General features: G+C 72.1%; 95 protein-coding genes, 2 tRNA genes, 1 pseudogene and 1 riboswitch (1 of these 99 running past the window's edge). Of the genes and pseudogenes, 51 read left to right on the top strand and 47 right to left on the bottom strand.

The genetic code is table 11. The features are described from left to right. A protein-coding gene (locus TR49_RS22960; RefSeq protein WP_042384488.1) for a VOC family protein crosses the window boundary here: on the top strand, positions 1–351 show its end. Its footprint begins 372 nt before the window's first position; only the last 351 of its 723 coding nucleotides appear in the window; its start codon lies beyond the left edge, outside the window; it ends in the stop codon at positions 349–351. Between the two features lie 251 nt (positions 352–602). Here the strand turns inward: TR49_RS22960 and lon are convergent, their stop codons facing one another. Next, the gene (gene lon, locus TR49_RS22955; protein WP_042384485.1) at positions 603–3,050 is read right to left on the bottom strand and encodes an endopeptidase La; all 2,448 of its coding nucleotides are present in this window, start codon (positions 3,048–3,050) and stop codon (positions 603–605) included. A gap of 89 nt (positions 3,051–3,139) precedes the next feature. Then, on the bottom strand, positions 3,140–3,874 hold the full coding sequence (locus TR49_RS22950; RefSeq protein ID WP_052434549.1) for a DUF1028 domain-containing protein: 735 nt from the start codon (positions 3,872–3,874) through the stop codon (positions 3,140–3,142). Between the two features lie 82 nt (positions 3,875–3,956). Between TR49_RS22950 and TR49_RS22945 the strand changes: the two genes are divergently transcribed. The 9 genes from TR49_RS22945 (at position 3,957) to TR49_RS22905 (ending at position 14,144) form a co-directional block, all read left to right on the top strand. Beyond that, on the top strand, positions 3,957–4,667 hold the full coding sequence (locus TR49_RS22945) for a spermidine synthase family protein (protein WP_152627410.1): 711 nt from the start codon (positions 3,957–3,959) through the stop codon (positions 4,665–4,667). A 218-nt stretch (positions 4,668–4,885) separates the two neighbouring features. Further along, positions 4,886–5,614 (top strand): response regulator transcription factor, encoded by a 729-nt coding sequence (locus TR49_RS22940; RefSeq protein WP_042365212.1) that lies wholly within the window; start codon positions 4,886–4,888, stop codon positions 5,612–5,614. Then, positions 5,611–6,765 (top strand): HAMP domain-containing sensor histidine kinase, encoded by a 1,155-nt coding sequence (locus TR49_RS22935; protein WP_439654122.1) that lies wholly within the window; start codon positions 5,611–5,613, stop codon positions 6,763–6,765. The genes TR49_RS22940 and TR49_RS22935 overlap by 4 nt, the downstream gene beginning before the upstream one ends. Positions 6,766–6,988: 223 nt before the next feature. Further along, positions 6,989–10,828, top strand: a complete 3,840-nt coding sequence (locus TR49_RS22930; protein WP_042384482.1) for a multifunctional oxoglutarate decarboxylase/oxoglutarate dehydrogenase thiamine pyrophosphate-binding subunit/dihydrolipoyllysine-residue succinyltransferase subunit — start codon at positions 6,989–6,991, stop codon at positions 10,826–10,828. Between the two features lie 161 nt (positions 10,829–10,989). Further along, positions 10,990–11,238 carry a hypothetical protein gene (locus TR49_RS22925; RefSeq protein WP_042384480.1) on the top strand — a complete coding sequence of 83 codons (249 nt, stop codon included), beginning with the start codon at positions 10,990–10,992 and terminating at the stop codon, positions 11,236–11,238. Continuing rightward, the gene (locus TR49_RS22920) at positions 11,216–11,806 is read left to right on the top strand and encodes a hypothetical protein (protein ID WP_152627409.1); all 591 of its coding nucleotides are present in this window, start codon (positions 11,216–11,218) and stop codon (positions 11,804–11,806) included. The genes TR49_RS22925 and TR49_RS22920 overlap by 23 nt, the downstream gene beginning before the upstream one ends. Positions 11,807–11,909: 103 nt before the next feature. Continuing rightward, on the top strand, positions 11,910–12,092 hold the full coding sequence (locus TR49_RS22915; RefSeq protein ID WP_042384475.1) for a DUF6104 family protein: 183 nt from the start codon (positions 11,910–11,912) through the stop codon (positions 12,090–12,092). A gap of 121 nt (positions 12,093–12,213) precedes the next feature. Further along, on the top strand, positions 12,214–13,143 hold the full coding sequence (locus tag TR49_RS22910; protein ID WP_042384472.1) for a DUF4097 family beta strand repeat-containing protein: 930 nt from the start codon (positions 12,214–12,216) through the stop codon (positions 13,141–13,143). Further along, entirely contained in the window at positions 13,140–14,144 is a 1,005-nt protein-coding gene (locus tag TR49_RS22905; RefSeq protein ID WP_042384470.1) for a PadR family transcriptional regulator, read from the top strand. Before TR49_RS22910 ends, TR49_RS22905 begins: the two co-directional genes overlap by 4 nt. 130 nt (positions 14,145–14,274) lie before the next feature. Here TR49_RS22905 and TR49_RS22900 read toward each other — a convergent pair whose 3' ends face one another. After that, complete coding sequence (locus TR49_RS22900; RefSeq protein ID WP_042384467.1) at positions 14,275–15,237, bottom strand: zinc-binding dehydrogenase; 963 nt, start codon at positions 15,235–15,237, stop codon at positions 14,275–14,277. 99 nt (positions 15,238–15,336) lie between these two features. Then, the gene (locus TR49_RS22895; RefSeq protein ID WP_042384464.1) at positions 15,337–16,530 is read right to left on the bottom strand and encodes an NAD(P)-dependent malic enzyme; all 1,194 of its coding nucleotides are present in this window, start codon (positions 16,528–16,530) and stop codon (positions 15,337–15,339) included. Between the two features lie 497 nt (positions 16,531–17,027). Between TR49_RS22895 and TR49_RS22890 the strand changes: the two genes are divergently transcribed. Then, positions 17,028–17,597 (top strand): CGNR zinc finger domain-containing protein, encoded by a 570-nt coding sequence (locus TR49_RS22890; RefSeq protein WP_042384461.1) that lies wholly within the window; start codon positions 17,028–17,030, stop codon positions 17,595–17,597. A 144-nt stretch (positions 17,598–17,741) separates the two neighbouring features. Here the strand turns inward: TR49_RS22890 and sodX are convergent, their stop codons facing one another. Next, positions 17,742–18,089 carry a nickel-type superoxide dismutase maturation protease gene (sodX, locus tag TR49_RS22885; RefSeq protein WP_084725281.1) on the bottom strand — a complete coding sequence of 116 codons (348 nt, stop codon included), beginning with the start codon at positions 18,087–18,089 and terminating at the stop codon, positions 17,742–17,744. 290 nt (positions 18,090–18,379) lie between these two features. Between sodX and sodN the strand changes: the two genes are divergently transcribed. Both sodN and TR49_RS22875 read left to right on the top strand, forming a co-directional pair. After that, entirely contained in the window at positions 18,380–18,775 is a 396-nt protein-coding gene (sodN, locus tag TR49_RS22880; RefSeq protein ID WP_042365147.1) for a superoxide dismutase, Ni, read from the top strand. A gap of 338 nt (positions 18,776–19,113) precedes the next feature. Further along, positions 19,114–19,668, top strand: coding sequence for a maltokinase N-terminal cap-like domain-containing protein (locus tag TR49_RS22875; RefSeq protein WP_042384458.1), 555 nt, complete (start codon positions 19,114–19,116; stop codon positions 19,666–19,668). A gap of 113 nt (positions 19,669–19,781) precedes the next feature. On the opposite strand, the pseudogene TR49_RS44745 reads toward TR49_RS22875, so the two are convergent. The 3 genes and pseudogenes from TR49_RS44745 to TR49_RS22855 form a co-directional block, all read right to left on the bottom strand. Continuing rightward, positions 19,782–20,536 (bottom strand): annotated as a pseudogene (locus TR49_RS44745) (Ig domain-containing protein); the annotation flags it as partial. Positions 20,537–22,092: 1,556 nt separating this feature from the next. Continuing rightward, complete coding sequence (locus TR49_RS22860) at positions 22,093–23,325, bottom strand: FAD-dependent monooxygenase (protein ID WP_052434547.1); 1,233 nt, start codon at positions 23,323–23,325, stop codon at positions 22,093–22,095. Between the two features lie 288 nt (positions 23,326–23,613). Beyond that, positions 23,614–25,221: a Na+/H+ antiporter gene (locus TR49_RS22855; RefSeq protein ID WP_042384456.1), complete on the bottom strand. Its 1,608-nt coding sequence runs from the start codon at positions 25,219–25,221 to the stop codon at positions 23,614–23,616. A gap of 50 nt (positions 25,222–25,271) precedes the next feature. Here TR49_RS22855 and TR49_RS22850 point away from each other — a divergent pair, with 50 nt between their 5' ends. The 4 genes from TR49_RS22850 (at position 25,272) to TR49_RS22835 (ending at position 27,815) form a co-directional block, all read left to right on the top strand. Next, on the top strand, positions 25,272–25,541 hold the full coding sequence (locus tag TR49_RS22850; protein WP_042384455.1) for a UBP-type zinc finger domain-containing protein: 270 nt from the start codon (positions 25,272–25,274) through the stop codon (positions 25,539–25,541). Positions 25,542–25,607: 66 nt separating this feature from the next. Beyond that, entirely contained in the window at positions 25,608–26,078 is a 471-nt protein-coding gene (locus TR49_RS22845) for a GNAT family N-acetyltransferase (RefSeq protein WP_042384452.1), read from the top strand. Between the two features lie 191 nt (positions 26,079–26,269). After that, on the top strand, positions 26,270–26,683 hold the full coding sequence (locus TR49_RS22840) for an ATP-binding protein (protein ID WP_042384563.1): 414 nt from the start codon (positions 26,270–26,272) through the stop codon (positions 26,681–26,683). 262 nt (positions 26,684–26,945) lie between these two features. Continuing rightward, complete coding sequence (locus TR49_RS22835) at positions 26,946–27,815, top strand: RNA polymerase sigma factor SigF (RefSeq protein WP_042384561.1); 870 nt, start codon at positions 26,946–26,948, stop codon at positions 27,813–27,815. Positions 27,816–27,827: 12 nt separating this feature from the next. Here TR49_RS22835 and TR49_RS22830 read toward each other — a convergent pair whose 3' ends face one another. Further along, positions 27,828–28,253 carry a hypothetical protein gene (locus tag TR49_RS22830; RefSeq protein ID WP_042384450.1) on the bottom strand — a complete coding sequence of 142 codons (426 nt, stop codon included), beginning with the start codon at positions 28,251–28,253 and terminating at the stop codon, positions 27,828–27,830. 112 nt (positions 28,254–28,365) lie between these two features. Between TR49_RS22830 and TR49_RS22825 the strand changes: the two genes are divergently transcribed. Both TR49_RS22825 and TR49_RS22820 read left to right on the top strand, forming a co-directional pair. Continuing rightward, positions 28,366–29,322 carry a diacylglycerol/lipid kinase family protein gene (locus tag TR49_RS22825; RefSeq protein WP_042384447.1) on the top strand — a complete coding sequence of 319 codons (957 nt, stop codon included), beginning with the start codon at positions 28,366–28,368 and terminating at the stop codon, positions 29,320–29,322. A 334-nt stretch (positions 29,323–29,656) separates the two neighbouring features. Beyond that, positions 29,657–29,908 carry a WhiB family transcriptional regulator gene (locus tag TR49_RS22820; protein WP_030257455.1) on the top strand — a complete coding sequence of 84 codons (252 nt, stop codon included), beginning with the start codon at positions 29,657–29,659 and terminating at the stop codon, positions 29,906–29,908. A gap of 365 nt (positions 29,909–30,273) precedes the next feature. On the opposite strand, the gene TR49_RS22815 is transcribed toward TR49_RS22820, so the two are convergent. The 3 genes from TR49_RS22815 to TR49_RS22805 form a co-directional block, all read right to left on the bottom strand. Further along, entirely contained in the window at positions 30,274–34,236 is a 3,963-nt protein-coding gene (locus tag TR49_RS22815) for a Pls/PosA family non-ribosomal peptide synthetase (RefSeq protein WP_236653496.1), read from the bottom strand. A 144-nt stretch (positions 34,237–34,380) separates the two neighbouring features. Then, positions 34,381–35,841: a sensor histidine kinase gene (locus TR49_RS22810; RefSeq protein ID WP_042384445.1), complete on the bottom strand. Its 1,461-nt coding sequence runs from the start codon at positions 35,839–35,841 to the stop codon at positions 34,381–34,383. A gap of 340 nt (positions 35,842–36,181) precedes the next feature. Next, the gene (locus TR49_RS22805; RefSeq protein WP_042384443.1) at positions 36,182–37,471 is read right to left on the bottom strand and encodes an extracellular solute-binding protein; all 1,290 of its coding nucleotides are present in this window, start codon (positions 37,469–37,471) and stop codon (positions 36,182–36,184) included. Positions 37,472–37,903: 432 nt separating this feature from the next. On the opposite strand from TR49_RS22805, the gene TR49_RS22800 reads away from it, so the two are divergent. The 8 genes from TR49_RS22800 to TR49_RS22765 all read left to right on the top strand — a co-directional run bounded on the left by TR49_RS22800 (position 37,904) and on the right by TR49_RS22765 (position 46,827). Then, complete coding sequence (locus TR49_RS22800) at positions 37,904–39,229, top strand: extracellular solute-binding protein (RefSeq protein ID WP_042384440.1); 1,326 nt, start codon at positions 37,904–37,906, stop codon at positions 39,227–39,229. Between the two features lie 101 nt (positions 39,230–39,330). Next, a complete protein-coding gene (locus TR49_RS22795) occupies positions 39,331–40,311 on the top strand; it encodes a carbohydrate ABC transporter permease (RefSeq protein WP_052434554.1) in 981 nt (326 codons plus the stop codon). Further along, positions 40,311–41,216 carry a carbohydrate ABC transporter permease gene (locus TR49_RS22790; protein WP_084725267.1) on the top strand — a complete coding sequence of 302 codons (906 nt, stop codon included), beginning with the start codon at positions 40,311–40,313 and terminating at the stop codon, positions 41,214–41,216. Before TR49_RS22795 ends, TR49_RS22790 begins: the two co-directional genes overlap by 1 nt. A 118-nt stretch (positions 41,217–41,334) precedes the next feature. Further along, positions 41,335–42,912: a glycoside hydrolase family 3 protein gene (locus tag TR49_RS22785; RefSeq protein WP_042384438.1), complete on the top strand. Its 1,578-nt coding sequence runs from the start codon at positions 41,335–41,337 to the stop codon at positions 42,910–42,912. Between the two features lie 141 nt (positions 42,913–43,053). Next, a complete protein-coding gene (locus TR49_RS22780) occupies positions 43,054–43,824 on the top strand; it encodes a GntR family transcriptional regulator (protein WP_042384436.1) in 771 nt (256 codons plus the stop codon). Positions 43,825–44,032: 208 nt separating this feature from the next. Beyond that, on the top strand, positions 44,033–44,305 hold the full coding sequence (locus TR49_RS22775) for a DUF3311 domain-containing protein (protein ID WP_042384433.1): 273 nt from the start codon (positions 44,033–44,035) through the stop codon (positions 44,303–44,305). Continuing rightward, positions 44,302–45,951, top strand: coding sequence for a monocarboxylate uptake permease MctP (gene mctP / locus TR49_RS22770; RefSeq protein ID WP_084725265.1), 1,650 nt, complete (start codon positions 44,302–44,304; stop codon positions 45,949–45,951). The genes TR49_RS22775 and mctP overlap by 4 nt, the downstream gene beginning before the upstream one ends. Before the next feature lie 93 nt (positions 45,952–46,044). After that, positions 46,045–46,827 (top strand): histidine phosphatase family protein, encoded by a 783-nt coding sequence (locus TR49_RS22765; RefSeq protein WP_052434546.1) that lies wholly within the window; start codon positions 46,045–46,047, stop codon positions 46,825–46,827. Between the two features lie 31 nt (positions 46,828–46,858). On the opposite strand, the gene TR49_RS22760 is transcribed toward TR49_RS22765, so the two are convergent. Then, the gene (locus tag TR49_RS22760; RefSeq protein ID WP_152627408.1) at positions 46,859–47,326 is read right to left on the bottom strand and encodes a hypothetical protein; all 468 of its coding nucleotides are present in this window, start codon (positions 47,324–47,326) and stop codon (positions 46,859–46,861) included. A gap of 324 nt (positions 47,327–47,650) precedes the next feature. On the opposite strand from TR49_RS22760, the gene TR49_RS22755 reads away from it, so the two are divergent. From TR49_RS22755 to TR49_RS22745, 3 genes are all read left to right on the top strand, one after another. Then, positions 47,651–48,166, top strand: coding sequence for a GNAT family N-acetyltransferase (locus TR49_RS22755; protein ID WP_042384429.1), 516 nt, complete (start codon positions 47,651–47,653; stop codon positions 48,164–48,166). 86 nt (positions 48,167–48,252) lie between these two features. Further along, positions 48,253–48,399, top strand: a riboswitch (cobalamin riboswitch). A 144-nt stretch (positions 48,400–48,543) separates the two neighbouring features. Beyond that, positions 48,544–50,910, top strand: a complete 2,367-nt coding sequence (locus TR49_RS22750; RefSeq protein WP_084725263.1) for a ribonucleoside-diphosphate reductase subunit alpha — start codon at positions 48,544–48,546, stop codon at positions 50,908–50,910. Next, the gene (locus TR49_RS22745) at positions 50,910–51,935 is read left to right on the top strand and encodes a ribonucleotide-diphosphate reductase subunit beta (protein WP_042384427.1); all 1,026 of its coding nucleotides are present in this window, start codon (positions 50,910–50,912) and stop codon (positions 51,933–51,935) included. The genes TR49_RS22750 and TR49_RS22745 overlap by 1 nt, the downstream gene beginning before the upstream one ends. 81 nt (positions 51,936–52,016) lie before the next feature. On the opposite strand, the gene def is transcribed toward TR49_RS22745, so the two are convergent. The 8 genes from def to TR49_RS22705 all read right to left on the bottom strand — a co-directional run bounded on the left by def (position 52,017) and on the right by TR49_RS22705 (position 60,885). After that, complete coding sequence (gene def, locus TR49_RS22740; RefSeq protein WP_042384424.1) at positions 52,017–52,616, bottom strand: peptide deformylase; 600 nt, start codon at positions 52,614–52,616, stop codon at positions 52,017–52,019. Between the two features lie 51 nt (positions 52,617–52,667). Then, complete coding sequence (locus TR49_RS22735) at positions 52,668–53,630, bottom strand: tetratricopeptide repeat protein (RefSeq protein WP_042384546.1); 963 nt, start codon at positions 53,628–53,630, stop codon at positions 52,668–52,670. Positions 53,631–53,779: 149 nt separating this feature from the next. Further along, positions 53,780–55,051: an HD-GYP domain-containing protein gene (locus TR49_RS22730; protein ID WP_236653495.1), complete on the bottom strand. Its 1,272-nt coding sequence runs from the start codon at positions 55,049–55,051 to the stop codon at positions 53,780–53,782. Positions 55,052–55,449: 398 nt separating this feature from the next. After that, positions 55,450–56,766 (bottom strand): HD-GYP domain-containing protein, encoded by a 1,317-nt coding sequence (locus tag TR49_RS22725; RefSeq protein WP_063770152.1) that lies wholly within the window; start codon positions 56,764–56,766, stop codon positions 55,450–55,452. Positions 56,767–57,116: 350 nt separating this feature from the next. Then, the gene (gene rsrA, locus TR49_RS22720) at positions 57,117–57,428 is read right to left on the bottom strand and encodes a mycothiol system anti-sigma-R factor (protein WP_042384421.1); all 312 of its coding nucleotides are present in this window, start codon (positions 57,426–57,428) and stop codon (positions 57,117–57,119) included. Continuing rightward, a complete protein-coding gene (locus TR49_RS22715) occupies positions 57,425–58,090 on the bottom strand; it encodes a sigma-70 family RNA polymerase sigma factor (RefSeq protein WP_042384418.1) in 666 nt (221 codons plus the stop codon). Before TR49_RS22715 ends, rsrA begins: the two co-directional genes overlap by 4 nt. Positions 58,091–58,304: 214 nt before the next feature. Beyond that, a complete protein-coding gene (locus tag TR49_RS22710) occupies positions 58,305–59,069 on the bottom strand; it encodes an SOS response-associated peptidase (RefSeq protein ID WP_042384415.1) in 765 nt (254 codons plus the stop codon). A 154-nt stretch (positions 59,070–59,223) separates the two neighbouring features. Beyond that, the gene (locus TR49_RS22705; protein WP_042384414.1) at positions 59,224–60,885 is read right to left on the bottom strand and encodes an FAD-binding oxidoreductase; all 1,662 of its coding nucleotides are present in this window, start codon (positions 60,883–60,885) and stop codon (positions 59,224–59,226) included. Between the two features lie 224 nt (positions 60,886–61,109). Here TR49_RS22705 and TR49_RS22700 point away from each other — a divergent pair, with 224 nt between their 5' ends. From TR49_RS22700 to TR49_RS22670, 7 genes are all read left to right on the top strand, one after another. Then, on the top strand, positions 61,110–61,820 hold the full coding sequence (locus TR49_RS22700) for a M50 family metallopeptidase (RefSeq protein ID WP_042384411.1): 711 nt from the start codon (positions 61,110–61,112) through the stop codon (positions 61,818–61,820). Positions 61,821–61,962: 142 nt separating this feature from the next. Then, positions 61,963–63,318, top strand: a complete 1,356-nt coding sequence (gene aroA / locus TR49_RS22695; protein WP_042384409.1) for a 3-phosphoshikimate 1-carboxyvinyltransferase — start codon at positions 61,963–61,965, stop codon at positions 63,316–63,318. Between the two features lie 10 nt (positions 63,319–63,328). Next, positions 63,329–64,360, top strand: a complete 1,032-nt coding sequence (gene rsgA, locus TR49_RS22690; protein ID WP_042384407.1) for a ribosome small subunit-dependent GTPase A — start codon at positions 63,329–63,331, stop codon at positions 64,358–64,360. A gap of 176 nt (positions 64,361–64,536) precedes the next feature. Next, positions 64,537–64,860, top strand: coding sequence for a DMT family transporter (locus TR49_RS22685; RefSeq protein ID WP_042384406.1), 324 nt, complete (start codon positions 64,537–64,539; stop codon positions 64,858–64,860). Between the two features lie 170 nt (positions 64,861–65,030). Further along, positions 65,031–65,825 carry a histidinol-phosphatase gene (gene hisN, locus TR49_RS22680; RefSeq protein WP_042384403.1) on the top strand — a complete coding sequence of 265 codons (795 nt, stop codon included), beginning with the start codon at positions 65,031–65,033 and terminating at the stop codon, positions 65,823–65,825. A 201-nt stretch (positions 65,826–66,026) separates the two neighbouring features. Continuing rightward, positions 66,027–66,698, top strand: a complete 672-nt coding sequence (locus TR49_RS22675; RefSeq protein WP_042384400.1) for a DedA family protein — start codon at positions 66,027–66,029, stop codon at positions 66,696–66,698. 67 nt (positions 66,699–66,765) lie between these two features. Next, entirely contained in the window at positions 66,766–67,182 is a 417-nt protein-coding gene (locus TR49_RS22670) for a Fur family transcriptional regulator (RefSeq protein WP_042384398.1), read from the top strand. A gap of 268 nt (positions 67,183–67,450) precedes the next feature. On the opposite strand, the gene TR49_RS22665 is transcribed toward TR49_RS22670, so the two are convergent. From TR49_RS22665 to TR49_RS22650, 4 genes are all read right to left on the bottom strand, one after another. Next, entirely contained in the window at positions 67,451–69,253 is a 1,803-nt protein-coding gene (locus TR49_RS22665) for a tetratricopeptide repeat protein (protein WP_084725257.1), read from the bottom strand. 614 nt (positions 69,254–69,867) lie between these two features. Continuing rightward, positions 69,868–69,941 (bottom strand) — tRNA-Met (locus tag TR49_RS22660). A 166-nt stretch (positions 69,942–70,107) separates the two neighbouring features. Next, positions 70,108–70,181 (bottom strand) — tRNA-Met (locus tag TR49_RS22655). Between the two features lie 40 nt (positions 70,182–70,221). Continuing rightward, positions 70,222–71,085: a UPF0182 family protein gene (locus TR49_RS22650; protein ID WP_152627406.1), complete on the bottom strand. Its 864-nt coding sequence runs from the start codon at positions 71,083–71,085 to the stop codon at positions 70,222–70,224. A gap of 125 nt (positions 71,086–71,210) precedes the next feature. Between TR49_RS22650 and TR49_RS22645 the strand changes: the two genes are divergently transcribed. Continuing rightward, the gene (locus tag TR49_RS22645) at positions 71,211–71,750 is read left to right on the top strand and encodes a PPA1309 family protein (protein ID WP_042384388.1); all 540 of its coding nucleotides are present in this window, start codon (positions 71,211–71,213) and stop codon (positions 71,748–71,750) included. A 213-nt stretch (positions 71,751–71,963) separates the two neighbouring features. Here TR49_RS22645 and TR49_RS22640 read toward each other — a convergent pair whose 3' ends face one another. The 4 genes from TR49_RS22640 to TR49_RS22625 form a co-directional block, all read right to left on the bottom strand. After that, the gene (locus TR49_RS22640; protein WP_042384387.1) at positions 71,964–73,055 is read right to left on the bottom strand and encodes a YlbL family protein; all 1,092 of its coding nucleotides are present in this window, start codon (positions 73,053–73,055) and stop codon (positions 71,964–71,966) included. Positions 73,056–73,097: 42 nt separating this feature from the next. Then, entirely contained in the window at positions 73,098–73,283 is a 186-nt protein-coding gene (locus TR49_RS22635; RefSeq protein WP_042365106.1) for a hypothetical protein, read from the bottom strand. A gap of 150 nt (positions 73,284–73,433) precedes the next feature. Next, entirely contained in the window at positions 73,434–73,877 is a 444-nt protein-coding gene (locus TR49_RS22630; protein WP_236653494.1) for a molybdenum cofactor biosynthesis protein MoaE, read from the bottom strand. Positions 73,878–74,010: 133 nt separating this feature from the next. Beyond that, on the bottom strand, positions 74,011–75,090 hold the full coding sequence (locus tag TR49_RS22625) for an NAD-dependent epimerase/dehydratase family protein (protein WP_042384384.1): 1,080 nt from the start codon (positions 75,088–75,090) through the stop codon (positions 74,011–74,013). Between the two features lie 212 nt (positions 75,091–75,302). Here TR49_RS22625 and TR49_RS22620 point away from each other — a divergent pair, with 212 nt between their 5' ends. Beyond that, complete coding sequence (locus TR49_RS22620) at positions 75,303–77,003, top strand: zinc-dependent metalloprotease (RefSeq protein ID WP_084725253.1); 1,701 nt, start codon at positions 75,303–75,305, stop codon at positions 77,001–77,003. Beyond that, a complete protein-coding gene (locus tag TR49_RS22615) occupies positions 77,000–77,584 on the top strand; it encodes an NUDIX hydrolase (RefSeq protein ID WP_236653493.1) in 585 nt (194 codons plus the stop codon). The genes TR49_RS22620 and TR49_RS22615 overlap by 4 nt, the downstream gene beginning before the upstream one ends. Before the next feature lie 175 nt (positions 77,585–77,759). Here TR49_RS22615 and TR49_RS22610 read toward each other — a convergent pair whose 3' ends face one another. Further along, on the bottom strand, positions 77,760–78,347 hold the full coding sequence (locus TR49_RS22610; RefSeq protein ID WP_042384381.1) for a M48 metallopeptidase family protein: 588 nt from the start codon (positions 78,345–78,347) through the stop codon (positions 77,760–77,762). A 249-nt stretch (positions 78,348–78,596) separates the two neighbouring features. Here TR49_RS22610 and TR49_RS22605 point away from each other — a divergent pair, with 249 nt between their 5' ends. Both TR49_RS22605 and TR49_RS22600 read left to right on the top strand, forming a co-directional pair. Continuing rightward, a complete protein-coding gene (locus TR49_RS22605; RefSeq protein WP_042384380.1) occupies positions 78,597–79,643 on the top strand; it encodes a ThiF family adenylyltransferase in 1,047 nt (348 codons plus the stop codon). An 88-nt stretch (positions 79,644–79,731) separates the two neighbouring features. Continuing rightward, entirely contained in the window at positions 79,732–81,075 is a 1,344-nt protein-coding gene (locus TR49_RS22600; protein WP_042384379.1) for an ABC1 kinase family protein, read from the top strand. 150 nt (positions 81,076–81,225) lie between these two features. On the opposite strand, the gene TR49_RS22595 is transcribed toward TR49_RS22600, so the two are convergent. The 4 genes from TR49_RS22595 to TR49_RS22580 form a co-directional block, all read right to left on the bottom strand. Then, on the bottom strand, positions 81,226–81,453 hold the full coding sequence (locus tag TR49_RS22595; RefSeq protein WP_042384529.1) for a putative WhiB-interacting protein: 228 nt from the start codon (positions 81,451–81,453) through the stop codon (positions 81,226–81,228). Between the two features lie 89 nt (positions 81,454–81,542). Further along, complete coding sequence (locus TR49_RS22590; RefSeq protein WP_042384377.1) at positions 81,543–81,893, bottom strand: WhiB family transcriptional regulator; 351 nt, start codon at positions 81,891–81,893, stop codon at positions 81,543–81,545. Positions 81,894–82,027: 134 nt separating this feature from the next. Next, the gene (locus tag TR49_RS22585; protein WP_042384375.1) at positions 82,028–82,423 is read right to left on the bottom strand and encodes a hypothetical protein; all 396 of its coding nucleotides are present in this window, start codon (positions 82,421–82,423) and stop codon (positions 82,028–82,030) included. A gap of 205 nt (positions 82,424–82,628) precedes the next feature. Continuing rightward, positions 82,629–84,890: an ATP-dependent DNA helicase UvrD2 gene (locus TR49_RS22580; protein WP_236653497.1), complete on the bottom strand. Its 2,262-nt coding sequence runs from the start codon at positions 84,888–84,890 to the stop codon at positions 82,629–82,631. Between the two features lie 259 nt (positions 84,891–85,149). On the opposite strand from TR49_RS22580, the gene TR49_RS22575 reads away from it, so the two are divergent. Next, complete coding sequence (locus TR49_RS22575) at positions 85,150–85,401, top strand: mycoredoxin (RefSeq protein ID WP_042365098.1); 252 nt, start codon at positions 85,150–85,152, stop codon at positions 85,399–85,401. 52 nt (positions 85,402–85,453) lie between these two features. Here TR49_RS22575 and TR49_RS41670 read toward each other — a convergent pair whose 3' ends face one another. After that, complete coding sequence (locus tag TR49_RS41670; RefSeq protein WP_152627405.1) at positions 85,454–86,275, bottom strand: GntR family transcriptional regulator; 822 nt, start codon at positions 86,273–86,275, stop codon at positions 85,454–85,456. Between the two features lie 127 nt (positions 86,276–86,402). Here TR49_RS41670 and TR49_RS22565 point away from each other — a divergent pair, with 127 nt between their 5' ends. Beyond that, the gene (locus TR49_RS22565; protein WP_052434544.1) at positions 86,403–86,906 is read left to right on the top strand and encodes an ATP-binding protein; all 504 of its coding nucleotides are present in this window, start codon (positions 86,403–86,405) and stop codon (positions 86,904–86,906) included. A gap of 137 nt (positions 86,907–87,043) precedes the next feature. Here the strand turns inward: TR49_RS22565 and nudC are convergent, their stop codons facing one another. Next, on the bottom strand, positions 87,044–87,988 hold the full coding sequence (gene nudC / locus TR49_RS22560) for an NAD(+) diphosphatase (protein WP_042384369.1): 945 nt from the start codon (positions 87,986–87,988) through the stop codon (positions 87,044–87,046). A gap of 17 nt (positions 87,989–88,005) precedes the next feature. Beyond that, positions 88,006–89,463 (bottom strand): dipeptidase, encoded by a 1,458-nt coding sequence (locus TR49_RS22555; protein WP_042384367.1) that lies wholly within the window; start codon positions 89,461–89,463, stop codon positions 88,006–88,008. Between the two features lie 207 nt (positions 89,464–89,670). Here TR49_RS22555 and TR49_RS22550 point away from each other — a divergent pair, with 207 nt between their 5' ends. Beyond that, positions 89,671–90,618: an endonuclease/exonuclease/phosphatase family protein gene (locus TR49_RS22550; protein ID WP_152627404.1), complete on the top strand. Its 948-nt coding sequence runs from the start codon at positions 89,671–89,673 to the stop codon at positions 90,616–90,618. A 221-nt stretch (positions 90,619–90,839) separates the two neighbouring features. On the opposite strand, the gene TR49_RS22545 is transcribed toward TR49_RS22550, so the two are convergent. The 4 genes from TR49_RS22545 to TR49_RS22530 form a co-directional block, all read right to left on the bottom strand. Further along, positions 90,840–92,006 (bottom strand): PP2C family protein-serine/threonine phosphatase, encoded by a 1,167-nt coding sequence (locus tag TR49_RS22545; protein WP_052434543.1) that lies wholly within the window; start codon positions 92,004–92,006, stop codon positions 90,840–90,842. A 258-nt stretch (positions 92,007–92,264) separates the two neighbouring features. Continuing rightward, the gene (locus TR49_RS45045) at positions 92,265–95,666 is read right to left on the bottom strand and encodes an ATP-dependent helicase (protein ID WP_042384364.1); all 3,402 of its coding nucleotides are present in this window, start codon (positions 95,664–95,666) and stop codon (positions 92,265–92,267) included. Positions 95,667–95,724: 58 nt separating this feature from the next. Beyond that, positions 95,725–99,279, bottom strand: a complete 3,555-nt coding sequence (locus tag TR49_RS22535; protein ID WP_042384363.1) for an ATP-dependent helicase — start codon at positions 99,277–99,279, stop codon at positions 95,725–95,727. A 175-nt stretch (positions 99,280–99,454) separates the two neighbouring features. Beyond that, positions 99,455–99,793 (bottom strand): MGMT family protein, encoded by a 339-nt coding sequence (locus TR49_RS22530; protein ID WP_439654121.1) that lies wholly within the window; start codon positions 99,791–99,793, stop codon positions 99,455–99,457. A 291-nt stretch (positions 99,794–100,084) separates the two neighbouring features. Here TR49_RS22530 and TR49_RS22525 point away from each other — a divergent pair, with 291 nt between their 5' ends. Continuing rightward, entirely contained in the window at positions 100,085–102,937 is a 2,853-nt protein-coding gene (locus TR49_RS22525; RefSeq protein WP_042384359.1) for a lysylphosphatidylglycerol synthase transmembrane domain-containing protein, read from the top strand. Between the two features lie 104 nt (positions 102,938–103,041). Here TR49_RS22525 and moeZ read toward each other — a convergent pair whose 3' ends face one another. From moeZ to TR49_RS22500, 5 genes are all read right to left on the bottom strand, one after another. Next, positions 103,042–104,220, bottom strand: coding sequence for an adenylyltransferase/sulfurtransferase MoeZ (gene moeZ / locus TR49_RS22520; protein ID WP_042384356.1), 1,179 nt, complete (start codon positions 104,218–104,220; stop codon positions 103,042–103,044). Between the two features lie 155 nt (positions 104,221–104,375). Beyond that, positions 104,376–105,287 (bottom strand): NAD-dependent epimerase/dehydratase family protein, encoded by a 912-nt coding sequence (locus tag TR49_RS22515; protein ID WP_042384354.1) that lies wholly within the window; start codon positions 105,285–105,287, stop codon positions 104,376–104,378. 391 nt (positions 105,288–105,678) lie between these two features. Next, positions 105,679–106,650 (bottom strand): hypothetical protein, encoded by a 972-nt coding sequence (locus tag TR49_RS22510; protein ID WP_152627403.1) that lies wholly within the window; start codon positions 106,648–106,650, stop codon positions 105,679–105,681. Positions 106,651–106,823: 173 nt separating this feature from the next. Further along, positions 106,824–108,290 carry a glycosyltransferase gene (locus TR49_RS22505; protein WP_042384351.1) on the bottom strand — a complete coding sequence of 489 codons (1,467 nt, stop codon included), beginning with the start codon at positions 108,288–108,290 and terminating at the stop codon, positions 106,824–106,826. Positions 108,291–108,683: 393 nt separating this feature from the next. Next, on the bottom strand, positions 108,684–109,619 hold the full coding sequence (locus tag TR49_RS22500; protein ID WP_042384349.1) for an alpha/beta fold hydrolase: 936 nt from the start codon (positions 109,617–109,619) through the stop codon (positions 108,684–108,686). Positions 109,620–109,736: 117 nt separating this feature from the next. Here TR49_RS22500 and TR49_RS22495 point away from each other — a divergent pair, with 117 nt between their 5' ends. From TR49_RS22495 to TR49_RS22480, 4 genes are all read left to right on the top strand, one after another. Beyond that, the gene (locus tag TR49_RS22495) at positions 109,737–109,937 is read left to right on the top strand and encodes a hypothetical protein (protein ID WP_042384347.1); all 201 of its coding nucleotides are present in this window, start codon (positions 109,737–109,739) and stop codon (positions 109,935–109,937) included. A 146-nt stretch (positions 109,938–110,083) separates the two neighbouring features. Then, positions 110,084–110,725 carry a TetR/AcrR family transcriptional regulator gene (locus tag TR49_RS22490; RefSeq protein ID WP_042384338.1) on the top strand — a complete coding sequence of 214 codons (642 nt, stop codon included), beginning with the start codon at positions 110,084–110,086 and terminating at the stop codon, positions 110,723–110,725. Between the two features lie 126 nt (positions 110,726–110,851). Next, positions 110,852–111,076, top strand: a complete 225-nt coding sequence (locus TR49_RS22485; RefSeq protein ID WP_042365086.1) for a DUF3107 domain-containing protein — start codon at positions 110,852–110,854, stop codon at positions 111,074–111,076. A 181-nt stretch (positions 111,077–111,257) separates the two neighbouring features. Beyond that, the gene (locus TR49_RS22480; RefSeq protein ID WP_052434541.1) at positions 111,258–111,530 is read left to right on the top strand and encodes a hypothetical protein; all 273 of its coding nucleotides are present in this window, start codon (positions 111,258–111,260) and stop codon (positions 111,528–111,530) included. A 576-nt stretch (positions 111,531–112,106) separates the two neighbouring features. Here TR49_RS22480 and TR49_RS22475 read toward each other — a convergent pair. After that, positions 112,107–112,871 (bottom strand): ferritin-like fold-containing protein, encoded by a 765-nt coding sequence (locus tag TR49_RS22475; protein ID WP_042384336.1) that lies wholly within the window; start codon positions 112,869–112,871, stop codon positions 112,107–112,109. Between the two features lie 562 nt (positions 112,872–113,433). On the opposite strand from TR49_RS22475, the gene TR49_RS22470 reads away from it, so the two are divergent. Further along, positions 113,434–115,343: DEAD/DEAH box helicase (locus TR49_RS22470; RefSeq protein ID WP_042384334.1), on the top strand; the 1,910-nt coding region annotated here is incomplete at its 3' end.

The following is a 115,343-nucleotide window of genomic DNA, read 5'->3' as shown; positions in this document are numbered from 1 at the left end:
CGGCTGGACCAGATCGCGATCGACATCCCGGCCGAGGCCTACGAGGCGGAGATCGAGTTCTGGACCGAGCTCACCGGCTGGACGGTGGACCGGGGCTCCCGCCCCGAGTTCCGGGTCGTTCAGTCCCCGGCGGACCTGCCGTTCCGGCTCCTCCTGCACCGCCTCGACGAACCCCGCCCGACCAGCGCGCACCTCGACTTCGCCTGCACGGACCGAAGCGCCACGCGGGAGGAGCACGAGCAGCTGGGGGCGACGCTCGTCGCCGAACACGGCCACTGGACCGTCATGCGCGACCCGGCGGGCGGCACCTACTGCCTCACGGCCCGCAACCCGGCGACGGGCCGCCTCTAGCCCACGGGTCAGTTGCAGCACGCCAGGGGCGCGGGGAACCGCGCGAGAAACCGGCGACAGGCGGATGGCCCTGTTCGTTGAGGACCATCCGCTCGCCGGTGGCTTGTCGCGCAGTGCCCCGCGCCCTGGGTCGTGCAACGTCGGGCGGGAGCGAAACCGAGACCGGTCGCGCCCCCGCGGCGGAGCCGCGAATCGAGCACAGCCCCACGCCCCTGGGACGGTGCGACGTCAGGCGGGAGCCGACGTGCGGCTTACGCCGCCAGGCTCTCCTGAAGCGCCGCGGCCGGCTCCAGGGCCAGGTCGAGGACCTGGCGGACGTCGGCGACCGCGTGGACGGTGAGGCGCTCCAGGACCTCCGCCGGGACGTCGTCGAGGTCCGCCTCGTTGCGGGAGGGGATCAGGACGGTGGTGATCCCGGCCCGGTCGGCCGCGAGCAGCTTCTGCTTCACGCCGCCGATCGGCAGGACCCGGCCGGTCAGGGACACCTCGCCGGTCATCGCGACCTCCGGTCGCACCTTCCGGCCGGACAGCAGCGAGGCCAGCGCCGTCGTCATCGTGACGCCCGCGCTCGGGCCGTCCTTGGGGACCGCGCCCGCGGGAACGTGGATGTGGACGCCGCGCTCGCGCAGCGAGGTGACCGGCAGCTCCAGCTCCGCTCCGTGCGACCGCAGGAACGACAGCGCGATCTGCGCGGACTCCTTCATCACGTCGCCCAGCTGACCCGTCAGCGTCAGCCCGCTGCCGCCCGTCTCCGGATCGGCGAGCGAGGCCTCGACGAACAGGACGTCGCCGCCCGCGCCCGTCACGGCCAGGCCGGTCGCGACGCCGGGGACGGCGGTACGCCGCTCCTCGGGCTCCTGGGCGTGCTCCGGGGTGAACCGGGGGCGGCCGATCAGGCCGCGCAGGTCCGCCTCGCTGACGGTGCGGGGCAGCTCCGCGCCCGCCTCGCCGAGCTCGTTCTGCGCCGCGACCTTCCGCAGGATGCGCGAGACCGCGCGCTCCAGGGTGCGGACGCCCGCCTCGCGGGTGTACTCGGCGGCGAGCTTGCGCAGCGCGTCCTCCTCGACGACGACCTCGTCGGCGCCCAGGCCCGCCCGCTCCAGCTGGCGCGGGAGCAGGTGGTCGCGGGCGATGACGACCTTCTCGTCCTCGGTGTAGCCGTCCAGGCGCACCAGCTCCATCCGGTCGAGCAGCGGCTCGGGGATGGCCTCCAGCACGTTCGCGGTGGCGAGGAAGACCACGTCGGAGAGGTCGAGCTCGACCTCCAGGTAGTGGTCGCGGAAGGTGTGGTTCTGCGCCGGGTCCAGGACCTCCAGCAGGGCGGCCGCCGGGTCGCCGCGGTAGTCCGAGCCGACCTTGTCGATCTCGTCCAGCAGCACGACCGGGTTCATCGAGCCGGCCTCCTTGATGGCCCGCACGATGCGGCCGGGCAGCGCGCCGACGTAGGTGCGGCGGTGGCCGCGGATCTCGGCCTCGTCGCGGACGCCGCCGAGGGCGACGCGGACGAACTCGCGGCCCATGGCGCGGGCGACGGACTCGCCCAGCGAGGTCTTGCCCACGCCGGGCGGACCGACCAGCGCCAGCACCGCGCCGCCGCGACGGCCGCCGACGAGACCCAGCCCACGGTCGGACCGGCGCTTGCGCACGGCCAGGTACTCGACGATGCGCTCCTTCACGTCGTCCAGGCCGAAGTGGTCGGCGTCCAGGACCGCACGGGCGCCGGCGATGTCGTAGGCGTCCTCGGTGCGGTTGTTCCAGGGGAGCTCCAGGACGGTGTCGAGCCAGGTGCGGATCCAGCTGCCCTCGGGGGACGCGTCGCTGGAACGCTCCAGCTTCTCCACCTCCTTGAGCGCGGCCTCCTTGACCTTCTCGGGCAGGTCGGCGGCCTCGACGCGGGCGCGGTAGTCCTCCTCCTCGGAGTCGGGCTCGCCGTTGAGGTCGGCCAGCTCCTTCTTCACCGCCTCCAGCTGGCGCTGGAGCAGGAACTCCTTCTGCTGCTTCTCCATGCCCTCCTGGACGTCCTTGCGGATGGTCTCCTGGACCTCCGCCTCGGCCAGGTGGTCCTTGAGCAGCTGCAGCGCGAGCTTGAGCCGGGCCACCGGGTCGAGCTCCTCCAGGACCCGGACCTTCTCGGCCGCGGTCACGAAGGGCGCGTAGCCGATGTTGTCCGCGAGCTCGGAGACGCCGTCGATCTGGGTGAAGCGGTCGACGACCTGCCAGGCGCCGCGCTTCTGCAGCCACGCCGTGGTCAGCGCCTTGTACTCGGTGACGATCTCGGCGATCGCGCCGGGCAGGGGCGAGGGGACGGCGGTCTCCTCGGCCGGCTCCGCCTCCACCCACAGTGCCGCGCCCGGGCCGGTCGTCCCGGCCCCGATGCGGACGCGGCGCACGCCGCGGACGAGCGCGGCGGGATCACCGTCGGCGAGACGGCCCACCTGCTCGACCGTCGCCACGGTGCCGATCGCGCCGTACTCGCCGTCGACGCGCGGGACGAGCAGCACGCGCGCCTTGCGCGCGTTCGCCACCGTCCTGATGCCGGGGGCGTGCGCCCCGGTCTCCCGAACCGCCGCCTGCGCGGCCTCCACAGCGGCACGGACGTCCTGGTCGGAAAGGTCCAGAGGGACGACCATGCCGGGGAGAACCGCGTCGTCGTCGAGCGGCAGCACCGGCAGGGTGAGCGTTCCAGAGGTCGAAGCCATGATTTCTCCCCGGTCATGCAAGTTGAGTTACACGGACTAAAGGTTCATGACCCCGATAATGTTCCCCGCTCACTGTTCGCTGTGAGCGATCAGTCCTCGACGCCGAGGATCCGGGGCGCCCAGGCGGCGATGAGCCCGTCGCCCGGGGCGAGCTCCTGCGCCCGGCGCAGCAGCGGCACGGCCTCGCCCGCATCGCCCTTCCGCCAGCAGCCGTAGGCCTCGCGGAACAGCCGGTGCGCGCGGTCCACGGTCAGCAGCCGGCCGAGCTCGGCCACCGGCGCCTCCGCATCGTCCACGCGCAGGTCGACCGGCTCGTCGCCGCCGACGACGAACAGCGCCGCCGACTGGCGTCCGCGCCGGTCCCCGCCTGCCGCCTCGCCTGCCGCCAGCGCCGCGAGCAGGCGTTCCGCCAGCGGCTCCGCGGGGTTCACCGTCCACCCCGCCCACAGCGCGTCGACCACGCCGTCCGCCAGGGTGTTGCCCTGGACCGAGACGTGTTCGCCGAGGCGGTGACCGGCTTCGCCGTCGCAGCCCGGCCCCGTCCACGCGGCGACGCGGCCGCTCGCGTCGACCACGGCGAGCTGCCGGTCGTCCGCGTCCGGCAGGGCGGCCACCGCCGCCACCGCCTCCTTCGGGGCCGCGCCCCGCGCCAGCAGGTCGAGCACCGCTTCCCGGTGCCACAGTGGTGAGGAGGCCTGGCCGACCGCGACGCCGACGCCCCGCCTGGCCGTGGCGACCCGCGCGCCCACGGCCAGGACGCAGCTCGCCACCGCGACCCCGGTCCATCCGCTCACCGGGTCATGTGCGATCACGGAGAAGGTCATGCGCGGCAGCCTGCTCCCCCACGCCGGACCGGGCCATCGATTTCCTGCGGCGCCTTCCTCCGGCTCGGGCACGATGGTGCCCATGTCCACCCCTCACGCCGACACGCCGCCCGTCCAGCACTCCGACACGCCCGAACTGCTCGACCGTCGCGAAGGTCCGTTCGGCGAGGTCGCCCTGCGCCGTCGCGGCGCGCACTTCGAGATCATCGCCAACGGGACGTTCCTGATGGACACCTCCGACGGGCGTTCCGAGCGACTGCTGGTCAGCGCCGCCCTGGACGCCCTCGACGGCGCACGCGGAGCGCACCTGCTGATCGGCGGGCTCGGTGTCGGCTTCTCGCTCGCGGAGGCCGCGCAGGACCGGCGGCCCGGACGGATCACCGTCGTCGAGCGGGAACGGGCGATCATCGACTGGCACACCCGCGACGAGGCCCCGCTCGCCGCGTTCGCGGGCACCGGCCACGCCGATCCGCGGACCGAGATCGTGCACGCGGACCTGCTGGAACACCTGCGAACCACCGGGGACCGCTACGACGCGCTCTGCCTCGACATCGACAACGGGCCGGACTGGACCGTCACCGATTCGAACGACTCGCTCTACTCAGGCGCGGGCCTGGACCTGCTGACGCGGACCCTCGCCGACGGCGGGGTGCTCGCAGTGTGGAGCGCGGCACATTCCCCCGCTTTCGAAGCCCGACTCCGCGCCCGATTCGCCCGAATTGAGGTGATAGAGGTACCGGTACATGTGGAACGAGGGGTTCCCGATGTCGTGTACCTGTCCTCGCGCGGCTAGGTTACTCACGGTATGGTCCTGCCCGTGCCACCCCCCGAAGGGTCGGTTTATCCGACGTCGGCCCACCACAGCGGCCGCCCTGTCCCTACGCTGCCGAACGGCGGCAAAGTAGCGGACTGAAAGGGAAGGGGCGGGGGCACCGTACGAACCGTACGACCCGGAAGGCCTGAACAAGCTCGGGCCGGAGAACGCGAGGCCCTGGGGGCGGTGGCGTGACCGTGACGGATGTACAGCAGCAGACAAACAATGGCCTGGGAAACCAGCGCAGAGTCCTGGTTGTGGAGGACGAGCCGACGATCGCCGAGTCGATCGCGGCGCGTCTCGGCGCCGAGGGCTTCCGCGTGGCGGTCTCGCACGACGGCCCGACGGCGGTGGACTGCTTCCAGACCTGGCAGCCCGACCTGGTCGTGCTCGACGTGATGCTGCCCGGCTTCGACGGGCTGGAGGTCTGTCGCCGCATCCAGGCGCAGCGCCCGGTGCCCGTGCTGATGCTCACCGCGCGTGACGACGAGACCGACATGCTGGTCGGACTCGGCGTCGGCGCGGACGACTACATGACCAAGCCCTTCTCCATGCGCGAGCTCGCGGCCCGGGTCAACGTGCTGCTGCGCCGCGTCGAGCGCGCGCAGCTCGCGGCCCGGGCGCCCGCCGGCGGCACGCTGCGTCTCGGTGAGCTGGAGATCGACCACGTGCAGCGCCGCGTCCGGGTCTCCGGCGACGACGTGCACCTGACCCCGACCGAGTTCGACCTGCTGGTCTGCCTGGCGCAGCAGCCGCGCGCGGTGCTCACCCGCGAGCAGCTGCTGGCCGAGGTGTGGGACTGGACCGACGCGTCCGGCACCCGCACCGTCGACAGCCACGTCAAGGCGCTGCGCCGGAAGATCGGCGCCGCCTGGATCCGCACCGTGCACGGCGTCGGCTACGCCCTGGAGGCCCCGACACCGTGAGCCGCCGCACCCCCGCCCGACAGGGCCGCACGATCGCGCCACCGCCCATCGAGGTGACCCGCGCCGAGCGGTTCTGGGCGGGGCTGCGTCCGCTCGACCCGCTGCGCTCGGTCAAGGCCAAGCTCAACGTGGTGGTGCTGATCTCGGTCTGCATCTCCACGCTGATGGTGGTGCTGGCGCTGAACTCGTCCACCCAGATCCGGGTGGTCATGGTCTTCTCCGTGATCGCCTCGCTGCTGGTCACGCAGTTCCTCGCGCACAGCATGACCTCGGGTCTGCGGGAGATGACGGCGGCCGCGCGGGCCATGGCGGCCGGGGACTACACCCGGCGCGTGCACACCCGCTCGCTCGACGAGGTCGGCGAGCTCGCCCACGCCTTCAACACCATGGCCGACGACCTCGACGCCGCCGACCGGCAGCGCCGCGAGCTGATCGCCAACGTCTCGCACGAACTGCGCACCCCCATAGCCGCGCTCCGCGCGGTGCTGGAGAACGTGGTCGACGGGGTGGTGACCCCCGAGCCGGCCACCATGGCCGCCGCGCTCGAGCAGACCGAGCGGCTCGGCCGGCTCGTCGCCCACCTGCTGGACCTGTCCAAGCTGGCCGACGGCGCGGACTCGCTGGAGCTGCGCGCCTTCGACGTCGAGCCGTTCCTGGCCGCGGTGCTGCGCGGCCTGACCGTGGACGGCTCCGTGTCCGGCGGCGCGAGCAAACGCCGCACGGACGTCTCGCTACGCCTCGACGTCGCCCCCGGACTCACCGGCACCGCCGACCCGGAGCGGCTGCACCAGGTCGTCGCCAACCTCGTCGACAACGCCTGCCGCCACAGCCCACAGGACGGCACGGTCACCGTGCGCGCCCGCCCGGCCCAGGGCGGCGGCCTCCAGGTGGACGTGGCCGACGAGGGGCCCGGCATCTCCCCGGAGGACCGCGCGCGGGTCTTCGAGCGCTTCGGCCGCGGCAGCAGCGCCACCGCACAGGGCCCCGGCTCCGACGGCGGCACGGGGCTGGGTCTCGCCATCGCACGCTGGGCGGTCGAGCTGCACGAGGGGACGATCGCCGTCGCCGACTCACCGCTCGGCTGTCTGATCCGCGTCGAACTCCCGGGACCGCGCCGCCCTGCGGCGATCGTTTCGCACGGCCACCCCTGAACCGGAAGAATGGCCGGAAAGGACGGCGGGGGCCGAACGAACAACCCTTCGTTCTCCCCCATCACGCCCGAGTTCTAACCTCGGTTTCCGGCCATTGTTTGCGGCCGGACTGTGATCTGGGCGACCCTTGGTCTGCGGGACCTGCGCGGACGTGCGGCGGAGGCGTAGCCTTACTACCCGCTGTCCACCATCCACACGGAAGCGGAAGAGGGCGGTTGCCGCCGTGTCTCCACAGTCCCCAAACACGAACAGCTCACCTGCCACTACGGCCGAGGTCGGCCCGGGAGCCGCGTTCGGCCCCAACGAGTGGCTCGTGGACGAGATCTACCAGCAGTACCTCCAGGACCCGAACTCGGTCGACCGGGCCTGGTGGGATTTCTTCGCCGACTACAAGCACACCCAGACCGCACCGACGGCGCAGCCCGCTCAGGCGACCCAGAGCCCGGGTGCTCCCGCCGTCGCCGTGACCGCGGCGCCCAAGACGCCCGTGGCCCCGGCAGCGGCAGCGGTCCCCGCGCCGGCCGCCGCACCCGCGGCCGCCCCGGCGGCCAAGGCTCCGGCCGCCGCTCCGGCCCCCGCCGCTCCGCTGACTCCCAAGCCCGCAGCGCCCACGCAGACCCCGCGTGCCGCTGCTCCGGCCCAACCTGCCGACACCGTTAAGGACAGCACCACTGTGACCGCCCCCGCCGAGGCCCCGTCAGGACCCGAGCTCGTCGCGTTGAAGGGCCCGAGCGCCCGGATCGTGGCGAACATGGACGCCTCGCTCTCGATGCCCACCGCGACCAGCGTCCGCGCCGTCCCCGCGAAGCTGCTGATCGACAACCGCATCGTCATCAACAACCACCTGAAGCGCGCCCGCGGTGGCAAGGTCTCCTTCACGCACCTCATCGGCTACGCCATGGTCCAGGCGATCAAGTCGATGCCGGCGATGAACCACGGCTTCCAGGAGAAGGACGGCAAGCCCTTCCTGGTCAAGCCCGAGCACATCAACCTCGGCCTGGCGATCGACCTGACCAAGCCGAACGGCGACCGCCAGCTGGTCGTCGCGGCCATCAAGAAGGCCGAGACCCTCGACTTCTTCGGCTTCTGGCAGGCCTACGAGGACATCGTCCGCCGCGCCCGGCAGAACAAGCTCACGGTCGACGACTTCACCGGCGTCACCTGCTCGCTGACCAACCCCGGCGGCATCGGCACCGTCCACTCCGTCCCGCGCCTGATGCCCGGACAGGGCACCATCCTCGGCGTCGGTTCGATGGAGTACCCGGCCGAGTTCCAGGGCTCCGCCGAGGAGACCCTGGCCGCCATGGGCGTCTCCAAGGTGATGACGCTGACCTCGACGTACGACCACCGGGTCATCCAGGGCGCCCAGTCGGGCGAGTTCCTGCGCACGATCCACCAGCTGCTGCTGGGCAAGGGCGAGTTCTACGACAAGATCTTCGAGTCGCTGCGCATCCCCTACGAGCCGGTGCGCTGGGCCACGGACGTCGCCCGTACCCACGACAACGAGGTCAACAAGACCGCCCGCGTGATGGAGCTGATCCACTCCTTCCGCGTGCGCGGTCACCTGATGGCCGACACCGACCCGCTGGAGTACAAGCAGCGCAAGCACCCGGACCTCGACGTCCAGGCGCACGACCTGACGCTGTGGGACCTCGAGCGCGAGTTCGCGGTGGGCGGCTTCGCCGGCCACACCATGATGAAGCTGCGCGACATCCTCGGCGTGCTGCGCGACTCGTACTGCCGCACCGTCGGCATCGAGTACATGCACATCCAGGACCCGAAGCAGCGCCGGTGGATCCAGGCCCGCGTCGAGCGCGGCACCGACCGTCCGGAGCGCGAGGAGCAGCTGCGCATCCTGCGCCGCCTGAACGCCGCCGAGGCGTTCGAGACCTTCCTGCAGACCAAGTACGTCGGCCAGAAGCGCTTCTCGCTGGAGGGCGGCGAGTCCGTCATCCCGCTGCTGGACGCCGTCCTCGACTCGGCCGCCAAGGCGCACCTCGAAGAGGCCGTCATCGGCATGGCCCACCGCGGCCGCCTGAACGTGCTGGCCAACATCGTCGGCAAGTCCTACGCGCAGATCTTCCGCGAGTTCGAGGGCAACCTCGACCCGAAGTCGATGCACGGCTCCGGCGACGTGAAGTACCACCTCGGCTCCGAGGGCACCTTCACCGGCCTGGACGGCGAGACCCTCAAGGTCTCCCTCGCGGCCAACCCCTCCCACCTGGAGGCGGTCGACCCGATCGTCGAGGGCATCGCCCGCGCCAAGCAGGACATCCTCGACAAGGCCGGCGACTCGTTCGACGTGCTGCCGCTGCAGATCCACGGCGACGCGGCCTTCGCCGGCCAGGGCGTCGTCGCGGAGACGCTGAACATGTCGCAGCTGCGCGGCTACCGCACCGGCGGCACCGTGCACGTCGTCATCAACAACCAGGTCGGCTTCACCGCCGCGCCGACGGCGTCGCGGTCCAGCACGTACTGCACCGACGTGGCCCGCATGGTCGAGGCGCCGATCTTCCACGTGAACGGCGACGACCCGGAGGCCGTGGTCCGCGTCGCGCGGCTCGCCTTCGAGTTCCGCCAGGCGTTCCACAAGGACGTCGTGATCGACCTCATCTGCTACCGCCGCCGCGGTCACAACGAGGCCGACAACCCGTCGTTCACCCAGCCGCTGATGTACGAGCTGATCGACAAGAAGCGCTCGGTGCGCAAGCTCTACACCGAGGGCCTGATCGGTCGCGGCGACATCACCCTGGAAGAGGCCGAGCAGGCGCTCAAGGACTACCAGGACCAGCTGGAGAAGGTCTTCACCGAGGTCCGCGCGGCGGCGACGGTGCCCAGCCCGGCCGTCTCCGAGCGGCCCCAGGCCACCTTCCCGGTCGCGGTGCAGACGGGCATCTCCCAGGAGATGGTCAAGCGCATCGCCGAGTCCCAGGTCGCCCTGCCGGACTGGCTGACCGTGCACCCGCGCCTGCTGCCGCAGCTGCAGCGCCGCGCCACCATGGTCGAGGACGGCACCATCGACTGGGCCATGGGCGAGACCCTCGCCATCGGCTCGCTGCTGATGGAGGGCCACCCGGTGCGCCTGGCCGGCCAGGACAGCCGCCGCGGCACCTTCGGTCAGCGCCACGCGGTGCTGGTCGACAACAAGACCGCCGAGGACTACACCCCGCTGCTGTACCTGACGGAGGACCAGGCCCGCTACACCGTCTACGACTCGCTGCTGTCCGAGTACGCGGCGATGGGCTTCGAGTACGGCTACTCGCTGGCCCGTCCGGACGCGCTGGTGATGTGGGAGGCCCAGTTCGGCGACTTCGTCAACGGCGCCTCCACCGTCGTGGACGAGTTCATCTCCTCCTCGGAGACCAAGTGGGGCCAGACGTCCGGCGTCACCCTGCTGCTCCCGCACGGCTACGAGGGCCAGGGCCCGGACCACTCGTCCGCCCGCCCGGAGCGCTTCCTGCAGCTGTGCGCGGACAACAACATGACGGTCGCCATGCCGACGCTGCCGTCGAACTACTTCCACCTGCTGCGCTGGCAGACGCACAACCCGCACCACAAGCCGCTCATCGTCTTCACCCCGAAGTCGATGCTGCGTCTGAAGGCGGCGGCGTCCAAGACCGAGGAGTTCCTGTCCGGCGGCTTCCGCCCGGTCATCGGCGACACCACGGTCGACCCGGCCAACGTCCGCAAGGTCGTCATCACGGCGGGCAAGTTCTACTACGACCTGGAGGCGGCCCGCACCGAGCGCGGCATCACCGACACGGCGATCGTCCGCGTCGAGCGCCTCTACCCGCTCCCGGTCGCGGAGCTCCAGGAGGAGCTGAAGCGCTACGGCACCAACGTCCAGTACGTCTGGGCGCAGGAGGAGCCGTCCAACCAGGGCGCCTGGCCGTTCATCGCGCTCAACCTGGTCGACCACCTCGACGTCGTCGTCGGCCCCTCCGCCGACCGCGGCCGTCTGCGTCGCGTCGCCCGCCCGGCCTCCTCGGCCCCGGCGGTCGGCTCGGCCAAGCGCCACGCGGCGGAGCAGGCCGCGCTGGTCGACGAGGTGTTCTCGCTCTGACGTAGCCCGCTGAGGCCTGGCATCCGGCCCCGGTCACCCCTCGGGTGGCCGGGGCCCTTGCGTTCCCGGGGCCGCGTGGGGCGGCTCTTACCTTCCGGCTCATACGCCGTGGATAGCATCGATCGTGCGAGGAGCTGAACACGGCAGGGAGTGACGCGCGCATGACCACGAGCGGGTCGACGGCCCATCAGATGGCTTATGCTCCGGACTTTCTCATGGACACGCCCGTCGTGGATGTGGCGGCCGCGCTCGTGGGCGCCGGCTTCGAGGCCAAGCTGGACCATGACGAGGGTTGGTCCTGGACGCACGCCGCACTGGCCCACGGTAGCTGGGATGTCGTCAAGGGAACGGGCAAAAGCATCGCCGATGACGCGAAGGGACTCTGGCATGGCGTCACCAGCCTCTTCTGACCACGCGGGCCGCACCGGCACCGCGGGCCTGGCGGGCCTGCCCGCCCCGGAGCCGAAGCGGGTGCAGTACCTCGGCACGACCTGGGTTGAGCGGGGCCCCGCCTACTGGACCCGGCGGGTGCTGCTCTTCGTGGGGCGCTGCTTCATCGTGCTGCTGCTGGCCGTGTTCGCGGGATCCGCCTTCTACGCGGTGGCCGCCTCGCACCTGTCCTCCGGCGCCCGCACGGCGACCTTCGCCGGCATGGGCGCGCTGGCAGTGGTGGGTTTCGGCTTCGGCGTCCGCGAGGCGCTGGCCCTGAACCGCAGCACGCTGACCCGGGAGGAGCTGCGCGCCCAGCGGGCGGCCGTGATCAGCCGCCGACCCTGGCTGTTCCGGCTGCTCAGGCTGCGGATCATCCTCCTCCTGCTGCTGCTTCCGGTGACCGGCCCGGTGGCGTTCGGCTTCGTGCTGTCCTGGCTCCCCGGGGTGTCCCTCGGACGCGACCTCCCGGAGGAGCGCCCGGCCCGGGCCGCGCTGACAGAGGCGCAGGAGCGCTACGAGGCCCTCGCCCGCAGGGCCCGGGGCTGAGCGACGGCAGGGCTGTCCAACAGGAGACCCATCAGTCCGGGACCGGCCTGGGCGCCGTCTGACGTACGCTTCGGCCAGTATCCGTTTTCGCAGGAGAGACCACGTGTACTTCACCGACCGAGGCATCGAGGAACTGCAGAGCCGCCGTGGCGAGGAGGAGGTCAGCTTCGACTGGCTGGCCGACCGGCTGCAGGAGTTCGTCGACATCAACCCCGAGTTCGAGGTGCCGGTCGAGCGCCTGGCCACCTGGCTGGCCCGGCTCGACGACGAGGACGACGACGAGTAGGGACGAGTAAGGGTCTACCCGGACGCGACCCTGAGTTTCGCGATATAGCTTGACTCTCCACCGGCGCGATATATCGTGAATAACGACAGGCATCCATCAGTCGTTCCACGGGGAGTCAGGCATGTCCGAGAAGTGGACCGTCAGCACGCCGCAGAAGATCACCTTCGGCGAGCCGGTGCGACGGGTCAAGGTGCGCACACTCGCCGGCGCGGTCAACGTCGTGGCCGGCGAGGCGCCGGCCCGGCTGGAGGTCTCGGAGATCGACGGCGCTCCGCTCGAGGTCACGGTGGACGACGGGGAGTTGTTGATCACGTACGAGGATCTCCAGTGGAAGGACTTCCAGTGGAAGTCCCTCACCCGCTTGATCGAGGGCTGGCGCCAGAAGCGCCGGGCCGTGGTCTCCCTCGTCGTCCCCGCGGGCGTCGACGTCGAGGTCGGCTCGGCCTCGTCCGACACAGTCGTGTCCGGCATCGCCGGCCGGGTCCACGCCAACACCGCCAGCGGTGGCGTCACGCTGGTCCGGGTGAGCGGTCCGGTCGACGCGAACACGGTTTCCGGCACGGTCGAGGCCCACGGGACCTCCGGAGGGCTTAAGATCAACACTGTCTCCGGCGCGCTCACCGTCTTCGCCGGAACCAGCGGCGCGCTGAAGGCCAACAGCGTCAGCGGCGCGATGACGGTCGACCTCGACCGTCCGGCGGCCGCCGACGTGGAGCTCACCAATGTCTCCGGCGAGGTGGCCGTCCGCATCCCCGCCCCCGCAGACACGCAGGTCCGGGCCGACACCACCAGCGGCTCCGTCTCCTCCTCCTTCGACCAGCTCCAGGTCAGCAGCAACTGGGGGGCCAAGCGCATCACCGGCACCCTGGGCTCGGGCACCAGCCGCCTGAAGATCACCACGGTCTCCGGTTCCGTCGCGGTGCTGCGCCGCCCTGACGACGAGGACGGCCCGCAGGACGCGACGCCCACCGACGGCACGCCCACGGACGCCACGCCCTCCGACTCCGCCCCGCTTGCGATCGACCACCAGAAGGGGGCTGACGAGGCATGAGCCGCCCCGTGTTCGCCCATGGGCGCCTGCGCCTGTACCTGCTCAAGCTCCTGGACGAGGCGCCGCGCCACGGCTACGAGGTGATACGGCTACTGGAGGAGCGCTTCCACGGGCTCTACGCCCCCTCCGCCGGGACGGTCTACCCGCGCCTGGCCAAGCTGGAGCAGGAGGGCCTGGTCGAGCACTCGATGGAGGGCGGCCGCAAGGTCTACCGGATCACCGCGGCCGGCCACGCCGAGTTGGAGGCCCGTGCGGTCGAACTCGCCGAGCTGGAGGCCGAGATCCACGACTCCGTCTCCCAACTCGCCGACCAGATCCGCGAGGACGTCCGCGACTCCGCGCAGGATCTGCGCGAGGAGATGCGCCGCGCCGCCCGGGAGTCGCGCCGTCAGACCCGCTTCGGCGAGGACAACTGGCGCACCGACCGCGAGGCCTGGCAGCGTGCCAAGGAGGAGTGGCGCGAGGCCAAGGAGCAGGCCACGGAGCAGACGCGCGAGGCCAAGGAGCAGGCCCGCTCCGCGAAGGAGGAGGCCCGACAGGCCAAGGAGCAGGCCCGCGCGGTGCGCGAGCAGGCCCGGCGCGAGGCCCAGCGGATCGGCGAACAGATCAAGGCGCACGTCCGCACCGGCGACTGGCCCTCGGGCCTGTCCGAGGGGCTCTCCGAGCTCACCAAGACCCTCAGCGGCCTTGCGGATCCGTCCCGTTGGACACCGCCGGCGGGTGCGCCGACCGACGCGCCGCCACCGACCACACCGGGCAACGGCGCCCCGCAGGACGCCACACCCCACGACACAACGCCCCACGACACCACGCCGCAGGACCTCCCGCCGTGGACGCGGGTCGACGCCCAGGGCGAGCCGCTGCGCGAGCTCTCCGGCCTGCTGGACCGCTTCCGCGACGAGGTCCGCGACGCCGCCCGCGACACGGGCGTAACCCCGGAATCCCTCCAGCACGCCCGCACGGTCCTGGCCGACGCGGCAGCGCGTCTCCGCAGGCGGTAGTCGCACTCCCCGGGGGCGCGGGAAACTGCGGGACACGCCGCCCTGCGTGGCGAACTCGCTGAGCGAGCAGGGCCATCAGCACACGGGTGGTTGCTCGCGCGGTTCCCCGCGCCCCTCAGGGATGTGCGGTCTACGGCTTCAGCACGATCTTGCCGAAGACGTCGCCCTTCTCGATGCGGGCGAAGCCCTCGCGGGCCTCGGCCAGCGGGAGGACGGAGTCGATGACCGGGCGGACGCCCGTCGTCTGGCAGAAGGACAGGAGCTGTGCCAGCTCCTCCTTCGTGCCCATGGTCGAGCCGACGACCTTCAGCTCCAGGAAGAAGATCCGCGTCAGCTCCGCCGCGGGCGGGTTGGGGCCGCTCGTCGCGCCGGAGATGACCAGCGTGCCGCCCGGGCGCAGCGACTTGATGGAGTGGGACCAGGTGGCCGCGCCCACGGTCTCCATCACGGCGTCCACGCGCTCCGGCAGCCGCGCGCCGCTGGGGAACCAGGCGTCCGCCCCCGTTTCCACGGCGCGGGCGCCCTTGGCCTCGTCGCGGCTGGTGGCCCAGACCCGCAGCCCGGCCGCCTTGCCGAGAACGATCAGCGCGGTGGCGACGCCGCCGCCCGCGCCCTGCACCAGGACGGTGTCACCGGGCTTCACGCCCGCGTTGGTGAAGAGCATCCGGTACGCCGTCAGCCACGCCGTCGGCAGGCACGCGGCCTCCTCGAAGGAGAGCCCGGCCGGCTTGGGCAGCAGGTTCCAGGTCGGCACGGCGACCTTCTCGGCGAAGCTGCCCTGGTAGTGCTCGGTCAGGATCGAGCGGGGCTCCTTGGGGCCGACTCCGTGACCGGTCTGGCCGATGACGGAGTGCAGGACGACCTCGTTGCCGTCCTCGTCGAAGCCCGCGGCGTCGCACCCGAGGATCATCGGCAGCTTCTCTGCCGGCAGGCCGACGCCGCGCAGCGACCACAGGTCGTGGTGGTTGAGCGAGGCGGCCTTGACGGTGACGACACTCCACCCAGGCCGGGCCTCCGGCTCGGGGCGCTCCCCGAGCTCCAGGCCGCTGAGCGGGTCGTCCGGGGCGATACGTGCGGCATAGGCGGCGAACATGCCTCGACCCTAGAACCGCGCTCGCCCGCCACGGAACCGCGCCACAGTGTGATCTATGGCTCCGCGACGGGCGAGTGAGTGAACCTGTAGAAGGAGCGGTCAGATCCGGGCGACGCCCTCGGCGCGGGCGGCCTCGGCGACGGCCTTGGTGACGGCCGGGGCGACGCGCTCGTCGAAGGGGCTCGGGATGACCTTGGCGGCGGAGAGCTCCTCACCGACCAGGCCGGCCAGTGCGTCGGCCGCGGCGATCTTCATGCCCTCGGTGATGCGGGACGCCCGCACCTGGAGCGCGCCGGCGAAGATGCCCGGGAACGCCAGCACGTTGTTGATCTGGTTCGGGTAGTCCGAGCGACCGGTGGCAACCACCGCGGCGTACTTGTGCGCCACGTCCGGGTGAACCTCGGGGTTCGGGTTGGCCATGGCGAAGACGAAGCAGTCCTTCGCCATCTTCGCGACGGCCTCCTCCGGCACGGTGCCGCCGGAGACGCCGATGAAGACGTCCGCGCCCTCGAGCACGTCCGCGAGCGAGCCGGTCAGACCGCCGCGGTTGGTGAGCTCGGCGATCTCGCGCTTGACGTCGGTCAGGTCGGTGCGGCCGACGTGCACGACGCCCTGGCGGTCGCAGAGGGCGACGTCGCCGATGCCGGCCCCGACGAGGATCTTGGCGATGGCGATGCCTGCCGCGCCGGCGCCGGAGATGACAGCGCGGAGGTCGGCCAGGGTGCGACCGGTCAGCTTGGCGGCGTTGCGCAGCGCGGCCAGGGTGACCACGGCGGTGCCGTGCTGGTCGTCGTGGAAAATCGGGATGTCCAGCGCCTCCTGCAGGCGGCGCTCGATCTCGAAGCAGCGCGGGGCGGAGATGTCCTCCAGGTTCACCCCGCCGAAGGACGGAGCGAGGCGGACGACCGTCTCGATGATCTCGTCCACGTCCTTGGTGTCCAGCGCGATCGGCACCGCGTCGACGCCGCCGAACTGCTTGAACAGGATCGCCTTGCCCTCCATGACGGGCAGGGACGCCTCCGGACCGATGTCCCCGAGGCCCAGCACCGCGGTGCCGTCGGTCACGACGGCGACCACCTTGGACTTCCAGGTGTAGTCGTTGACCAGCTCCGGCTGCTCGGCGATGGCCGTGCAGACACGGGCCACGCCGGGGGTGTAGGCGAGAGAAAGGTCGTCCGCGTCACGGACCGGGACCGTCGCACGAATCTCCATCTTGCCGCCGCGGTGCAGGGCGAAGGCGGGGTCGAGCGGCTCCTGGTCGATGGAGCGGGGGCTGATGATCTCGGCTGCCACGAGGACCTCTTCGTCGTCGTTCTTTGAGGGTTTGGGTGAGCTGGTTCTGCGTCCGGTTCCGTGCCGGTCACGACACTAGTCCGGGCCGAGCCGCCGCTGCTTCGTCTTTTTGTCCCGGTGGGAGGGGCTTTCTCCTCCGTTGTGTCGTGAGATCCGCCCGCACAGACCGGATCACGTCCACATGCAACGGTGCAGAACAGCACTCGAGAGCGAACGGCGAGCGGCCGGAGTGCGAATGGTGCATGCCGATCCGGAGCGCTGTCCTGGCTTCCGGTCGCACACACGTCCGGATCGGTCCCGAACCGGTGGGCCTGCTCGACTGACGGGGGTCACCCGTGTGCCGATTTTGGCACACCTCGTGCCGTGGTGGGCAGCGGAGCCCGTTCCGGCTTTCGGTCGGGTACATCACACACACCCTGGAAGCGTAATACCCTGGTGCTAGCAAGGCTCATTACCCGGTTCTCCTCCCCGTCCCTCTTGGCCCTAGGACGACGACCATGGAACTCACCACCTACGCGGACTTCGCCGTCCGGCTGGTCAACACCGAGGAGCCGGAACGCGGAAAGGACGTCCTCACCAACGTCGAGGAGGTCCGCCGCATCTTCAGCCCCGGCGGCCGGGGCGTGAAGCTGGCGGAGGAGGCGGACGTCAGCCGTCTGCGCGCGGTGCGCGCCCGTCTGCGCAGCGTCTTCGAGTCCGCGGCGGAGGGCGAGCAGGAGCACGCCGTCGGCCTCCTGAACGGCCTCCTGATCGAGTTCCCGGTCAGCCCGATCATCTCCGGCCACGACCTGCTGGACGAGACCGGTGCGCCGCTGTGGCACATGCATCTGGCGGAGAACGCCCCCACCGCCACCGCGCTGTACGCCGCGCTGGCCAGCATGGGCCTGGCCATGCACCTCACCGCGCACGGCGTGGACCGCCTCGGCATCTGCCAGGCGGCGCCCTGCCGCAACGCGTACCTCGACACCTCCACCAACCGCAGCCGCCGCTACTGCAGCGACCGCTGCGCCACCCGCGCCAACGTCGCCGCCTACCGCGCCCGCAAGCGCGAGGCCGCATCGGCGTAGCCGACGAGGGGCGCGGGGGCTGCGCGACAAGCCACTCACCACTCAGGTGGCGCGCCGAACGCGCGGGGCCATCCGCACGCCGGTGGTTGCCCGCGCAGTTCGCCGCGCCCCTGGCAGAGTGCCACCACCTGCGGGAGCGGAAGCTCACGCCCGGCGGAAGTCGCCGAGCCTGCGGGCCATGCCGTAAGGCATCACGCGGAGGGCGCCGTGGCACCACGGGGGCGGGGCGAGCCACGCCGGCTTCGGGGTGTAGCGGAGCAGGACGCGGCCGAGGATGAGGTCGTCGGGCACCGGCCCGTAGTCGCGGCTGTCGCTCTCGACCCCGCTGTTGTCCGAGAGGAGCCACCAGCCCGCGGCGCGGCGTTCGACCGCGCGTTTGACCACGAGAAGGTCCTGGCGCAGAGGGTGCTGGGCCACCACGACGGAGCCCGCGCGCACGCGCGCGCCGTAGTGGCAGAGCAGCCGGTCCCCGTGCGACAGGGTGGGCGCCATCGACGGCCCGTCGACCAGCAGAACTCCGAACCTCCCGGTCACCGGCCCCCCCTCGGGGGGCTCCTGCAACTGCGCCCGCGCGTCGCGGTCACCCATCCGCTCGGCCATCCCCTTCAACCTCGCCCCTGCTCGCGGCTCCGTCCGCTTCCATCTTCGCAAGCGCACTGGGCAAGTCCATCATCGTTGACGGGACTGCTACGACCTTTGTCCTAAGCCCTCGGGGTGGACGCGAAGCGACGCGCTTTCGGCGGTAACCTCCTCCTGGGAAGACGATCACAGGAAGGACTCCCATGTTCTCTCGGCTCTTTGCTCCGCGGGTTACCGTCCACGCTCACTGCGACCTGCCCTGCGGCGTCTACGACCCGGCCCAGGCCCGTATCGAGGCTGAGTCCGTCAAGGCCGTCCAGGAGAAGTACCAGGCCAACGAGGACCCGCACTTCCGCGCTCGCGCCACCGTCATCAAGGAGGAGCGCGCGGAGATGGCCAAGCACCACGTCTCCGTCCTCTGGAGCGACTACTTCAAGGCGCCCCACTTCGAGAAGTACCCGCAGCTGCACCAGCTGGTGAACGACACCCTGAAGGCGCTGTCCGCCGCCAAGGCGTCCACCGACCCGGCGACCGGCCAGAAGGCGCTCGACCTGATCGCCGAGATCGACAAGATCTTCTGGGAGACCAAGAAGGCCTGACCTTCCGGTCTCGAACCCAGGTCTGCGCGAGGGCGGTCCTCGCGCAGCCCAGGGGCAGTCAGCGCAGGGGCTCAGCCGTTCTCCGGCTGGGCCCTTTCCGCGTCCCGACGACCGTGCGCTGTGGTCAGGTTCATGCCGGGCATGCTGGTTGGCGTCGACGGCCTGGCGTAGGGTCTTGATGAGGCGTCGACACGGAGCTGCGGCCCTCGAACGTCGCAACCAAGGGCTCGGCCGCGCAGTCGGTCGGGCCCTTCCCCGTCATCACGTGGCAGTCATCCTGTCGTCGCCCAGCCGCCACCCTGTCCTCGCCCCGTCTTCGAACACCGAGGAGCACACGTATGGCCATGATCCACCACACCACGATGACCCCGACCAAGCTGGAGCTGCTCGCGCAGTGGCTGCCCCGGCAGCCCTGGTACCAGGGCGACGGCACGACCGACCTGCGCAGGGCCGGCGGATTCCGGCTCGACGACCCCGAGGGTGAGGTCGGGATCGAGTTCATGGTGGTGACCGACGGTCCGACCGCCTACCACGTGCCGATGACCTACCGCGGCGCGCCGCTGGCGGGCGCGGAGCACGCGCTGATCGGCACCTCCGAGCACGGCGTGCTCGGCACCCGCTGGCTCTACGACGGTGTCCACGACCCGGTGCTGCAGGCCCAGTTGGCCGCGCTGCTGCGCGGCCTGGCCGAGCCGCAGATGCAGGGTGTGAGCGACACCGCGGATCCGAACGTGGCGAGCGAGCTGGCCGACGAGGCGCAGCAGGAGCCCACGGTCGCGATCGTGCGGGTCCCGAAGGCGGGCGCGGCCCCGGCGGACGCCCTCGGGTCCGTGACCGCCGACTGGACGCTCGCCGACGGCACCGCCGTCCGCGGCGTGCTGGTGCGGGCCTGAGAGAGCGTCCCGGAGAAGGCCCGGGAAACGCAGCGAGCGGAGGCCGCCCCCAGGCGGTCTCCGCTCGCGCGTTGGAACCGTACAACCGTTACAGCAGTGGCGACTCAGTCAGCTCAGGAGGCGTTCAGCGCGGTGTCGTCGAGGACGAAGCTGGTCTGGGCGCTGGAGTCCTCGCTGCCGGTGAACTTCAGGGTGACGGTCTGTCCGGCGTAGCTGGACAGGTCGAAGGAGTGCTGGGTGTAGCCCGAGGCGGCGTTCAGGTTGGAGTAGGTCGCCAGGGTGCTCAGCACGGTGCCGGGGCTGTTCAGGACCTGGACCTTGAGGGTGTCGTAGGCCGTGGTCTTGGTGGTCTCGGCGGTGTCGACGTGCAGGTAGAACGAGAAGTTCGCGCTGCAGCCGGCCGGGACGGCAACCGACTGGGCGACCGTGTCGGTGTGGGTGGAGCCGTAGCCGTCCATCCAGGCGTCCCAGCTGCCGGAGTGGGCGGGCTCGGAGCTGGAGTTGCTGACGACGCCGGAGGTGGTGTCCACGGCGAGGCGGTGCCGGTCTCGAAGCCGGGGTTGCCCAGCTTCTGGCCGGTGCTGGTGCAGCCGCCCGTGCCGCCCGAGCTGTTCTCGGTCCAGGAGAAGGTGGTGGTGCCGGTGGCGCCCGTGGTGTCCTTCGCCGTGACGGTCACCGAGGAGGTGCCCGCGGTGGTCGGGGTGCCGGAGATCAGGCCGGTCGAGGAGATCGACAGGCCGGCCGGGAGACCGGTCGCGGAGTAGGTCAGGGTCTGGCCCGAGGCCGAGTCGGAGCCGCTGATCTGCAGCGAGGCGGCGGTGCCGACGGTGCCGGTCTGGGTGCCCGGGTTGGTCACCGTGACGGTGTTGGTGGTGCCGCCACCGTGGGTGAGGATGGTGTGCGAGATGGCGCAGGAGTTGGTGTCGTTCGACCAGCTGGCCTGCTCGGCGAAGGTGCCGGTGCCCATGGTCACGTCGGCGGCGCCGCCGGTGGTGCCGGGCTGCAGCCACGCGCACTCGTCGGAGTTCTCCTGGCCGTTGTAGGACGAGCCGGAGACGTGGTTGGTCCAACCACCCGCCGGGTACGTGTCCGACATCATCTCGTGCCACTCGTGACCCAGGGTCATCGTGTAGCCGTCCAGCTCACCGGCCGAGCCCGAGCCGTTGACGAAGCCGACGCCGCAGTTCTGGCCGGCGTCCATGTTGTACGGCTGGTTGGAGAAGGCGATGTCGCCGTAGGGCGACGAGGCCGCGCCACCGGTGAGGGTGGTGTCACCGTTGTAGTCGTGCCAGGCGCAGTAGCCGGTGTTCGGGTCCTGGTAGCCGTCCGGGTCGGTGCCGTGGGGCGAGAGGATCACGTAGTACGAGTAGCGGTTCGACGCGGAGGTCGTGTTGCCGAAGTGGCCGGCGGCCTTGACGGCCTCCTGGGCCAGCTGGTTGCCGGTCGCGTTGGTCGGCTCGGCGCCCGAGTTGTCGTACCAGACGCCGGACAGCACGCCACCGCTCTGGTACGGCACGAAGCTGGCGTTGCTCGGGCAGGAGGTCGCGCCGGAGGAGACGTTCGGACCGTCGCACCACTGCGTCAGGTCGGCCGACCAGGTCTCGCCACCGGTGCCGATGCCCTTGAACATCTCCTGGGCGACCGGAGCGGCGCCGTCGACGTCACCGCTGAAGGTGGAGTCGCCGCTGCTGTTGGTGCTCTGGGTGCCCCACTGGGTGCCGTAGTAGACCAGGTAGACCTTGACGTGACTGTCCATCACGCCGACGCCGTCGGTGCCGCCGCCGTAGGAGAGGGTCTCCTGGCCGGTGGCCGCCGCGGTCGCCTGGTGCGCGATGCGGTTGCGCTGCTTGGCCTCGTACTGCTTGATGCCCGGGACCTTGCTGGTGTTGAGCGAGGAGCTGAACGGGTTGAACTCGTTGTTGATGGCGGCGTTGGCGCCGACCATCGCCGCGTTGTGGTGAGCCTGGCCGGAGACCCGGTGACCACCGCTGGAGGCCTGCGCCGGCGAGGCGGCGAGGGCAAGCCCTGCCGCGGCGAGGGACAGCGAGGCTATGCCGGCGAGCGCCGGGCCTCGGAAGCGGGAGTTGCGCATGTGGGGAGTGATCCTCTCTTGTCGCGGACGCGGTGAAGCTGGGGACGCGCGTCCGCTTGCCCTGGGAGAACTCGCAGGCCTGCCCAGACCACCCCTGCCAACTCAACGCGCACTGAACAGAATTGGCTGGGTGTCACCACTAGTGGTGGTTGCTGGTCGACCTGGGGCGAAAGCAAACCAGGGTTGACGAATCAAGGTCAATAGCGGATTCACAGGGAGCCGACCCCGATGCGGCCTCCAGATGAACAAACGGCGAGCTCAGCGCGCTCTTACGCGCGTAGCCCGCCGTTCGGTGGTTTCTGCGTCCCCCGCCCGGGGGATTGAGGGTTCGTCTACGACTGTGGGACAACCCCGGCCGTGGGTCGGCTCTGGAGCGGAAGCCCGTACGCCGGAAGCTCGATGGCCTCGGCCGCCTTCACCGTCAGCCGCGCAAAGAACGACTGCATCGTTCGGTGGCAGAGCATACGGTAGACGCGGTTCCGCTGCTTCAGCTGCCTCCCCGTGACCGGCGCCAGGAACCGTCCCGCGCCCGCGCCCTGCTTCTGGCACTTCGCCACATACGGTCGCATTCGCTCCTCGTAACGGGCGAACGCCGTCGCGTGGTCGGGTGCCGTCGCCAGCTCGCCCGCCAGGACGTAGGCGCCCACGACGGCCAAGCCGTTGCCCATCCCACCCGGCGCCGGCGCCCAGGCCGCGTCACCGAGCAGCACCACCCGGCCGTGGGACCAGCGATCCATGACGATCTGGCTGAGCGAGTCGAAGTAGAAGTCCGGCGCGGTCGCCGCCGAGGGCAGCAGCGACGGGACCTCCCATCCGGCGTCCGCGTAGCGCTCGCGGACGATCTCCCGCTGACGGGCGGTGTCCCGGTGGTCGAACCCCAACCCGGGCGCGTGGAAGACCATCATCGCGCCGTCCTCGCCCAGGAGGTTCGACAGCCCGACCATCCGCCCCGGGTCGTTCCACAGCACACCCCGGTCGCGCAGCCCGAGGTGCGCCGGCGCGGTGGTGGAGAAGGTCGCGACGTACCAGCCGGAGTCCCGGCGGAAGCGCTCCTCCGGTCCGAAGACCAGGCGACGGGTCGTGGAGTGGATCCCGTCCGCGCCCACCACCAGGTCGAACTCCCGCGTCTCACCGCGCTCGAACTCGACGGTGACCCCGGCGGGGTGCTCGGTCAGGGCCCGGACGGTGTCGCCGAAGACGTACCGGGCGACCGGCAGGCTCGCCTCGTAGAGGGTCCGGGCCAGGTCGCCGCGGGTCACCTCCAGCTCCCCGCTCATGAACGAGGCAGGGAGCCGCAGGAGTTCGCGTCCACTCCGGTCGAGCAGGCTCTGCTCGCCCATCCCCGTGTCCAGCCCGCGGAGCGTGTCGAGCACGCCCATCCGCTCGAGCACCGTGCGGTGCACGCGCCCCCGGTAGTCGACCGCACCCCCACCCTCACGGAAGGCCGCGGCCCGCTCCACGACGGTGACGTCGTGACCGCACCGCCCCAGCCACAGCGCGAGTGCGGGCCCGGCAATGCTGGCACCGGAGATCAGGATCTTCTTCTTCGGCATGCTGCGGTCCATGGCAGGCTCCTCGTCCCTGGCGCTGCGGGCTGCGGCGCTCACAGGAACGACACTCGCCCCACCCCCTGACCGCGCACGCACCGCGCGCGCACCGGGCCATGCACCACCTCAGGGGCGCGGGGCCGTGCCGACTTGCGGCTCCTCCCCCGCCTTCGGCCGGGAGGCGCGCCCAGCGTGGGCGCGAGCAACCACCGGCGTGCGGAAGGCCCTGTGCATTGAGGACCGTCTGCTCGTCGGTGGCCTGTCGCGCAGCTCCTCGCGCCCCTGAGGGCTGCACTGACGGTCCCGCTACTCCTCCGTGTGCTCCAGGAGGGCCTCCTCGAAGTCCAGGCGGCGTACCAGTTTGCGCAGCAGTTCGTCGTCGACGCGGCCCGTCGCGCGCTGCGCGACCAGGGCGCGGCGCTCCGTGGCGAGGGTCTCGCGGGCGAGTCTGCGGAACGCGGAGTCCACCGACTCCCCCGTCGCCTCGTGGACCGGCGCGCCCATGCGTTCCCAGACCGCGTTGCGCCTGCGCTCCAGCAGCCTGCGGAGGCGGGACTCCAGGACCTGGGGGACCCGGTTGCGCGGATCCCGCAGGAGCTCGTCCAGGCGGGCCTCCGCCGCGGTCGAGGCCTCGTACTGGGCCTGCGCCTCGCGCAGGGTCTCCGCCGCCGGGTCCGACGGCGCCAACGGCAGGTGGCGGACGACGGCGGGCAGGGTCAGCCCCTGCACCAGCAGGGTGCCGATCACCAGCGCGAACACGAGGAAGAGCACCAGGTCGCGCTCCGGGAAGGGCGCGCCGTCGTGCGTGGTCAGCGGGATCGAGAAGGCCACCGCCAGCGAGACGACGCCGCGCATGCCCGCCCAGGAGATGACGAACGGCCGGGTCCACGACGGTCGCCCCTCCCGTTCGCGCACGCGGCGACTCAGCAGGCTCGGCAGGTACGTCGCGGGCCAGGACCAGACGAAGCGCAGCCCGATCAACGCGATCAGCAGCACCGCCGTCCACAGGGTCAGCTGCCCGACCGAATAGCCGTTCAACTGGCGGACGACCACCGGCAGTTGCAGCCCGATCAGGGCGAAGACCGCGGATTCCAGGACGAAGGACACCATCTTCCAGACCGCCTCCTCCTGCAGCCGCAGCGCGAAGTCGACGCAGTTGGCGTAGTGGCCGAGGTAGAGGCCGACGACCACGACCGCGATCACGCCCGAGGCGTGGAACGCCTCCGCAGCCGCATAGGCGGCAAAGGGGACGAGCAGGGAGAAGGTGTTGCTCAGCAGGGGGTCGCCGAGCCGTTCGCGCAGCCGCTGCAACGGCCACATCAGGACCAGCCCGACCGCCGTCCCGCCCAGTGCGGCCAGCAGGAACTCGCCGACCGCGCTGCCGAAGGAGAAGCCCTCACCCACCGCTGCCGCGAGCGCCACCCGATAGGCGGTGATCGCGGTCGCGTCGTTGACGAGGCTCTCGCCCTGGAGGATCGAGACGAGCCGGCCCGGCAGCCCGACCCGGCGGGCGATGGCCGTCGCCGCCACCGCGTCGGGCGGGGCGATCACCGCGCCCAGGACGAAGGCCACCGGCAGCGGCATCGCCGGGATCAGCGCGTGGGCGACCAGGCCCATCGCCACGGTGCTGAACAGGACGTAGCCGACCGACAGGAACGCGACCGGCCGCAGATTGGCGCGGATGCTGGTGTAGGACGCCTCCTGGGCGGAGGTGTAGAGAAGCGGTGGCAGCACCAGCGGCAGCACGATCTCCGGGTCGAGCGTGTAGTCCGGGACGCCCGGCACCTCGGAGGCGACCAGGCCGGCCACCACGAGCAGCAACGGCGCGGAGAGCCGGTACCGGCGGGCCACGCCCGCGACCGCGGTGCTGCCCGCGACCAGAACGAAGAGGGCGCTGGGACTGCTCAGGGACATAGCGACACAGAACCACACCGGTGCGCACCCGGCCCCGTACCCTGGAGGCCATGTCCCCCTCCCGCCCCTGCACGCACCTCGCGGAGCTGCCGGCCCCCGAGCCGGCGGCGGCGACCGACGGCTGTCCGCACTGCGCGGAGCTCGGGCAGCGCTCCGTCGCGTTGCGCCTGTGCCTGCACTGCGGGCACGTCGGCTGCTGCGACTCCACGCCGGGACGCTGGGCTGCCGAGCACCACCGGCGGACCGGGCACGCGGTCATGCGCAGCCACGAGCCCGGGGAGAGCTGGCGCTGGTGTTACGAGGACCAGCGGCTCGTCTGAGCGCCGGCTCCCATCCGCTCCTCCGCGTCGGTCCGCTCCGTCAGTCCCCTCGCTTAGGCTTCAGACATGATCCGACCCGCCGTCCCCGCCGACGTCCCCGAGATCCACGCGATGGTGCGCGAGCTCGCGGACTACGAGAAGTCGCTCGCCGAGGCGAAGGCCACGGAGCAGCAGTTGCACGACGCGCTGTTCTGCGCGCACCCCGCCGCGTTCGCGCACGTCGCCGAGGACGAGTCGGGCCGGACGGTCGGGTTCGCGCTCTGGTTCCGGAACTTCTCCACCTGGACGGGGACCCACGGCGTCTACCTGGAGGACCTCTACGTCCGCCCCCAGGCGCGCGGCGGCGGCCACGGCAGGGCCCTGCTGACGGAGCTGGCCCGCATCTGCGTGGAACGCGGCTACGGGCGGCTGGAGTGGTCGGTGCTGGACTGGAACGAGCCCTCGATCGCGTTCTACCGGTCGCTGGGCGCGGCGCCCATGGACGAGTGGACGGTGTACCGGCTGAGCGGGGCGGCCCTGGCCGAGCTCGGCAGCTGATTTCTCCTGATTTCGCCACCACCATTGCCACGGTGCGTATATGGAGACCTACTATGAGTCACCAGCAAGCCCGGGGTAGCCGGATGGGCGACACGACGCTCGCGATCGCGGTAGCGTCACCGGTCACGGCACCAATCAGCCATACGGACAGCCACATGCACAGCACGGCACGGAACAGCTCGGAGGTGAGGGTGTCCCAGATCGACGGCGAGCCCGACGCGCAGGACTTCGTCGAGGTCCGACTGCCCGCGGCGGGCGCCTACCTCTCGGTTCTGCGAACCGCGACGGCCGGTCTCGCGGCTCGGCTCGACTTCACGCTCGACGAGATCGAGGACCTGCGCATCGCGGTGGACGAGGCCTGCGCGATCCTGCTCCAGCAGGCCGTGCCCGGCTCGGTCCTCAGCTGCATGTTCAGACTGGTCGGCGACTCGCTCAAGGTGACCGTCTCCGCCCCGACGACGGACGGGCGCGCGCCCGAACGCGACACCTTCGCCTGGACGGTGCTCTCCGCGCTGGCCGGCGAGGTGGAGTCGACCGTCGAGCCGGACAAGACGGTGACCATCAGCCTGCACAAGAAGCGCGGGGCCGGCCCCGGCCAGCCGTGACGCGAGGAGACGGGAGCGGGGGATCGCCGTGAGAGACCTCAACCACCGGCCCGGAACGGACCGGGCCCACGTGCCCGCCCAGGCGGACGCCAGCGACCAGAAGCAGACGGAGGCAAGGGTGTTCGCGGACGACCCCGAGCGCGCCGACGCCCGCCCGGCCCCCGAGGCCGAGCAGGCGCGGCCCGCCGACGACGGGCCGGCCGATGTGGAGCTCGAAACCGAGGACACCGAAGGCGCGGAGGACACCGACGACGTCCTCCTCGTGCACGAGGACCACGAGGACGACGCCGAGGGCGGCGTCGAGGGCGGGGACGGGAAGCCGGCCGAGCCGTGGGGTCCCGGCGGTGCGCGCACGGCCGCGCCGCAGCGTCACAGCGCGCCGGACCGCGAGGCCGCCCGCGCCCTCTTCGTGCGGCTCGCACAGCTGCCCGAGGGGTCCCCGGAGCGGGTGGAACTGCGGAACCAGCTGGTGCGCATGCACATCCCGCTGGTCGAGCACCTGGCCCGCCGCTTCCGCAACCGCGGCGAACCGCTGGACGACCTGACGCAGGTCGCCACCATCGGCCTGATCAAGTCGGTGGACCGGTTCGACCCGGAGCGCGGCGTCGAGTTCTCCACCTACGCGACCCCGACGATCGTCGGCGAGATCAAGCGCCACTTCCGTGACAAGGGCTGGGCCGTCCGGGTCCCGCGCCGCCTCCAGGAGCTGCGGCTCTCGCTCACCACGGCGACGAGCGAGCTCTCCCAGCGGCACGGGCGCTCGCCGACGGTGCACGAGCTGGCGGAGCACCTCGGCATCTCCGAGGAGGAGGTGCTGGAGGGCCTGGAGTCCGCGAACGCGTACAGCACGCTCTCGCTGGACGTCCCGGACACCGACGACGAGTCGCCCGCGGTCGCGGACACACTCGGCGCGGAGGACGACGCCCTGGAGGGCGTCGAGTACCGGGAGTCCCTGAAGCCGCTGCTGGCGCAGCTGCCGCAGCGCGAGCAGCGGATCCTGGTGCTGCGGTTCTTCCGCAACATGACGCAGTCGCAGATCGCGGCCGAGGTCGGCATCTCGCAGATGCACGTCTCCCGGTTGCTCGCCCGCACGCTGGCTCAGCTGCGGGAGAAGCTCCTCATCGAGGAGTAGGAGTTCCCGGCCTCACTGACCCGAGGGCCACAGCGCGGCGGTGGTCCTCGGGTGCAGGAGCAGCACGGCTCCGGCGATCCCGACCAGGCCCACGGCCACCCCGAGGGCGACGAACGCGCCGCCGTTCTCGCAGGCGAAGTACGCGACCGCCAGGCAGAGGGTGTCCATCATCACCGCCGGACTGCGTCCCCACTTCTTCAGCCGCAGCAGCGCGCGGCCCGCGGCGAGCGGGAGCAGGCCCATGAGGAGCAGCAGCACGCCGGCGAACTCGGCCATGCCGATGCCGGTCTTGGTGGTGGCGACCAGCGGCGCCACGACGACGTAGACGCCGTAGGCGGCGATCACGAGGCCCTGGGCGATGGAGAGCCACGCTCCGGTGGTCAGCGTCCTCGGACGCACGGGGGCGGCGGCAGCGGGCACGGCGGCATTCACGGTCACCGGTCCAGGCTAGCTTCTGCCCTGTGGATCACCGGCACCACCCGCCCCGGGGCGCACGGCTCCCGCGCCCCTCACGGGGTCCCGGCCGCGCCCCGTAGGTACGCTTACCAGCATGCGTGCGCTCCTGGTCGTCAATCCCAAAGCGACCACCACCAGTGGACGAACCCGAGACGTCCTCACGCACGCCCTTTCGCACGACCTCAAGTTGGACGTGGTCGCCACCGGCTACCGGGGCCACGCGCGGGATCTCGCGCGGGAGGCGGCACGCGAGCGGACGCACGACGTCGTGGTCGCCCTCGGCGGCGACGGGACGGTGAACGAGGTCGTCAACGGGCTGCTCCACGACGGACCCGACGAACAGCTGCCCGCACTCGCGATCGTTCCCGGCGGCAGCACCAACGTCTTCGCCCGCGCACTCGGGCTGCCGAACGACCCCGTCGAGGCGACCGGCGTGCTGCTCGACGCGCTGTCCCGGCCCGGCGCCCCGCGGCAGCGGGCCATCAGCCTCGGCCGCTCGGGTGGCGAGGGACTCCCCGACCGCTGGTTCACCTTCACCGCCGGGTTCGGCTTCGACGCCGGCGTCGTCGGCCGCGTGGAGCAGGCGCGGCGCGGTGGGCGCCGGTCGACGCACGCCCTGTACGTGGGTCAGGCCTGGCGGCAGTTCTTCGAGGAGGGCAGACACCGTCGCCACGGGCCCATCACGTTCAGTAGCGACGGAATGGAACCGATCCCGGGCCTCGCGGTGTCGATAGTCTCCAACACCTCGCCGTGGACGTATCTCGGCAACCGGCCCGTCTACGCCTCGCCGGAGGCCGGGTTCGACACGAGCCTCGACCTCTTCGGCATGACCCGGATGTCACTCGTTCAGACTCTGCGCACGATCCCGCAACTGCTGGACTCGACGGGTGCCGGACCGCACGGCAAACACGTGGTCGCTTACCACGATCTCCCGGAATTCACCTTGCATTCGCAGGAACCGCTGCCGTTCCAGGTCGATGGGGACCACCTTGGGGAGCGGAACACCATCAGCTTCACAGGCGTATCTCGGGCACTGCGTGTGATTGTGTGAACGCGAGGGCCATTTGGCCTTGTTCTCGAACGCACGCGCCGCTTCACTCCATCGAAGTACAGGGTGTGACCCAAGCGACACCGACGATTCAAAATTTCCTACCCGAAGGGGGTTGTATCCCGGGTCGAGGTTTGCGAACCTTTACATGGCGATCGGGACGGTCCGTAACGGAGACCGCCTGAGGCGCCCGAATCCACCCGCAACGCCGCGAGCATCCGTGTGCCGACCGACCCGTCGGCCCTGTGCCTGCCATCGGGTTCGTGAAAGCGTTCACATTCACAAGCTGCCATTGATGCTGGTGGGACATCCCCGCCGTTTAGAGGAGTTGGACAAGATGGACTGGCGCCACCGCGCTGTCTGCCGGGAAGAGGACCCCGAGCTTTTCTTCCCGATCGGCAACACCGGGCCCGCGCTGCTCCAGATCGAGGAGGCGAAGGCCGTGTGCCGTCGCTGCCCGGTCATGGAGAGCTGCCTCCAGTGGGCGCTGGAGACGGGCCAGGACGCCGGTGTCTGGGGTGGCATGAGCGAGGACGAGCGTCGCGCGATGAAGCGCCGTGCCGCCCGCAACCGTGCCCGCACCGCCTGACACGCAGAGTAACCGCACCACCGTTCCACCTTTCTGATCAACCCTTGATCGAGTGCGCACCTCCCAGCGAGTGTGAGCACTTTCCAAAGCAATGCACACCTGTGCATTGCTCAACGGCCCCGAGGATTTGATACCGTCGGAGCCGAGGGCAGTCGCCCGTGCCGTGCACGGAGCGCTACTGTCATCACAGAGCCCCTGCTCCGGCCGACTCCCCCCGACGGCCGGAGCAGGACAGAGGCCCTGCCGAACCTCCCCCCCGTTCGGCAGGGCCTCGCTTCGTCCCCGGAGCTTTGTCAGGGGAGCGTCGCCTCCGAGCATCAAGGAAGCCCCCCGACCGCGCGGCGGTCGGGGGGCTTCCTCGTCCGCTACGCCCAGCGGCGCACCGGGTTGCCGAGCCAGCGGCTGCCCGCCGGCACCGACTCGCCGCGCATCACCAGCGAGGACGGGCCGACCACGGCCCCCTCCCCCAGCGTCGAGCCGAGCAGCACGATCGAGTGCGGGCCGATGGTCGCCCCCGCCTCCACCTCGATGGCGTCCATGCGCATCAGCCGGTCGTGGAAGAGGTGGGTCTGCACCACCACACCGCGGTTGACGGTGGCTCCGTCACCGATGCCGATCAGGTCCGTCTCAGGGAACCAGTGCGACTCGCACCACACGCCGCGGCCGATCCGGGTGCCCAGGCTGCGCAGCCACAGGGTGAAGAAGGGCGTGCCGACGAGCGTTCCGCCCAGCCACGGCATCGCCAGCTCCTCGACAAAGGTGTCGAAGAGCTCGTTGCGCCACACGAAGGAGCTCCACAGCGGCTTCTGCCCCTCACGGAAGCGGCCCACCAGCAACCACTTGGCGAGGGTGGTGATCAGACACGCCGTCACCCCGAGGACCAGCAGCAGCACGCCCGCCAGCACGGCGGAGGTGGCCAGCCCGTCCCAGTCGAAGAGCGCTTGCAGGGCGGTCGCGGCCAGGTCGCCGAGCAGCACCGTGATCAGCACCGGCAGGATGCGGCACAGCTCCACCAGCGCACGGGCCCGGACGAGTCGGCGCGGCGGGTCGTAGGTGCGGGCGGTGTCGTCGCCGCCCTCGACGACGCGCTGCACGCGCATGCCGGGACGGCCCAGCCACGAGCTGCCCGGCTCGGACGAGGGCGGCGCGTCGGAGAGCACGCCGACCAGCGAGTCGTCCGGCAGCGCCCGGCCGGGACCGACGATGCCCGAGTTGCCGACGAAGGAGCGCTTGCCGACCGACGAGACGCCGAGCCGCAGCCAGCCGCCGCCGACGGCGAAGGAGCCGACCATCGTGTCGTCGGCCAGGAAGGCGTGGTCGTCGACCCGCATCAGGCCGGGCAGGCCGATGACGGTCGACGCCTCGACCCGGCGGCCGAGCTTCGCGCCGAGCATCCGCAGCCACAGCGGCGTCATCAGGCTGGCGTAGAGGGGGAAGAGGGTGACCCGGGCCGAGCCCATCAGGTTGTGGACGGCCCAGACGCAGAAGCCGACCTTGCCGTGCGCGGGGTGCAGGCCCGGCTTGATCGGGAGGGAGAACAGCCGGACCGTCACCACGACGGCCAGCGCGTACAGGACCGTGGTCACCAGGGCCAGCGGGACGGAGGCCACCAGGATCCGGTCGAAGACGCCGAGGTAGGAGGGGTCCTTGCCGATCAGCAGCCAGAGCACCACGACGGCCGGCAGCGCCGAGAGCAGCGGCAGCAGCTGGAAGCCGGGCAGCGCGACGGCGAAGGCCAGGTTCCACAGCCGCGAGCGGCGGTGCGCGGGCTCGGGCCACTGCTCCTGCTCCGGCACCGGCCGCTCGTCCGGGACGGCCGGGCTGCCGTGGACGCGGGCGCGGGCCGGAACGCGGCCGATCACGCAACTGCCGGGCAGCACCTCGGCGTCGTAGCCGATCTCGGCGCCGGGCATCAGCATGGTCCGGGTGCCGACCCGGGCGCCCTTGCCGATCCGGATCGTGCCCAGGTGGAGCACGTCGCCGTCGAGCCACCAGCCGGCCGCGTCGACCTCGGTCTCCACGGCGCAGCCGTCGCCGTAGACGGCCATGCCGGTGACCGGCGGCATGCTGTGCAGCTCGACGTCACGGCCGACGCGGCAGCCGAGCAGGCGCGCGTAGCGGCGGGCCATGGGCGTGCCGATGACGGCGGCCACGTTGAACATGCCGACGAGCCGCTCCGCGGTCCACAGCCGAAGATGGTTCCAGCCGCCGCGGCGGTAGCTGCCGGGCTTCAGACCCGCTGTCAGCATCCGGGCGCCGAGGGCCCCGACGAGGGAGCGGCCGAAGGCGCTGGAGAGCAGCACCCAGCCGCCAGCGATCAGCGTCCAGGAGGTGTGCGGAGCCCACGGCAGCGGCCCTATGACGTTGTCGACGGCAGCGAGCGCCAGCACCCAGCGCAGGCCGGTGAGGGTGTAGAGGACGGCGAGCACCAGCGCCTGGTACAGGCCGACGTGGCGCGGCACCGGCCGGACCTCGCGCGCCTCCCCCGTCTCGATCACGCCGCCGTCGAGGTGGTCGGCGAGCGACTGCAGCCGGGGCTGCTGGTAGAGGTCGGCCACGGACGCGCCGGGGAAGCGCTGCCGCAGCAGCGACACGAGCTTGGCCGCAGCGAGGCTGGTGCCGCCGAGCGCGAAGAAGTCGCTCTCCGGTCCCACCGGCACGCCGAGCACGGCCTGCCACTGCTCACCCAGCCAGGCGGCGGTGCCGTGCAGCGGGCCGCCTGCGTCCGCGCCGGCGTCCGTGCCGACACCCGGCAGCGGCCAGGGCAGCGCCTTGCGGTCGACCTTGCCGGAGGTGCGCGTCGGCAGCTCCGACACGACGGCCAGCACCGGCACCAGGGCCTGCGGCAGCCGGTCGAGCAACTGGGTTCGCAGCGCGGCCAGTTCGGGCTCGCCTGCGCCGTCCGGGACGAGGTAGCCGACCAGCACCTGGCCGCCCGCCGGGGTCTCCTTGACGGCGGCGGCCGCCGCGCGGACGCCCGGCAGCGCCTGCAGCGCCGCGTCGACCTCGCCGAGCTCGATCCGGCGGCCGCCGAGCTTGACCTGCTCGTCGGCGCGGCCGACGAAGACCAGCCCCTCGGGGTCGGCGCGGACCAGGTCGCCGCTGCGGTAGACGCGTTCGCGACGGCCGTGCCAGGGCTCGGCGCCGAACTTCTCGGTGTCCTTGGCCGGGTCGAGGTAGCGGGCGGTACCGACACCGCCGATGACCAGCTCGCCGATCTCGCCCCAGGCGACGGGCCTGTTGTCGGAGCCGACCACGGCCAGCTCCCACCCGTCCAGCGGCGCGCCGATGCGCACCGGTTCGCCCGCGCGCATCAGCGAGGCGCAGGCGACGACGGTGGCCTCGGTGGGGCCGTAGGTGTTCCAGAACTCGCGGCCGGAGACGGCGAGGCGCTCGACCAGTTCCGGCGGGCACGCCTCCCCGCCGACGATCAGCAGCCGGACCCGGTCCAGCGCCTGCTCGGGCCAGAGCGCGACCAGGGTGGGCACGGTGGAGACGACGGTGATACCGCGCTCGACCAGCCAGGGGCCGAGGTCGGTGCCGGCCTTGACCAGCGAGCGCGGCGCGGGCACCAGGCAGGCACCGTGGCGCCAGGCCAGCCACATCTCCTCGCAGGAGGCGTCGAAGGCGACCGAGAGACCGGCCAGCACACGGTCGCCGGGACCGAGCGGCGCCTGCCGCAGGAACAGCCGTGCCTCCGCGTCGACGAAGGCGGCGGCGCTGCGGTGGGTGACGGCGACGCCCTTGGGGCGCCCGGTGGTGCCGGAGGTGAAGATGATCCAGGCGTCGTCGGTGACGCGCGCTGCGCCTGGCTCCCCGCCGGTGGGGCTGGGGCCGGCGACGACGGACAGACCTTCGCCGACGATGGCGCAGACCCCGGCGTCGGTCCAGATCATCTCCGCGCGCTCGTCCGGGTCGTCCACGTCGACGGGGACGTAGGCGGCGCCGGCGCGCAGGACGCCGAGGATGCCGAGGTAGAGCTCGGGTGTGCCGCTGGGCACGCGGACACCGACGCGGTCGCCGGGTCCGATGCCGTAGCCGGCCAGCTCCGCCGCCAGGTTGCCGACGGCGTGGAGCAGTTGCCGGTAGGAGAGGACGGCGGTGCCGGTGTCCAGGGCCGGGGCGTCGGGGTGACGCCAGGCGGTCTCGTCCAGGATGTCCAGCAGCGTCCGGGCCGGAGCCGGGTCGGCCGTCGGCCAGACCGCTCCTACGGACCAGTCCGGTGCGGCCGGCCGGGCCGCGTCCCGCTGCTGCCACGCCGGAGCCGTGATGACTCCCCCGCCCGAGACGGTGGGGTTGGCGGGCACGATGAAGTTCTCTTGATCCACTTGGGTTTTCTCGCCGGGCGTCGGGTAGGGGTGGTCCTGCTCGGCGCCATGAGCTGCGCTTGTGGCGTCCGGGACTGTAGACGAGCCGGCATCCCGTGAGGTTGTCGCTGCTCGGGTGTGTAACTGGTAAAAACAGACCTACAGTCAGCCAAACGGGATTTCGAGGACTACCTCGGTCCCGCCGTGCGGCGCGGGCCTCATGTCGAAGCTCCCGCCCAGCTCCCCGGCCGCAAGCGTACGGACGATCTGGAGACCCAGGTTTCCGGCGGTCTGCGGATCGAAGCCCTCGGGCAGTCCGGAGCCGTCGTCGGTGACGGTGATGTGCAACACACCGTCCTCACGGCGGGCCGCGACCTCCACCACACCGCCCGCCTTGGGGCCGTAGGCGTGCTCGAGCGCGTTCTGCAGGATCTCCGTGAGGATCATCGACAGCGGCGTGGCCACCTCCGCGGAGAGGATCCCGAAGCTTCCGTCGCGCCGCGCGGTCACCCGGCCGTCGGGCGAGAGCTCCATCACCATGGCCAGCACCCGGTCGGCGATCTCGTCGAAGGCGACCCGCTCGTCCAGAGCCATCGACAGCGTCTCGTGGACGATCGCGATCGAGCCGACGCGGCGCACCGCCTCGTCGAGCGCGGCCCGGGCGGGGTCGGAGTCCATCCGGCGCGACTGGAGGCGCAGCAGCGCGGCGACGGTCTGCAGGTTGTTCTTGACCCGGTGGTGGATCTCCCGGATCGTCGCGTCCTTGGTCATCAGCTCGCGCTCGCGGCGGCGCAGCTCGGTGACGTCGCGCAACAGCACCAGTGAGCCGATGGTCTCGCCCTTGGGCTTGAGCGGGATGGTGCGCAGCTGGACCACGGCCTCGGGGTGCTCGATCTCGGTCTGCCGCGGGGCCCAGCCGCTGGCCAGTTTGACCAGCGCCTCGTCGACCGGGCCGCGGGTGGGCGGGATCAGGTCGGCGGTGGTCTTGCCGAGGTTCAGTCCGACCAGGTCGGAGTTGAGGCCGAGCCGGTGGTAGGCGGAGAGCGCGTTGGGGCTGGCGTAGGTGACGACGCCGTCGGCGTCGAGCCGGATCAGTCCGTCGCCGGCGCGGGGCGAGGCGTCCATGTCCACCTGCTCCCCCAGGAAGGGGAAGGTGCCGTTGGCGATCATCTGGGCCAGGTCGGAGGCGCTCTGCAGATAGGTGAGCTCCAGCCGGCTGGGCGTGCGCACGGTCAGCAGGTTGGTGTTGCGGGCGATCACGCCGAGGATGCGCCCCTCCCGGCGGACCGGGATCGACTCCACCCGAACGGGTACGTCCTCGCGCCACTCGGGGTCACCCTCACGGACGATCCTGCCCTCGTCGAGCGCCATGTCCAGCAGCGGTCTGCGGCCCCGCGGCACGAGGTGGCCGACCATGTCGTCCTGGTAGGAGGTCGGGCCGGTGTTGGGCCGCATCTGGGCCAGGGAGACGTAGCGGGTGCCGTCCCGGGTCGGAACCCAGAGCACGAGGTCGGCGAAGGACAGGTCCGAGAGCAGCTGCCATTCGGAGACCAGCAGGTGGATCCACTCCACGTCGGCGGGTTCCAGCGAGGTGTGGTGGCGCACCAGCTCGTTCAGGGAAGGCATGGCCCGAGGGTAACCGCCTCACAGCCGCCGGGCCGGACCGGGCGATTTCGGGCGGCCGGGGATTCCGCGGATTGTCACCGGCATTGGTCTGGACAACAAAGAATGGTCTAGTCCACAATCGAACCAGCACCAAGGAGCGACCGCCTCGCGCATCTGCCCTGACCGCGCGGCCACCGCTCCCCACCGTCGGTCGATCCGCCGCCGCGCCACGGGCCCGCACACCCGTGAACGCCTCCGGCGGACTCCTCCTCCGACGAGGCCGAAGGCCGCGGTGCCGGCGCGGGTTGAGGGTCCCGCCCCCGGCACTCGCGGCCTTTCGCCGTCTCGGCCCCTCAAGGCCTCAGTTCCAGCTCAGCCGGTTGCTCATCTCCATGTCCGCCGCCCGGGCGGCGGTGTCGGGGTCCTTGCCCTCGAGGAACGGGGTGAGGAAGAGGGTGATCACCGGGTTCGGGGCCGTCTCCACGTTGCCCCAGGTCGGCAGCAGGGGCGTGTAGCCGGCGTACGGGACGGACTTCGCCGCGGCCTGGGCGTACGCGTTGCCGGCCAGCGCCGGATACAGGCTCGCGCGGTTCGGCAGGAAGCCCGAGGACTTGGCCATCAGCGCCTCGTTCGCGTCGTCCAGGGCGACCTTCAGGAAGCCGATCGCGAGGTCCTTGTTCGGGGTGTTCTGCGAGATCGTCAGGTCCGAGCCGCCGAGGAAGGTCTTGGCCGGCCGGCCCGCGGTGGCGCCGGGGATGGGGAACCAGCCGATCTGGCCGTTCAGGGACGGGTTGGCCGCGACGACCTCGGCGCCCTCGTAGCCCATGGCGATCATGCAGCCGACGTCGCCCTTGGCGAAGTCCTTGGCCTGGTTCGCCTCATTGCCGTCCACCGGGGCGCGCCCGAAGGCCTGGAGCTTCTTGAAGAGTGCCGCGGCCTTCAGGGCCGCCGGGCTGTCGAGCTCGCCCTCCCAGACACCGTCCGACTGCTTGACGATCTGCGCGCCCTCGTCCTGCAGGAAGCCGTCGAAGGCGTACCAGTTCTGACCGGGAAGCCACAGCGCGGAGGAGACGCCGCTGGTGTTCTGCAGCCTGGCGAGATCGCTCTCCCACTCCTCCACGGTCTGCGGCGGGGCGCCGAGACCGGCCCGCTTCCAGAGCAGCTTGTTGTACATCACCACGCGATTGCCCGCGTACCACGGCGCCGCGTACTGCTTGCCCCGGAACAGCGTCGAGGCGTTCATCGACCTGGTCCAACCGCTCGCGCCGAGCTCGGCGAGATAGGGGGTGAGCTGGAGCAGCCCGCCGTTGGCGGCGTAGTAGGGGGTCTGCGTGTTGCCGATGTCGATCACGTCCGGCGGGTTCACCTGCGCGAGCGCATCGGTCACCTTCTGCTGGATGCCGGCCCAGTCCTGGACCTCGAAGTCGACCTTGGCCCCGGGGTAGTCACGCTGGAACTCCTGCTGGACGGAGGTCATCCAGGCCTGCTGGTTGTCGCCCTGCATCAGCCAGACGACCAGGGTCTTCCCGTGCCAGCTGGTCGGCGAGGGCCTGCCGTGCCCGGCGGCCCCCGCGCCGACCAGCGCGCAGGCGCTCAGGCCGAAGGCGGCGACGGTCGAATAGATCCCGGCAGCGACGCCACGACGTCTCATGTTCGCACCACTCTCCCCAATGGTCTCGACCAATTGCGGGAGTCTCACGGTGCCCGGAAGCGGCCGTCAAGGGCGGAGGAGAGATACCGGGTGAGCCGTTATCAGACCGTCACCCAGCGGCGGACTCGCCCGCATAGGCCCGGATTCGGGGGATTTCCCGGAGGGTAATGGTCCAGTCCTGACATGACCGCGCGCAGCCGGGCCGACCCCATGTCAAGCATTGATAACGGCTTGGAAGTGCTCCACCGAGAGGCCTTGACGGTGCTCATTGGTCCATGCCAATCTCCGTTCACTGGTCTACACCAATCGGGTAGCTGCGTCGGAGCGTTGGGCGCTAGCGCCTCCACCCGCACCCCCACTTCCGGCACGGTCAAGCATCGGAACTCCTCCGAGAACAGCCGGTGCCACTCGCTTCTCCCTCAGGAGGAAGTTTTGAAGCGCAAGATCGCTGCAGCCGCCGCACTGGCGACCGTTCTGTCCGTGGCTGCCTGCTCCTCTTCGTCCTCGACCGGCTCGTCCTCCCAGGGCACGCTCTCCACGGACGGCAAGGGCAAGACGATCACCGTCTGGATCATGCAGGACGCCCAGAAGGGCTGGCCGGGTGTGGTCAACGCGGCGGTCAAGCAGTTCCAGGACGAGACCGGTGCCAAGGTCAACATCGAGTGGCAGAACTGGCCGAACTACAGCACCAAGCTGGACACGGCCCTGCTCTCCGGCAACGCCCCCGACGCGCTGGAGCTGGGCAACACCCAGACCGCCAAGTACATCGCGGCCGGCTCCTTCGTCGACCTGACCTCGGTCAAGGACAAGTTCGACAACTCCTCTTCCTGGCTGGACTCCCTGGCCGCCTCCGGCCAGAACGGCGACGGCACCAAGACCTACGCCATCCCGTACTACGCCGGCTCCCGCGTCCTGATCTACCGCAAGGACCTCTTCGCCGCGGCCGGCGTCACCACGCCGCCCACCACCCTGGACGAGCTCCAGGCGGACCTCGCCAAGGTCAAGGCCAAGAACGCCTCCAACCCGAACTTCTCCGCGCTCTACCTGCCGGGCAAGGACTGGTACACCGCAGTCTCCTTCGGTGCGGCGGACTTCGGCACCGCCGGTGTCATAGCCAAGAGCAGCAGCGGCAAGTGGTCCGGCACGCTGACCGACCCGAACTTCGTCAAGGGCATCCAGACCTGGGCCGACCTGCAGAAGAACTACTCGGTGGGCGGTCAGACCGTCGACGAGAACAACCAGGACGCGCTGATGGCCAAGGGCAACATCGCCGCCATCGTGGGCAACGGCTGGGAGGCCGGCTCGGTCGCCGCCCCGGCCGCACAGGGCGGGAACCCGGCCCTGGCCAACGTCCTCGGCGAGGTCCCGCTCCCCGGAGCCACCGCCGACGCCCCGACCCCGGCCTTCCTCGGCGGTTCCGACCTGGCCGTCCCGAGCCACGCCGCCAACCCGGGCCTGGGAGCCGAGTTCCTGCGCATCTTCACCAACACCGCCCAGCAGACCGCGCTGGCCAAGTTCGCGATCCCGAACAACAAGACCCTCGTCCCGGCCTACGAGGCGGCGTCCCCCGCCAACAAGGCCACCGGTGAGGCGGCCATGGGCAAGACCTGGTTCATCCCCAACAGCCCCTACTGGAGCCAGGCCTCCGACGAGGTCGCGCTGCAGAACGCGCTGAGCGACATCGCCACCGGCAAGGACGCGAACAGCGAGCTCACCACGGCGCAGACGACCATCCTCGCCGACCTGAACGCGGGCTGAGCGACCGGATCTCGGATCTCGCACCGAGCGGGCAACCGGAGCACCTCGCCGGTTGCCCGCTCCGCCCGGGCGGGTGAGGAAGGGTGAGGAAGGACCTGAAGATGAGTGTGATCGAAAGCGACCGCGTGCCGGACGCCGCCGACGAGCCGAAGGCCCCGAAGGCGGCACGCAGGGGCGTGCGCATCCGTGGGAACTACGTCCCCTATGTGCTGATCGCCCCTGCCGTGGTGGTCCTGGTGGGCGTGCTGGCCTACCCCCTGGTGGACCTGTTCGTTCTGGCCTTCCAGAACGTGAACGACTACCTCCACCTGTCGGCGCCGTCGCTGGTGAAGTTCATCGGCTTCGACGGCTTCACCAAGGTGCTCTCCAGCGCCGAGTTCTGGCAGTCGACCGAGCGGACCGTGCTGTTCACGCTGGAGGTCGTCACCGCCTCCATCGTGCTCGCCCTCCTCTTCGGCCTGCTGCTGCAGCGGGTCTCCAACTGGGCCAAGGTCACCGTCGTCACCGCGCTGATGTTCGTCTGGGCCATCCCGCAGATCGTCACCGGCACCGTCTTCCGCTGGCTCTTCGCCAACACCGGCGGCGTCGTCGACTACCTCCTGTACCAGGTGACCGGGAACAAGGGCTGGCGGACGCACGACTGGTTCGCCGACTCGAACCAGGGCCTGTACGTCGTGGTCGCGCTGGCGGTGCTCTGGGGCGCGCTGCCGTTCCTGGTGATCGGCATCAACGCGGCGATGACGCAGGTGCCCAAGGAACTCGTCGAGGCGTCGAAGCTGGACGGCGCGAACGGCTGGCAGACCTTCCGGAACGTGGTGCTGCCGGTGATCAAGCCCTTCCTGGTGCTGTGCACCGCCCTCAGCTTCATCTGGGACTTCCAGGTCTTCGGCCAGATCTGGGCGCTGCGCCAGAACGCCCCCGAGGAGGGCTACCGCGTTCTCGGCATCTACCTCTACCAGCAGGGTCTGGGCAGTTCGCACTACAGCACCAGCGCCGTCATCTCGATCCTGATGATCCTGCTCATGCTGGCGGTCCTCATCTTCTACATCCGCCAGGTCATCAAGATCGGAGAGCAGGACTGATGGCACTCAGCATCAAGGGCGCCCGCGTCCGGCCCGATGGCCTCAGGCGCAGCCGCGAGGACGACGCGGTCGGCCGCCGCCGGTGGGCGACGCCGATCTGGAACGCCGTCGCCGTCGCCTTCGCGGTGGTGATGTTCTTCCCGATCTACTGGATGATCATCACGCCGATCAAGACCGGCAAGGACCTGCTGAGCGTCGACCCGACGTTCTGGCCGACCGGCTTCAGCACCGCCAGCTTCAAGACGGTCTTCACCGACCCGAACTTCCTGCCCGACATGCGCAACGTCGCGATCATCACCGTCGGCGCGGTCGTCATGGGCCTGGCCGTGGGCTTCCTCGGCGCCGTCGCGGTCGCCCGGTTCCGGTTCACGGGCCGCAACTTCTTCATCGCGGCCATGCTCGTGGTGCAGATGGTCCCGCTGCTCTCGCTGGTCATCCCGATGTTCTTCATCCTGAAGAACATCGGCCTGTACGACCAGGGCTTCGGCGTCATCCTGGCCTACCTGGTCTTCACCATCCCCTACGTGGTGTGGACGCTGCGGTCCTTCATCGTCAACATCCCGAGAGAGCTCGACGAGGCTGCCCTGGTCGACGGCTGCACCCGCTGGGGCGCCTTCATGCGCGTCATCCTGCCGCTGACCGTCCCCGGCCTGATCACCACCGGCGTCTTCTGCTGGATCCAGGCGTGGAACGAGTTCGTCATCGCCAACATCCTGCTCTCCAGCAACGACCAGCAGACCGCGATGGTGTGGCTGACCGGCTTCTCCTCGACCCCGACCCACGGTGCCGACTACGGCTCCCAGATGGCCGGCGCACTGATGGTCTCCCTGCCGGTGATCATCCTGTTCGTCATCTTCCAGCGTCGCGTCGCCTCCGGCCTGACCGCCGGCGCGGTCAAGGGCTGACGCGCCCGGGGGTGCGCAGGGCATGTCCCGCTCAGCCCGCTCAGCGCACCCCCGACCGCGCTCCGACGCTTCGAGACCCCGCCAGGGGACGCTTCAAGACCCCGTGAGGGAAGGAACCATGACCAACCCCGGCCCGGACACCGTCCAACTGCTCGCAGACGCCGGTGCGGTGCTCCAGCCAGGCTTCTCCGGTCTGACGGCTCCCGACTGGGTGCGCCGCCACCTCGACTCGGGGGAGCTGGGCGGCGTGGCGCTCTTCGGACGCAACATCGCCGACCCGGACCAGGTCGCCGCGCTCACCTCCTCGCTCTACGCACTCAACCCCGACGTGCTGATCGCGACCGACGAGGAGGGCGGCGACGTCACCCGTCTGGAGGCTGTCAGCGGCTCCTCCTACCCCGGCAACCTGGCGCTCGGCGCCGTTGACGACGTGGCGCTCACCGAGGAGGTCGCCCGGTCCATCGGCTTCGACCTCGCCGCCGCCGGCATCAACCTCAACTACGCGCCGGACGCGGACGTCAACACCAACCCGGACAACCCCGTCATCGGCGTCCGCTCCTTCGGCGGCGACGGCGAGCTGGCCGCCCGGCACACCGCCGCCTACGTGCGCGGCGTCCAGTCGGCCGGGGTGGCCGCCTGCGCCAAGCACTTCCCCGGACACGGCGACACCGCGGCCGACTCCCACCTGGGCCTGCCGCGCATCGACCTGACCGCCGACGGCTTCGACGAGCACCTGGTCCCGTTCAAGGCCGCGGTTGCCGCGGGCGTCAAGGGGATCATGACCGCGCACATCCTCTTCCCCGCCTACGACCCCGACCTGCCGGCCACCATGTCCCGGGCGATCCTGCACGACCTGCTCCGCAACGAGCTGGGCTACCAGGGACTGATCGTCACCGACGGCATCGAGATGGGCGCCATCTCCGGCACGCACGGCATCGCCGAGGGCACGGTCAAGGCCATCGCGGTCGGCGCCGACACCATCTGCGTCGGCGGCGGACTGGAGGACGAGGCCACCTTCCGCTACCTGCGCGACGCGCTGCTCTGGGCGGTCCGCGAGGGCCGACTGTCGGAGGAGCGGCTGCACGAGGCCGCCGAACGCAACCGGGCCGTCGCCCGCTGGTCGGCGGAGCTGCGCCGCGAGACGAAGGCGGCCGCCGCCCCCGGCATCGGGCTGACGGCGGCGCGGCGCGCCCTGCGCGTCCACGGGACGCTCGCGCCGCTGCACGGTGTGCCGCACGTGGTGGAGTTCTCCCCGGCCGCCAACTTCGCCGTCGGCTCCGAGACGCCGTGGGGTGTCGCCGGGCCGCTGAGCGAGTTCCTGCCGGGCACCACCGCCGCCCGCGTCGGCGCCCCGGTCGCCCGGCTGGAGACGGCCGGCCTGATCCGCACCGCGGTCGACGCCGCGGACGGACGGGTCGACACCGAGCCGCTGCTGGGCGCGGCCGTGGGGCGTCCGCTGGTGATCGTTGTGCGGGACCTGCACCGCCACCCGTGGATGCAGCGGGCGACGCTGGAGCTGACGGCCGCCCGGCCGGACGCCGTCGTCGTCGAGATCGGCACCGCCTACGGGGTCGACTCGGTGCTGGCCGATCGTGGCGTCACCACCTTGACCACCTTCGGTGGCGCCCGCGTCTGCGGCGTCGCCGCGGCGGAGGCACTGGCGGGCCCGGGTGCGCAGGTCGTCCGGATCGCCTGAGCGGTCGGCGCCCGTGCCGCCAGTAGTCTCGGCAATGCTTGCCGGGTTGCGCCGACGTGCCACCATTGGTCCCGCAGCAGCCTGCCGACGACGGCACCGGCGACCGGGCGAGGACCCCACCGAAAGGAACGAGAACCCGCGATGACGACGGATGGGGGCGTGGGCGTGGAAGCGCCCCAGACGCAGGAGAACGGCGGCACGGCCCGCGTCCCGAAGTACTACCGCCTCAAGCGCCACCTGCTGCAGATCACCCAGACGCAGGCGCCGGGCACGCCCGTCCCGCCGGAGCGCACGCTGGCGCTCGAGTTCGAGACCTCGCGCACCACGGTGCGGCAGGCACTGCAGGAGCTGGTGGTCGAGGGACGGCTGGAGCGGATCCAGGGCAAGGGCACCTTCGTCGCCAAGCCCAAGGTCTCCCAGGCGCTCCAGCTCACGTCCTACACCGAGGACATGCGCGCCCAGGGCCTGGAGCCGACCTCGCGGCTGCTGGAGGTCGGCTACATCACCGCCGACGACCGGCTCGCCGAGCTGCTCGACATCCGCCCCGGCGGCCGCGTGCTGCGGGTCGAGCGCCTGCGCCTGGCCAACGGCGACCCGATGGCCATCGAGACCGCGCACCTGAGCGCCAAGCGCTTCCCGGCGCTGCGCCGGAACCTGGTCAAGTACAACTCGCTCTACACCGCGCTGACCGAGGTCTACGGCGTGCACGTCGTCGAGGCCGAGGAGACCATCGAGACCTCGCTGGCCACCCCGCGCGAGGCGGGCGTGCTCGGCACCGACGTCGGCCTGCCGATGCTGCTGCTCTCGCGTCACTCGTTCGACGCGGGCGGCGAGCCCGTCGAGTGGGTCCGCTCGGTCTACCGCGGCGACCGCTACAAGTTCACCACCCGCCTGCGCCGCCCGGAGGCGTAAGCCCGGACGGCGCGCCACAGGCGCACGCGCACGCGACAGCGCCCCGCACGACCGCGGGGCGCTCGTTTTGTTGCGCGGCGCTCTCCTCCGGCGCATCTGCACGACCCCACCACAACCCGAACTCGTGACGTGGCCGCGGCAAGGGGTTAGATTCCCCTTGTTCCGTTGATCAACAAACCGTCAACGACGCAAGGGGGAGCCGCCGTCCATGTCCGAACCCTCCGCACCGCGCCTGCCGCTGGTCACGCCCGTGCGCGTGGTCTGCGCAGTGCTCCTGGCCGCACCCTTCGTGGCCCTGCTCTGGGTCGACTCCTACGCGACCGACAAGCCCGCACTCGCCGGGATCCCGTTCTTCTACTGGTACCAACTCCTGTGGGTGGTCCTGTCGGCGCTGATGACCGGACTCGCCTACGTCCTGTTCACGCGCGAGGAGAAGCAGCGCAAGGCCCAGCGCCCCGCCCGCGGGGGTGAGCAGGCGTGAAGACCGACTGGACCGCGCTCTTCGTCTTCGTCCTCTTCTTCCTGCTGGTCACCGTGATCGGCTTCGTCGCCGCACGCTGGCGCAGGGCGACCGACGCCCAGCACCTGGACGAGTGGGGCCTCGGCGGACGCTCCTTCGGCACCGTGGTCAGCTGGTTCCTGCTCGGCGGGGACCTCTACACCGCCTACACCTTCATCGCCGTCCCGGCGCTGATCTACGGCGTGGGCGCGCAGGGCTTCTACGCGGTGCCCTACACGATCATCGCCTGGCCGCTGGTCTTCCTGTTCCTGCCCAGGCTCTGGTCGGTCGCCCGCAGCAAGGGCTACGTCACGCTGGCCGACTTCGCCCGCGGCCGCTACGGCAGCAAGAGCGTCGCGGTGGCCGTCGCCCTCACCGGCATCCTCGCCACCATGCCCTACATCGCGCTGCAACTCGTGGGCATCCAGGCCGTCCTGGACACCCTGCACGTCGGCGGCGGCAGCAGCTTCGGCAAGGACCTGCCGCTGCTGATCGCCTTCGCGGTGCTCGCGGCCTACACCTACAGCTCCGGCCTGCGCGCGCCCGCGCTGATCGCGTTCGTCAAGGACACGCTGGTCTATGTCGTCGTCCTGGTCGCGATCATCTACATCCCGATCCGGCTCGGCGGCTACGGCCACATCTTCCACGACGCGGCCGGGGCCATGGCCAAGACCAACCCGGCCACCGGCAAGCCGCGCGGCTCGATGGTCCCCGGCGCGCAGGCGCAGTGGGCCTACGCCACCCTCGCTCTCGGCTCGGCGATGGCGCTGTTCATGTACCCGCACTCGGCGACCGGCGTGATGGCCGCCAAGGACCGGCTCACCGTCCGCCGCAACCTCGCGGTCATGCCGGCCTACTCGCTGATGCTCGGCCTGCTCTCGCTGCTCGGCTTCATGGCCGTCTCGGCCGGCGTCGGCAAGGGCGTCAAGGGCTACAACTCGCAGCTGGCGATCCCGCAGCTGTTCCAGCAGATGTTCCCGAGCTGGTTCGCCGGCGTGGCCTTCGCCGCGATCGGAATCGGCGCCCTGGTGCCCGCAGCGATCATGTCGATCGCCGCGGCCAACCTGTTCACCAGGAACATCTACAAGGACCTGCTCAAGCCGGACGCCACCCCCGCGGAGGAGACCAAGGTGGCCAAGCTGGTCTCCCTGGTGGTCAAACTCGGCGCGCTCGGCTTCGTGCTCGGCATCGACAAGCAGTTCTCGATCAACCTGCAACTGCTCGGCGGCATCTGGATCCTGCAGACCTTCCCGGCGATCGTCGGCGGCCTGTTCGTCCGCTGGTTCCACCGCTGGGCGCTGCTGGCCGGCTGGGCGGCGGGCATGGCCTACGGCACCTGGAAGGCCTACGGCGTCGCCGCGGCCGGAAAGCCCGGCTCGCACTTCGGCGGCAGCTCGGCGAACATCCCGGTGATCGGCCAGATCGGCTACATCGGCGTCACCGCGCTGGTGCTCAACCTCGCCGTGGCGGTCGTGCTCACCCTGGTCCTGAAGGCCGCGAAGGCCCCCGAGGGCGTCGACGAGACCGTCGCCGCCGACTACGTCGCCGACGTCGGGGACGCTCCGGCCGACAGCGACACGGAGGGACCGGAGCACGGCAGGGACGTGATCGCTCCCGTCACCACCTGATGCGCCCTTAGAACGGGCCGCCCGCTCCCGCACACTGGAACGGCGGCCCGTTCGCACTTCCGCGGCGGGCCAGTCGATCCCAGGGGGCGACCCGTGGCACTGACCGACCAGGCACCGAACGACCAGCACGTGAGGGCCCTGCGAACAGCGCCCCGGCGGCTCTTCCCCGCGCTGCCCGGCCCGCTGTCGCTGACCGCGGTCCGGCACGGCCAGAGCACCGCGAACGCGGCCTTCCACGCCGCCGAGGCGGTGGGCGCGCTCGACGTGGGCATCAGCTGCCGCGACGCCGACCTGTCGCTCACCGCGCAGGGCCGCGAGGAGGCCCGCGCGCTCGGCCGCTGGATCGCCTCCCGCAGCGGCGAGGACCTGCCGCACAGCCTCTGGGTCTCCCCCTACCTGCGCACGCAGCAGACCGCCGAGCTCATCGTCGAGGAGCTGGACCGTGCGGGCCTGCCCCTGCCGGAACTCTGCACCGACGAACGGCTGCGGGACCGCGAGCTCGGCCTGCTGGAGATGCTCACCTCCGCGGCGATCGAACTGCGCCACCCCGAGGAGGCCGCCCGCAGACGCCTCCTCGGCGAGCTCCGCTGGCGCCCTCCGGGCGGCGAGTCCTACTCCGACGTGTCGTTGCGCCTGCGCAGCGCGCTGCGCGACCTGTACGAGACGGAACCGGACCGCCGCGTCCTGATCGTCGCCCACGACGCGGTGGTGATGCTGCTCCGCCACGTCATCGACGACCTCCAGGAGGGCGAACTCGCCGACCTCGCCCGCACCGGCGCCGTCGCCAACACCTCCGTCACCCGCTGGCTCCGCGACGCCAAGGGCGCCCTGACCCTCGACTGCTGGAACATCCTCCCCCACCTGGCCCACACCTAGGCCGGGCACCTAGGCCAGGCGGAGCGACAGGTTAGCCGGAGTGGAAGGGCGTGGCGCGGGCGGCGGGGCGTTTCGGGACGACGCGGAAGTAGGCCGGGTTGGTGACGCCGACCGGCCAGATCACCGTCGTGCCCTGGTGCGGCACGGGCGCGTAGGCGACCGCGAGGGAGAGCCACTCGCCGTGCGGGGCGCCTCGCGCGAGGCGCATGCGGAGGGTGAGGGTGGTCGTCTGCCCGGAGTGCAGCCGCAGGCCCGCCGCCGGGCCGACCGCGCCGGTCAGCTCGCCCAGCGCGGCGCTGAGCGGGACCGCTCGCCAGTGCCCGCCGAGGCGGGTCTCCAGCCGCACCGCGTCCACGCGCAGCGTGCGGTTGCGCGCGCCGTAGACGAGGACCGGCCGGAGCCGGCGGCAGACGGTCCGGGTGCCGTTGTGAACGGTCAGCCGCAGCGTCGACCAGCGGCCGCCGGCCGCGTACACCGAGCGGACGCCCCTGAGCGTCACCACCACCGGGGTGGACCGCGTCGCCCCCGCGCAGGCTCCGGGCCTGGTGGCGGCATGGGTCGCCGCCCGCGCCGCCGTCGCCGGCAGCGCGACCGATCCGGCCAGGCCGATCGCCGCGCAGATCGCCCCCGCCGCCAGTCCTGTGGCCCCGCGCCGTCCGCCACTCCGACGACCGTCCCGTCCGCCGCTCCGACTGCTGTCTCGTCCGCTCCGTCGCCAGTTCATCACTCATCGACGATGGCATGTGACGGTCCGTCGCGCCCTCCGGCGGCCTCCGCCCGGACGCCGCTCGGTCGCTCCGGGAGCGTCGGGCACACTTCAGGGATGAGCATCGTCGTCCGCCCCGCCCGCCCTTCCGAATACGACGCCGCAGGTCACCTCGTCGCCGAGGCCTTCATCAGCGGCGGCCACACCCAGCGTGACGGCGACTACGCCAAACTGCTGCGCGATCCCCGGGACCGGGCCGAGAGGGCGGAGCTGCTCGTCGCCGTCGACGAGGAGACCGGCGTCGTCCTCGGCTCGGTCACCTTCGCGCCGCCCGGCTCCCCCTACGCCGACCTCGCCGAGGGCCGCGAGGGCGAGTTCCGGATGCTCGCCGTCGCCCCCGAGCCGGCCGCCCGCGGACGCGGCATCGGGGAACTGATGGTGCGTGCGGTCATAGCCCGCGCCGCGGAGCTCGGACTGTCCCGGATCGTCATGTCCTCGCAGCAGAGCATGACCTACGCCCACCGCATCTACGAGCGGCTCGGCTTCGTCCGCACCCCCGCGCGGGACTGGTCGCCGGTGCCCGGCATGGACCTCTTCACCTACGCCCTGGAGCTGGACGGCTCGCCTGCGTGACGGCTGCCGACCCGCCCGGGTGATCGAACGGTTACTCGAACGAATCACGCGGCGACACAACATCTGGTGCTGCACGACGCGCTCGCCCCTAGATGTATGCTCATGCTCGCTGTCGACGCAGGGGAACCCGGTGCGAGTCCGGGACTGCCCCGCAACGGTGAGCGGCTGCCACGGCCTGCACGACAACTGGCCTGCCCGCAAGTCCGAGTACCTGCCGTCAGCACGCCCCGGCCTGCCCGGCCGCGGGCGCTGCAACGCCGGGCCTCGTGGGTGGGCCGACGGGTTGGCTTCGCGCTGCCCTGTTCCCGCCTGCCTTCTCACGCGGTCCGACTGAGCACCCCTCAGACACCGGCCGCCAACGAGGAGCGAGCGCGTACATGACGGACACCGCCGTTGCCACCCTGCCCCAGCCCGCACGGGAGTCCGACCACGGACCCGGCGCGGGAGGGGACGCCCCCGGCACCGCACTGCTGGTCACCCTGACCGAGCGCTCCACCGACCTCACCGCCGTCGACCCCGGCCGCGTCGCCGCCGCCGCGCTGCGCGGCCGCAGCGCCAAGGCCGACTACGCGGAGTTGCGCGGCCTCGCCATGGAGGCCGCCGCCGCGCTCATCGCCGAGGACCCGCAGTACTCCCGCCTCGCCGCCCGCCTGCTGGCCGAGGAGATCCGTGAGGAGGCCGCCGGTCAGGGCGCGACCTGCTTCGCGGCGTCCGTGGCCGTCGGGCACCGCGAGGGCCTCATCGGCGACGGCACCGCCGCCTTCGTCGCCGCCCACGCCGCCGTCCTCGACGCCGTCGTCGACCCGCACGGCGACGACCGCTTCGAGTACTTCGGCCTGCGCACGCTGTACTCCCGCTACCTGCTGCGCCACCCGATCACCCGCCAGGTCGTCGAGACCCCGCAGCAGTTCATGCTGCGCGTCGCCTGCGGTCTCGAGGTCGGCGGGGACGAGAAGTCCGTCGCGGAGGTCGCCGAGCTGTACCGGCTGATGAGCCGTCTGGACTACCTGCCCAGCTCGCCGACGCTGTTCAACTCCGGCACCCGGCATCCGCAGATGTCCTCCTGCTACCTGCTGGACTCGCCGCTCGACGAGCTGGACTCGATCTACAACCGCTACGCGCAGATCGCCCGCCTGTCCAAGCACGCCGGCGGCATCGGCCTGTCCTACTCCCGCGTCCGCTCCCGTGGTTCGCTGATCCGCGGCACCAACGGCCAGTCCAACGGCATCGTTCCGTTCCTGCGCACCCTCGACGCCTCCGTCGCCGCGGTCAACCAGGGCGGCCGCCGCAAGGGCGCGGCCTGCGTCTACCTGGAGACCTGGCACGCCGACATCGAGGAGTTCCTCGAGCTGCGCGACAACACCGGTGAGGAGGCGCGCCGCACCCACAACCTCAACCTGGCGCACTGGATCCCGGACGAGTTCATGCGCCGCGTCGACGCCGACACCGAGTGGTCGCTGTTCTCCCCCGGCGACGTGCCCGAGCTGGTCGACCTGTGGGGCGCCGAGTTCGACGCCGCCTACGTCAAGGCCGAGCAGGCCGGCAAGGCCGTCCGCACCATCGCGGCCCGCACCCTCTACGCCCGGATGATGCGCACCCTCGCGCAGACCGGCAACGGCTGGATGACCTTCAAGGACGCCTCCAACCGCGCCGCCAACCAGACCGCACTGCCCGGCCGCACGGTCCACTCCTCCAACCTGTGCACCGAGATCCTCGAGGTCACCGACGACTCCGAGACGGCCGTCTGCAACCTCGGCTCCGTCAACCTCGGCGCGCACGTGACCGAGAACGGCGACATCGACTGGGAGCGTCTCGACGCGACCGTCCGCACCGCCGTGACCTTCCTCGACCGGGTCATCGACATCAACTTCTACCCGACCCCCGAGGCCGGCGCGTCCAACTCCCGCTGGCGCCCGGTGGGCCTGGGCATGATGGGCCTGCAGGACGTGTTCTTCAAGCTCCGCCTGGACTTCGACTCCGCCGAGGCCAAGGCGCTGTCGACGAAGCTGTCCGAGCGGATCATGCTGGCCGCCTACGAGACCAGCTGCGACCTCGCCGAGCGCCTCGGCCGCCACGAGGCCTACGCGGAGACCCGCGCCGCCCGCGGTCAGCTCCACATCGACCACTTCGCGGTGACCACCGAGTGGCCGGAGCGCTGGGACGCCCTGCGCGCCCGCGTCGCCGAGACGGGTCTGCGCAACGCGCTGCTGCTGGCCGTCGCGCCGACCGCGACCATCGCCTCCATCGCCGGCGTTTACGAGTGCATCGAGCCGCAGGTCTCCAACCTCTTCAAGCGCGAGACCCTCTCCGGCGAGTTCCTCCAGGTCAACCCGTACCTGGTGGCCGACCTGAAGAAGCTCGGCCTGTGGAACGCGATCACGCGCGAGGAACTGCGCGAGGGCAACGGCTCCGCCCAGGAGATCACCGACCTGCCGGAGGAGTACAAGCGCCTCTACCGGACGGCCTGGGAGCTGCCGCAGCGCGCGCTCATCGACCTGGCCGCGGCCCGGATGCCGTACCTGGACCAGAGCCAGTCGCTGAACCTCTTCATGGCCGCGCCCACCATCGGCAAGCTCAGCTCGATGTACGCGTACGCCTGGAAGGTCGGCCTGAAGACCACCTACTACCTGCGCTCGCGCCCGGCGACCCGGATCGCCCGCGCGGCCACCACCCAGGTGGTGGCGGAGGCGGAAGCCGTCGCCTGCTCCCTGGAGAACCCCGAGTCCTGCGAGGCCTGCCAGTAATGACCACCACCCCCGACGCCAAGAAGAAGAACATCCTGGACCCGGGCTTCGAGCTGACGCTCCGCCCGATGCGGTACCCGGACTTCTACGAGCACTACCGCAACGCCATCAAGAACACCTGGACCGTGGAGGAGGTCGACCTCCACTCCGACGTCGCGGACCTGGCCAAGCTCAGCGAGGGCGAGCGCCACATGATCGGCCGCCTGGTCGCGTTCTTCGCGACCGGCGACTCGATCGTCTCCAACAACCTGGTGCTGACGCTCTACAAGCACATCAACTCCCCGGAGGCGCGCCTGTACCTGTCGCGCCAGCTCTTCGAGGAGGCCGTGCACGTCCAGTTCTACCTGACCCTGCTGGACACCTACCTGCCCGACCCGGAGGACCGCACGGCCGCCTTCGCGGCGGTGGAGAACATCCCCTCCATCCGCGAGAAGGCGCAGTTCTGCTTCCGCTGGATGGACAGCGTCGAGAAGCTGGACCAGCTGGAGACCAAGGACGACCGTCGCCGCTTCCTGCTCAACCTGATCTGCTTCGCGGCGTGCATCGAGGGCCTGTTCTTCTACGGCGCCTTCGCGTACGTCTACTGGTTCCGCTCGCGCGGCCTGCTGCACGGCCTGGCGACCGGCACCAACTGGGTCTTCCGCGACGAGTCCATGCACATGGACTTCGCCTTCCGCGTCGTCGACACCGTGCGGGCCGAGGAGCCCGAGCTGTGGGACGAGGAGATGGGCCAGCGGGTCACCGCGATGCTGGAGGAGGCCGTCGAGGCCGAGCTCCAGTTCGCCCGCGACCTGTGCGGCGAGGGCCTGCCGGGCATGAACACCGAGTCCATGCGCCAGTACCTCGAGTGCGTCGCCGACCAGCGCCTCGCCCGCCTCGGCCTGCCGATCCGCTACGGCTCGGAGAACCCGTTCGCCTTCATGGAGCTGCAGAACGTCCAGGAGCTGACGAACTTCTTCGAGCGCCGGGTCTCCGCCTACCAGATCGCTGTCGAGGGCTCCGTCTCCTTCGACGACGACTTCTAGGCACGCTCCGGGCACGACGTTCCGGTCACGACGGAGGGCGTTCACCCTGGCGGGTGAACGCCCTCCGTGCGGTGAACGCTGTCACTCGTTCGGAACGACCTCGTACCGCGGCGTCTTCTCCTCCATCTGCCGCAGGGCGTCCTTGCGGTCGCGCTTGGAGAGCCGGTCGATGTACAGGTAGCCGTTCAGGTGATCGGTCTCGTGCTGCAGGCAGCGGGCGAAGAAACCGGTGCCCTCGACGGCGATGTCCTTGCCGTCCTTGTCCTGCCCGCGCACCACGGCGAAGTCCGGGCGCGGCAGCTCGGCGTAGGCGCCCGGCACGGACAGGCAGCCCTCGTTGCCGTCGTCCAGGTTCCGCTGGGACGGCTCGAGGTCGTCCAGCACTGGGTTCACCACGACGCCGATGTGGCGGACGTTGTCGTCGTCCGGGCAGTCGTAGACGAAGACCCGCTGGCCGACCCCGATCTGGTTCGCCGCCAGGCCCACGCCCTCGGCGGCGTACATGCTGACGAACATGTCGTCGATCAGCGCGTGCAGCTCGGGGCCGAACTCGGTCACCGTGGCACACGGGTGGTGCAGGACCGGGTTCCCGACCACGGTGATGGGCCGCACGGTGCCGCGCGAGGTGTCCGGCTCCTCACCGATCACCTGCTGCGGCGCTTCCAACTGCTCTTCCGACATGCTCTCGCCTTCGACTGTGCTCAGCTCTTCCGTCAAAGGGTACGTGGCGCGTCAGCAGACTTCCTCAAGATCCCGGTAGGCCCTCCGGGCGGGCGCCGCCATCACCCAGCGGTCCAGCAGCTCCCCCACCAGTCCCGCCGGCGCGGCGAGGCCGCACTCCCGTTCGGGCACCCACAGCTCCCCCTGGGCGTGGTGGCTCAACCGGCCCAGCGGGCCGTCGTCGTGCGGGTCGTGCGCACCGCTGTGGCCGTCGTCGGCGGCCATCCGGCTCTCACTGCACGCCCGGCACAGCAGCCGCACGGACGAGGTCCAGTCCTCCGCCGCGTAACCGGCCTCCGAGACCAACCGCTCCAGCTCGTCCCGGTCGCCCTCCGTCGTCGCCTGGAGCAGCACGACGTGCGTCGGAACGGGCGACGGCGCCCACAGCTCGATCTCGTCGAAGACGGGGTACGGCACGCCGTCCGCGACCCGCTCGCCGTGCGCGGAGCCGTCGTGGAGGACGACCTCGCCCCAGCGCCGTCCGGAGGACGGCAGCGGGATGCTCAGCACCTCCACTCTGGCCGGGTCCAGTCTTCGGCCCCACACGACCTCGGACTCCCCCTCGGGGGAGAGCCGGACGGGCGTCGTGCCCAGATCCAGGCTCACGGGCCCGTCCCCGGCGGGCACGCGCAGCCCGTACGCCTGCCACGCGCGCCGGGCCAGGGCCCAGTCCTGCAGTGCCGTCGCCGCGATGCCCAGGTTCCACCAGTCGGGTGCGCCCACGCCGCTGCCGCGGTCCAGCAGGGCGACCGCGCGCAGCCCGGCTGCACGCGCCTGGTCCCAGTCCCGGCGGAACTTGTGCAGCAACGCCAGGTTGAACCACGAGTCGGAGAGCCAGGGCTCCAGGTCCGTCGCACGGACCAGCAATGCGCCGGCGTCGTCCAGCCGACCGTCCCCGATGAGCGTGAAGGCGCGGTCGGTGGTCTGCCGCCAGCTGGCGGACGGCCTCTGCCGTGCTCGATTGAAGATCTTCACCTCAGCCTGCCGCTTGTCGGTCCCCAGCACCCGGCGTAACCACTACGCCGCGGGCGTGCACACGTTGCGTTGCCACATCCACAGGTCGACACATGGACCCGCAAGGCCCTGCCTCTGCATCCAACCACGTGCACCCCCTTGCCCGCTGCCTACCCGGCGATCCGTGGACAGACACGGACCAGCGCTTCCACCACACGAGGTTCGTAGTCACGCTCGGTTCCCGCTCGCAACTGGGCCAAGACCTCCTCGCGCCGAGCCGGACCGGGGTCGTCGCACGCGAGGTCGTCGTAGGCGTTGACCACCCGGATGATCCGTGCGGCCAGCGGCTGGGCCTCGTCGAGACTGCCGTCCGCACGGCGGTACGGCTCCGCCGCACGGGCCACGATCTCGGCGACCTGCGGCGGCACCCCGGTCCTGCGGATCACCTCGCTGCCGAGCCGTCCGATCCGACGCTGCTCCTCGTCGTCCAGCAGCGCCGTCGCGCCGCCCGGGATCGGGTCGACGAGCGAGAGCTGGCCGATGTCGTGCATCAGCGCGGCGTACTCGAGCAGCAGCAACTCCTGGTCGGACAGCGCGAGTTCCCGGCCGACCCGGCAGGCGAGCTCGGAGACCCGGCAGGCGTGTCCCGGCAGCGTGTACCCGGCCACCTCGGTCGCCCGCGCCAGGCTCGCGATGGTCTGGCGCTGCGTCGCCCGGATCGCCGCGTAGCGGCGGAACCCGGCCAGGGTCAGCAGCAGCGGCACCGAGAAGAGCGGCAGCGCCCACAGACCGATCTCGCCCGCAGCGATGGCGATCACCACGCCCGTGGCCGCGACCGCCGAGCCGATCCGCAGCACCGCCGTCGCCTCGTCCCGCAGCGCCCGCCGCAGCGGCGTGTCGGACAGCACCGCCGCCAGGGACACGTCGACCACCGCGGAGAGCGCGGCGCAGACCGCCACGTACGCGGCGTAGCCGGGCCCGTGCTCGAGACCGTGTCGCAGCAGAACGCCCCGGTTGTAGAACGGCTGGAACAACAGCGCCGCGGCGCCGACGCTGAGCACCCGCCGGGACACCGCGCCCCATTTCGGCCTACGGCGCCGCAGCAGGCGCGGCACGGTGCCGATGAGCGCGCCGGCCGTGCAGACGAGCACGACCTGCGCCATCCCGTGATGGGTGCGCGTGCCGTCCAGGCTGCCGAGCAGGGCGTAGCCCAGCGCCCCGGCCGCCCCCAGCGGCGCATGGTCCCGTTCCCCCGGCAACGCCGTCCGTGCCAGCTCCCCGACGGCGACGAAGGCCCCGAAGGCGAGCGCGATCCACGGCTCCACGAACCCGAACACGCTGACCCAGCCGAGTGAACCCAGCACCAGCAGCCCGGCCGCGGCGTGCACCGCCGCCCGCCGCCACCGCCGCCGCCCGGGCGACATCGCCTCGCCGGCCCCCACCGGGCCGGAGGCCCCTGCGGATCGGCCCTCCCGCCCGATCGGCTCCCGCCTCTGCTGCGGCGGCTGCGACGCGGGCTGGGGTTGCGGTGGCGGTGGTTGCTGCTGGGGTTGCTGGGGCTCGCGTCGTCGCTGGCGTGGCTGCGGCTGCTGGTGCGGCCCCCGTCGGGGCGGGCCCTCCTGCCGGCGGCCCGGCTGCCCTGACTCAACCGGCTGCGACCGGTCCGGCTGCCAGTGGTCCGGCTGCGACCGGTCCGGCTGCGACTGGTCCGGCGGGCACTGACCCTGGTCGGAATCCTGCTGTGAACGGTGCTGCGGTTGGCCCGGCTGCTGTGACGGCACACCGGGTGGCTGCGCCGCCTGCGGAGCTGAGCCGCGCTCGTCGGCTGACTCCCCGGGCGTCATCCGACGAGGCCCGCACGGCTCGGCTCCCGGATGCCCAGGGGCACGTCAGGCGCATCCTCGTCCCCCGGCCGTGGCTGCGCCGGGCTCCAACCGTGCCGCCGCACCGCACGGATCAGCGCGCCGACCATCGTCGGATCGAACTGGGTGCCCGAGCACCGCTCCAGCTCCGTCACCGCCTCGTCCACCGGCCGCGCCCGCCGGTAGGAGCGGGTGGAGGTCATCGAGTCGAAGGCGTCCGCGACCGCGATGACCCGAGCGAACTCGGGGATCTGATCGCCCGCCAGCCCGGACGGGTAGCCGCGCCCGTCCATCCGCTCGTGGTGATGCAGGATGCCCTCCCGGGCCTCCCCGAGAAAGCCGATCCCGCGCACCATCTCGTGCCCGAACGTCGGGTGCAGCTGCACCGCCTCGTGCTCGTCGTCCGTGAGCGGACCGTTCTTGCGCAGCACCCGTGTCGGCACGCCGAGCTTGCCGATGTCGTGGAGCACGCCGGCGATCCGCAGCGAGGCGACCCGCTCCTCCGCCATCCGCAGCTCCCGCGCGATCAGCACCGAGGCGCGGCTGACCCGCTCGCTGTGCCCGCGGGTGTACTCGTCCTTGATCTCCACCGCCTGCACCAGCGCGCTGACCGTCGCCTGGTGCGCGGCCTCCTCCTGCTGGAACTGGGCGAAGACCCACGAGGACACCGTCAGTGGCAACAGCACCAGCACGGCCGAGAAGACCCCGTACCGGCCCTGCCACAGCACCGCCATCATCAACCCGATCAGCCCGTAGCCGAGGCAGGGCACGAGCGAGCGCAGCAGCGCCCCGCCCCACACCGTGCGCGGATCGGCCCGCTCCGCCGTGATCCTGATCCCCGCCGCGAGCACACCGGAGACCAGGCAGAAGGCCAGCGCCGCCGCCACCGCCGGACCCAGCACGGCCGGGAACTGATGCCGTGCCAGCTGCCCGGGCCCGCCGAGCCCCCGGAAGACGCCCGCGGCCGCGCACGTCGCGAGTGCGAGCTGCGCCGCGTTCCACAGCCGCCGCAGCGCCCGTGGCGGCGCGGCGGGCGCGAGCACCGCGCCCAGCACCGGCACCAGCGCGGCCGGCCCCGGCCGCAGCAGGGCCGCCGCCGCGAGCAGCACCGGAAAGAACGCCGCCCAGCGCGCGCTCACCTCCGGGGCGACGGCCTCGGCCACCGCCCCCACCCGTGTCTGACGTCGCACCAGCCATTCACACGTGCCGTGCAACGCGGCCAGCACCGCGACCCGGCCCCAGGGCCCCGCACCGACCCCGCAGGCCGCCACGCACACCGACGCCCCGACGATCACCGCCCCCGCGTAGGCCCGCCCCCCACGCGATAGGGGCTTCCCGCCCGCCTCCGCCACCGACTCCGCTCCGCTTTCGCCATGGTCCCCGGCCCAGCCTCAGTTCATCGCACAGCGCCCGCACAGCAGCGGGCGTTCCACGAAAAACTCCACGATCGGGTGACTGCTTACCCAGGCCCACGGTCTTGATGCGGGCAGGACAGCACGATTTCTTCACATGGCGCGGTTTCAAACGTCTGATGCGTCAAATTCTGGCAACGGCAAGCCACATGGCGCCGAAAAAACCTAACGGTCCACGTCAGGGGCACGGTCGGGGCGTCGGAACCTCGCCGACCGCGGCCCTGCTCGTCCGTCTACTCCGCCGCCGGGGCGGGCGTGTGCTCCGAGAGGACGTCGCCCTCGACCGGAAGGCCGGCACGGATGCGCTCGATGCGGGCCATGACCTTGCCGCGCAGATCGGTCGGGGCGGTGTCACAGCCGCAGCTGCGCTTCACCAGCGCCTTGATCGCCTGCTCCAGCCCGTACTTCTCCAGGCACGGGCTGCACTCGTCGAGATGCTCGCGCAGCTTCGCGCACTCCGCTGCGCCCATCTCGTTGTCGAGGTACTCGTACAAGTGGTCGAGCACGTCCTCGCACGGAGTGTCGTGGTGGTTGCCGCAGCTCATGAGTCCGCGCCTTTCCGGTCATCCCCCGTGCCAGTACCGGCCGGGACCAACCCGCGCTCACGAGCGTAGTCCTCCAGCAGGGACCGCAGCTGGCGGCGCCCGCGGTGCAGTCGGGACATCACCGTACCGATGGGTGTCCCCATGATGTCGGCAATCTCCTTGTACGCGAAGCCCTCGACGTCGGCGAGATACACCGCGATGCGGAACTCCTCCGGGATCGCCTGCAGGGCTTCCTTCACGTCGCTGTCCGGGAGGTGGTCCAGCGCCTGCGCCTCCGCCGACCGCAGACCCGTCGACATGTGCGACTCGGCCCGCGCCAGCTGCCAGTCCTCGATCTCGTCCGCACCGGTGCGCTGCGGCTCGCGCTGCTTCTTCCGGTAGGAGTTGATGAAGGTGTTCGTCAGGATGCGGTAGAGCCAGGCCTTGAGGTTCGTGCCCTCACGGAACTGGTGGAAGGAGGCGAACGCCTTGACGAAGGTCTCCTGGAGCAGGTCCTCGGCGTCCGCCGGGTTGCGGGTCATCCGCAAGGCGGCGGAGTAGAGCTGGTCCAGGTAGCCCAGAGCGTCCCGCTCGAAGCGCTGTGCGCGCTCCGCCTCGGTCTCCTCGATGTCCTTCTCGGCGACCGGACCCACCTCCTCAGCAATGCCGTGCGTGCTCGCCATGGAGACTATCTGGCTCTGCGCGGAATCGCCCGCGACAGGCCAGTCCGCCCAGGCGAGGAACGACTGGGCATTCTCCTCCGGACGGGCGGGGCATGCTGCTGGAACCATGAGCTGCCTTCCACTGACGCGTGCGACCTGACTCGATCCTGTCAGTGGGCTCAACCAGCGGGCTCACCCGTACATTCCCGTTCGTGGCGTCTCCACGTCCATGGTCTCAGAAGAGCGTCTCCACGATCTCCTCCGGCTCCGCCCGGTCCAGCAGCTCGGGCCCGTTGTTGCGGAAGTTTCCGACCGCGTCTCCGACCGGCCGCAGCTCCATCAGGCCCGGAGTGGGCGGTGCCAGCAGCGCCTGCAGCTCGTCCGCGTCCGTGAACGAGCGGTCCAGCCAGTCGTCCCAGCGGTCGCGCGGCAGGACGAGGGGCATCCGCGGGTGCACGTCCGCCAGCTCCGGTTCGGCGGCGGTCGTGATGATCGTGCAGGTGGTCAGCCAGGCCGCCGGGTCGTCCTCGGGGATGTTCCGGTCCCGCCAGAACTCGTAGAGCCCGGCGAAGGCCATCTCCGCGCCGTCCTTCGGGGTCACGAAGTACGGCTGCTTCTTCGGCGCCTTCTTCCGGCCGGGCTCCTTCTCGGGGGTGTGCCACTCGAAGTAGCCGTCGGCGGGGAGCAGGCAGCGCCGCGTCGTGAACGCCCGACGGTAGGCGGGCTTCTCGTGAACCGTCTCGGCGCGCGCGTTGAACATCTTCACGCCCACGCCCGGGTCCTTCGCCCAGGAGGGGACCAGGCCCCAGCGCAGCACCCGCAGCTGCCGCACCGGGGCGGGTCCGAGGTCCCGGACGGGACGTTCCAGCACCGCGTAGACGTCCTTGGTCGGCGCGACGTTGTAGTCGGCCGGGAGCGTCTCCTGGGCGTCCCAGCTCTTCACCTCGAAGAGCTCGACCAGGTCCTCGGGCTTCCGACTCGACGCATACCGTCCGCACATGGGTTCCACCTTGCCAGGTCGCCCCCTGGGCGGAGGTGGGAACTCCACGCGGCCCCGACCCACCGCGAGGCACAGGGGCCGCCTCGGTCACCTCACACGCCCATGCGCGGAGGTCGCTTCGGTCGCCTCGGTCGCCTCACGCACCTCGTGCGTCTCAGTCGAGCAGGACGCCGGGGTTGAGGATGCGGTGCGGGTCCAGGGCGTCCTTGGCGGCGCGCAGCGCCAGCGCGAACGGCTCGGGACGCTGCAGGTCGTAGCCGGGACGGTGATCGCGGCCGACGGCGTGGTGATGGGTGATGGTGGCGCGGTGACGGTGCAGGACGTCGCTCGCCACGGCCTTGATCTCGTCCCAGATCTCCACCTCCTCGCCGGGGCGGCCGGCGACGGCCACGGTGAAGTAGGGGGCCGCTCCGTCCGGATAGACGTGCGTGAGACGGCAGTTGATGGTGGCCGGGTGCCCGGTGGCCTTGAGCGCGGCCGCGCCGACCTCGGTGCGGACGGCGTCGATCAGGGCGGGCAGCCTGTCCCAGGTGGCGGCGGTCTCGAAGGTCTCGACGACCGCGCCCATCCGGGCCAGGCCGTCCCGCAGGTAGGGCATGCGCAGGAACGCCGAGCGCCAGGCGGTCACGGCCGAGTCGGCGCCCGACCCGGCGCCCCCGGCAGCCGAATCGGCGGCTGGGGTGGCGGCTGCGCGGCCCGTCGTCGGCGTCTCGCCCCGGCCGCCGTGGGCGCGCGCCAGATCGACGGCCGTCGCGAGCCGGTCGCCGACCGGGGCCGTGGCCGATTCGAAGCCCAGGACCAGGACGCTGGAGCCGTCCCGCGAGGCGCCGGCCAGGGCGGCCTCGCCGGGGTCGAGCAGACGGCAGTTGGCCGGAGCCAGGTCGGACTGGGCGACGGCGCGCACCGCGTCGAGCGCCCGGCCGAAGTCGGCGAAGGCCACGGACGCCGACGCCTTGTGGCGGGGGCGCTCCTGCAGTCGCATCCACGCCTCGGTGATGACACCGAGCGTGCCCTCGGAGCCCAGGAACATGCGGTCGGGGGACGGACCCGCGCCCGAGCCCGGCAGCCGCCAGGACTCGCCCGTCGCGGCGGGTGCCACGACGCGCAGGGACTGGACGAAGTCGTCGATGTGGGTGTGGACGGTGGCGTAGTGGCCGCCGGCCCGGGTGGCCAGCCAGCCGCCGAGGGTGGAGAACTCGAAGCTCTGCGGGAAGTGGCGCAGCGTGAGGCCGTGGGGCCGCAGCTGGTCCTCCAGCACGGGACCGAGCGCCCCGGCCTGGATGCGGGCGGAGCGGCTCGCGGCGTCGATCTCGAGAACCCGGTCCATCGAGGTCAGATCGAGCGAGAGCACGGCGCGGTGGGCGTCGCCGCGGTACTCGACCCCGCCGACCACCGAGGACCCGCCGCCGAAGGGGATCACGGCCACCTGGTGCGCACCGGCCCAGTCCAGCAGGTCGGCGACGTCCTGGTCGCGCTCCGGGCGGGCCACGAGGTCGGGGATCCGGCCCGGGCGGCCGCGCAGGGCTCGGATGACGTCACGGTAGGCCTTGCCCATGGCGTGGGCGGCGCGCTCCCCCGGATCGGCGGTCACCAGGTGCCCCAGGGAGGCCGGAGGCGTCAGGGCGGGACGGCCGATGTTCAGGTCCGCCACCTGCGGGACCGGCAGCGGAGCGGCCAGGGTGCCGGGCAGCAGCGATCCCATCGCGACGCATTCCGCGTCGTCGGGGTGTGCGTCGGTGTAGCCCCAGCCCCACCAGGAGCGGGCACGGGCGGGGGTACCGGGGTCGGATTCGGGACGAGTGGCGGTCTCGGGCATGAGGGCTGCTCCCAGCGGCCTAGATATTACCCATGGGTAAATTACCCTAGGGTTTTATTGCTCCGGTGACAACGCCCGGCTGATCCGCGGCGAACCGCGACGTGGCTCGCCGGCGTCCACCTGTGCGAGGCTGCTCGCCTCGTCCGACGACCGTCCGGGGATTGCCCTGGGACCGTCCGACAACCGCAGGAACCGGGAAACACGGAAGGCAGGGGCACCGCGGCATGGAGGCGCACAGCATCAGCCAGGTCTGGGACCAGGTGACCGGCACGCAGACCGCGCCGAGCTCCGCCCTGGTCTGGGCCATGGCTGCAGTCGCGCTGCTCGCGGTCGGCTGGCGGGCCGTATGGCAGTTCACCCGCAACGTGGTGACCATCGCCCACGAGGGCGGGCACGCCCTGATCGCGTTGCTGATGCGCCGCCGCCTGCACGGCATCCGGCTGCACTCGGACACCAGTGGCCTGACCGTCTCCTCCGGCAAGCCCTACGGCCCCGGCATGGTGTTCACAGCCGCCGCCGGCTACATCGCCCCCTCCCTCCTCGGTCTGGGCGGCGCGTGGCTGCTCTCCGCCGGTCACACCACCGCGCTGCTGTGGGCGGTCGTGGCACTGCTGCTCGGCGTGCTGATCGAGGTGCGCAACGCCTTCGGCGTGTTGACCGTGCTCACAACCGGCGCGCTCTGTTTCTCCGTCTCCTGGTTCGGCGGCGCAGAACTGCAGGGAGCCTTCGCCTACCTCAGCGTCTTCTTCCTGCTGCTCGGCGGCGTCCGGCCGGTGATCGAACTGCAGAGCAAGCGCGCCCGTCGCCAGGCCCGAGACTCCGACGCGGACCAGCTCGCCCGCCTGACCCGGATACCCGGCATCCTCTGGGTCGGCCTCTTCCTCGTGGTCTCCCTCGGTTCCCTCGCCCTCGGCGCCCGCTGGCTCCTCCCGTAGCGGCTCACCCGCACGGCAAGCCACCCACTCTTCTCCACCCGCTGCTCCACCCGCTTCTCCAACCCCGCCGCCTCATCACCGTGGCCGGTTCCGCGGTCGCCGTTCCGAGCCCCAACCAGTTCGGGGCCTAAGCTGTGTGCTCATGACCGAGCTGCACTGGCCCGCCCCGACCGCGACCGATCCCGTGGACGCGGTGGTCACCGTGCCCGGCTCCAAGTCAGCGACCAACCGCGCCTTGGTGCTGGCCGCTCTCGCCGCCCAGCCCGGCTACGTGCGACGCCCACTGCGCAGCCGCGACAGCCTGCTCATGGCCGAGGGCCTGCGCGCGCTCGGCGTCGGCGTCGAGGACACCCTCAACTCCAGCAGCGGCGTCAGCGGCGGCGGCGAGGCCTGGCGGGTGCTGCCCGCACCCCTCGGCGGACCGGCCACCATCGACGTCGGCAACGCCGGCACCGTGATGCGCTTCCTGCCGCCGGTCGCCGCACTGGCCGACGGCCCCGTCCACTTCGACGGCGACCCGCGCTCGCACGAGCGCCCCCTCGGCGGCGTCATCGAGGCGCTGCGCGCCCTCGGCGCCCGCATCGAGGACGGCGGCCGCGGCGCACTGCCGATGACCGTCCACGGCACCGGAGGCCTGGTCGGCGGCACGGTGACGGTCGACGCCTCCAGCTCCTCGCAGTTCGTCAGCGCGCTGCTGCTGTCCGGCGCCCGCTTCCAGCACGGCGTCGAGGTCCGGCACGTGGGCGAGCCGGTTCCGTCGCTCCCCCACATCCGGATGACGGTGGAGATGCTCCGCGCCGCCGGCGCCCAGGTCGACGCCCCCGAGGACGGCGGCGAGCCGGACGTGTGGCGCGTCGCGCCCGGCGCCCTGCTCGGCCGGGACGTGGTGGTCGAGCCCGACCTCTCCAACGCCGCGCCGTTCCTGGCCGCCGCCCTGGTCACCGGCGGCGCCGTCACCGTCCGCGACTGGCCCGCCCGCACCAGCCAGCCGGGTGACGAGCTGCGGGACCTGTTCACACGGATGGGCGGCACCTGCGAGTTCACAGCTGACGGCCTGCGCTTCACCGGCACGGGCCGGGTCCACGGCATCGACGCGGACCTGCACGCCGTCGGCGAGCTGACCCCCGTGGTCGCCGCCGTCGCGCTCCTCGCCGACTCCCCCTCCACGCTGCGCGGCATCGCGCACCTGCGCCTGCACGAGACGGACCGGCTGGCCGCCCTCGCCCGCGAGTTCAACGCGCTGGGCGGCGACGTCGCCGAGACCGAGGACGGCCTGCGCATCTCGCCGCGTCCGCTGCACGGCGGCGTCTTCCACACCTACGAGGACCACCGCCTGGCCACGGCCGCGGCCGTGATCGGTCTGGTCGTCCCCGGCGTCGAGGTCGAGAACATCGCCACCACCGCCAAGACCCTGCCCGGCTTCCCCGACCTGTGGGCCGAGCTGCTCGGGTCGAAGGAAGGCCCGTTGCCGACCGCCGCCACGGGTGGGAAGGGCTAGGGGTACCGCCATGCGCCGCTACGGCAAGGACGCCGACGAGGACGACATCCGCCAACGCCCCTCCCGACGCGGTTCCCGCCCGCGCACGCGGATCCGTCCCACCCACGAGGACGCCGCCGAGGGGATGGTCCTCACCATCGACCGCGGCCGGTTCACCTGCCTGGTCGAGGAGGGCACCAAGCGCGAGCGTGAGATCGCCGCGATGAAGGCCCGCGAACTCGGCCGCAAGGGCGTCGTCGTCGGCGACCGCGTCGCCCTGGTCGGTGACCTCTCCGGCGAGGACGGCTCCCTGGCCCGCATCGTCCGCGTCGAGGACCGCGACTCGGTGCTGCGCCGCACCGCGGACGACGACGACCCCTACGAGCGCATCGTCGTCGCCAACGCCGACCAGCTGGCCATCGTCACCGCACTCGCCGACCCCGAGCCCCGTCCGCGCCTCATCGACCGCTGCCTGGTCGCCGCCTACGACGCGGGCATGGAGCCGCTGCTGGTGCTGACCAAGTCGGACCTGGCGGGGCCCGAGTCGCTGCTGGAGACCTACGCGCCGCTCGGCGTCCAGCACGTGGTCACCAGCCGCGACACCCTCGCCACCGACGGCGCGGAAACGGTCCGCGAGCTGCTGCGCGGCCTGTCCACGGTCTTCATCGGCCACAGCGGCGTCGGCAAGACCACCCTGGTGAACGCGCTCGTCCCCGACCGCCAGCGCCAGACCGGCCACGTCAACGCGGTCACCGGCCGCGGCCGGCACACCACGACCTCCGCGCTGGCCCTGCGCCTGCCCGCGGCGAAGGGCCAGGAGTCCGGCTGGGTCATCGACACCCCGGGCTTCCGCAGCTTCGGGCTCTCCCACATCGAGCCGTCCCGCGTCATCCACGCCTTCCCGGACCTCGAACCGGGCACCGTCGACTGCCCTCGCGCCTGCTCCCACGACGAGCCCGACTGCGCCCTCGACGCGTGGGTCGCCGACGGCCACGCCGACCCGGCCCGCCTCTACTCGCTGCGCCGTCTCCTCTCCACCCGCGAGGCCCACGAGGGCGACTGACCTCGGCCGACGGGCTCCGGAGCCCGTCGGTCGATGCCGGGAGAGGCCACGCCGCACCGAGATGCGGCGCCGCCCCGCCGCGACGCGTCGAGATCCGTCGAGATGCGTCGAGATGCCGAAGGCCCGAAGCGCGTCGATCATGGTGTGAAGCGGTCGTCGGTTTCCGGGAGGACGCTGTGGCCTGGCTGCTGGTGATCATCGCGGGGCTTCTGGAGACCGGCTTCGCCGTCTGTCTGAAACTCAGCCACGGCTTCACCAACATCTGGCCCACTGTCGGCTTCGCCGCCTTCGCCCTGGGCAGCTTCGGTCTGCTGACACTCTCGCTCAAGACGCTCGAGGTCGGCCCGGCTTACGCCGTGTGGACCGGGATCGGCGCCGGCGGCACCGCGATCGTCGGAATGATCTGGCTGGGCGAGGCGGTCTCCGTGCTCAAGCTGGTCTCGATCGCGCTCGTCCTCACGGGCGTGGTCGGCCTCCAGCTCAGCGGCTCGGCCCACTGACCCGACGGTCACGGCCAAAAGAACGAACCGGGACGTTCCATGTCGGCCCTCCGTGAGGCGGCGCTCCTGCGAAGGGCCCGATCCCCCGCCGCGCGGTGCACCTCGATCGGCGCGCGGCACGGCGTGGACGACGCTGGCCCGCACCGGTCGAGATCGTTACTGTTCGGGGCATGGCCGACTACTCCGACGATCTGCGCCTCGCCCACGTCCTCGCGGACCACGCCGACTCGGTGACCCTCGACCGCTTCCGCGCGCTCGACCTCGCCGTCGAGACCAAACCGGACCTCACCCCGGTCAGCGACGCGGACAAGGCCGTCGAGGACCTCCTCCGCAGCGACCTCTCCCGCGCCCGGCCACGCGACACCGTCCTCGGCGAGGAGTTCGGCACCACCACCGGCCAGAGCCCCCGCCGCTGGGTCATCGACCCGATCGACGGCACCAAGAACTTCATCCGCGGCGTCCCGGTCTGGGCCACGCTGATCGCGCTGATGGAGGCCGGCCCCGGTGGCGAACAACCCGTCGTCGGACTGGTCTCCGCCCCCGCGCTCGGACGCCGCTGGTGGGCGGCCCGGGGCACCGGTGCGTTCACCGGCCGCAGCCTCACCCGGGCCAGCCGTATCCGCGTGTCGGAGGTCTCCCGCCTCGAGGACGCCTCGTTCTCCTACTCCTCGCTCACCGGCTGGGAGGAGCGCGGCAAGCTGGACGCCTTCCTCGACCTCACCCGGGCCTGCTGGCGCACCCGCGCCTACGGCGACTTCTGGTCCTACATGATGGTCGCCGAGGGCGCCGTGGACATCGCGGCCGAACCCGAGCTCAGCCTCTGGGACATGGCCGCCAACTGCGTCATCGTCGAGGAGGCGGGCGGCCGCTTCACCGGCCTCGACGGCATCCCCGGTGTCCGCAGCGGCAACGCCGTCGCCAGCAACGGCCTGCTGCACGGCGAGGCACTCCACCGCCTGGGCTGAGGCAGCCGCACCGTCGCCGTCTGCCGGCTGCCTGGGCCGGGCCTGTCCGGCTGGGGCCGGTCGGACGGCGGGCAGGCGGACAGAGGGCGGGCGGACGGGCAGTCGGCGGGCCGCCCGGCACGTTCGTCGCTGACCACGCCCTTACCCCGGCGGACGGTACGGTGATGTCCGCCCTGTCCGCTCGTGCCGTGAGGACCGCCGATGTCCTGGATCAGCGACCACCTGCTCTCGCTCAACGGGACGCTGGTGCTGATCGCCGTCTTCCTGCTCCCCGCCCTGGAGTCCTCGGTCTTCCTCGGGTTTCTGATCCCCGGCGAGACCGCCGTGGTGATCGGCGGCGTCACCGCCTACAACGGCCACACCCAGCTGTGGGCGGTGCTGCTCGTGGCGATCCTCGGTGCGGTGATCGGCGACGGGATCGGCTACGCGGTCGGCAAGCGGTGGGGCGACACGCTGCTCGCCCGCCTGCCGGAGCGCCTGATCAAGCCCGCCAGCATCCGTCAGAGCAAGGAGCTGATCCGGCGCCTCGGCGGAAAGGCCGTCTTCGCCGGCCGCTTCGCCGCGGCCCTGCGCGCGCTGGTCCCGGGCCTGTGCGGCGTCTCCGAGATGCCCTACCGCACCTTCGCCCGGTGGAACCTGCTCGGCGGAGCGGTCTGGGCCACGGGCTTCGTCCTGCTCGGCTACTTCGCCGGAGCCGGCTGGCACCGGGTCGAGCACTACGCCTCGCTGGCGAGCTGGCTCGCGGTCGGCGCCGGGGCCGTCGTCGTCATCGGCCTGGTCCTCCTCAAGCGCCGCGCCGAGAAGAAGGCCGAAGCCTGGCTGGACGAGACCGGGAGCGAGACGCAGACCGAGGCTGAGAACTCCGCCGTCTGAGGTGTGATCCAGTATTGGATCTTGTCCAAAACCGAACGCTCTCCGGCCCCCTGCTACCCTCTCCCCTATGAGTGACCTGCTGGAACGGCTCCGGGATCGCGGATGGCGACTCACCGCGCAACGTCGGGTCGTCGCACAGGTCCTGGACGGCGACCACGTCCACTACACCGCCGACGAGATCCACGCCCGCGCGGTGGAACTGCTTCCCGAGATCAGCCGGGCGACGGTCTACAACACCCTCGGTGAGCTCGTCTCCCTGGGCGAGGTGCTCGAAGTCTCCACGGACGGCCGCGCCAAACGGTACGACCCGAACGCGCGCCATGCCCACCAGCACCTCATCTGCGAGGGCTGCGGCACGATCCGCGACGTCCACCCGGCAGGCGACCCGCTCGGCTCCCTTCCGGCCGCCGAGCGCTACGGCTTCACCATCTCCGGTGTCGAGGTCACCTACCGCGGCCTCTGCCCCGACTGCGCCAAGGCCTAGCGGGACGCCGCGCCCGACCGAGGGCGTCCGGTCCGGCGCGCACGCACCGTCAGGTCCGGCGCGCACGCATCGTCAGGCGTGCACGGCTCGCAAGGTGAGGCCCCGCCACGCGGGCGTGTCCGGCGCTCCCGGGCCGGACGCAGCCTGCACCCACCGGTCCTGCGGGCCCCTGACTGATACTGACCCGGCCGTCGGCCACACGTGCGGGCGACACATGTCAGGCGTTGGGTGTCAGGCTTCCGGCGTTTGGGCGTTTGGGCGTCGTTCGTCACGCCGAAAGCTCGGCGCTCAGCGCCTCCAGCAGGCGTTCCGCCCGCTCCGTGACGGCCGGGGGCCCGAGCTCCGCCGCGCGCACGCACCAGACCCGCGCCTCCCGAAGCTCGCCGCGACGTGCCGCGACCAACGCGAGCCGGAGCGCGGCCCGCCCGTGGCCGGCCTCGGCCGCAACGGTGTACCAGCGCAGCGCCTCGGACTCGCCGCCCTCCCGCGCCAGGAGCAGGCCCAGGTTGAAGGCTCCGCTGCGGCTGCCGCCCTCGGCGGCCGCCCGGTACCAGCGCTCCGCCTCCTCGGTCTCGCCGCGCTCCGCGGCACGGACGCCGATGCGCACCTGGGCGCGGCCGTGTCCGGCCTCGGCAGCCTTGCGGTACCACCGCTCCGGGTCCTCGCCGCGCCCCCCGGTCTCGTCCTCGTACCGCTCCAGCAGCACGGCGAGACGGAACGCACCCTCGACCGAGCCGCCCTCCGCGGCCAACCGGTACCGCGCCGCCGCCGCGGCCAGATCGCCGCGCCGTTCCTTCGCGACGCCGAGTTGCAGCGCCGCGTCGGCATGGCCCTCGGCCGCCGCGCGCGCGTACCACTCCTGCGCCGAGTGCAGCTCGCCGCGCTCCGCGTGCAGGATGCCCAGGTTGTAGGCGGCGTCGATCGAACCCGCCTCGGCGGCCTTGCAGAACCACGGCTCCGCGCCAGGCGTGTCACCACGCTGCAGCAGCATCACAGCCAGCGCGTTGCTCGCCTCACGGTGGCCCGCATAGGCCGCGCGCCGGTACCACTGCTCGGCCATCGCCTCCTGGCCGCGGGCCGCAGCCATCAATCCGAGGTTGAAGGCACCGTTGTGGTCCCCGGCGTCGAGGGCGGAGCGGTACCACTGCTGCGCCATCTCGGTCTCGCCCCACTCGTCGTGGAGCGCGCCCAGCGCATTCGCGGCGGTGCCGTCGCCGGCCTCGGCGGCCTCACGCCACCAGTCGGCGGCGCCCACAGCGTCGCCCTGGTCGCGCAGCAGGAAGCCCAACGCGCAGGCCGCGCGCGCCTCGCCGGCCTGTGCGGCCTGGCGGTACCAACGCGCCGCCTCCTCGCGGTCGCCGCGCGCCTCGAGCAGGTGGCCGAGGCGCAGCGAGGCCGCAGTGTGGCTGCGCGCCGCGGCCTGCCGGTACCAGGGCTCGGCCCCGGCGGCGTCTCTCGCGCCCTCGCGCAGCCGCCCGAGCCGGTAGGCGGCCTCGCGGTGGCCGACCTCGGCGGCCGTGCGGAACCAGCGCTCGGCGCGGACCGTGTCGTGGCGGTGCTCCAGCAGGTCGCCGAGGGCGTAGGCGCCACCGGTGTGTCCCTGCTCGGCCGCCTGGAGCAGCCAGTACTCGGCGCCGGACTCGTCGCCGCGGTCGCGCAGGTGGAGTCCGAGGGCGTGCGCGGCGGGCGCGCTGCCGGCGACCGCGGCCTCACGCCACCAGGTCCCGGCCTCGTCGCGGTGTCCGCGCTGGTGCAGCAGCACGCCGAGGTTGTTGGCACCGGCCCGCAGCCCGGCCGCGGCGGCGCGACGCAGGTAGGGTTCGGCGGCCTCCAGGTCGCCCCGGCGCAGCAGAAGGGCGCCCAGTAGGCTGGCCGCCGCGGCGTCACCGGCCTCGGCGGCCTCCCGGTAGCGCTGCTCCAGCGCCTCCCGCTCACGGGCCGCGAGCACTTCCTCGAAACTCTCCGCGCCTGCCGCGCTCTCCCCGCCGACCGCGGCCTCACCGGCGGCGGCAGGGTCGATGTCGGCATCGGGCCCGATCGCCGGCTCGTCGATCGCCGGCTCGTCGAACACGGATCCTGTGAGCGATGCCGCAGCGAGCGGGGTGCCGTCGACGGCGGGGCGTCGTACCGCCGCCCTGGGGGCGGGCTGGGATTCGGTCGCAGCTGCGTCCGGTCTCACGCCGTCGGACTGCGCCGGGTCGGCGGTCTCCTGACCGGACAGAGACGTGCCGTTCAGCTGGGCATCCTGGACGCGCTGCGAAGGCAGCCGCCCCGCCTGCTCGGCCCCCGTCGGGCCTCCAGCCATTACCGACATGTCGACTCCCGCGTCCGCCGGGGATGCGGGCACCCCTGGTGCGCGATCGCCCCTGCGGAGCTCATCGTCGCACCATCCGCAACCCGCGTACACCTGGTATACCGCAGCTTGTGAGGGTACTTCAGCGCTTTGTCGATATCGCGACACATCTACCGTGCAACGCCTGTGCGAGTGCCCGTCCCCAGCCTGGCTCCGACCTCCCGCGACCCCCGTCTTCCCTTGCCGAGACTCGATAAGACTGTCCGTCAGATTCCGTACCCGTTCGGCAGAGCCCCGCGCGTGTCGGCGTGCCCGAAGGGCAGCGTCGAGCGTGAGCAGAGCATCGCCGACATGCGACAGGCCCGGTGCGTGTGCACCGGGCCTGTCTTCAGTAGCGGGGACAGGATTTGAACCTGCGACCTCTGGGTTATGAGCCCAGCGAGCTACCGAGCTGCTCCACCCCGCGTCGTTGTGTCTCTACTCTACGACGCGACGGCCGATCAGAGCAAATCGATATAACCAGGGCCCGATATCACCAGGACCGACGACGAAAGCCGACGATCAGAACAGCCCAGCTACGCCGACCACAACGACGAAGGCCCGGTGCGTGTGCACCGGGCCTTCGTCTTGAGTAGCGGGGACAGGATTTGAACCTGCGACCTCTGGGTTATGAGCCCAGCGAGCTACCGAGCTGCTCCACCCCGCGTCGTTGTGTCCCAACCATAGCACGTGCTCAGAGCGTCCCCTCAACCGAGATACCGGACCAGGACCGGGTACACACCGCCCACCAGCCCGGAGCAGAGCACCAGCAGCCCGAGCCCCGTCAGGGCAGGCAACCAGCGGTGCCGCACCGGAACGGTGAGGAAGAGCAGCGCGCAGATCAACGCGAGCCAGCACAGGACCGACTTCGCCTGGAGCCAGGCGGCAAGCTCGCGGCGGCCCAGTTCGCCCGCGCGGCCGACGATCTCGAAGCGGTCCAGCCAGTACGCCGCCGCCTTCAGCCCCAGCAGTACGGCGCACAGCACCGACAGCTGCGCCCGCGCCGCGGCGGTACTGCGTCTGCACCGGTCCTGCAGCTGCAGGCCGCCGTACAGGTAGTGCACCGCCCCGGCGGCCGCGAGCGAGGCCACCATCGCCGCGAAGCCGAAGTCGACCAGGAAGCGGTACCAGGGCACCGTCGTCAGATAGAACCCGGAGGGCCGGTGCAGGATCGGATCCCGCACGCCCCACTCGGCGCCGCGCACGGTCTCCTGCCAGAGCTCCGCATGCGTCGCCGCAGCGGCCCCCGCGAGGACGCCGGGCACGCCGGTGACCGCCGCCAGCAGCACCGGTTTGCGTCCCGCGACGAGCTGCCGGCACGGGTCCAGACTCACCTGCTCGGGTGACATCACACTCAGCGGTTGGCGGAGCCGGTGCGCCAACCAGCAATTGCCGCCCACCAGCAGCGCCATGACGGAGCCGAAGACCAGGAAGAGGGTGAACTGCGCCCAGGTCGGTGCGACGAGCACCACCAGGGCGCCCAGCATCAGACCCGCCGAGATCGCCGACGCCAACGGCAGCGCGCGCGGACGACGCCGCGTCGGGCCGGGCGTCGGCATCTGGAATACCAAGGCGGGTCCTCGGGAGCTCGTCGTCGACTGGGCAGGTCGGTCCTGGCTCGGCGGGTTCCAGGGACCGCTAGTCCAACTCCGACGACGATTATTTGAGTTCCCGCTTACATGTGAGGATATGGAGCATGTCCGACGCCACACCCCCTGCCGCCCGCCCGCTGACCCGCGCCGCGCTCGAGATCGACGAGTACGTCGCCGGCCTGGGCTGGGACCAGCCCGCCCGCCTCTTCGCCCTGGTGGACACGGGCAAGCTCCTGGCGAACGAACCCGCCCTCGCCCGTCAGCTCGGCCTGGAGTCCGGCGCCGAGGGCGAGCTGACCCCGATCGAGCAGGAGGAGCTCCCGCGCGACGCCAAGCTGGACGAGTTCCTCGGCACCATCGCCTGGCCGGACGCGGTCGCCGGCTGCGCCCTGGTCGTCGAGCGGCTGATCCTGCCGCCCTCGGCCGAGTCGCAGCTGCCCACGGGCAAGAGCGAGCGTGAGCTGGCGGCCTTCGTCGCCAAGCACCCCGAGCGCCAGGAGGTCCGGATGACGGTCGCCGTGCTGCGCGACGGCAGCCGCGAATCCGCGCTGCGTCTGCGCGAGAAGGACTCCGCGCGGGAGGTCCTCACCGGCCCCGACCTGGTGCCGGGTCTGGCCGACGCCCTGCTGACCACGTTCAGCTGAGCAGCTCCGACTGACCGCTCCTCGGCGGATAAGGACGGACGGCTCGCGAGCCGGTGCTCGCGAGCCGGTCTGCCCTCGGTGGGCAGGCCGGCCACCCTTCGACCGTCCCGCTGTTCAACCGCCGCGCTGTTCGACCACCTTGCTGTTCGACCACCCTGCTGTGCAGTTCGCTCGCATGCGGTCCGCTCGTCCTGCCGTCCAGGGCCGCCGGATCTACTTGGCCGAGCAGGAGGGCAGCGCCGCGGTGTTGCCCGAACGGATGTCGGCGAGCGCCCGGAGCGCGCCGTTGAGGCTGGTCTCCTTGACGAGGGTGAGGCCCTTGGGCGTGGCGGAGGCCGCCTCGGCGCAGTTGTCGGCCGGGGTGAAGAAGTACTGCGCACCCGCGTCACGGGCCGCGATCAGCTTCATGCTGATGCCTCCGATGGGCCCGACGGTCCCGTCGGCGTCGATGGTGCCGGTGCCGGCGATGAACTTCCCGCCGGTCAGATTGGTGCCGTTGAGCTTGTCCACGATGCCGAGCGCGAACATCAGGCCCGCACTCGGCCCGCCGACGTCACCCAGGTTGATCTGCACGTCGAACGGGAAGGTGTGCTCGACGTCCGGCTGGATGCCCACCATGGCCTTGCCGGTGTCCGGGTTCTTCGCGGTCGTGACGGTCACGTTCTGCTCGACCGCGGCCTGCTGGGCCGGCGTCTGGGTGATGTCCGAGGTCTTCGCCTTGGGAATCACCGTGAAGACCACGTCCTGACCCGGCTGGTGCTTGGTGACCAGCGTGGACACCTGCTGGGGGTCGGTGACGCGCGTGCCGTCCACGGCCAGGATCACGTCCCCGGCGTGCAGCTTGCCGACGGAGGGACTGTTCTCCACGACCGCCGCGACCACGACCTCGGCCTTGACCGGATACCCCAGGCTGCTGAGCGCGGCGGCCTTGGCGCTGTCCTGCGAGGCGGAGAACTCCTCGGCGTTCTGCTGCTGGGCCTGCTCCTCGGTCTGATTGTCCGGGTAGAGCGTGCTGTGCGGCACGATCGCCATGTCGCTCTTGATCCAGCCGATCAGCGCGGAGACCAGGCTCGGTCGGTAGTCCGCGCTGCTCACCTCGACCGTGGTCATGTTGAGGTTGCCGGTGGTCGGAAACGTCGGATGCCCGGTGATGACGATGACCGGCTTGCCGTTCTGCTCACCCAGCGTGTTGTACGTCGGCCCCGGGCTCATCTCGGCATAGGGCGCCGGCACCACGAGGGCGACGCAGAAGAGCGCTATGAGCATCAGCGTGGCGGCGAGCATCGTCGCGGAGCGGCGTGGCATGGCACGACAGTACGGGACGCGCGCGCAGTCGCGCCCGGCGGACTAGGCTTCCGGCCGGTCGGTCGTGCGTTCCATGGCCTCACGGAAGCGTTCGTAGCCCTGTACGGAGTCCCGGTCACCCGTCGAGCGGGTTCGGGAGGACCAGGTCACCCAGAGTGCGGCGAGCACACCACCCACCAACGGGATGATCCACCAGGCGAGCACACCCATGTCGTTCTCCCAGATCATCGTGGTATCAGCAGACTAGTCGCTGATCGACACAACGATCACCGGGCCATGCCGGTCACGCACCTGATCCATACCCGTGCGACGGACGAGCGAGACACCTCGCGGCTCACGGGCGGCCACGGTTGGTCCGCCTGGTCGCGTCGGCGTGGCTCAGCAGGCGGCGACCCACTCCGCGGCACCGTCGGTGAAACTCTGGTGCTTCCAGATCGGCACCTCGTGCTTGAGCGTGTCGATCAGGCGCCGGCAGGCCTCGAACGCCTCGCCACGGTGGGCGCAGGACACCGCCACGATCACCGCGATGTCGTTGATCTCCAACAGCCCGACCCGGTGCACGGCGGCGAGGGCGAGGACCGGGAAGTCCGCACAGACCTTCTCCGCCACCCGGCGCAGTTCGGCCTCCGCAGTCGGGTGCGCGCTGTACTCCAGAGCGGTGACGCCCTTGCCTCCGTCGTGGTCACGGACCGTGCCGATGAAGACGTCGGTTCCGCCGGCGGCGTCGTGCTGGACCGCGGCGCAGACCTCGTCGAGCGACAGCACGGTCTCACGCAGCGCGAGCAGGCGGATCGGGTCGTCGGCCGTGGTGTTGGGGCTCATGGCTTCCATGATGACGGATCGCAGGCGCGTCTCAAGAGCCGATTCCGCATCGTGACATCCAACTTCCATCGTTGCCGAGCCATGAGATCCGTCCCCTCAGCGGTCGATCACGCCCCGCACACCCACTCGGCCCTCAGACGCGTCGCCGTTTCCGAGCCCGACGCACCAACGCCGCCGTGCCCACCAGGGCCACCGTGGCTCCCGCCGCACCCAGGCTGGTCGCCGCGTCCTTGCCACTGAGGCGACGACCGGCCACCGCGTGGTTCCCGGAGACCTGTGCCAGCAGTTCGGCCAGCACGTCCTCGTTGCTGTGCCGCGGTCGCCAGCCCGCCTCGTGCAGTCGACTCCCCGAGACCACCCACGGATACATCGTGTAGGCCAGATCGCCCGCCGGGGCGGGGGTCAGACCGAGCCGGTGCAACCGGGCCGCCGTCCCCAGCGCGAGGGAGGCGGGCAACTCCATCCGACGGATCCCGGTGATCTGCTCGACCTCCTCCTGCTCGAGCCAGCCGTCGCAGCCGACGGTCACCTCACCCTCGACGAAGCCGAGCGCCGCGTACTCCAGCGCGGTGGTCAGGTCGTCCACGTGACAGAACTGCCAGCACGGCCGGGAGCCCGCCACCACCAGCAGGCGCGGCGCCTCGAAGTGCCGGGTCAGCACGGTGTCCACACCGGGCCCGACGAGCACGGCCGGACGCAGCACCGTCACCGAGAGCCCGGGATGGACATGCGGCGCCCTGCGGGCGAGGCGCTCGATCTCCAGCAGATCGCCCACGAGAGTGGCCTCTTCGGTGGCGCGCAACGGCGCGTCCTCGGCCATCGGGACCTCGTTGTCGGCCAGGGCCCCGTAGACCATCGCGGAGGTGCACAGCACCACCCGGTGCACCCCCGCGGCCGCCGCGGCGGTGATCACCGTCTGGGTGCCCCGCACGTTGTACGCCGACCGCGCCTTGGGGTCCGACTCCATCCCGAGGTCGAGCGCCAGGTGGACCACCACGTCAACGCCGGCCAGCCGCTCGGCCACGGCGGGGTCCCGGACGTCGAGGACCCGCCACTGGACCCCCTTGGCCTCACCGCGACGCTCGTCGATCGCCAGCACCCGCCGCACCCCCTGGGCCTCGGCAAGGCGGCGGACCAGCCTTTCACCCATGCCGGAGGCGGCGCCGGTGACAGCCACGACCAGGGGCGGCCCCGTGTACTCGGGACGGCCCACCTCGGCCTCCTCCGTACCCGCCGGACCCACCTGGTCACCGGTCAGCCGAGAGCGAACGTCCGAAGGCGGGGAACTCACCGGCTATCCTCCACGGTTAGTTTTGATGCGTACGTAAGTGTCACGTACCGGTCCATCCTGCCCGAGGCCAGGGCATGGCGGTGCACCCGGCACCCGCCGTGTTCCGGCGCCGGCCTATCAGATCGAGGCGACTCGTGAGCGACATCCCCTTCGGCTTCGGCCTTCCCCCCGAGGAGCCCGAGGAGGGCAAGGAGGGGAAGCAGGGCGGCTCCGGCAGCCAGGGCGGCTCCGGCAGCAGCCACAACGACAAGAGCAGCGGCGGCTCAGGAAGCGGCGACAGCGGCGACTCGGGCGGCGGCGGCCAGGGCGGCAACCCCTTCGGCTTCGGATTCCCCGGCTTTCCCGGCCTGCCCGGTGGCCCTGGCGGCTCCGGCGAGGCCGGTGACAACCCCTTCGCCGCCATCTTCGGCGGTCTGAACCCCAACGACCTGGGCGCCGCCTTCCAGCAGCTCGGCCAGATGCTCTCCTTCGACGGCGGGCCGGTCAACTGGGAGCTCGCCAAGAACATCGCCCGCCAGGCGGTCGTTCAGGGCAGCGAGGAGGAGGGGTCCAAGGACCGCTCCGTCGCTCAGTCGGAGCGGTCTGCCGTCTTCGAGTCGATGCGCCTCGCCGAGCTCTGGCTGGACTCCGTAACGGCGCTGCCCGCCGGCGCGGGCACCGCGGTCGCGTGGAGCCGGGCAGAGTGGATCGAGGCCACCCTCCCGACCTGGCAGCAGCTGGTGGACCCGGTCGCCGAACGCGTCGGCAACGCCATGGGCAGCGTGGTCCCCGAGGAGATGCAGGCCATGGCCGGCCCGCTGCTCGGCGTGATGCGCAGCATGGGCGGTGCCATGTTCGGCACCCAGATCGGCCAGGCGCTCGGCGCCCTGGCGGCCGAGGTGCTCGGCTCCAGTGACGTCGGCCTGCCGCTGGGCCCGGCCGGCAAGGCCGCGCTGCTGCCGCAGAACATCGAGATCTTCGGCGAGGGGCTGTCGGTGCCCGCCGACGAGGTCCGCCTGTACCTCGCCCTGCGCGAGGCAGCCCACCAGCGCCTCTTCGCCCACGTTCCGTGGTTGCGCCAGCACCTCTTCGGGGCCGTCGAGGCCTACGCGCGCGGCATCAAGGTCGACACCGCCCGGCTGGAGGACCTGGTCGGTCAGGTCGACCCCACGAACCCCGAGTCGCTGCAGGAGGCCCTGGGAGGCGGTCTGTTCCAGCCCGAGGACACCCCCGAGCAGAAGGCCGCGCTGGCCCGGCTGGAGACGGCCCTCGCCCTGGTCGAGGGTTGGGTGGACGCCGTTGTCCACGCGGCCGCGTCGCCGCACCTGCCGCACGCCGCCGCCCTGCGCGAGACCCTGCGCCGCCGCCGTGCGACGGGCGGACCGGCCGAGCAGACCTTCGCCACCCTGGTCGGCCTGGAGCTGCGCCCGCGCCGCCTGCGCGACGCCTCCCGTCTGTGGGCCTCGCTGGCCGACGCCCGCGGCACCGACGGCCGCGACGCGCTGTGGGGCCACCCGGACATGCTGCCCACGGCGGCGGACCTGGACGATCCGGACGGCTTCGTGCACGCTGCGGCCCCGGATCTCGCCGAGGGTGGCATCGACTTCTCCAAGCTCGACGAGATGCTCAACGAAGCCGCCGGGCGACGCCCCGGTGCCCCCGGAACCGAGAAGACTTCCGACGCGGGTGCCGAGGACAAGAGCTCCGACGACAAGAGCTCGGCCAGCGGCTCCGGCTCCGGCTCCGGCTCCGGCTCCGAGAAGGACGGCCCTGCGGCCGGTAGCTCCTCCGCCGGCGAGTCCGGCGATGTGAAGCCGGGCGAGGAAGACGAGGGGAAGCCGGGTACCGAGCAGTGATCTCGCGCACCGAGACGATCTCCCTCTCCGCCCTCCATGCGGACGCCGTACGAACGTTGAGCTCCTGGGAGGCGCCCGACCCGGAGCAGGACCTGCTGCGGCACGACTACCTGGCCCACCTCGACGCCCGGGTGGACGGGGTCTGGCGCAGCTGTCGTCCGGCCCACATCACCGCGAGCGCCCTGGTCGTCGACGCGGAGAACGGGCGGGTGCTGCTCACCCTGCACCCGAAGGTGGGTCGTTGGCTGCAGCTGGGCGGTCACTGCGAGCCCGAGGATGCAACCCTGGCCGGTGCCGCCCTGCGCGAGGCCCGGGAGGAGTCGGGCATCGCCGAGGGCCTGGCCCTGATCGGGGAGGGGCCCGCCAAGCTGGACCGCCACGCGGTGCGCTGCGCCGGCAAGGATCAGCCGGAGAACACGCATCTGGACGTCCAGTACCTGGTCATGGCCCCCTCGGACGCGGTGGCCAGGATCAGCGAAGAGTCCCTGGACCTGCGCTGGTTCCCATGGGAGGCGTTGCCCTCCGACACCGACGCCTCGGTCCGGCGGCTGACGGAGCTGGCCAGGCTCGCGCTGCGCTGAGGGCGGACCGGGTGTCAGGAGCCGAGCTCACGAGGCTCGGCTGACAGATCCCGGCCGTCGGTCCGGGCCGACGGTCCGGGCCGACAGGTCTGTCGCCAACAGGTCCGAACCCGCCGGCCGAAGCGGGTCGGCCGAGGATCGCCGAAGGCGCCCTGGCTGCCCGATGTGCGCGGCCTCAGTGGCTCTCGCGCTGGGAAGGCAGTCGGGCGGTGACGACGCCCTCGAGGTAGCCCCGCGCACGTTCGGTGCGCGGGTAGGCATCCAGCAGAGCCCAGAACCGGCTCCCGTGGTCCGGCTCCAGGAGGTGGGCGAGCTCGTGCAGCAGCACGTAGTCGACCACGTAGTCGGGCATGCCCTGCAGCCGGTGCGAGAGGCGTATCGTCCCCTCCGACGGGGTGCAGGAGCCCCAGCGGGTGTTCTGGTTGGTGACCCAGCGGACGCTCCGGGGCTTCGCCCGGCCACCCAGGTACTTCCTGGACAGCTCACAGGCACGCGCCGCAAGCTCGTCGTCACCGCGGATCTGCCGGCTCTCCCGGGCGTCGAGCCGATCCAGCATCCGCTCCACCCAGCGCTTCTCCTCGGCCGCGGACATGCGGGCCGGGATCAGCACGACGGTTCGCCCGTCCTCGCGATAGGCGGACACCGTGCGGCTGCGGCGGGCGCTTCTGCGCACCTCGACGTTCTGCGCCGACAACCGACTCTGGGGCGTTGCCAGAGCAGGTCTGCGCGGCGCAGCGGGACGGTGCTCCGGTCCAGCAGCCACGCCGGAGACGCTACCTGCCGGGACCGACAAAAGTCCCCACCCCTTGGCTGAATTTCTCCCTTCGGGTGGTCATCGACACAGTGGGAATAGGGCTGTTTCGCGCCAAAGCTGGACCAACCCACAGCAGATTTGAGCGATCATCAGACCATATCCACAGCCCTGTGGATAACTTTGCGCACGTTTTCCGCCTCGGGTGCATGCTGAGCCCGTCAGATCCGGCAGGACCCACCGCTCGGAACGGAGACGTCGATGCGCCCCTGTCTCAAGCCCGCTCTGCACCGCGCCTGGCGCGACCGGGAGACGCTGCAGTTCGGCCTCGACTCCCGACACGGCGGCACGATGGCGGCCGCGCCCGACGAGGCGCGGTTCCTCGACCTGCTGGACGGCACACGGGAGCTGGCCGCACTCCCGGGCGAGGCGGCTCGCCTGGGCATCGGCCCGGAACGCGTCGGCGAGCTGCTGGAGGAGCTGCTCGCCTGCGACGCCCTCGACGACAGCACCGCCCATCGACCGCTGCTGGCCCTGCCGCCGGAGGAGCGCGCACGGCTGGCACCGGATCTGGCCGCGCTCTCGCTCGCCCGGCCCGGTCCGGGCGCGGCTCCCGCCGCCCTGCTCGCCCGCCGGGAGGCCAGGGTCGAGGTGCGCGGGGCCGGACGGGTGGGGGCAGCCGTCGCCTCGCTGCTGGCCGCAGCCGGGGTGGGGAGAGTCCGGGTACGCGACGCGGGCCGGGTGCAGCCCGAGGACGCCTCGCCGGCGGGGCTCCGCCCCGACGACGCCGGCCGGCTTCGCATCGACGCGGCAAGGGCCGCCGTCCGCCGCGCCGCGCCTTGGCGGCCCGACGAGACGGCCGCCACCCAGGGGCTTCCGGATCTCGTCGTGGTGGCCCCGCGCGGGCTGCCCGATCCGGAGCTCGGGCAGGCGCTGGTGCAGGCCGGGCTCCCACACCTGTACGCGGGTGTGGTGGAGACCACCGGCTCGGTGGGGCCGCTCGTACTGCCGGGCGACAGCCCGTGCGGGCGCTGCCTGTCCTGTCGACGCGCCGAGGAGGACCCGAGCTGGCCTTTGCTCCTGGCCCAGCACTGCAGCGGCAGGTCCGCTCCGGGGGCCTGCGACGCCACCCTGGCGGCCACGGTCGCCTCCACCGCGGCGTTGCACGCGTTGATCTACCTGGACGGTGCGGCACCGCCTAGCCTGGGCGGGTGGGTCGACATCTCAATGGTCGACGGCTCGATGCGCCGCCGGTCACTGGAAGCGCACCCCGATTGCGGCTGCTGCTGGCAGCCCGAGGCAGAATGAGCTCAGCCGCACGCACCACACACGCACCGGACGAGGATCCGCCCGGGCTCGATCGGCCCGAGGCGCTTCCGCGGAGCAGGAGGCATCCGTGAGCGATCTTCCACGCAAGGCAGTGACCCGCACGGCGAAACTCGCTGCCCTGCCGCTGGGGATAGCCGGACGTGCCACTCTCGGCCTCGGCAAGCGCATCGGCGGTCGGCCCGCCGAAGAGGTGGCGGCCGAGTTGCAACAGCGCACCGCCGACCAGCTGTTCAAGGTGCTCGGCGAACTCAAGGGCGGAGCCATGAAGTTCGGGCAGGCGCTGTCCGTCTTCGAGGCCGCCCTGCCGGAGGAGGTGGCGGGCCCGTACCGGGCGGCCCTCACCAAGCTCCAGGAGGCCGCGCCGCCGATGCCCGCCGCCTCCGTGCACAGCGCACTGGCGGAGCGGCTCGGGCCCGACTGGCGGGAGTTGTTCGCCTCCTTCGAGGACAAGCCGGCCGCGGCGGCATCGATCGGCCAGGTCCACCGGGCGGTCTGGCACGACGGGCGCGAGGTGGCCGTCAAGGTCCAGTACCCGGGCGCTGGTGACGCCCTGCTCTCGGACCTCACCCAGCTGAGTCGGGTGGCACGGCTGATCGGGCCGCTGATCCCGGGCCTGGACGTCAAGCCGTTGATCGCCGAGCTGCGCAACCGCATCACCGAGGAACTCGACTATGCGCTGGAGGCCGAGTCCCAGGCCGTCCACGCCGAGGAGTTCGCCGACGATCCGGAGATCCGGGTCCCGGCGGTGGTCCACCACGGCGACCAGGTCCTGGTCACCGAGTGGTTGGAGGGCGTCCCGCTCTCGGAGGTGATCGCCTCCGGCACGCAGGAGCAGCGGGACCGGGCAGGCCGGTTGCTGGCACGCTTCCTGTTCGCGGGCCCGGCCCGCACCGGGCTGCTCCACGCGGATCCACACCCCGGCAACTTCCGCCTGCTCGTCGACGACGGTCCGGCGGAGGGCTGGCAGTTGGGCGTCCTCGACTTCGGCACCGTCGACCGCCTGCCCGAGGGGCTGCCGCTGCCGATAGGGACGGCGCTGCGCCTGGCGCTCCAGGGCGACGCCAACGGAGTCCTGGAGATGCTGCGCCAGGAGGGTTTCGTCAAGCCCACCATCGAGCTGGACGCGGACGCGGTGCTGGACTACGTACTGCCGATCATCGAGCCGGCGGCCGTCGACGAGTTCCGGTTCACCCGCAGTTGGATGCGGGCCCAGGCGGCCCGGGTCGGCGATCCCCGCTCGCCCGCCTACGCGCTGGGGCGCCAGCTCAACCTGCCCCCGTCGTACCTGTTGATCCACCGGGTGACGCTCAGCACCATCGGTGTGCTGTGCCAACTCGACGCGACCGCCCCCTTCCGCGACGAGCTGCTCGCATGGTTGCCCGGTTTCGCGGACGAGGAGGCCATCGCCTGAGGGTTTCCGGACCGGCTGCGGCCGGCCGGAAAGCCCTCGGGCCCGCCTCCCGAGGGGGAGGCCGGCCCGATCACTGTCCATACGGATCTGCGTACGGTGCTGCCTGTTCGGTCGTGCGGTTCAGCTCTGCCGTGCTGACGTGTCGTCGACTCAGAGGACGACGGCGGCGAGCGCGCGCCGGGCGCGCAGCGAGGCGCGCTCGGCACGGCGCCTCAACTGCACGGCGCGCAGCAATCGTTCGCGCTCGGCCTCCTGCATTCGCTCTTGCATGTGGACACGGGCCAGGGCTTCGGGCATGAGTTGCATGGTGAGGGTCCTGTTCTGGGAAGTCTCGGTGTGCAGTGCAGGGCGGGGGTGTGCGTCGGCGGGACGGTTCATCGGAGGGACCTGCTTGTCGTCGAGTGGGTTCGAATCGATCACCGGATCGGCGATCTCACGGATGGAGCTGCGCAGCGCGCTTGCGGCGGTCACGCCATGACCTCGGACTTGCGCGGGCGACCACGCGGCCGCTTCCGGGCCACGACGACACCCTGGACGAAGAGCTCGCCACCCCAGACGCCCCAGGGCTCGCGGCGCTCGAGTGCACCGGTCAGGCAGGCGTCCTTCACCGGGCAGGTGCCGCAGAGGGACTTGGCGTACTCCACGTCCGCGGGGGTCTCGGCGAAGAAGACCTCGGGGTCGAGGGAGCGGCAGGGGATCGGGACGCCGAGCGTGTCGGCCTCCTCGAACGCGGTGAGCTGCATCAGAGAAACCTCCGGGGGGTGGGAGTCGTCGAAGTGGTCGGCCTTGGCTGCGGACGGGGCGTGCGGGGTGGTCACCGGTGACACGGTCGCGTCGTCTTCCTGTCTGAGTCGGTGTGCTCGATTGGGTTCTGTCGTGCCTGTGGGCAAACAGAAGGGCCGCGGATCCCGATTCGGGTTCCGCGGCCCTGGAAAGCCGACCTGATGCAGGCTCAGGTTCGTTCTATCCCAGGGTCGGGTCCGCGGAGGGCCCGGATCGTCATCGCCGCTGCGGCGATCTTCTGCGTGTGGAGCTGGGGCTGCTGCTTGGCGGAGGCTCCGGCACCCGTCGCGTCGCCATAACCGCCGGGGGCGGTCATGATCGCTACGGATGCCGACAGCGGTCGCTCGAGACGACGGGCATCCCACGCGCCGAAGCCATTGCCGGCCAGGGCGGCAGTGGCGGCACCCGCGACGGTGGCTTCGCTGGCGACGCGCACACGAGTGGCGTCGACACGGGCACCGGCGAGGGACAGACCACTGGCCTTGACACAGGGCAGGGCGACGCTGCGCATACCGAAGTCAGCGGCGGTCACCGACAGTCCAGCCAGTTTCGTCATGCTGATCACAATGTCCGCCTCCCTTCGGCGCGCTCGGGGTCCGCTGGCGTCGCGGACCCGTGGGTGGTCACTTCTTCCTTCAAGCTTGCAGTACAGCCCGAGAGCTGTACAGCACGCAGCAGTAACGCCCGCTGCAGGTGGTGCCTGAGTGGGCTCGGCCTCGTTTCCTCGACCGTGCTCGGCACGCTAGTAGGGTCCGCACTGCGCGCGCAAACTATTTTTCCGGCGAGTCTTCGACCGTTGTCGCCGAGGGCGTCGGCTCGTCCCAGAGGTCCGAGATGTCCCCCTGGTCGCCCTGGTCGGAGGCGACCCCGGACTGGCTTGCCGCACCCGGATCGGGCTGTGCCTCGATCCCGGACGGCTCAGCTCCGGCGCACAGGGACAGCACCACGTCGCCGTACTTGTCCAGCTTGGCCCGGCCCACCCCGGAGATCTGGCCGAGCTCCGGGAGGGAGCCCGGCTGCTGCTCGGCGATGGCGATGAGCGTGGCGTCGGTGAAGACGCAGTAGCCCGGCAGGCCCTGCTCCCGGGCCGTGCGACCGCGCCAGTCCCGCAGACGCTCGTACAGACCCTCGTCCAGCGTGGACGGGCAGTCCTCGCAGCGGCGCAGCTTGCGCTCGACAGCCTCGGTGAGCACCCGACCGCAGACGCGGCACTTGATGGGTGAGCGGCTGCGCGAGGCACGGCCGCCCTGAGCGCCCTGCGCGCCGGAACCGCCCCGACCGCCGCCTGCACCACGCACTGCCGAGCCGGGCCGCAGGCCGTCGAGGAAGCGGGAGGGACTGCGTGAGGCGCGACCGCCCGGGGAACGGGCCAGCGCCCAGGACAGCCCCAGGTGCACCCGGGCCCGGGTGACGCCGACGTAGAGCAGCCGCCGCTCCTCCTCGATCTGCTCGTCGGTCTTGGCGTAGGCGATCGGCATCATGCCCTCGGTCAGACCGACCAGGAAGACGGCGTCCCACTCCAAACCCTTGGCCGAGTGGAGCGACGCGAGAGTGACCCCCTCGACGGCCGGGGCGTGTTGCGCCGCCGCGCGGGCGTCGAGCTCGGCGACGTAGGCCGCGAGGTTGGCCGGTTGCTGCGCGGCGTGCTGTGCCGCCTCGAACTCCTCGGCCAGGCGCACCAGGGCGGCCAGCGACTCCCAACGCTCGCGCACCGCGCCCGAGCCCGCCGGGGGCTGCGGGGTGAAGCCCCGGGTGGACAGCACCGCCCGCACCTGGTCGGCGAGCCGCTCGGGCGTCTCCTCCAGCAACGGGTCGACCGGTCCGCCGCCCGCACGGGCGGCGCCGCGCAGGAGCAGGCCGGCCTCGCGGACCTCGGGGCGCTCGAAGAACCGCTCCGCGCCGCGCAGTTGGTAGGGGACGCCTTGGTCGGCCAGGGCCTGCTCGTAGACCTCCGACTGGGCGTTGACGCGGAACAGGACCGCGATCTCGCTGGCGCGCACGCCCGAGTCGAGCAGGGCCCGGATCCGCTTGGCCGTTCCCTCGGCCTCGGCGGGCTCGTCCGGGTACTCCAGGTAGACCGGCTCGGGGCCGGTGTCGCGCTGGGAGACCAGCTCCAGTCGGTGCTGGGCGGCCTGACCGCGCGCCTGGGCGAGCAGGCCGTTGGCGAGGTGCACCACCTGCGGGGTGGAGCGGTAGTCCCGGATCAGCTTGACCACGGTCGCGTCGGGGTGCCGGGTGCGGAAGCCCAGCAGGTACTCCGGCGTGGCGCCGGTGAACGAGTAGATCGTCTGGCTGGCGTCGCCGACCACGCACAGGCTGGAGCGCGGGCCGAGCCACAGGTCCAGCAGCCGCTGCTGGAGCGGCGAGACGTCCTGGTACTCGTCGACGACGAAGTGCTGGTACTGGGCGCGGACCTGCTCGGCGACCTCGGGCCGCTCGTCCAGCACGCCGACCGCGAGCAGCAGCACGTCCTCGAAGTCGATCACCCCTCGGTCGCGCTTGAGCTCCTCGTAGACCTTGTACACCTGGCGGATCTCGGCCGGGTCCCGTGGGGTCTCGCGACCGGACTTGGCCGCTGCCACCGGGTAGTCCTCCGGCACGGTCTGGGTGACTTTGGCCCATTCGATCTCGGCGGTCAGATCGCGCAGCTCGGTGCGCTCCAACCGGATCCGGCAGCGCCCGGCGGCCTCGGCCACCAGCTGCACCTTGCGCTCCAGCAGCCGCGGGAGCTCGCCGCCGACCACACGCGGCCAGAAGTACTGCAGCTGGCGCAGGGCGGCGGCGTGGAAGGTGCGCGCCTGCACGCCCTCCACCCCGAGCTGGCGCAGCCGGCCGCGCATCTCCCCCGCCGCGCGCGCCGTGAACGTCACCGCGAGGACGCGCTGCGGCTGCATCACGCCGCTGCGCACGCCGTAGGCGATCCGGTGGGTGATGGCCCGCGTCTTGCCCGTGCCCGCGCCCGCGAGGACGCAGACGGGCCCGTGCAGCGCCGTGGCGACGGCGCGCTGCTCCGGATCGAGCCCGGCGAGCACGGCGTCGGCGTCGCGGCGCCCGCCCGGGTCGGCGTCGTGGGAACCGGCGAAGGACGGCAGCGTGCCAGGGAGCTCTACCTGCATGCCGCCCATCCTCTCAAGCCGCAGCGACAACCCGGGCCACGTTGTCCACAGGGCCGGTCAGCTGATACGACGGATCCGCCCGACGGCGGGCGCGGGGAATGCGGCCCCGCGCGGCCGCGTTGGGCCTACCGGCAACGCGAATGCGCCGGGACAGACCCCAAGAGGAGCGATACGGATGTCCGCCAAAGTCACGATGTACAGCACGACCTGGTGCGGGTACTGCCAGCGGCTGAAGTCGCAGCTGACCCGCGAGGGCATCGAGTACACCGAGATCAACATCGAGCAGGACCCGGCGTCCGCCGCCTTCGTCGAGAAGGTCAACAACGGCAACCAGACGGTGCCGACGGTGCTGGCGCTCTCCTCCACCGGCGCGGAGACGGTGATGACCAACCCGTCCCTCGCGCAGGTCAAGGCCGCTCTGGCCTGACCCCGGCCGCATGTCCGACCGGCCGCCCCGGGCTCGTGCCCGGGGCGGCCGGTCATCTCTGTGTCTGCGCCGGCACCCGACCCGAGGACGCGACGAGCTCCGGGGAGCCGAGCGAGTAGACCAACCGGTTGCGGTCCGCGCAGTACCGGGTCTCGGTGACCCGCACCGGACCGGCCTGGGTGAGGCCGGTGCGCAGCTGGACCAGCAGCGGCACGCCGGGCCCCGCCTGGAACCAGCGGGCCTCGTCGGGGTTCGGCATCCGGGCGCAGAGCTCGTCCACACAGCCCGTCTCGGCGTGACCGGCCTCGGCGAGGGCGGCCTCGTCGCCGCCCGGCACCGGATCCGGATCCATGAGCGCGGTCGCGGCGGCGAGCCGGACCGGGTAGTGGCTCTCCTCGACCGACCACGGTTCGCCGTCCAGGTAGCGCAGCACCCGCCGGAGCACCACCGCCTCCCCGGGCGCGAGCCGGAGGCGTTCGGTGATGTCAGTGGTGGCTCTTACGATCAGCATCTGAAAGTCGGATGTCAATTTCCGACCGGCCGCCTGCGCCTCCTCCGCATATACGGAAGAAGCCGCGCCAAGGGGGGTTCCTGGAACGGTGACGGTCGGTGCACGATAGGCGTGATGATCGACGACGGTGTGGTCCTTCAGATAGGTCCCTTTTCCCTGGACGCGGACCAGAAGACCCTCATTGACGAGAACATCAACAGCAAGTCGGACAGTATTACGAGCGACCCCGTACTGGGTTTCCAACTCGCCTTCCACCGGCAGCGGCACGCCGCCCTGCCACTCCCCGTCCATGATCCGGCGCCGCAGGTCTGCGGCCAGCCGCTGATATTTCGGGGCCTGGCCCACCCCTCGGGAAATGTTCACCCCGAGAATGTAGCCATTGCACTTGCGCAGGCTCAGGGAAACGAGCCAACATCGGTCAAGGCTGGCTCAATCCGGATTATCCCAACTACTTGCGCGCCCTCATGATCCTGCCCTGGAGGCATGAACGATGAACGACCGGAGAGCCTGGGCGGCTGTCGCCTCCTTCCCGCCCCATCCGCGCAACGTCCGGCATGCCCGCCGGATCACCCGCACCGCGCTGGCGGCCTGGGGCGCGACGGATCTCGTCGACAGTGCCGAGATGATCGTCTCCGAACTGGTCACCAATGCGATGCGCTACGGGAGCGGTCCGGTCGACCTCACGCTCGCCCTGACCGACGCGGGCCTGCGGGTCTCCGTGACGGACGAGGGCACCGCGCTCCCCTCGGCGCGCGAGGCCGGGGAGGACGCGCTGGGCGGCCGTGGCCTGCAGATCGTTCGCCTGCTGGCCGAGAGCTGGGACGTCGTGGTCCGCCTCACCGGCAAGACGGTCACCTGTGTCCTCGCTCTCGACCCGAAGTGCCTCGAGGACGCGGTCACCGGGCGCGCGACAGGACAGCCCGCCGAGGCGGCTGCCGCCACAAGCGCGGGGATGACTCCGGCCATCACGCTTTCGAGCGAAGCGGGCGCGTGACCCCCGCCCCGGGCGCGCGCCCCTGAGCGAAAGCGGGCACGTGCAGCCGCACGGCCCCCGGACCCCGGAGCGCGCGGACGGGCCGCGTGCTCCGGGGCCCGGCTCGGGCACCGGCCCCGTCCGGACTGCCTCGGCCGTTACGCGGAAGCCTCCGGGAGAGGGCTGCCGTACCAGAGTTCGACGAGGCGGCGGGCGATGGAGATGCCCGACGGCGGGAGGGTGGTGCCGGCAGCCATGCCTGCGGCGAGGTCCTCACGGGAGAACCAGCGGGCCTCGGCGAGCTCCTCGCCGTCGACGCGGATGTCCGCGCTGCCGTCGCGGGAGTCGACCTTGGCGGTGAAGCCGAGCATCAGGCTGGCCGGGAAGGGCCACGGCTGGGAGGCGACGTACTCGACCGTGTCGAGGTCGACGCGGACGCCGGCCTCCTCCGCGACCTCACGGGCCACCGCCTGCTCCAGGGACTCGCCGGGCTCGACGAAGCCGGCCAGGGTGGAGTAGCGGCCCTCGGGCCACAGGGCCTGGCGGCCCAGCAGCGCGCGGTCCTGGTCGTCGGTGACGAGCATGATGACCGCACCGTCGGTGCGGGGGTAGTGCTCGCGGCCGCAGGACGGGCAGCGGCGCACATGGCCGGCGGCCGCCATGTCGGTCGCGTGACCGCACTGGGAGCAGAAGCGGTGCGAGCGGTGCCAGTTCTCCAGCGCCGCCGCGTGGACGAGCAGGCCGGAGTCGCGCGCCCCGAGCAGGCCGCCCACCTCCCGCAGGCCCGCTGGGCGCTCGGGGCCGTCCAGCCGACCGGGCAGCTGGGCGCAGGCCACCGCGAAGTACGCGACGCCCTCCTCGTCGCAGCCGAGGAAGAAGCGCTCGCCCTCGTCGGGGGCGTCGAAGGTGCTGAGCAGCACCAGGTCCGTGCCGCTCTCGGTGTCGACCACGAAGGCCTTGCCCTCGGAGACCGCCAGCACCCGGGTGCTCGGGTGGCTCCAGGCAGCGGCGAGCCATGGCTCGTCGAGGCGGCGCTCCGCGGCGCGGTCCACACCGGCCCGCGCCAGCGGAAGTGTGCGGACGAATTGCTGCTGAACCGTCACGGTTCGCTCCCCCTTGATCAGTTGTCCGCGGTCACGGCGTCGGATCCGGCGCCGCCGCCCGGGGCGGACCGGTCCCAGCCGGTGGCGAGCTCGGACCACAGGTAGGCCGAGGTCTCCACGCCCTTGACCAGCAGGTCGAGCTCGACCTTCTCGTTGATGGAGTGCCAGCCGTCGGACGGCACCGAGATGCCCAGGAAGAGCACCGGCGCGCCGAGCACGTCCTGCAGGTCGGCCGCGGGCCCGGAGCCGCCCTCACGGGTGAAGAGGATCTTCTGCCCGAACGCCCGTCCCATCGCCCGGGTGAGCGACTGGAGGGCCGGGTGGTCCAGCGGCGTCAGGCACGGGCGGGTGGCGCCGCGGAAGACGATCTCGTGGCGGATGCCGGGCGTCACCTGACGCTCGACCCAGTCGGCCACGGCCTGCTGCACCTTCTCGGTGTCCTGACCGGCCACCAGCCGGAAGGAGAGCTTGATGTGGGCCTCCGCCGGGACGATGGTCTTGCCGCCGGGGCCGGTGTAGCCGCCCCAGATGCCGTTGACCTCGGCGGTCGGGCGGGCCCAGATGCGCTCCAGGGTGGTGAAGCCCGCCTCGCCCTGGGTGCCGCGGGACTTGGCGACGTGCAGCCACGCCTCCTCGTCGAACGGCAGCTCGGCGAAGAGCTCCCGCTCTCGCTCGGTCAGTTCCAGCACGCCGTCGTAGAAGCCGGGCACGGCGACCCTGCGGTCCGCGTCGTGGAGGGCGGCGACCAGCCGCGCGGCCTCGTCGGCGGGGTTGGGGACCGCGCCGCCGAAGGAGCCCGAGTGGATGTCGGTGTCCGGGCCGTAGAGGCTGACCTCGGCGTCGGCCAGACCGCGCATGCCTGTGCAGACGGTCGGCGTGGCGGCGGCCCACATGCCCGTGTCCGAGACGATCACCACATCGGCCGCCAGACGCCCGGCCTCACGGCGGATCAGGTCGAGGAAGTTCGTCGAGCCCGACTCCTCCTCGCCCTCGATCAACAGCTTGAGGTTGACGGCCGGGGTGGTGCGGCCGGTCGCCGCGAGATGCGCGCGCACACCGAGCGTGTGGAAGAAGACCTGGCCCTTGTCGTCCGCCGCGCCGCGCGCGTACATCCGCCCGTCCACGACGGTCGGCTCGAAGGGGTCGGTGGCCCAGCCGTCCTCACGGGCGGCGGGCTGGACGTCGTGGTGGCCGTAGACGAGGACGGTCGGGGCCCCGGCGTCGCCCGAGGGCCACTCCGCGAAGACAGCGGGCAGACCGCCGTTCTCCGTCTCCCACACCTCCGCGACCGGGAAGCCGGTCTCGCGGAGCTTGGCCGCCAGCCACTCCGCGGACCTGCGCACGTCCCCCGTCCGGCCGGGGTCGGCGGAGACGGAGGGGATGCGCAGCCACTCGGCGAGGTCGTCGAGGAAGGCGGGACGGTGCTGGTCGATGTAGGCGCGGACGACGCTGTCCGGGGCTTCGGCAGAGCTCATGGCACGACTCTAGTTCGAAGCCGCGGCCGCCCGGCAAGCGCGTTTGATCACAGCACCGGCCAGGACGCGCCGCCCGAGCCGCACGGCCCGGGCCCCGCACGCCGGAGCGCCCGCACGCCGCGCGCGACCGGCGTGCGCGCCGGGCGGGTGTCGACGGACCGCCTCCGCCGTTCCTGTGCCCCGGCCCGCCTGGCGTAGGTTCGTCCCGTGAGCCAGCTGCGCGTCGCAACCTTCAACCTCCTGCACGGCCAGCCCATGGACCGTGCGGGCAGACCGCTCTCGGCCGCGGACGGACCGGGTGACGTCCCGGAGGCACCGCTCACGGACGCGATCGCCGCTCTCGACGCGGACGTGCTCGCGCTGCAGGAGGTCGACCGGTTCCAGGAACGCTCCGGACGGGTCGACCAGGCCGCCGTCGGAGCGAAGGCGCTGGGCGCCCGGGACTACCGCTTCGCCGCCGCCGTGGTGGGCCACCCGGCACCCGTCGCCGGCTGGGTGCACGCTCCCGGCGCGACCACGCTCCGCGTCTACGGCCCCGACGACGCGGGGCGCGACGCGGACCAGCCCGCCTACGGCACCGCCCTGCTCACCCGCCTTCCTGTGCTGCACTGGCGGGCGCGGCGCTTCCCAGCGGCGCCGTTCAGCCTCCCGCTGCGCGTCGCCGGACGGCGCGGGCTCACCCCCGTCCCGGACGAGCCCCGCACGGCACTGGCCGCCGTGCTGGACGGGCCTGCCGGCCCGTTCACGGTGGTCGCCGCCCATCTGTCCTTCGTACCGGGCTGGAACATGGGCCAGCTGGCCGGTATGCGCCGGTGGATCGCGGACCTGCCGCTGCCGTACCTGCTGCTCGGAGACTTCAACCTGGTCGGCCCGGTCCCGCGCACGGTGCTGGGCGGCGCCGCGGTCGTGGACCGCGGCCGCCTGCCGCGGCCGAGGGCCCGCCGTCCGCTGCGGACCGCGTCACCGCGCGGCCGGTTGCAGGGCTGGCGCGATCTGGCGCGCACCCCCACCTACCCCGCTCACCGGCCAGCCGTGCAGTTCGACCACGTGCTCGCGGTCGGTGTCCCACGAACCGCCGTGCAGCGCGTCGAGACGCCGACGACCCGGGTCTCCGACCACCGGCCGCTGCTGGTGGAGCTTTCGCTCCGGGGTTGACGTCCCGCCGGGGCCGCCGGAGGGGACCGGCCGGGCCCGGCGCCCCGCACGCCACCCGGGCGTTCGCCGGTGGCCTCCCCGGCCACGGGCGTTCGCCGGTGGGCTCCCCGCCTGCACCCCGTCGCGTCACCGCCGGTCGCCTCACCCCGCCTGCGCCCGGTCGCGTTACCGGCGGGCGCGGGTCGGCAGCGCCTCACGCCTCCCCGTCGCGCGGCAGCCGGTTACTCCCGGGAGTCCCTGCGGTCCAGCAGCGGGAGCTGGTCCGCCTGGGTGGTGGAGACCCGGGGATGGACCACGGAGCGGTTCGGGGCGACCGCGCCGGTCGTCGGGAGCGGCGTGTACTGCAGGAGCAGCATCGCCGCGTCGTCGCCGAGCTGGTGGCCGACGTGTCGGCGGACGTCCTCGTGGATCCGCTCCAGGACCAGGGCGGGGGTGTCCGCCGCCGCGCAGTCGGGGACGCGCTCGGCGAGGGGGTAGAAGACCCCCCAGCTGTTACGCGCCTCGATGACGCCGTCGGTGTACAGGAGCAGTCGGTCGTCCTCCTGCAGCGGCAGGCGCAGGATCGGCGGGTGCACGTCCTCCGGCTCCAGCACGCCCAGGGGGGGCACGTTGGACGGCGGGTCGAGAAAACGGACGGGAGTGCCCCGGCGCAGCAGCAGCGGGGCGGGGTGGCCGCAGTTGACGATCTCGACGACCGCGTCGGCGCCGACGCCGACCAGGACCAGGGTGACGAACTCCTCGTCGCTGCCCTCGTGCTCGGCGCCGTTCTCGTGCAGGGCCCGGCCGAGGCTGTCCGCGAGCCAGGCGGCGACCTTGTCCAGGGCCTGTTCCTGGTGTGCGGCCTCACGGAACGCGCCGAGGATCGCAGCGGCGGTCTCGACCGCGGCAAGACCCTTGCCGCGGACGTCGCCGATGACGGCGCGGACGCCGTACCGGGTCTGCACGACCTCGTAGAGGTCGCCGCCGATGCGGGCGTGCGCGGCGGCCGCCGCGTAGTGGACGGCGGCGCGCACAGGGCCGATGCGCTCGGGGATGGAGCGGAGCAGGATGCGCTGGGCCACCTCGGAGACCAGCCGGGCGTCGGCCAGAGCTCGCTCCTGCCGGTTGCGCAGCATGACGCTGGCCGCGCCGATCGCGCTGATCAGCACGATCGCGAGAACGCTCGCGGTGTGGACGGAGGCGGCCATGGTCTGGTCCTCCGCCGCGATGACGAAGGCCTCACCGATGGCGACCCCGCCCACCAGGAGCGGGAACCAGACGTTGCTGCTGACGACGGCGGCGAGCGCCGGGCCCGCCGAGAGCGCCGGCTCGAAGGTGACGTCGGGGTTGTTGCTGGCCCGATCGAGCACGAAGACCAGGGCCACGCCGAGGAAGGGCAGCAGAAGCACCCAACGGCCCCTGCGGCTGAGCTGGCGGAACCTTCCGGCGGCAGTCAACGTCGTCTCTCCTGCGGGCACTGTGCAACAAGGTGCAACGAGGGTGCTTGAGCGTGGGCGGGTGAGCGAGCCGGCGGCCCGAGGGCCCGGCGGGCCCGAGGGCGTCCGACCGCGGCCTCAACCGCGGCCAGAAAAAGTTCAACGTTGGATCGAAGTTGACTGGTTAACGTCCCCACATTAGGCGCGAATTGGACAGGCTGCACAGCCCTTTCACGAAGCCCCGGTCGCAGCTTCCTCGACCCGCTCCCCATTCGGAGTAACGGCGTCCAGCAGCGCCGCCAGCCCCGCGCGGTCCGGAAGCCCCTCGGGTCTCACGACTGTTCCACTACGAACATACAGAAACGCCGCGGTCACGCGGTGGAGTTCCACCCCCTCGCGCTCGGCCCAGGCCAGCCGGTAGACCGCCAGCTGCAGTGGGTCGGCGGTCTCCCTGTGGTTGGTCTTCCAGTCCACGACCTCGAAGCCCGCCGCCGTGCGGTAGACGGCATCGATCCGGCCACGGATCACCCGGCCGCCGAGCATCAGCTGGAACGGCTCCTCGATCCGGTACGGAGTGCGCGCGGCGTACTCGGTACGAAGGAAGGCCTCTTTCAGCCGGGCCAGGTCACGCTCGTCCTCGATCCCGGAGTCGTCCAGGCCGGGCAGTTCGTCCTCGCCCAGCAGCAGCAGCGGCTCGACGGCCAGCCGGGACTCGACCCAGGCGTGGAAGCGGGTGCCACGCCTGGCCGCGGGCTGCGGCGGGCGGGGCATCGGCCGGGCCAGTTCGCGCGCGAAGCCGTCCGGATCGGCGGCGACACGCAGGAGTTGGGAGGCGGAGAGCGAAGCGGGCAACGGCACGTCCCGCACCCGCGAGCGGGCGCGCAGCAGCTCGGCGGAGAGCAGCTCCAGATCGCGGTCCCAGGACGCGACGAGCCGCCGCTCCTCGCCCGTCTCGGGTTGCGGGGACGCCTCCCCGCGCGGCCCGGCCAGCACACGGGTGCCCGCATCACGGCGCGCGGCCTGGGCCGCCGGGTCCAGCGGCAACGGCCAGACGTGCTCGGCCGTCTCGTCCAGTGCGGGATTCTGCTCCCCCTCGGCGGGCGGCTCCGCCCAGTGCTCGATCTCGACGCCGGCCTCGGGCCGCTGCTCGCCGAACTCGCGCAGTGCCGTCAGGAACTCCGACGGACCGCGCGGCCGCTTCTGCGTGGGCCCCCACCAGTGGCCGGAGGCGTGGAGCCGCGCACGGGGGCGAGTGAAGGCGACATAGCCGAGGCGGAGCTCCTCCGTCGCGGCATGCTCCTTCATCGCGGCTTCGAAGGCCTTCAGCCCGGCCGAGGTCCAGGCCGGATCGGCGGGCAGCGCGGGCACGTCGCCGCGCAGGGCGTGCGGAAGCACCTCGGGACGCGAGGTCCACCTCTCACGCCCGGTTCCACTCGGGAACGCGCCCTTGACCAGGCCGGGAACGAAGACGACGTCCCACTCCAGGCCCTTGGACTTGTGGGCGGTGAGCACCTTGACGGTGTCCTCGCCACTCGGGAGGTTGTTGTCGAGGCCGCGGTCGTACTCCTGGGCGGTGCGCAGGAAGCCGAGGAAAGCGCCGAGGGAGGGGTCGCCGTCCAGGTCGGCGAAGCCGGCCGCGACGTCGAGGAAGGCGGAGAGGGTCTCGCGGCGGCGCGCGGCGAGGGCGTGCGGAGAGGCCGCGAGCTCCACCTCCAGGCCCGTGACCGTCAGGATCCGGTGCAGCACGTCCATCAGCGGCTCGGCCAGCGCGCGGCGCAGCTCGCGGATCTCGGCCGCCAGCCGCTGGAACCGGGTTGCCGCCTCGGTGGAGAAGGGCAGCTCCGACTCGCCCGCCTGCCCCGGGTAGAGGAAGGACTCCAGCGCGTCGGCCAGCGAGACGATCTCCGTCGGATCGGCCTCCGCGACGGCCTGCTCCAGCTTGTCCTGCCGCCCGTCGTCACCGGCTGCGCCACGGACCAGATCCCGGGCGCGACGCCCCAGCAGGGCCAGGTCGCGCGGCCCGATCCGCCAGCGCGGACCGGTCAGCAGGCGGACCAGCGCGGCATTGGCCGTCGGGTCCTGCAGCACCTCGCAGGTCGCGACCAGGTCGGCGATCTCGGGCAGGTGCAGCAGCCCGGACAGACCGACGACCTCGACCGGCACGTCCCGGGCCACGAGGGCGGCGTGCACGTCGGGGAAGAGCTCGCGCCCGGCACGGCACAGCACCGCGATCCGGCCCGGCGGTGTGCCGGTGCGCACCAGGTGGGCGATGCTGTCGGCGACCCAGGCCACCTCCGCCTCGTGCGTCGCCAGCAGCGCGCACCGCAACCCACCGGCCAGCTCCTCCCCCGGCGCGGGACGCAGCGCTGCGACGCCCTCGTGCATCGCGCGCAGGGGTGCGGCGAGGTCGTTGGCGAAGGCCAGCAGCCTGCCGCCGGAACGGCGGTTCTCGCTGAGCGAGTAGCGCGCGGCGGGCGGGCCGTCGCCGCCCCCGGCGCCGTCACGGCCCCCGCCGTCCGCGCCGCCTTCCGGTAGCGCGCCGCCTTCGACGGCCGCGTCCCGCCGGATGTCCGCGCCGCGCCGGGTGTCCGCGCCGCGCCGGGTGTCCGCGCCGCGCCGGGTGTCCGCGCCGCGGAAGTGGTACGGGAACTCGTCCAGGTTGGCCACGGAGGCGCCGCGCCAGCCGTAGATCGCCTGGCAGGGGTCGCCGACGGCGGTGACGGGGTGGCCGGTGCCGTCGCCGAACAGACCGGCGAGCATCAGCCGCTGGGCGACGGAGGTGTCCTGGTACTCGTCCAGCAGCACGACGGCGAACTGCTCGCGCAGCAGCGCGCCGACCTCGGGCCGGGACTGGGCGAGTCTGGCGCAGGCGGCGATCTGGTCGCCGAAGTCCATCAGCTGTGCCTCGCGCTTGCGGGCGCGGTAGCGGACCACGAGCTCGGTCAGCTCGCGGCGCGCCTCGGCCGCGACCGGGACGGCGCGCAGTGCCTCGTTGCTGAGCCTGACCCCGTCCAGAGAGGCCAGCAGGGCGGAGTCGTGTGCGGCGAGCGCCTCGGGGGTGACCAGGTGCTCGGCCAGCTCGCCGTCGAGCTTGACCAGCTTGGCGATGAGGGACGAGACGCCGTCCTTCAGCCCGGGGTACGGCCCCGGCGCCTGCCGCAGTACCCGGGCCGCGAGCTGGAAGCGGGTGGCGTCCGCGAGGAGCCGGACGTCGGGCTCCAGGCCGATGCGCAGCCCGTGGTCCTTGAGCAGCCGCCCCGCGAAGGCGTGGTAGGTCGAGATCTCCGGCTCGCCGAGGCTGCCGTCCCCGCCCTCGGCCGCACCCCGACCGGGAGGAACCGGCTCGGCGTAGCCGCCGACCCCGGCTCGCAGCAGCGCCTTGCGAACGCGCTCGGACAGCTCCGCGGCCGCCTTGTTGGTGAAGGTGAGGCCGAGCACCTGCTCGGGCCGGACCTGTCCGGTGCCGACCAACCACACCACGCGGGCGGCCATCACCGTGGTCTTGCCCGAACCGGCGCCCGCGACGATCACCGCGGGGGCGAGCGGCGCGGTGATCGCACGCAGCTGCTCCTCGGTGAACGGAATCCCGAGGAGCTCCTTGAGCTCCTCGGGACTGGTCAGGCGGCCTGGCATGCGTGACACGCTAGCGCGTGGGTCGGACACGGCCGGGCCTCGTGCTCCGGACACCCGCCTACTCGACGATCTGGCGGCCCTCAGCGCGGGCCGAGCAGCTGGCGTGGAAGGAACAGTGGCCGCACTGGTCGCCCGTGGTGGGGACGAACCGCTCGCGCAGCACCCGATCCGCCGCCTCGGCCAGCAGGCCCTCGATCCACTGCGGGCCGGCCGGGTTCTCCGCCAGGCCGGGCTGGTGCTGCACCTTGGGCGCGTCGGCGACCGCCTTCGACTCGGGCTGGCGCAGCTGCACGAGTTCCGCGCCGCCCGGCTCGGGGCGGGAGCCGTCGAAGACCTCGTCCACCGCGCCCTCGCGGACGGCGAGCTGGTAGACGCCGAGCTGCGGATGCTCCTCGACCTGGGCCCTGCTGGGGGTGTTGCGCCCGGTCTTGAAGTCGACGACGTAGGCCGCGCCGGTCGCGTTCTCACGCTCGACGCGGTCCATGGTGCCGCGGATGCGGACCGCGTACGGGCCCGCCTTGAGCTCCACGTCGAACGGCTGCTCGGTGGCCACGGGGAGCCGTCCCCGCTCGGCGCCGTGCCAGGTCAGGAACCGCTCCAGCGCGGCGCGCGCCTCACCCTTCTCCTGCTCGGACTTCCACGGCGCGTCGAAGGCGAGCGCGTCCCAGACCCGGTCCAGCCGGGCCATCAGCACGTCCAGGTCCGCCGGGGTGGACCCTGCGCCGACCTCCTCGGCGAGGACGTGCACCACGTTGCCGAAGCCCTGCGCCCCGCTGGACACCTCCTGCGCCCGGACCTCGCGCCCCAGGAACCACTGCAACGCGCAGGCGTTCACCGACTCCAAGGCGCTGCCGGAGAGCTCGACCGGCCGTGCCGGGTCACGCACCGGCACCTCGTTCTGCGTCAGGTCGGCCATGCCCCACCAGCGGTGCGGGTTCGCGGCCGGGACGAGCGCGAGGCCGTCCTCGTCCACCAGCGCGGCCAGCCGGGCCAGCCGCTCGGCGGCGGCCTCCCGCAGCTGCGGCGAGGCGTCCGGGTCGACGCTGGTGGCGCGCAGCTCGGCGACCAGCGCGGCGACGGACAGGGCACGGCGTGGCCGGTGCGTCACGTCCTCGACGCGGACGTCCGGCACACGCGTGCCGTCCGGGCGCTCGCGGTACAGCTCGCGCAGGAAGCGGGACGGCTCGTCGCCGTCCTCCGCGGCCACCTGGACGGCGGTCACGACCAGCCGCTCCTTGGCGCGGGTGGCCGCGACGTAGAAGAGACGACGTTCCTCGGACAGGAGTGCGCTCTGCGGCATCGGTTCAGCGATCCCGTCCACGGCGATCCGGTCCGCCTCCAGCAGCGAGCCGCGGCGCCGCAGGTCCGGCCAGAGGCCCTCCTGCACCCCGGCGACGACGACCAGCCGCCACTCCAGGCCCTTCGAACGGTGCGCGGTCATCAGCCGGACGGCGTCCGTGCGTACGGCCCGGCCGGAAAGGGTGTCGGCGGCGATGTCCTGCTGCTCCACCTCGGCGAGGAAGTTCAGCGCGCCGCGCGGGCCGCCCGCCCGCACCTCGGCGCGGGCCGCCGTCTCGAACAGCGCGCACAGGGCGTCGAGGTCGCGGTCGGCGTTGCGCCCGGCCGCGCCACCGCGCAGGGCGGCGCGCTCCAGCCGCTCCCGCCAGGGGCTGCTCGCCTCCCACAGCGCCCACAGCGTGTCCTCGGCGGTGGCGCCACCGAGGAGCAGGTCCTGCACCTTGCGCAGCAGCAGTCCCAGCTCACGCGCACGTCGAGCCGCGGGCCCCGCGAGCAGCACCAGCCGCTCGGGCTCCGCGAGCGCTTCCCGGATCAGCTCCCCCGCGGGCCGCACGGCACGCCGCACCTCGGCGGGCACCTCGCGCAGGGCGCCGCGTTCCTCCTCCCTGAGCGCCCGTCCGAGCTGGCGCAGATCGGCCCCGTCCAACCCGCCGAGCGGCCCGGTCAGCAACTGCTCGGCGACCTCGACGGTCAGCGGTTCCTCGGCGTCGCGCACGGCGGAACGGAAGCGCAGGTCACCGACGTGCGGGACACCTTCCTGGGAGCTGCCCTCGACGTCGGGCGCCGCGGCGGCCGTCCCGGACGGGTCTGGGACGGCCTGGTCGGCTGGTTCGTCCTGCGGGCCGGGCTGGGCCGGGATGGGGTGGTCGTTCCCGCCCAGCGCCATGAGCCGACGGGAGCGGGCGGCCGACAGGGCGCAGATGCGCAGCGCGGTGAGCAGCGACGCGACGGCCGGTTCGGCGTGGAGGGGGAGGTCGTCGCCGTCGAGCTCGACCGGAACCCCCGCAGAGGTGAGAGCGCGTCGGAGCCCCGGGAGGGATCGGGACCCGGCGCGGACCAGGACGGCCATCTCGGACCATGGGAGCTGCTGCTCCAGGTGCGCGCGGCGGAGCAGGTCGGCGATGTTGTCGAGCTCGGCGCCGGGGGTGGGGAAGGTGAGCACCTCGACGGAACCGCCCTCCCGGGCCGGGACGAGGTCGCGGTGCGCCGCCAGCGCCGCCGCCGGGAGGCGTCCGGCCGGGAGCCGCTCGGCCAGCACCCGGCTGGACGTCAGCAGCCGACGCCCGGCGCGGCGCGAGACGCGCAGCACCCGGACTGGTGCGGGACGGCCGTCCGCCTGCGGGAAGTCGTGCGGGAAGTCGAGGATGCCGTTCACGTCCGCGCCCCGGAAGGCGTAGATCGACTGGTCCGGGTCGCCGACGGCGATCAGCTCCCGGCCACCGCCCGCCAGCGCGCGCAGCAGCCGGACCTGGGACGGGTCGGTGTCCTGGTACTCGTCGACGAAAACGACCTTGAAGGTCCGGCGCAGCAGCCCGCCGACGTCCGGACGCTCGGCCAGCAGCACCGCGCGGTGCACCAGCTCGGCGTAGTCGAGCAGCTCCTGGCCGTCGAGAACGTCGAGGTACTCCGCGAGGAAGCGGGCCGCCGCCTGCCAGTCGGGGCGACCGACGCGCTCGGCGAAGCGGGCCAGCTGGGTCTCGCCCAGGCCCAGCTCGCGGGCGCGCGCGAGGACGGCACGGACCTCGTCCGCGAAGCCGCGCGTGGTGAGGGCGGCCCGCAACTCCGCAGGCCACCCCGGACCACCGGCCATCCCCGCACGCGCGTCCTCCGCACCGCCCGTCAGCAGCTCGCGCACCAGGACGTCCTGCTCGGGGCCGGAGAGCAGGCGCAACGGCTCGGCGTAGAGATCCGGCTCCTGATGAGCGCGGAGCAGCGCGTAGCAGAAGGAGTGGAACGTCGTGGCCTGCGGCACGGCCGCGCCCGCGGCTCCGGCCCCGTCCGCGGCTCCGGCCGGGCCGGTCGAGCCGGTCGGGCGGTTCACCCGGGCGGTGATCCGGTCACGCAGCTCCACCGCCGCCTTGCGGCTGAAGGTGAGCACCAGAATCTCCTCCGCCGGAACGCCTTCGGCGATCCGGGCGGCGACCGCCTCCACCAGCGTCGTGGTCTTGCCGGTGCCGGGACCGGCCAGCACCAGCAGCGGCCCGCCCCGGTGGTCCACCACCGCCTGCTGGTACGCGTCCAGCGCAGGCGGCACCGCAGGCGCGACCGGCTCACGCACCAGGCGGTAGGCGCCGGCGGGCAGGGAGGTGGTCATGGGCGGATCCAGGAACGAAGCAAGCGAGGCGGCACACGAGGACGGGGGGCGCCTCAGGCACTCCGTCCGGGAGCGAGCCTACGATCCTGCCCCGACAGCCCCGCCGTTGTCTCCCGAATCGCCGGATCCGTGGGATACGCCACGCCCCGCGCGTACCGTGCGCCCGGCCGAGGACTCAGCGCGAACGCCCGTCCCAGCGGGCGCGGCGCAGGTCGACGCGGGGCATGTGCTGTCCGGCCACATCGCGGAGCGGCGTGCCCTCGACCCGGTACTGCTCCAGCGCGCGCAGCTCGTGGCCCGGCAGCAGCCGCCCGTCCGCGCGGATCACCCGCCACCACGGCACGGCCCCGCCGTAGAGCGCCATCACCCGTCCGACCTGCCTCGGGCCGCCCTCGCCGAGGTACTCGGCGACGTCGCCGTAGGTCATCACCCGTCCGGCCGGAATGCCTTCCGTCACGTCGAGCACGCGCTCGGCGTACGGCGGGAGCTCCGACTCTGCAGCCCCTTCGTCCACATCCGGCATTCTGGCGCACGCCTACGACATTGCGTGCGGAAGCGCGACACCCTGGGGGTACGACGGCGCGGAACATCCTCGCTCACCCAGCCGGGGGAATGTAGCATCCGCCGAGGGTCGGCACGGGGACACCTCACCGCCGCGCGCTCGATCCGACCATGCCACCCTTGAATGACCTGAAGGGGCCCTGATGAAGGGACGACGGCGGGCGGACGGACAGAAGGCACACGGGGAGCGATGACCGGACCGAGGGCCACGAGCGCGGCGGATTCTGCCGACGCGCCCCGACGCATGCCCGCATCCGACCCCGGTGCGCCGACGGACCCCCCTCAGCCGCCGGAGGCCACCCCGCAGGACGATGCCCGGGAGCAGGGCCGCCCCGGGACGGAGACTGATCCCGGCACGGCGTCCGCCAACGGGTCCGCGACGGGGTCCTCGAACGGGTCCGCGCCCGAGCAGTCTGGCCGGAAGAAGCCGCCCGTCGATCTGGTGAAGCGTTCCTCCGGCTCGGCGACTCCCTCCGCGGCGCCGTCGGCGGCGGCTTCGGCCGCTGCTCCTGCGACCACGGGGGCGGAGCCGACCGCGGACGAGCCGGTCACCCACACACGCGCCGCCGAAGACGACGGCGCGGCCGGAGGCGACGCCACCGGCGAAGGGTTCGACGGGCCCGGACCGGACGACGTGAGCGTCGCGGTCAACGAGCCACTGCTGCCCGCTCGGGCGCACCGGCCCTCCGACCTGCTGCGTTTCCTGCTCGGCTTGTTCGGCATCGCCGCCGTGCTGGTGCTGGCCAGCATCGCCCAGTCGACGACGAGCGGCCTGACCGTCGACATCAACTCCGGCGCCAACCGGCTGCCCAGCTTTCTGGTCACGCTGACCAGCTTCTTCTCCACCGCTGCCGTCCTGATCGTGCCGGTCGCCTTCGCCGTCGAGCGGCTCATCAAACGCGACGGGCTGCGGGTGGCGGACGGCGTGCTCGCCGCCGTGCTGGCCCACGGCATCTCGCTCGGGGTGGACCTGTGGGTCCTCAAGGCCGCGCCTGCTCCCGTCTACGGCGCGCTGGTGGTCACCCACAACGGCACCGCATCGGATCCGGTGCACGGCTATCTGACGCCGGTCATCGCGTACATGACCGCCGTCGGCATGTCGAGCCGGCCGCGCTGGCGGGTGGCGCTCTGGCTCGTCGTGCTGCTCGACAGCCTCTCCGAACTGGTGGGCGGGAACACCACCCCGCTGTCGATCGCGATCACCATCCTGCTCGGCCTGACGGTCGCCTACGGCACCCTCTACGCCGTCGGCAGCCCCAACGTGCGGCCGACCGGCGAACACCTGCTGGCGGGCCTGCGCAAGGTCGGCTTCGACCCGATCACCGCGCACCGCTCCCCCGACGGCCCGGAAGGCACCCGGCGCTACCTGGTCGTCCAGCAGGTCGGCCCGCCGCTCGACGTGCACGTCATCGACCGTGAGCAGCAGGCCTCCGGCTTCTTCTACCGGCTCTGGCGGCGGCTGCGGCTGCGCGCCGTGGCCACCCGTTCCAGCCCGCAGTCGCTCAGGCAGGCCCTCGAGCAGGAGGCCCTGATCGCCTACGCCGCGAACGCGGCGGGGGCCCGTTCGCCCCACCTGATCGCCACCTCCGAGCTGGGCCCCGACGCGGTGATCCTGGTCTACGAGCGGGTCGAGGGGCGCGCCTTCGCGGACCTGGCCGACGAGGAGATCACCGACAAGATCCTCTCCGACGCCTGGACCTCCGTCCGCATCCTGCATGACCGCCGCATCGCGCACCGGCAGCTCACCTCCAGGGCGCTGCTGGTCACCGAGGACGGCGGCACCTGCCTGGTCAACCTGGCCGGCGGGGACATCGCCGCCGGTGATCTGGCGTTGCGCATGGACGTCGCCCAGCTGCTCACCACGATCGCCCTGCGGGTCGGTCCCGAGCGGGCGGTCGCCTCCGCGACGGAGGTGCTGGGCACCTCCCGCACCGCGGCGGCGCTGCCGATGCTGCAGCCGGTCGGGCTGAGCCGCTCCACCCGCCAGGACCTGAAGGCGTACCACCGGCAGGCCAAGGCCGCGGTCCAGGCGGAGCGGGACGCGAAGATCGCCGCCGGGGTCAAGGTCGAGGAGGCACTGGAGGCGCACCCGGACCCGACGGACCTGCTCTCGCTCATCCGCGAGCAGATCCTCGCCCTGGTGCCGCAGGCCCCCGTCGAGCCCGCCAAGCTGGAGCGGCTCAAGCCGAAGACCCTGATCAGCCTCGTCGCGGGCGCCTTCGCCGCGTACCTGCTGGTGGGCCAGCTCACCAACAACCCGCTGACCAAGCTGGCCCACGCGCAGTGGGGCTGGATCATGATCGCGGTGGGCGCCTCGATCGCGAGTTACGTCGGTGCGACCATGAGCCTCGCGGGGTTCGTGCCCGAGCAGCTGCCGTTCTGGCGAACCTTCGCCGCCCAGGTGGCGGGCTCCTTCGTGAAGCTGGTCGCCCCGGCGGCGGTCGGCGGCGTCGCGCTGAATGCGCGCTTCCTGCAGCGCTGCGGCGTGCGACCGGGTCAGGCCGTCGCCAGCGTGGGCGCCTCGCAGCTGGTCGGTCTGGGCATGCACATCCTGCTGCTGCTCGGCTTCGGCTTCATCGCCGGGACGGCCAACAGCTCGGACGTGCCCTCGGCACGGACGGTGATCACGGTGCTGCTGGTGGCGGCGGTCGTGGTGCTGATCGTCACGGCGATCCCGCCGCTGCGGCGCTGGGTGTTCCAGCAGCTCCGGACGCTCTTCATCGGCGTGGTCCCGCGCATGCTGGACCTGCTGCGCACCCCGTCCAAGCTGGCCACGGGCTTCGGCGGCATCATCCTGGTGTCGATCGCCTTCATCGCCTGCCTCTACACCTGCGTGCTCGCCTTCGGCGGCACGGCGGGTTTCGCCGCGATCGCCGTGGTCTACCTGGCCGGGAACGCGGCCGGGTCCGCCGTCCCGGTGCCGGGCGGTATCGGCACCATCGACGCCGCACTGATCCTGCTGCTCAGCTCGGCGGCGGGCGTGCCTGGCGCGATCGCGGGGCCGGCGGTGCTGATGTTCCGCCTGCTGACGTTCTGGCTGCCGGTCCTGCCGGGCTGGGGTTGCTTCAGCTACCTGCAGCGGCGCGGCGCGCTGTAAGGACGCGCGCCGCAGGAAGCTGCGAGAAGCACACGAAAGGGAGCCCCCGAACCTTGCGGTCGGGGGCTCCCTTTCACTGCGTGCGTCGAGCGCGGGCGCGCGCCTCAGTAGACGGGCTTCTCCGGCTCGATCTGGTTCACCCAGCCGATGACGCCGCCGCCGACGTGGACCGCGTCGGCGAAGCCGGCCGCGTGGAGGACGGCGAGGACCTCGGCGGAGCGGACACCGGTCTTGCAGTGCAGGACGATCTTCTTGTCCTGCGGCATCTTCTCCAGGGCGTTGCCGAGCAGGAACTCGTTCTTCGGGATCAGCGTGGCGCCCGGGATGCTGACGATCTCGTACTCGGCCGGCTCGCGGACGTCGATGAGGTAGATGTCCTCATCCGTGTCCTGCCACTCCTTGAGCTGCTTCGGCGTGATGGTGTTGCCCGCGGCGGCCACCTGGGCCTCCTCGGAGACCGCACCGCAGAAGGCCTCGTAGTCGATCAGGTCGGTGACCGTCGGGTTCTCGCCGCACAGCGCGCAGTTCGGGTCCTTGCGGACCTTGACCTGGCGGTACGTCATCTCCAGGGCGTCATAGATCATCAGACGGCCGACCAGCGGCTCGCCGATGCCGGCCAGCAGCTTGATGGCCTCGTTGACCTGGATCGAACCGATGGACGCGCACAGCACGCCCAGGACGCCGCCCTCGGCGCAGGAGGGGACCATGCCCGGCGGCGGGGCCTCCGGGTAGAGGCAGCGGTAGCAGGGGCCGTGCTCGGCCCAGAAGACCGAGGCCTGGCCGTCGAAGCGGTAGATGGAACCCCAGACGTACGGCTTGCCCAGCAGCACGGCCGCGTCGTTGACCAGGTAACGGGTCGCGAAGTTGTCCGTGCCGTCCAGGATCAGGTCGTACTCGGCGAAGATCTCCTTGACGTTGTCGACGTCGAGGCGCTCCTCGTGAAGGATCACGTTGACGTAGGGGTTGATCTCCTTGACCGAGTCCCGCGCGGACTCCGCCTTGGAGCGGCCCACGTCGGACTGGCCGTGGATGATCTGCCGCTGCAGGTTCGACTCGTCGACGGTGTCGAACTCCACGATGCCGAGGGTGCCGACACCGGCCGCAGCGAGGTACATCAGCGCGGGCGAGCCCAGGCCACCGGCGCCCACACAGAGCACCTTGCTGTTCTTCAACCGCTTCTGCCCGTCCATCCCGACATCCGGGATGATCAGGTGGCGGGAGTACCTGCGGACCTCGTCCACGGTGAGCTCGGCGGCGGGCTCGACCAGGGGTGGCAGCGACACGGGGGACTCCGGTGGTGGTCAGGCGATGTGTTTCCCTGGCCAACAGTGCCACGCGAGCGGGTATTCCGACGCCCATGGTCCAATGTGCGAGACATCTGATGAGACGACGGTGAGACTGGCCGCCGGGTCCCGCACGTCGACCGGCGGCGGCCGCCTCACACGCGGCAGGCCGTCTCCATCCAGATGTCGGCCAAGGACTCCTCCAGCGGCACACGAGGGCGCCAGCCCAGGCGCTCGCGCGCGGTGCGGATGTCCGCCTGACGCCACAGCACTTCCATCGGGCGGTCCGCGGCGTCGGCACCGGAGATCGGCCCCCGCGACTCCTCCATCAGCCGGCCCTCGAAGCCCGACGCACGCACGAGCAGCCCCGCCGCGTCGCGCATGCGCACCCCCGCACCTCCACCGATGTTGATCACGCCTGTCGCGGCCGAGACAGCGGCGGACTGGACCGCGCGCGCCACATCCCGGACGTCGACGAAGTCTCGGAATGCGGACAGATCGGCCGTGCGGACGTGAGACTCGCCTCGCTCCAGGGCGCGCCGCAGCCCCTCCGAGAGCCGCCCGAAGAGCGATCCGGCCGGGACACCCGGCCCCACCACGTCGAAGATGCGCAGCACGACCGCGTCGAGCCCCGAGGAGAGCGCGAGCTCCGTCCCCGCCAGCTTGGTGACCCCGTACGGACCGAGCGGACGCGGATCGGCGGTCTCGGCCGTGGCCGTCCCGATGGGGACGGGACCGTACTCGGCGGCCGAGCCGACGTGGACGAGGCGTGCCGGGTCGTGACTGCGCCGGATCGCCTCGCAGACGGTCGCGACGGCCTGCGTGTTGGCCCGGACCAGGTCCCGCGGGCTGCCGTAGGTGGCGCCGGCGCAGTTGACCACCACACGCGGCATGACGGCGTCGAGGAACCGCGCCAGCGCGCCGGGGCTGCCGGCGGCGAGGTCGAAACGGATGTCCGCCGAGTCGCGCCGGCCGAGCACGGTGACCTGGAGCTCCGGGTCGGCGAAGAGTCGATCGGCGACACGACGGCCGATGAAGCCGTCGGCGCCCAGCAGCAGCACCCTCATCAGGTGGGTCCTTCCGTACGTAGAGCGGTCGTTGCTCGGATGGGTGGGTGGAGCTCCGCCTGGACCGGCCCCGGCCGGCCCCACGCCGCCGACCCGGTGGCCCGGCACCGGCCTCGTTCCTCCTGCGTCGGAGGCGCGAGGACCACGTGCCCCGGGCACTCGCTGCTCCCCGAGGACGTCCGGGAGATTGCTCGGGGGACGTACTCGGGGACGTCGGAGAGCTCGGGCAGATCGGAGGCGTCGGGCAGGGCCGGGCCGAGTGGGTCCGGAACCTCGGCCCCGGCCGGGGACTCCGCGCCCCCGTGAGCGCGGAGGACCCGGCGGCGGCTGCGGCCCGCCGCACGAGACGAGCGCCGCAACCGTGAGGCCGGGGCGGGGCCGACTCGGCCGCCTACGGACCCGGCTCCCCTTCGCCGGGGTCGGCGATCGCGAGGCGGTGGGCGGTCGGGCTGAGCAGGGCGATCCATGCGCAGGGCAGGACCGATCCGACCGTCACCGCGCACGCCCAGGCAGTGAGGTCGGGGTGCGGTGGTGTCACTCGGGCCAGCGCGGCACAGCCGCACGCCGACGCAAGGGCGGCCAGGCCCGTCGGGGTGCGCTCTCCGTGCCGCAGGAGCAGCGCGATCAGCAGTGCGGCGCCGGCGCCGCACTGGGCCGCCCAGACCGTCCCCTGGCTCGCCCAGGCGGCATGGGTCGCGTGGGCCGCTCGAGCCACGTGGGCCACCGCCCCGTGGCCGGCCGCCGCTGACGGCAGCGCCAGCGCCCCCGCCGTCAGCCCGGCCAGAACGGTCAGGTGGACCAGCACGACGGCCGGCAGCACCGGCCGCATCCGGGCACGGAACTCGTGGGAGGAACGGGAGCGGACGTGGCCCGAACCGAGATGGCGGTACCAGCGAGCGCACCACTCGGCCACGCCCACACCGGCCGCCAGCGCGAACTGCGCCGGACCGACGCCCTGGGCGAGGGCGAGCAGGCCGCCCACGCCCAGCCCGAACAGGGCGCGCTCCGGCAGCGGCAGGCCCCGGCCCAGCGTCAGACCGGCCGCGGCCGCGAACACCGCCACCTGCGCTCCGGGCGGCACTGGCAGGCTCAGCACCGACAAGCCCCACAGGAGCAGGGCGACCGCGGCCGACGCGGTCCCTGCGATGAGCGCCGGGCGGGCGCGGTGCCGCCACTCGCCCTCGGCGGGCGGGAGGGCGGTCGCCCGTCGGGGCACGCGGGCGTGGAGCTCCTCGGCGAGCGAGAAGACGTCGCCGTGTCGGTAGCGTCCCGCGGTCTGCGGGCCGATGCCGGAACGCTCCAGCGTCTCGGCAATGTCCAGCGGGTCCACCGCGTCGGCGAAGAGTTCTTGGTGGCGTTCCATCAGGGCCTGCACCGGGTCGGCCGGGCGCGGACGACCGGGCGGCGCAGCACGGCCGGGTCGAGCCTGTCCTGCGTGGCGGCCGGGGCCCTGCGTGGACCGTGCGGCGGCGGCATGCTGTCCGGCCGCGCCCCCATGGCGCGGCGTATGACCGCCGCGCGAGGCGGGACGAGGCGTCATCGTGCCGGCACCCCCTTCGGGAAGGCCCCGACCCAGTACTCGGCGGGACGGGCGAAGGGCTGTCCGGTCCGCTCGGGCGCGGGGGCGGGCAGCTCGGCGGCGAGCTCGAGATAGAGCGCGCGGAAGGCGTCCACGGCCGGTTCCACCGCGTACAGCTCCTGGGCGCGCAGCCGCCCGGCGTGGCCGAGCCGCCCGCGGCGCTCCTCGTCTCCGAGCAGGGCCGTGCAGGCGGCGGCGAGCGGGGCCGGCTCGCCGACGGGAACGAGCAGGCCCGTCGGGCCCACCACCTCGCGCGCGGCCCCCGCGTCGGCGGCCACCACCGGGCGCCCGCTGAGCTGGGCCTGCGCCAGCAGCTGCGGGCGGACGCCCGCACTGCCCGAGAAGACCAGGACGGTGGCGCGCTCGTAGACCGAGCGCAGCCGCGCTGGACGGCCCTCGAAGGAGACGGCGTCGTCCGCCTCGGCCTGGCCGCCGAAGAGGCGCCGGGCGAGACCGCGACAGTGCTCCTCGTAAGCGGAGGCGCCCGTCGTGGCCTCGCCGTGCACGCGCAGCAGGGCGCGCGGCGACTCGTCACGGACCAGGGCGAAGGCCCTGATCATGGCCTCCAATCCGCCGCTGGGCTCTATCGGCCCGAGCCAGGCCAGCATGGGCCGCTCCGGCTCCGCCCCGACGGCCGACTCCTCGGCGAGCGGGGTGGCCTCGAAGACGACGCGGATGCGCTCACGCGGTGCACCGCAGTACTCCTGCCAGCGCTGGTCGAAGGCGCTGCCCGGGGTGATCACCCCGGCCTGGGCGTACCCCTCCTGCGCGAGCCGACGGTGGAAGGCCAGCAGAAGCGAGCGCACCGGCCAGCGGTAGCGGGAGGCACGGTAGCCGCGGTAACGCTCGCGCAGGTGGAGGTTGTGCTCGGTCAGCAGCAGCGGCAGACCGAGCCTGCGCTTGGCCACGAGGGCCGCCAGGACGGCGGACGGTCCGTCGACGGCGTGGCAGACGTCGGCGCCGGCCAGCTCGCCCCGCGAGCCGTACCAGGGCAGGGAGAGCGGCCGCAGCGCGCGCTCCAGCAGGTCCGCGGCGACGAGGACGTCCTGCACGAGCGGGATGCCGGCGTCCCCGGGACCCGCGGCGACGGCGGCCGCGGGCGAACCGAACCAGGCGTGCTCCAACGCGCGCAGGGCTCCGCCGGAACGCAGCAGGGCAGGCAGGCCGCCCCCGCGCGCCTCGTCGACCAGGGAGTCGAGCGCCGCCCCGAAGCCGCATGCCGCGCCGGGCTCGACCAGCGACCTGATGAGCTCCCCGTAGGCGGCGAGAGCCCGGCGTCTGCGCGCGGCGACGGGCGGCGCGGCGCGCGGCCGGTCGGCGGCGGCCGGAGAGATGCGGACGAACTCGTGCTCGGGCAGCGAGGCGACCAGTCGGTCGCTCCACGCAACGGAGGCGACACTCTCGGTGACCAGTGCGATGCGCATGGAACCTCCGTCCGGAACATGACGACGACAACGGCGGAGGGCCACGCGCACACAGCCGCGCAGCGGCCGGTCAGGCCGCGGACTCCCCCACGAGCACTCGCCGACCGCGGTTAACCCCGACGCGGGGACGCGTGTTCGGCCGACGGCACGAAACTACGTCCCACCGCCGACACCCAGTCGGCCATCCGGCCCCCTACCACCCGAAGGAGTGAAGCCCCACAACCGCGCACACCACACGGGAGCGCGACGGGCGGCCGCCACCGGTCGCGCCGCCCGGGACACCGTCGGTTGTACGACGAACCATCCACCCGGAGGTGGGCGAACTCGCAGCGCGGACACCTGTGCACCGCGGCGGTCCGCGGGCCGGCCAAGGACGCGTTCGGACCGTCGGGCCTACTTCTCCCGGCCGTCGATCTCCGCGAGGAAGTCCCGCACCCGGCGGGCGACCAGGGCCGGGAACTCCATCATCGCCACGTGTCCCGCGTGGGGCAGGACCATGAGCCGGGAGTCGGCGAACGCGCGGCTGGCACGACGCGCCATGCGGTAGCCGACGAGCTTGTCCTTCAGGCCGTAGACCAGGAGGGTCGGTGCGGTGACGAGCTCCGCCTGGCGCCACAGCGAGTGGTCGCCGCGCTCGGTGTAGGCGCGGACGATGCCGCGGGCGCTGCGGGAGAGGACGTCGAGGGCGTAGGGCAGCTGTGCTCGACGCCGGTACTCGGTGACCATCAGCGCGCGGCGCTCCGGCGGGATGCTGCCCGGGTCGCCGTAGCAGAGCTCCAGAAGGGCCTGGGTCTGCGACTCGAACGATCCGCCGCGCGATGCGCGGCGGATGACGGCGGGCGCGCCGGGGAGTGCGAGCAGGCCCGTCGGCCAGGCCGTGGTCTGCGGCGGGAGCTCCGGCAGGGCCGGGGAGATCAGGGTCAGGGTGCGGACCAGATCGGGCCGGGTCGCGGCCAGGCGCGTCGCGACCGCCCCGCCCAGGGAGTTGCCGAAGAGGTGGACGGGACCGCGGCCGCTGCGTTCGAGGTGGTCGACGACCGCGCGGGTGTGCGCGTCGAGGGAGAGGTCGCCGTCGTCCGGCGGCGGGGACTGGCCGAATCCTGGCAGGTCGACGGCGTGGCCGTCGACGTTCGCGGCCAGTTCGGCCATCAGCGGTTCCCAGTTGCGGGTGGACCCGCCGAGGCCGTGGACGAAGAGCGCGGCCGGGAGTCCGGACCCGCGCGGCGGCTGGGCCTCGGCGAAGAGCGGACTGCCGGGCGCCTGCACCTGGTACAGGGTGTCGCCGCCCGTCGTGGTCTCGGCTTCGAATGTCTCGCGCAGTCCACTCATGGGGACGATGCTAAGAGGGCGGTGCCGTGACGGCACCGGAAGCCCTACCCGGACCTCACCGAGCAGAGCCCGCGTCCGGCTCGTCCCATCCCACCCACCACGCCCAGGGAGGCCACCATGTCCGAGGTCAACGACGCCGCGCTCGACTCCCTGGACGAAGCCGAGGCGGACGAGCGGCCGGAGGTCGAGGCCGACGGGGAGAACGACGACGAGGAGCCCAAGAGCCTCACACAGGAAGATGTCGCCCTGGAATCGCCCGAAGCGGACACCGCCGAACAGAAGGTCGAGGTCCGAATCGACGAAGACGAGTACCGGTGACGGGATCCTTGTGGAATCCTCACAAGCCTGGGCCGGGACTTTCGGGTCCGGACCTGCGGTACCAGGCATTACCCGAAAGTAGGATGGCCGCAGGCGCCGGGATGACAAGCGGCGCCTGTCAGACCAGACGCTGAGTGAGGAGCACCGTGACGGCAATCCAGGACACGGCCGAGCGCCCGCGCGGCACTCGCCTGCCGCGCAGTGCCCGCCGCAACCAGCTGCTGGGCGCCGCGCAGGAGGTCTTCGTCGCGCAGGGCTACCACGCCGCCGCGATGGACGACATCGCCGAGCGCGCCGGCGTCAGCAAGCCGGTGCTGTACCAGCACTTCCCGGGCAAGCTGGAGCTCTACCTCGCGCTGCTGGACAAGCACTGCGAGGCCCTCGTCGACGCGATCCGCGCCGCGCTCGAGTCGACCACGGACAACAAGAGCCGCGTGCTGGCCACCACGGAGGCTTACTTCGCCTACGTCTCCTCCGAGTCGGGCGCGTTCCGCCTGGTCTTCGAGTCGGACCTGACCAACGAGGAGGCGGTCCGCGAGCGCGTCGAGCGCGTCACCCGGGACACGGCCACCCTGGTCAGCAAGGTGATCGCCGAGGACACCGACCTCCCCGAGGAGGAGTCGATGCTTCTCGCCGTCGGCGTCTGCGGCCTGTGCCAGATCACCGCCCGCTTCTGGCTCGCCCAGGGCGAGACGATCCCGCAGGACGAGGCCGTGCGCATGGTCTCCGGCCTGTCGTGGCGCGGCCTGAAGGGCTTCCCGCTGCACGGCGGGGACGTGGGGCACTGACCGCACCTCCCCTCGACCGGCCCCGCTGACCGGCTCCGTAGCCGTATGGTGGGGCCGTACGGCACGTGGCCGGTCGGCCGCGTGTGAACGACGAACGCCTGTGATGGGCCCGGAGGGACGAAAGCCGTGGAGGTCAAGATCGGCGTGCAGAACGCGGCTCGGGAGATCGTTCTCGAGAGCACGCAGACTGCCGACGAGGTCGAGAGCGCTGTCGCCGCTGCGGTGGACGGCGGCAAGCTGCTGAAGCTGACGGACGAGCACGGCCGCAAGATCCTGGTCCCGGCCGACCGCCTGGCCTACGTGGAGATCGGCGAGCCGACCCGCCAGAAGGTCGGTTTCGGCACGCTCTGAGGCACCTGGCGCTGAGGCGCCGCACCACCGGGAACGCCCCGTTCACCCCGACTTCCGGGGGGAACGGGGCGTTCCGCGTGTCCTGGTATGTCCCGGCCTCGTTGTGGGTAGGGCTTTCTCGACCGCGTCCACAAGAAGCGCACAGAGAAGCCCGCACCACACCAGCCGGGAGGCCGTGACCATGACCGTCGAGCTGATCGCCTTCGCGATCGCCGGACTGGCCGTCGGGCTGGGTGCCGTCCTGCTGCTGGGGGGCCTGTTCCCGGCACCGCGCGTGGTGACGGTGCTGACGGGGCTCTGCTCCGCACTCCTGCTGGGCGGAGTGGCCCACATCGCCTTCGGCGACGGCCACCCGGTGGAGACCACGGTCTGCGCGGTCCTCGGCTCCGCCGCGATGGTCTCGCTGCTGGCCCGCCCGGACCAGCGATCAACGCATCATCCCCGGCACGCCTGACCACCGCCCACCGGGCGGCCCTGCACACCCACGAACGTCGGACCGGTCGGCCCGGGCACAAGGGCACCGCTCACCGGGGCCAAGCCGCCGAGCCGGGGCACACACCCGAGCTCAGTCGGCCGCGCTCAGCCACACGCCCCTGGCACACGTCACGCCGCCCCTCAGGTGCGACCCGGCGCAGGCCATCACGCCGGCCAGCTCAGGCCCGGGCGCAAGCCGTCTCAACCGACCAGCGCAGGAGCCACGCCCCCGGCTGGGGCCTCCCGCCAGGCCCGGACGCCAGGCTCCGGCCGAGCCGACCCAGCGAATCGAGCGCCCGGTGCGCTCAGACACCGGGCCATCGGGCCCAAGGCCACGCCCACGCGCGCGTCGGCCGAAGCGAGCGCGCGGATCGAGGGCCCGGTGCGCTCGGGCGCGAGGCCGTCAGGCCTCACGCCAGGCCCTCAGACGAAGATCAGCCGTAGGCGGCGCGGGGGCAGGTAGCCCGCTCAGGCCCAAAGGCGGACTCAGGCGACAGGCCCCGGCCAGCCCCCGGGGCCGCCGGGCCGCGGGGGCGCAGAGCAGCAGAGCCGCGGCTCAGGACGCCAGGCCCAGGGCCGCCATGCGGCGGGTGTGGGCCTCGGTGATGCGGTTGAACATCTTGCCGACCTCGACCAGGTCGAAGCCGCGCACCTCGGTGCCACCGATCAGCAGGTTGGACAGGGCGTCGCGCTCGGCGACGACCCGCTGGGCCTGGCTCAGCGCCTCGCCCATGAGCCGGCGGCCCCACAGCGCCAGCCGTCCTCCGATGCGCGGGTCCGCAGCGATCGCCTCGCGGACCTTGCCGACGGCGAACTCGGCGTGGCCGGTGTCGGCCATGACGCCGAGCACCAGCTCGCGGGTGTCGTCGTCGAGCCGGACCGCGACCTCGCGGTAGAAGTCTGCGGCGATGGAGTCGCCGACATAGGCCTTGACCAGGCCTTCCTCCCAGTCGGCCGGGGCCGTCATGCGGTGGAAGGACTCCAGGGCCTCGGCGAACGGCTGCATCGCCTCGGCGGGGTTCTCGTCGATCCCGGCGAGGCGCTCACTCAGGACGCGGTAGTGGCCGAACTCTGCCGCCGCCATGCCCGCCAGCGCCGCCTTGTCCTCCAGGCTGGGGGCGAGCTTCGCGTCCTCGGCCAGCCGCTCGAACGCGCTGAGCTCGCCGTAGGCGAGTGCACCGAGCAGGTCGACCACCGCCGCGCGGTACTGCGGATCGGCCGAGCACTGCGCCCAGTCCCCGATCGACGGGTACGCCTCGGCCGTGGCGTCGGCCGTCCGCTCGTCCGTCTCGTCCTGCTTGCGTGCCTCAGGGGTCTCCATACGCCGCACCTTAGTGGCCTCCGGAGGGCACTCGACGCACGAAACCGGGCAGGAACGAGCCCGATGTCGTCCGCGTCACATGTTCGATCTTCGACTTGACGGTATGGTGGTACCGAGGCCCGGTGTATTTCACGACCATCACGGACGTGACTGCGCACCGCGCCTCACGCACGCGGATGCCCGGTCGGTTGCACGATCGGCTCCGACCGACCCCGCAGTGGCCGAGCGAGGGCCGCCGCAGACCGCGCCATCGCGGTCCCGCGCCGGGCCTCCCATGCAGTGCCGCTCACTGCGCCCCGTCGAGTCCGCTCCCCGCGGACGCGTCCTGGACGATTACGTCCACGGACGGTCAAAACGACGCGCTGGCGCGTGAGCCGCCGCGAGGCAACCGGTTGCGGTCAGTGTGTCCGTCCCATGACGGGCACCCGGCCGCCCCGCGATCGGCCGCACCACATCCGGAAGAGGCACAGCCCTGACTACGTTCCGTGAACTCGGGATCCTTCCCGAGACCGCAGAGGCCCTCGAGGCCGTTGGCATCATCACTCCCTTCCCGATCCAGGAGATGACCCTCCCGGTCGCCATGACCGGCCACGACGTCATCGGCCAGGCCAAGACCGGCACCGGCAAGACCCTGGGCTTCGGGCTCCCCATCATCGACTCCGTCCGCGTCGCCGCCGACGTGGACGCCGGCCGCCTCACCGCGGCCGAACTGCCGACCGCGCCGCAGGCGCTGGTCGTCGTCCCGACGCGCGAGCTGTGCACCCAGGTCACCAACGACCTGCTGGTCGCCGGCAAGGTCCGCAACGTCCGGGTCCTCTCCATCTACGGCGGTCGCGGCTACGAGACCCAGATCGAGGCGCTGGAGCGCGGCGTCGACGTCATCGTCGGCACCCCCGGCCGTCTGCTGGACCTGGCCCGTCAGAAGAAGCTCGACCTGTCGGCCGTGCGCACGCTGGTGCTGGACGAGGCCGACGAGATGCTCGACCTGGGCTTCCTGCCCGACGTCGAGAAGATCATCGACCTGCTTCCCGCGCAGCGGCAGACCATGCTGTTCTCGGCGACCATGCCGGGCGCGGTCATCAGCCTCGCGCGCCGCTACATGAACCGCCCGACCCACATCCGCGCCACCCAGCCGGACGACCAGGGCGCGACGGTCGCGAACATCTCGCAGCACATCTACCGCGCGCACTCGCTCGACAAGGTCGAGATGGTCGCACGCATCCTGCAGGCCGAGGGCCGCAACCTGGCGATGATCTTCTGCCGCACCAAGCGGACCACCGCCGACGTCGCCGAGCAGCTCACCAAGCGCGGCTTCGCCGCCGGCGCCGTCCACGGCGACCTGGGCCAGGGCGCCCGCGAGCAGGCCCTGCGCGCGTTCCGCAACGGCAAGGTCGACATCCTCGTCTGCACCGACGTCGCCGCCCGCGGCATCGACGTCGAGGGCGTCACGCACGTCATCAACTACCAGTGCCCCGAGGACGAGAAGACCTACCTGCACCGCATCGGCCGCACCGGCCGCGCGGGCGCGTCGGGCACCGCGGTCACGCTGGTCGACTGGGACGACATCCCGCGCTGGCAGCTGATCAACAAGGCGCTGGAGCTGTCGTTCAACGACCCGGAGGAGACGTACTCCTCCTCGGCGCACCTGTACGAGCAGCTGCACATCCCCGCCGGGACCAAGGGTGTCCTGCCGCGTGCCGAGCGCACCCGCGCCGGTCTCGACGCGGAGGAGATCGAGGACCTGGGCGAGCCCGGTGGCGGTCGTCGCCGCGGCACGACCAAGCCCGCGGGCCGCAGCGAGGGCCGCACCCGTGACCGCGACGCCGAGCATGACGCGGACCGTCCGGCCGGGCGCCGTGAGCGCGACCGCAAGCGCCGCCGCACGCGCGGCGGCTCGGATGCGCCGGTCTCGGCGGAGGGGACCACGACCGAGGCCCCGGCCGCACCGTCCGCGCCCGACGAGGTGGCGGAGATCGCCGACGCGCCCGCGCGCCGTCGTCGTCGCCGCACGCGCGGCGGGGACCAGGCCGAGGTCGCGGCAGAGGCCGTGGTCGACACCGTCGAGGCGGCGGCCGCCGAGGTGGCCGAGGTGGCCGCGCCGGCCGTCGAGGCTGCGCCGAGCGTGACGGAGGAGGCTCCTGCGGAGCCGCGCCGTCGGCGGACGCGTACGGCCGAGGCTCCCGTGGAGACTCCCGTCGAGGTTGTCGAGGCCCTCGAGGCTCCGGTCGTCGTCGAGGAGACGCCGGCTCCGCGCAAGCGGACGCGCGCGACGAAGAAGGCCGTGGCCGAGGTCGTCGAGGCTCCTGCGGTCGAGGCCCCGGTCGTCGAGACGGTCGAGGAGACGCCCGCGCCGCGCAAGCGCACCCGCGCCACCAAGAAGGCCGTCACCGCCGACGTCGCCGAGGTCGTCGAGGCCGCTGCGGCGGTCGTCGCCGAGGCCGTCGAGGCCGTCACCGAGGAGGCACCGGCTCC

The sequence above is a fragment of the Streptacidiphilus melanogenes genome (genome assembly GCF_000787835.1).
GTDB classification, from domain to species: Bacteria; Actinomycetota; Actinomycetes; order Streptomycetales; family Streptomycetaceae; genus Streptacidiphilus; species Streptacidiphilus melanogenes.
Note: the sequence above shows the minus strand (reverse complement) of the source record. Positions and strands in the feature narration are given on the sequence as shown.

Bases quoted from the DNA above. Each gene is read 5' to 3' on its own strand.
- sodN (WP_042365147.1), top strand. From the start codon at position 18,380: ATGTTCTCTCGGCTCTTTGCTCCGCGGGTTACCGTCCACGCTCACTGC.
- TR49_RS22805 (WP_042384443.1), bottom strand. From the start codon at position 37,471: ATGAGACGTCGTGGCGTCGCTGCCGGGATCTATTCGACCGTCGCCGCC.
- TR49_RS22510 (WP_152627403.1), bottom strand. From the start codon at position 106,650: ATGGAACGCCACCAAGAACTCTTCGCCGACGCGGTGGACCCGCTGGAC.
- TR49_RS22785 (WP_042384438.1), top strand. From the start codon at position 41,335: ATGACCAACCCCGGCCCGGACACCGTCCAACTGCTCGCAGACGCCGGT.
- TR49_RS22630 (WP_236653494.1), bottom strand. From the start codon at position 73,877: ATGAGCCCCAACACCACGGCCGACGACCCGATCCGCCTGCTCGCGCTG.
- TR49_RS22905 (WP_042384470.1), top strand. From the start codon at position 13,140: ATGAGCCGCCCCGTGTTCGCCCATGGGCGCCTGCGCCTGTACCTGCTC.
- TR49_RS22790 (WP_084725267.1), top strand. From the start codon at position 40,311: ATGGCACTCAGCATCAAGGGCGCCCGCGTCCGGCCCGATGGCCTCAGG.
- TR49_RS22480 (WP_052434541.1), top strand. From the start codon at position 111,258: ATGACCGTCGAGCTGATCGCCTTCGCGATCGCCGGACTGGCCGTCGGG.
- TR49_RS22670 (WP_042384398.1), top strand. From the start codon at position 66,766: ATGAGTGACCTGCTGGAACGGCTCCGGGATCGCGGATGGCGACTCACC.
- TR49_RS22890 (WP_042384461.1), top strand. From the start codon at position 17,028: ATGGAACTCACCACCTACGCGGACTTCGCCGTCCGGCTGGTCAACACC.
- TR49_RS22910 (WP_042384472.1), top strand. From the start codon at position 12,214: ATGTCCGAGAAGTGGACCGTCAGCACGCCGCAGAAGATCACCTTCGGC.
- TR49_RS22500 (WP_042384349.1), bottom strand. From the start codon at position 109,619: ATGAGTGGACTGCGCGAGACATTCGAAGCCGAGACCACGACGGGCGGC.
- TR49_RS22950 (WP_052434549.1), bottom strand. From the start codon at position 3,874: ATGACCTTCTCCGTGATCGCACATGACCCGGTGAGCGGATGGACCGGG.
- TR49_RS22920 (WP_152627409.1), top strand. From the start codon at position 11,216: ATGGCGTCACCAGCCTCTTCTGACCACGCGGGCCGCACCGGCACCGCG.
- TR49_RS22535 (WP_042384363.1), bottom strand. From the start codon at position 99,279: ATGACCACCTCCCTGCCCGCCGGCGCCTACCGCCTGGTGCGTGAGCCG.
- TR49_RS22820 (WP_030257455.1), top strand. From the start codon at position 29,657: ATGGACTGGCGCCACCGCGCTGTCTGCCGGGAAGAGGACCCCGAGCTT.
- TR49_RS22710 (WP_042384415.1), bottom strand. From the start codon at position 59,069: ATGTGCGGACGGTATGCGTCGAGTCGGAAGCCCGAGGACCTGGTCGAG.
- aroA (WP_042384409.1), top strand. From the start codon at position 61,963: ATGACCGAGCTGCACTGGCCCGCCCCGACCGCGACCGATCCCGTGGAC.
- TR49_RS22775 (WP_042384433.1), top strand. From the start codon at position 44,033: ATGTCCGAACCCTCCGCACCGCGCCTGCCGCTGGTCACGCCCGTGCGC.
- TR49_RS22745 (WP_042384427.1), top strand. From the start codon at position 50,910: ATGACCACCACCCCCGACGCCAAGAAGAAGAACATCCTGGACCCGGGC.
- TR49_RS22575 (WP_042365098.1), top strand. From the start codon at position 85,150: ATGTCCGCCAAAGTCACGATGTACAGCACGACCTGGTGCGGGTACTGC.
- TR49_RS22525 (WP_042384359.1), top strand. From the start codon at position 100,085: ATGCCCGCATCCGACCCCGGTGCGCCGACGGACCCCCCTCAGCCGCCG.
- TR49_RS22810 (WP_042384445.1), bottom strand. From the start codon at position 35,841: ATGCCTTCCCTGAACGAGCTGGTGCGCCACCACACCTCGCTGGAACCC.
- lon (WP_042384485.1), bottom strand. From the start codon at position 3,050: ATGGCTTCGACCTCTGGAACGCTCACCCTGCCGGTGCTGCCGCTCGAC.
- TR49_RS22495 (WP_042384347.1), top strand. From the start codon at position 109,737: ATGTCCGAGGTCAACGACGCCGCGCTCGACTCCCTGGACGAAGCCGAG.
- sodX (WP_084725281.1), bottom strand. From the start codon at position 18,089: ATGGCGCCCACCCTGTCGCACGGGGACCGGCTGCTCTGCCACTACGGC.
- TR49_RS22850 (WP_042384455.1), top strand. From the start codon at position 25,272: ATGTCCCCCTCCCGCCCCTGCACGCACCTCGCGGAGCTGCCGGCCCCC.
- TR49_RS22640 (WP_042384387.1), bottom strand. From the start codon at position 73,055: ATGCCACGCCGCTCCGCGACGATGCTCGCCGCCACGCTGATGCTCATA.
- TR49_RS22515 (WP_042384354.1), bottom strand. From the start codon at position 105,287: ATGAGGGTGCTGCTGCTGGGCGCCGACGGCTTCATCGGCCGTCGTGTC.
- TR49_RS22505 (WP_042384351.1), bottom strand. From the start codon at position 108,290: ATGCGCATCGCACTGGTCACCGAGAGTGTCGCCTCCGTTGCGTGGAGC.
- TR49_RS22705 (WP_042384414.1), bottom strand. From the start codon at position 60,885: ATGCCCGAGACCGCCACTCGTCCCGAATCCGACCCCGGTACCCCCGCC.
- TR49_RS22675 (WP_042384400.1), top strand. From the start codon at position 66,027: ATGTCCTGGATCAGCGACCACCTGCTCTCGCTCAACGGGACGCTGGTG.
- TR49_RS22825 (WP_042384447.1), top strand. From the start codon at position 28,366: ATGCGTGCGCTCCTGGTCGTCAATCCCAAAGCGACCACCACCAGTGGA.
- rsrA (WP_042384421.1), bottom strand. From the start codon at position 57,428: ATGAGCTGCGGCAACCACCACGACACTCCGTGCGAGGACGTGCTCGAC.
- hisN (WP_042384403.1), top strand. From the start codon at position 65,031: ATGGCCGACTACTCCGACGATCTGCGCCTCGCCCACGTCCTCGCGGAC.
- TR49_RS22475 (WP_042384336.1), bottom strand. From the start codon at position 112,871: ATGGAGACCCCTGAGGCACGCAAGCAGGACGAGACGGACGAGCGGACG.
- rsgA (WP_042384407.1), top strand. From the start codon at position 63,329: ATGCGCCGCTACGGCAAGGACGCCGACGAGGACGACATCCGCCAACGC.
- TR49_RS22945 (WP_152627410.1), top strand. From the start codon at position 3,957: ATGTCCACCCCTCACGCCGACACGCCGCCCGTCCAGCACTCCGACACG.
- TR49_RS22925 (WP_042384480.1), top strand. From the start codon at position 10,990: ATGACCACGAGCGGGTCGACGGCCCATCAGATGGCTTATGCTCCGGAC.
- TR49_RS22555 (WP_042384367.1), bottom strand. From the start codon at position 89,463: ATGAGCTCTGCCGAAGCCCCGGACAGCGTCGTCCGCGCCTACATCGAC.
- TR49_RS22900 (WP_042384467.1), bottom strand. From the start codon at position 15,237: ATGTTCGCCGCCTATGCCGCACGTATCGCCCCGGACGACCCGCTCAGC.
- TR49_RS22635 (WP_042365106.1), bottom strand. From the start codon at position 73,283: ATGATCTGGGAGAACGACATGGGTGTGCTCGCCTGGTGGATCATCCCG.
- TR49_RS22700 (WP_042384411.1), top strand. From the start codon at position 61,110: ATGGAGGCGCACAGCATCAGCCAGGTCTGGGACCAGGTGACCGGCACG.
- TR49_RS22860 (WP_052434547.1), bottom strand. From the start codon at position 23,325: ATGGACCGCAGCATGCCGAAGAAGAAGATCCTGATCTCCGGTGCCAGC.
- TR49_RS22780 (WP_042384436.1), top strand. From the start codon at position 43,054: ATGACGACGGATGGGGGCGTGGGCGTGGAAGCGCCCCAGACGCAGGAG.
- TR49_RS22875 (WP_042384458.1), top strand. From the start codon at position 19,114: ATGGCCATGATCCACCACACCACGATGACCCCGACCAAGCTGGAGCTG.
- TR49_RS22795 (WP_052434554.1), top strand. From the start codon at position 39,331: ATGAGTGTGATCGAAAGCGACCGCGTGCCGGACGCCGCCGACGAGCCG.
- TR49_RS22715 (WP_042384418.1), bottom strand. From the start codon at position 58,090: ATGGCGAGCACGCACGGCATTGCTGAGGAGGTGGGTCCGGTCGCCGAG.
- TR49_RS22565 (WP_052434544.1), top strand. From the start codon at position 86,403: ATGAACGACCGGAGAGCCTGGGCGGCTGTCGCCTCCTTCCCGCCCCAT.
- TR49_RS22855 (WP_042384456.1), bottom strand. From the start codon at position 25,221: ATGTCCCTGAGCAGTCCCAGCGCCCTCTTCGTTCTGGTCGCGGGCAGC.
- def (WP_042384424.1), bottom strand. From the start codon at position 52,616: ATGTCGGAAGAGCAGTTGGAAGCGCCGCAGCAGGTGATCGGTGAGGAG.
- TR49_RS22845 (WP_042384452.1), top strand. From the start codon at position 25,608: ATGATCCGACCCGCCGTCCCCGCCGACGTCCCCGAGATCCACGCGATG.
- TR49_RS22595 (WP_042384529.1), bottom strand. From the start codon at position 81,453: ATGAACCGTCCCGCCGACGCACACCCCCGCCCTGCACTGCACACCGAG.
- TR49_RS22645 (WP_042384388.1), top strand. From the start codon at position 71,211: ATGTCCGACGCCACACCCCCTGCCGCCCGCCCGCTGACCCGCGCCGCG.
- TR49_RS22755 (WP_042384429.1), top strand. From the start codon at position 47,651: ATGAGCATCGTCGTCCGCCCCGCCCGCCCTTCCGAATACGACGCCGCA.
- TR49_RS45045 (WP_042384364.1), bottom strand. From the start codon at position 95,666: ATGCCAGGCCGCCTGACCAGTCCCGAGGAGCTCAAGGAGCTCCTCGGG.
- TR49_RS22605 (WP_042384380.1), top strand. From the start codon at position 78,597: ATGCGCCCCTGTCTCAAGCCCGCTCTGCACCGCGCCTGGCGCGACCGG.
- TR49_RS22750 (WP_084725263.1), top strand. From the start codon at position 48,544: ATGACGGACACCGCCGTTGCCACCCTGCCCCAGCCCGCACGGGAGTCC.